This window comes from Deltaproteobacteria bacterium (genome assembly GCA_026712905.1).
Classification (GTDB): Bacteria; Desulfobacterota; Binatia; order UBA9968; family JAJDTQ01; genus JAJDTQ01.
The window spans coordinates 1-81,551 of record JAPOPM010000145.1 but is presented as its reverse complement, the minus strand read 5'-3'; the positions used below and the strand labels follow the sequence as shown (position 1 = coordinate 81,551).

At 66.3% G+C, this 81,551-nt stretch carries 81 protein-coding genes, 1 tRNA gene and 2 pseudogenes; 32 read left to right on the top strand and 52 right to left on the bottom strand.

Features of this window, described 5'->3' with window-relative positions:
* Positions 1 to 9: 9 nt before the first annotated feature.
* From OXF11_11670 to OXF11_11660, 3 genes are all read right to left on the bottom strand, one after another.
* Positions 10 to 423: a hypothetical protein gene (locus OXF11_11670; GenBank protein MCY4487753.1), complete on the bottom strand. Its 414-nt coding sequence runs from the start codon at positions 421 to 423 to the stop codon at positions 10 to 12.
* A gap of 68 nt (positions 424 to 491) precedes the next feature.
* On the bottom strand, positions 492 to 1,205 hold the full coding sequence (locus OXF11_11665) for an RES family NAD+ phosphorylase (GenBank protein MCY4487752.1): 714 nt from the start codon (positions 1,203 to 1,205) through the stop codon (positions 492 to 494).
* Complete coding sequence (locus OXF11_11660; protein MCY4487751.1) at positions 1,202 to 1,576, bottom strand: DUF2384 domain-containing protein; 375 nt, start codon at positions 1,574 to 1,576, stop codon at positions 1,202 to 1,204. The genes OXF11_11665 and OXF11_11660 overlap by 4 nt, the downstream gene beginning before the upstream one ends.
* 249 nt (positions 1,577 to 1,825) lie before the next feature.
* Between OXF11_11660 and OXF11_11655 the strand changes: the two genes are divergently transcribed.
* On the top strand, positions 1,826 to 2,257 hold the full coding sequence (locus OXF11_11655) for a GFA family protein (GenBank protein MCY4487750.1): 432 nt from the start codon (positions 1,826 to 1,828) through the stop codon (positions 2,255 to 2,257).
* A 104-nt stretch (positions 2,258 to 2,361) separates the two neighbouring features.
* Here OXF11_11655 and OXF11_11650 read toward each other — a convergent pair whose 3' ends face one another.
* The 7 genes from OXF11_11650 to OXF11_11620 all read right to left on the bottom strand — a co-directional run bounded on the left by OXF11_11650 (position 2,362) and on the right by OXF11_11620 (position 9,189).
* Positions 2,362 to 3,126, bottom strand: coding sequence for a hypothetical protein (locus OXF11_11650; GenBank protein MCY4487749.1), 765 nt, complete (start codon positions 3,124 to 3,126; stop codon positions 2,362 to 2,364).
* A 173-nt stretch (positions 3,127 to 3,299) separates the two neighbouring features.
* Positions 3,300 to 3,375, bottom strand: a tRNA-Asn gene (locus OXF11_11645).
* Positions 3,376 to 3,406: 31 nt separating this feature from the next.
* Positions 3,407 to 3,889 (bottom strand): Mut7-C RNAse domain-containing protein, encoded by a 483-nt coding sequence (locus OXF11_11640; GenBank protein MCY4487748.1) that lies wholly within the window; start codon positions 3,887 to 3,889, stop codon positions 3,407 to 3,409.
* Positions 3,890 to 3,907: 18 nt separating this feature from the next.
* On the bottom strand, positions 3,908 to 4,240 hold the full coding sequence (locus OXF11_11635; protein ID MCY4487747.1) for a DUF983 domain-containing protein: 333 nt from the start codon (positions 4,238 to 4,240) through the stop codon (positions 3,908 to 3,910).
* Positions 4,237 to 5,352 carry an aminopeptidase gene (locus OXF11_11630; GenBank protein MCY4487746.1) on the bottom strand — a complete coding sequence of 372 codons (1,116 nt, stop codon included), beginning with the start codon at positions 5,350 to 5,352 and terminating at the stop codon, positions 4,237 to 4,239. Before OXF11_11630 ends, OXF11_11635 begins: the two co-directional genes overlap by 4 nt.
* A gap of 23 nt (positions 5,353 to 5,375) precedes the next feature.
* Positions 5,376 to 7,400: an ABC transporter ATP-binding protein gene (locus tag OXF11_11625; GenBank protein ID MCY4487745.1), complete on the bottom strand. Its 2,025-nt coding sequence runs from the start codon at positions 7,398 to 7,400 to the stop codon at positions 5,376 to 5,378.
* Between the two features lie 40 nt (positions 7,401 to 7,440).
* Entirely contained in the window at positions 7,441 to 9,189 is a 1,749-nt protein-coding gene (locus OXF11_11620; protein ID MCY4487744.1) for an ABC transporter ATP-binding protein, read from the bottom strand.
* A gap of 283 nt (positions 9,190 to 9,472) precedes the next feature.
* On the opposite strand from OXF11_11620, the gene OXF11_11615 reads away from it, so the two are divergent.
* A complete protein-coding gene (locus OXF11_11615; GenBank protein ID MCY4487743.1) occupies positions 9,473 to 10,102 on the top strand; it encodes a class I SAM-dependent methyltransferase in 630 nt (209 codons plus the stop codon).
* Between the two features lie 24 nt (positions 10,103 to 10,126).
* On the opposite strand, the gene OXF11_11610 is transcribed toward OXF11_11615, so the two are convergent.
* Together OXF11_11610 and purN are read right to left on the bottom strand one after the other, a co-directional pair.
* Positions 10,127 to 11,272 (bottom strand): ATP-binding protein, encoded by a 1,146-nt coding sequence (locus OXF11_11610; GenBank protein ID MCY4487742.1) that lies wholly within the window; start codon positions 11,270 to 11,272, stop codon positions 10,127 to 10,129.
* Positions 11,273 to 11,283: 11 nt separating this feature from the next.
* Positions 11,284 to 11,970, bottom strand: a complete 687-nt coding sequence (purN, locus tag OXF11_11605) for a phosphoribosylglycinamide formyltransferase (GenBank protein MCY4487741.1) — start codon at positions 11,968 to 11,970, stop codon at positions 11,284 to 11,286.
* A gap of 251 nt (positions 11,971 to 12,221) precedes the next feature.
* Between purN and OXF11_11600 the strand changes: the two genes are divergently transcribed.
* Complete coding sequence (locus tag OXF11_11600; protein ID MCY4487740.1) at positions 12,222 to 12,443, top strand: hypothetical protein; 222 nt, start codon at positions 12,222 to 12,224, stop codon at positions 12,441 to 12,443.
* Between the two features lie 49 nt (positions 12,444 to 12,492).
* On the opposite strand, the gene purM is transcribed toward OXF11_11600, so the two are convergent.
* From purM to tilS, 14 genes are all read right to left on the bottom strand, one after another.
* Positions 12,493 to 13,527 (bottom strand): phosphoribosylformylglycinamidine cyclo-ligase, encoded by a 1,035-nt coding sequence (gene purM, locus OXF11_11595; protein MCY4487739.1) that lies wholly within the window; start codon positions 13,525 to 13,527, stop codon positions 12,493 to 12,495.
* 6 nt (positions 13,528 to 13,533) lie between these two features.
* Positions 13,534 to 14,232, bottom strand: coding sequence for a ribonuclease III (gene rnc, locus OXF11_11590; protein ID MCY4487738.1), 699 nt, complete (start codon positions 14,230 to 14,232; stop codon positions 13,534 to 13,536).
* Positions 14,226 to 15,530: a tRNA (N(6)-L-threonylcarbamoyladenosine(37)-C(2))-methylthiotransferase MtaB gene (mtaB, locus tag OXF11_11585; protein ID MCY4487737.1), complete on the bottom strand. Its 1,305-nt coding sequence runs from the start codon at positions 15,528 to 15,530 to the stop codon at positions 14,226 to 14,228. Before mtaB ends, rnc begins: the two co-directional genes overlap by 7 nt.
* The gene (mnmA, locus tag OXF11_11580) at positions 15,521 to 16,645 is read right to left on the bottom strand and encodes a tRNA 2-thiouridine(34) synthase MnmA (protein ID MCY4487736.1); all 1,125 of its coding nucleotides are present in this window, start codon (positions 16,643 to 16,645) and stop codon (positions 15,521 to 15,523) included. The genes mtaB and mnmA overlap by 10 nt, the downstream gene beginning before the upstream one ends.
* A gap of 9 nt (positions 16,646 to 16,654) precedes the next feature.
* Positions 16,655 to 17,368, bottom strand: coding sequence for a serine O-acetyltransferase (gene cysE / locus OXF11_11575; GenBank protein MCY4487735.1), 714 nt, complete (start codon positions 17,366 to 17,368; stop codon positions 16,655 to 16,657).
* A gap of 49 nt (positions 17,369 to 17,417) precedes the next feature.
* The gene (gene cimA, locus OXF11_11570) at positions 17,418 to 19,049 is read right to left on the bottom strand and encodes a citramalate synthase (GenBank protein ID MCY4487734.1); all 1,632 of its coding nucleotides are present in this window, start codon (positions 19,047 to 19,049) and stop codon (positions 17,418 to 17,420) included.
* A gap of 3 nt (positions 19,050 to 19,052) precedes the next feature.
* Positions 19,053 to 20,276: an aspartate kinase gene (locus OXF11_11565; GenBank protein MCY4487733.1), complete on the bottom strand. Its 1,224-nt coding sequence runs from the start codon at positions 20,274 to 20,276 to the stop codon at positions 19,053 to 19,055.
* A 17-nt stretch (positions 20,277 to 20,293) separates the two neighbouring features.
* Positions 20,294 to 20,824 carry a tRNA (adenosine(37)-N6)-threonylcarbamoyltransferase complex ATPase subunit type 1 TsaE gene (gene tsaE, locus OXF11_11560; GenBank protein MCY4487732.1) on the bottom strand — a complete coding sequence of 177 codons (531 nt, stop codon included), beginning with the start codon at positions 20,822 to 20,824 and terminating at the stop codon, positions 20,294 to 20,296.
* Complete coding sequence (locus OXF11_11555) at positions 20,821 to 22,389, bottom strand: NAD(P)H-hydrate dehydratase (GenBank protein ID MCY4487731.1); 1,569 nt, start codon at positions 22,387 to 22,389, stop codon at positions 20,821 to 20,823. The genes tsaE and OXF11_11555 overlap by 4 nt, the downstream gene beginning before the upstream one ends.
* 3 nt (positions 22,390 to 22,392) lie before the next feature.
* A complete protein-coding gene (locus OXF11_11550) occupies positions 22,393 to 23,124 on the bottom strand; it encodes a pyridoxine 5'-phosphate synthase (GenBank protein ID MCY4487730.1) in 732 nt (243 codons plus the stop codon).
* Positions 23,125 to 23,134: 10 nt separating this feature from the next.
* Positions 23,135 to 24,568 carry a phosphoglucosamine mutase gene (gene glmM, locus OXF11_11545; GenBank protein MCY4487729.1) on the bottom strand — a complete coding sequence of 478 codons (1,434 nt, stop codon included), beginning with the start codon at positions 24,566 to 24,568 and terminating at the stop codon, positions 23,135 to 23,137.
* Entirely contained in the window at positions 24,565 to 25,449 is an 885-nt protein-coding gene (folP, locus tag OXF11_11540) for a dihydropteroate synthase (protein ID MCY4487728.1), read from the bottom strand. Before folP ends, glmM begins: the two co-directional genes overlap by 4 nt.
* A 40-nt stretch (positions 25,450 to 25,489) precedes the next feature.
* On the bottom strand, positions 25,490 to 27,328 hold the full coding sequence (gene ftsH, locus OXF11_11535) for an ATP-dependent zinc metalloprotease FtsH (GenBank protein MCY4487727.1): 1,839 nt from the start codon (positions 27,326 to 27,328) through the stop codon (positions 25,490 to 25,492).
* Positions 27,329 to 27,421: 93 nt separating this feature from the next.
* Positions 27,422 to 28,960 carry a tRNA lysidine(34) synthetase TilS gene (gene tilS / locus OXF11_11530; GenBank protein ID MCY4487726.1) on the bottom strand — a complete coding sequence of 513 codons (1,539 nt, stop codon included), beginning with the start codon at positions 28,958 to 28,960 and terminating at the stop codon, positions 27,422 to 27,424.
* A gap of 165 nt (positions 28,961 to 29,125) precedes the next feature.
* Between tilS and OXF11_11525 the strand changes: the two genes are divergently transcribed.
* Together OXF11_11525 and OXF11_11520 are read left to right on the top strand one after the other, a co-directional pair.
* Positions 29,126 to 30,298, top strand: coding sequence for an alanine--glyoxylate aminotransferase family protein (locus OXF11_11525; protein ID MCY4487725.1), 1,173 nt, complete (start codon positions 29,126 to 29,128; stop codon positions 30,296 to 30,298).
* Between the two features lie 342 nt (positions 30,299 to 30,640).
* Positions 30,641 to 31,480, top strand: a complete 840-nt coding sequence (locus OXF11_11520) for a DUF3037 domain-containing protein (protein MCY4487724.1) — start codon at positions 30,641 to 30,643, stop codon at positions 31,478 to 31,480.
* A gap of 195 nt (positions 31,481 to 31,675) precedes the next feature.
* Here OXF11_11520 and OXF11_11515 read toward each other — a convergent pair whose 3' ends face one another.
* Positions 31,676 to 35,248 carry a hypothetical protein gene (locus tag OXF11_11515; protein ID MCY4487723.1) on the bottom strand — a complete coding sequence of 1,191 codons (3,573 nt, stop codon included), beginning with the start codon at positions 35,246 to 35,248 and terminating at the stop codon, positions 31,676 to 31,678.
* On the bottom strand, positions 35,245 to 36,585 hold the full coding sequence (locus OXF11_11510) for a DNA repair exonuclease (protein MCY4487722.1): 1,341 nt from the start codon (positions 36,583 to 36,585) through the stop codon (positions 35,245 to 35,247). Before OXF11_11510 ends, OXF11_11515 begins: the two co-directional genes overlap by 4 nt.
* 231 nt (positions 36,586 to 36,816) lie before the next feature.
* Between OXF11_11510 and OXF11_11505 the strand changes: the two genes are divergently transcribed.
* Genes OXF11_11505 through OXF11_11495 form a run of 3 tightly spaced genes read left to right on the top strand, consistent with a single transcriptional unit; the run spans position 36,817 to position 39,724 of the window.
* The gene (locus tag OXF11_11505) at positions 36,817 to 38,175 is read left to right on the top strand and encodes a Rieske 2Fe-2S domain-containing protein (GenBank protein ID MCY4487721.1); all 1,359 of its coding nucleotides are present in this window, start codon (positions 36,817 to 36,819) and stop codon (positions 38,173 to 38,175) included.
* The gene (locus tag OXF11_11500) at positions 38,172 to 38,678 is read left to right on the top strand and encodes an aromatic-ring-hydroxylating dioxygenase subunit beta (GenBank protein MCY4487720.1); all 507 of its coding nucleotides are present in this window, start codon (positions 38,172 to 38,174) and stop codon (positions 38,676 to 38,678) included. Before OXF11_11505 ends, OXF11_11500 begins: the two co-directional genes overlap by 4 nt.
* Before the next feature lie 8 nt (positions 38,679 to 38,686).
* Entirely contained in the window at positions 38,687 to 39,724 is a 1,038-nt protein-coding gene (locus tag OXF11_11495) for an alcohol dehydrogenase catalytic domain-containing protein (protein MCY4487719.1), read from the top strand.
* Between the two features lie 128 nt (positions 39,725 to 39,852).
* On the opposite strand, the pseudogene OXF11_11490 reads toward OXF11_11495, so the two are convergent.
* The 4 genes and pseudogenes from OXF11_11490 to OXF11_11475 all read right to left on the bottom strand — a co-directional run bounded on the left by OXF11_11490 (position 39,853) and on the right by OXF11_11475 (position 42,410).
* Positions 39,853 to 40,185 (bottom strand): annotated as a pseudogene (locus OXF11_11490) (nucleotidyl transferase AbiEii/AbiGii toxin family protein).
* A gap of 13 nt (positions 40,186 to 40,198) precedes the next feature.
* A complete protein-coding gene (locus OXF11_11485; GenBank protein ID MCY4487718.1) occupies positions 40,199 to 41,221 on the bottom strand; it encodes a HAMP domain-containing sensor histidine kinase in 1,023 nt (340 codons plus the stop codon).
* Complete coding sequence (locus tag OXF11_11480) at positions 41,218 to 41,913, bottom strand: response regulator transcription factor (GenBank protein MCY4487717.1); 696 nt, start codon at positions 41,911 to 41,913, stop codon at positions 41,218 to 41,220. The genes OXF11_11485 and OXF11_11480 overlap by 4 nt, the downstream gene beginning before the upstream one ends.
* 11 nt (positions 41,914 to 41,924) lie before the next feature.
* Complete coding sequence (locus OXF11_11475) at positions 41,925 to 42,410, bottom strand: isoprenylcysteine carboxylmethyltransferase family protein (protein MCY4487716.1); 486 nt, start codon at positions 42,408 to 42,410, stop codon at positions 41,925 to 41,927.
* Positions 42,411 to 42,718: 308 nt separating this feature from the next.
* Between OXF11_11475 and OXF11_11470 the strand changes: the two genes are divergently transcribed.
* On the top strand, positions 42,719 to 43,672 hold the full coding sequence (locus tag OXF11_11470) for a rhodanese-like domain-containing protein (protein ID MCY4487715.1): 954 nt from the start codon (positions 42,719 to 42,721) through the stop codon (positions 43,670 to 43,672).
* On the opposite strand, the gene OXF11_11465 is transcribed toward OXF11_11470, so the two are convergent.
* Positions 43,616 to 43,933, bottom strand: coding sequence for a hypothetical protein (locus OXF11_11465; GenBank protein ID MCY4487714.1), 318 nt, complete (start codon positions 43,931 to 43,933; stop codon positions 43,616 to 43,618). The genes OXF11_11470 and OXF11_11465 overlap by 57 nt on opposite strands.
* A gap of 70 nt (positions 43,934 to 44,003) precedes the next feature.
* Here OXF11_11465 and OXF11_11460 point away from each other — a divergent pair, with 70 nt between their 5' ends.
* Both OXF11_11460 and OXF11_11455 read left to right on the top strand, forming a co-directional pair.
* Complete coding sequence (locus OXF11_11460; GenBank protein MCY4487713.1) at positions 44,004 to 44,345, top strand: helix-turn-helix domain-containing protein; 342 nt, start codon at positions 44,004 to 44,006, stop codon at positions 44,343 to 44,345.
* Positions 44,342 to 45,382 (top strand): permease, encoded by a 1,041-nt coding sequence (locus tag OXF11_11455; GenBank protein ID MCY4487712.1) that lies wholly within the window; start codon positions 44,342 to 44,344, stop codon positions 45,380 to 45,382. The genes OXF11_11460 and OXF11_11455 overlap by 4 nt, the downstream gene beginning before the upstream one ends.
* 25 nt (positions 45,383 to 45,407) lie before the next feature.
* Here OXF11_11455 and OXF11_11450 read toward each other — a convergent pair whose 3' ends face one another.
* Both OXF11_11450 and OXF11_11445 read right to left on the bottom strand, forming a co-directional pair.
* Entirely contained in the window at positions 45,408 to 46,424 is a 1,017-nt protein-coding gene (locus OXF11_11450; protein ID MCY4487711.1) for a nucleotidyl transferase AbiEii/AbiGii toxin family protein, read from the bottom strand.
* Positions 46,417 to 47,013, bottom strand: a complete 597-nt coding sequence (locus tag OXF11_11445) for a DUF6088 family protein (protein MCY4487710.1) — start codon at positions 47,011 to 47,013, stop codon at positions 46,417 to 46,419. Before OXF11_11445 ends, OXF11_11450 begins: the two co-directional genes overlap by 8 nt.
* 235 nt (positions 47,014 to 47,248) lie before the next feature.
* Between OXF11_11445 and OXF11_11440 the strand changes: the two genes are divergently transcribed.
* Positions 47,249 to 48,400, top strand: coding sequence for a Fic family protein (locus OXF11_11440; GenBank protein ID MCY4487709.1), 1,152 nt, complete (start codon positions 47,249 to 47,251; stop codon positions 48,398 to 48,400).
* Between the two features lie 27 nt (positions 48,401 to 48,427).
* Complete coding sequence (locus tag OXF11_11435) at positions 48,428 to 49,039, top strand: hypothetical protein (protein ID MCY4487708.1); 612 nt, start codon at positions 48,428 to 48,430, stop codon at positions 49,037 to 49,039.
* Positions 49,040 to 49,182: 143 nt separating this feature from the next.
* On the opposite strand, the gene OXF11_11430 is transcribed toward OXF11_11435, so the two are convergent.
* From OXF11_11430 to OXF11_11420, 3 genes are all read right to left on the bottom strand, one after another.
* Positions 49,183 to 50,304: an LLM class flavin-dependent oxidoreductase gene (locus OXF11_11430; GenBank protein MCY4487707.1), complete on the bottom strand. Its 1,122-nt coding sequence runs from the start codon at positions 50,302 to 50,304 to the stop codon at positions 49,183 to 49,185.
* Between the two features lie 77 nt (positions 50,305 to 50,381).
* Positions 50,382 to 51,176 (bottom strand): alpha/beta hydrolase, encoded by a 795-nt coding sequence (locus tag OXF11_11425; protein ID MCY4487706.1) that lies wholly within the window; start codon positions 51,174 to 51,176, stop codon positions 50,382 to 50,384.
* Entirely contained in the window at positions 51,173 to 52,045 is an 873-nt protein-coding gene (locus OXF11_11420) for an alpha/beta hydrolase (protein ID MCY4487705.1), read from the bottom strand. Before OXF11_11420 ends, OXF11_11425 begins: the two co-directional genes overlap by 4 nt.
* A gap of 410 nt (positions 52,046 to 52,455) precedes the next feature.
* Here OXF11_11420 and lsrF point away from each other — a divergent pair, with 410 nt between their 5' ends.
* A complete protein-coding gene (gene lsrF / locus OXF11_11415; protein ID MCY4487704.1) occupies positions 52,456 to 53,256 on the top strand; it encodes a 3-hydroxy-5-phosphonooxypentane-2,4-dione thiolase in 801 nt (266 codons plus the stop codon).
* Positions 53,257 to 53,581: 325 nt separating this feature from the next.
* Positions 53,582 to 54,610: an alcohol dehydrogenase catalytic domain-containing protein gene (locus OXF11_11410; protein ID MCY4487703.1), complete on the top strand. Its 1,029-nt coding sequence runs from the start codon at positions 53,582 to 53,584 to the stop codon at positions 54,608 to 54,610.
* Between the two features lie 69 nt (positions 54,611 to 54,679).
* Here the strand turns inward: OXF11_11410 and OXF11_11405 are convergent, their stop codons facing one another.
* The 5 genes from OXF11_11405 to OXF11_11385 form a co-directional block, all read right to left on the bottom strand.
* Positions 54,680 to 55,330, bottom strand: a complete 651-nt coding sequence (locus OXF11_11405) for a hypothetical protein (protein ID MCY4487702.1) — start codon at positions 55,328 to 55,330, stop codon at positions 54,680 to 54,682.
* On the bottom strand, positions 55,330 to 55,695 hold the full coding sequence (locus tag OXF11_11400; GenBank protein ID MCY4487701.1) for a RusA family crossover junction endodeoxyribonuclease: 366 nt from the start codon (positions 55,693 to 55,695) through the stop codon (positions 55,330 to 55,332). Before OXF11_11400 ends, OXF11_11405 begins: the two co-directional genes overlap by 1 nt.
* 398 nt (positions 55,696 to 56,093) lie before the next feature.
* Positions 56,094 to 56,300 (bottom strand): DNA-directed RNA polymerase subunit omega, encoded by a 207-nt coding sequence (gene rpoZ, locus OXF11_11395; protein MCY4487700.1) that lies wholly within the window; start codon positions 56,298 to 56,300, stop codon positions 56,094 to 56,096.
* Between the two features lie 14 nt (positions 56,301 to 56,314).
* The gene (bioB, locus tag OXF11_11390; GenBank protein ID MCY4487699.1) at positions 56,315 to 57,337 is read right to left on the bottom strand and encodes a biotin synthase BioB; all 1,023 of its coding nucleotides are present in this window, start codon (positions 57,335 to 57,337) and stop codon (positions 56,315 to 56,317) included.
* 64 nt (positions 57,338 to 57,401) lie between these two features.
* Positions 57,402 to 57,890 carry an NUDIX domain-containing protein gene (locus tag OXF11_11385; GenBank protein MCY4487698.1) on the bottom strand — a complete coding sequence of 163 codons (489 nt, stop codon included), beginning with the start codon at positions 57,888 to 57,890 and terminating at the stop codon, positions 57,402 to 57,404.
* Positions 57,891 to 58,013: 123 nt separating this feature from the next.
* Between OXF11_11385 and OXF11_11380 the strand changes: the two genes are divergently transcribed.
* Together OXF11_11380 and pgeF are read left to right on the top strand one after the other, a co-directional pair.
* Positions 58,014 to 58,760: an arylmalonate decarboxylase gene (locus OXF11_11380; GenBank protein MCY4487697.1), complete on the top strand. Its 747-nt coding sequence runs from the start codon at positions 58,014 to 58,016 to the stop codon at positions 58,758 to 58,760.
* Between the two features lie 28 nt (positions 58,761 to 58,788).
* Positions 58,789 to 59,580 carry a peptidoglycan editing factor PgeF gene (pgeF, locus tag OXF11_11375; protein ID MCY4487696.1) on the top strand — a complete coding sequence of 264 codons (792 nt, stop codon included), beginning with the start codon at positions 58,789 to 58,791 and terminating at the stop codon, positions 59,578 to 59,580.
* A gap of 573 nt (positions 59,581 to 60,153) precedes the next feature.
* On the opposite strand, the gene OXF11_11370 is transcribed toward pgeF, so the two are convergent.
* Together OXF11_11370 and OXF11_11365 are read right to left on the bottom strand one after the other, a co-directional pair.
* Positions 60,154 to 60,792, bottom strand: coding sequence for a HEAT repeat domain-containing protein (locus OXF11_11370; GenBank protein ID MCY4487695.1), 639 nt, complete (start codon positions 60,790 to 60,792; stop codon positions 60,154 to 60,156).
* A gap of 6 nt (positions 60,793 to 60,798) precedes the next feature.
* Positions 60,799 to 61,617, bottom strand: coding sequence for a glycerophosphodiester phosphodiesterase (locus OXF11_11365; GenBank protein ID MCY4487694.1), 819 nt, complete (start codon positions 61,615 to 61,617; stop codon positions 60,799 to 60,801).
* Positions 61,618 to 61,858: 241 nt separating this feature from the next.
* On the opposite strand from OXF11_11365, the gene OXF11_11360 reads away from it, so the two are divergent.
* The 3 genes from OXF11_11360 to OXF11_11350 are packed head-to-tail and all read left to right on the top strand — an operon-like array spanning position 61,859 to position 65,506.
* A complete protein-coding gene (locus OXF11_11360) occupies positions 61,859 to 63,409 on the top strand; it encodes an acyl-CoA carboxylase subunit beta (GenBank protein ID MCY4487693.1) in 1,551 nt (516 codons plus the stop codon).
* A gap of 32 nt (positions 63,410 to 63,441) precedes the next feature.
* Positions 63,442 to 64,980 (top strand): acetyl-CoA carboxylase biotin carboxylase subunit, encoded by a 1,539-nt coding sequence (accC, locus tag OXF11_11355; GenBank protein MCY4487692.1) that lies wholly within the window; start codon positions 63,442 to 63,444, stop codon positions 64,978 to 64,980.
* Positions 64,981 to 64,984: 4 nt separating this feature from the next.
* Positions 64,985 to 65,506 (top strand): biotin/lipoyl-binding protein, encoded by a 522-nt coding sequence (locus tag OXF11_11350; GenBank protein ID MCY4487691.1) that lies wholly within the window; start codon positions 64,985 to 64,987, stop codon positions 65,504 to 65,506.
* A 33-nt stretch (positions 65,507 to 65,539) separates the two neighbouring features.
* On the opposite strand, the gene tatC is transcribed toward OXF11_11350, so the two are convergent.
* Positions 65,540 to 66,361, bottom strand: a complete 822-nt coding sequence (gene tatC, locus OXF11_11345; protein ID MCY4487690.1) for a twin-arginine translocase subunit TatC — start codon at positions 66,359 to 66,361, stop codon at positions 65,540 to 65,542.
* Entirely contained in the window at positions 66,358 to 66,630 is a 273-nt protein-coding gene (gene tatB / locus OXF11_11340; GenBank protein MCY4487689.1) for a Sec-independent protein translocase protein TatB, read from the bottom strand. The genes tatC and tatB overlap by 4 nt, the downstream gene beginning before the upstream one ends.
* A 108-nt stretch (positions 66,631 to 66,738) precedes the next feature.
* Here tatB and OXF11_11335 point away from each other — a divergent pair, with 108 nt between their 5' ends.
* From OXF11_11335 to OXF11_11320, 4 genes are read left to right on the top strand one after another with little or no spacing between them, the layout of a single operon-like run.
* Positions 66,739 to 67,779, top strand: coding sequence for a histone deacetylase (locus OXF11_11335; GenBank protein ID MCY4487688.1), 1,041 nt, complete (start codon positions 66,739 to 66,741; stop codon positions 67,777 to 67,779).
* 23 nt (positions 67,780 to 67,802) lie between these two features.
* Complete coding sequence (gene fabF, locus OXF11_11330) at positions 67,803 to 69,056, top strand: beta-ketoacyl-ACP synthase II (GenBank protein ID MCY4487687.1); 1,254 nt, start codon at positions 67,803 to 67,805, stop codon at positions 69,054 to 69,056.
* Positions 69,053 to 70,048, top strand: a complete 996-nt coding sequence (locus OXF11_11325) for a ketoacyl-ACP synthase III (protein MCY4487686.1) — start codon at positions 69,053 to 69,055, stop codon at positions 70,046 to 70,048. Before fabF ends, OXF11_11325 begins: the two co-directional genes overlap by 4 nt.
* A gap of 37 nt (positions 70,049 to 70,085) precedes the next feature.
* A complete protein-coding gene (locus OXF11_11320; protein MCY4487685.1) occupies positions 70,086 to 70,952 on the top strand; it encodes a DMT family transporter in 867 nt (288 codons plus the stop codon).
* 94 nt (positions 70,953 to 71,046) lie between these two features.
* Here OXF11_11320 and OXF11_11315 read toward each other — a convergent pair.
* Positions 71,047 to 71,279 (bottom strand): annotated as a pseudogene (locus tag OXF11_11315) (DUF433 domain-containing protein).
* Positions 71,280 to 71,975: 696 nt separating this feature from the next.
* On the opposite strand from OXF11_11315, the gene OXF11_11310 reads away from it, so the two are divergent.
* Positions 71,976 to 72,536 (top strand): hypothetical protein, encoded by a 561-nt coding sequence (locus OXF11_11310; protein ID MCY4487684.1) that lies wholly within the window; start codon positions 71,976 to 71,978, stop codon positions 72,534 to 72,536.
* 113 nt (positions 72,537 to 72,649) lie between these two features.
* On the opposite strand, the gene OXF11_11305 is transcribed toward OXF11_11310, so the two are convergent.
* The 3 genes from OXF11_11305 to OXF11_11295 form a co-directional block, all read right to left on the bottom strand.
* A complete protein-coding gene (locus OXF11_11305; protein ID MCY4487683.1) occupies positions 72,650 to 74,230 on the bottom strand; it encodes an AAA-like domain-containing protein in 1,581 nt (526 codons plus the stop codon).
* Between the two features lie 177 nt (positions 74,231 to 74,407).
* Positions 74,408 to 74,794: a type II toxin-antitoxin system VapC family toxin gene (locus OXF11_11300; protein MCY4487682.1), complete on the bottom strand. Its 387-nt coding sequence runs from the start codon at positions 74,792 to 74,794 to the stop codon at positions 74,408 to 74,410.
* Entirely contained in the window at positions 74,791 to 75,036 is a 246-nt protein-coding gene (locus tag OXF11_11295) for a type II toxin-antitoxin system prevent-host-death family antitoxin (protein ID MCY4487681.1), read from the bottom strand. The genes OXF11_11300 and OXF11_11295 overlap by 4 nt, the downstream gene beginning before the upstream one ends.
* A 122-nt stretch (positions 75,037 to 75,158) precedes the next feature.
* Here OXF11_11295 and OXF11_11290 point away from each other — a divergent pair, with 122 nt between their 5' ends.
* Positions 75,159 to 75,791, top strand: a complete 633-nt coding sequence (locus OXF11_11290; GenBank protein MCY4487680.1) for an urea carboxylase-associated family protein — start codon at positions 75,159 to 75,161, stop codon at positions 75,789 to 75,791.
* Between the two features lie 201 nt (positions 75,792 to 75,992).
* On the opposite strand, the gene pyrE is transcribed toward OXF11_11290, so the two are convergent.
* Positions 75,993 to 76,661: an orotate phosphoribosyltransferase gene (pyrE, locus tag OXF11_11285; protein MCY4487679.1), complete on the bottom strand. Its 669-nt coding sequence runs from the start codon at positions 76,659 to 76,661 to the stop codon at positions 75,993 to 75,995.
* A 138-nt stretch (positions 76,662 to 76,799) separates the two neighbouring features.
* On the opposite strand from pyrE, the gene OXF11_11280 reads away from it, so the two are divergent.
* The 6 genes from OXF11_11280 to OXF11_11255 form a co-directional block, all read left to right on the top strand.
* On the top strand, positions 76,800 to 78,059 hold the full coding sequence (locus OXF11_11280) for a M20 family metallo-hydrolase (protein ID MCY4487678.1): 1,260 nt from the start codon (positions 76,800 to 76,802) through the stop codon (positions 78,057 to 78,059).
* A complete protein-coding gene (gene pyrR / locus OXF11_11275; protein ID MCY4487677.1) occupies positions 78,046 to 78,588 on the top strand; it encodes a bifunctional pyr operon transcriptional regulator/uracil phosphoribosyltransferase PyrR in 543 nt (180 codons plus the stop codon). The genes OXF11_11280 and pyrR overlap by 14 nt, the downstream gene beginning before the upstream one ends.
* Before the next feature lie 95 nt (positions 78,589 to 78,683).
* Positions 78,684 to 79,514 carry an ABC transporter permease gene (locus tag OXF11_11270; protein ID MCY4487676.1) on the top strand — a complete coding sequence of 277 codons (831 nt, stop codon included), beginning with the start codon at positions 78,684 to 78,686 and terminating at the stop codon, positions 79,512 to 79,514.
* A 23-nt stretch (positions 79,515 to 79,537) separates the two neighbouring features.
* Entirely contained in the window at positions 79,538 to 80,323 is a 786-nt protein-coding gene (locus tag OXF11_11265; GenBank protein ID MCY4487675.1) for an ABC transporter permease, read from the top strand.
* 45 nt (positions 80,324 to 80,368) lie between these two features.
* Positions 80,369 to 81,118: an ABC transporter ATP-binding protein gene (locus OXF11_11260; GenBank protein MCY4487674.1), complete on the top strand. Its 750-nt coding sequence runs from the start codon at positions 80,369 to 80,371 to the stop codon at positions 81,116 to 81,118.
* Positions 81,119 to 81,203: 85 nt separating this feature from the next.
* A partial coding sequence (locus OXF11_11255) for a hypothetical protein (protein ID MCY4487673.1) occupies positions 81,204 to 81,551 on the top strand: 348 nt, incomplete at its 3' end.

The following is an 81,551-nucleotide window of genomic DNA, read 5'->3' as shown; positions in this document are numbered from 1 at the left end:
GTTGTAAAGCTATTTATGAGACGGTACACTAGCCGTATCCAGTATCCCCCCGGATCGAAAGGGTTCCCCGCGCGTAAGGATGTTCTTGTCCATTTGACATCTCAATACACGGCTCACGTCTGTACCGAAGTCAATGACACCGAGTTTCTGTCCTTCGAATTCTATAATCTGGCCTTCCGGATGCCCCGGTACTCCGTCATCCCGGACCATCGCGACACCAGTCTCCTTGGTCGATCTTTCCTTATCCTTGACCAATCCTTCCGTATCCGCCGTCGAGGCGGCCCGGCGTCTGGCCAAGGTCCAGACACCGATCACAAGGGCCACAGACAACACCGCGAGCGATGCGACCTGTTGCCCGGCGAAACCGAGCACGAGACCCGAAAGGACAGCGAGGACAGCGACGACTACGGTAGCGGCCAGCATTGCTCCCTCCACACCCGCACCCACCCTACTCGTCCGGAATCCTCCCTCTGAACGCCGATTTTCCGCCATCACGGCACCTCCAACTTCGTTACTTCCACCTCCGCCGACCCCGCCCACCTGAACACCCAAGTCTCACCTTCGCGGACGTTCTGCACGAGATTGGGCCGTAGTGCCGCCAGACACCTCCCGCCCTCGTAGCGCGCGGACGGGTACAAGACGCCGTTGCCGCCGCTCTCCAGAATGTCCCGGGCCAGCGCTTGCCCTACGGGATAGGCCTCGATCGGGTCCTCGCTGAAAACGGCCTCCTCCGTCCTCTCGCCGAGATCATGAAAACGGCTCACGAAGCCGGCCAGAAGCTCACGGTATGTCGTGGTGTTGTCGTAGATGCCGGTGGCGCGGAGCTCCCGCGTGAGGTGCCACGCGACCTCGGCCTTGGCCGTGTCCGTCGCGTTGTTCCCGTACGACGCATACCACGCGCCGCGTTCGAGGCCGTTGAACCGGTTGCCCGTTGGACGCGTGTGGCAGAACGCCGCGTTTACGTGGTTCCAGCCGTACCCGTCGGCCTCCGTCAGCAATTCTCCCGGTTGGATGCCGGCGGGGACCGTCCATGAAGATGGCGTCAGGGATGACGTGAGCCCCTCGATCTCTTCCAGAACTGCGCGCTCGGACGGGTCGTCGGCCAGCAGCGCCATGGCCGCCTTGTCCACGTAGCCGGCCGTGACCAGCCGAACGGTGGCCGGCTCGACGACCTCACGGACCGGGAGGTCCGCGGCGCGGATCACGCTCCGCCCCTGAGCGCGTCGATGTGTTGCCGGACTCGCATCATGGCGGGGATGCCGCCGGCGCTCATGACCTCGAGCGGGGGCTTGCCGTCGAAACCGGGCCCGCTGTTGGGAGCCTTGGGCCAGCCATAGGCCAGCGGTCCGTTGAAGAGCGATGCGAGGCCGTTGAACAATCCGATGATCAGGCTCGCGCGCGTCAACTTGTCCTGGTCGAGGATGCCTCTGTAGCTGCCGGCCTTCATGCGGCTCCAGGTGGCCGTGGGCACGTCGAACAGCGCGGCGCCTTCGGTATTGGTCAAACCCCAGGCATCGGCCGCGCGCACCACGGCCTTCACGATGACCGCGACCTTGCCACGGTCCGCGAGGGGCATGAGGAGTCCTTCTCGGGGAATTTCTCGAAGTGGACGCGCCATTCTCCAGCTCTCATATCACATCATATGATGTTAGCTGAGATATCATATGATCTCATCGAAGCCAATCCCGCGGGACTCGCCACCCCAACTGTTTCATTGCGTCGGGAGCGCCGGCTGGGATAGTATGCGCCCGAATCGATGGGCATGCCCACGGCCAGGAGGAGGGTTCGTGGGCGATACTGTCGGGCTCAAACAAAGGAGGAGAACATGGCTTATTCTGGAGGGTGCGACCACGTCAAGACGCGCTCGGACAACGATCCGATCGACGTCCACACCTGTCACTGCTCCGTGTGCAAGCGCGTGACGGGACAACCCACGACCCATGTGGCGTTTTTCGCTCACGGTGACATCGTCGTGGACAACCTCGACGGCCTGAACCGTCAGCCGTTCAACGACCAGAACCCGGATGGTCCCCTGGAACTGTGCACCTGCGCGGACTGCGGCACGCCCATCATGCTCGATGACAAGGTGGGGCGCATCCGCGCCATCGCGCCGAACCTGATGGGCTTCGACCCGGACAGCATGCCGGCCACCTATCACGCCTTCTACGATCCGGCCACCGGTGTCCCGAGACCGGACGACGGCCGCCCGGTCCATGAAGGGCTGCGGCCGGACTTCGTTTGGCCCGACCCGTCCTGAAGAGAAACCCGTTTCACGACGGCACAAACGACAAGACCCCGAAGGGTTTTCCCTTCGGGGTCTTGCTTCAACCGGAAAAACGCCCGGTCCATTGGGCCCTGGATTCAGGCGATGACCCGCTCCACCGGCACGCTCCGGACGTCCATTTCGAAAGCCAAGCCTTCGACCGGCGGCAGGGCGTAGGTCCAGGTGACGCCGTCGGGTGCGGCACCCCGGCGGACGATCTCGTCAGCGACCAGGCCATGGAAATCATGTATCGCGTAGACCTGACTCGTGGTGGCGTCCGCCCACGTGAGGCCCAACGCCGCCATCCGGAGCTCCAGTGCTCCGAGGACGAATTGCGCCTTCTCCCGCATGGCATCGGGCGACGTGTCGCCGAGCCGGATGATCCGGTCCCGATACCCTCCCGGTCCTTCGGGCGCTTCGCCGGAGCCAGCGATGACGAAGCTCTTCACTCCCGCCGCATGGCCCGGTTCGGCCGGCACGGTGTACGAGAACGCATGGAAGCTGGGTTCCCCGGGCGGATCGACCTCGGGACATACGTTTGAGCGCGCGACGGGATTCTCGTCGTCCTTGAAGATGCCCCAGCGTTCGAGCGTGCCCACATAGAGCCGATTGAAGGCAACGAAGCCCTCTTCCGTGAACTGACCGGGCGAGCGCAGCTCGCAGGCGCAGAACGCGGTGGACGGCCGTCCGAGCCCGTGCAGATAAGCCTCGATCCGGCGGAATCCCTCGTCAAGCGGCACGGGTCGCGCGAACCGCGCGCGTTCGATGACGAATCCCGGCTCCGCCGAGACGCCCCCGGAGTACTGGAACCGCCCGCGCACGAACCGATAGCCGCCGGGTTCGAAAACCGTTGTTTCCGCCATATCGCATCTCCCGCAGCCGGCGTCTCGGACTTGAGAGCCCGGCTCGAATCCAGCCTTGACCTGTCGTGGAACTCAAGAAAACCCGCTTGCCGAACCGCCGGGCCATCCGGTCGAGCGAACAAGAACAGACACTCATTTCACGCGGTGTGGGGAGCCCGGTTGGCGGTGGGAGATGGCTCCCGGGGAGGGACTCGAACCCCCGACAAAGTGGTTAACAGCCACCTGCTCTACCGACTGAGCTACCCGGGAACGAATGGCTGAAACGTAACACAGGGCCTGCTCAATTTCCAGGCGGCACGAATCCCAAGCCCTCGAGTTCGTCCATCATTTGCTGTTGATGGGTAGCGGGCCAGAACACCCTCCGGCAGGCCGGGCACGCCGAGAAGACGTCCTGGGTCTCGAAGACGTAGGGGGGCACCGTGTCCCGGACCTGCTCCTTGGGCATGGGTTGGAGCGGCTGGTTGCACTCGACGCACCGGGTCAGGATCCCCGCGAACGGGTCGAGACCACAGTCCTCCACCACCTGCTTCAACTGCGCCCGGAAGTGATCGTCCCGGATGAGAATGGCACGGTCCGGGTTGCGCCGGGATATCCGGCGGTCGCGGGTCAGCATGACCCTGTGCTCCTGGGTTGCCGCGCGCACCAGCCCCTGGCCGGCCAGATGCTGGCCGTGGATCACGTCCTGGCCGATGATGCGCAGCCACTTGGCCAGCCGCCCGAGCATCTTGTCGGCGGCGAATTTCAGCTCGTCTTCCGTACGCATGGTCGTCCTTATCACCCTCTACCGCGGATCGATCACCTGGTCGAGGTGGATCCACAGCACGCGCGAGTAGCGGAACAGGAACGGAGAGACCGCGACCAGGAACAGGCATGAGACGAGGTAGATGGAGGCGGCGGTGAAGCCGAGGAGCAGCATGGCGACGATGATGGGGAGGACGGCGGCGATTGCCAGCGCGTAGCTGAAGTACATGGCGCCGACAAAGTAACCCTGCTCGCGCTCGAACTCAAGGCCGCAGACGGGGCAGCGACGGTACATCTTGAAGAGGCCCGCGAATATGGGGCCGGCGGCGCAGCGGGGGCAGCGCTCGCGGATGATGGCGAACAGCTTGTTCACGGCCCCTCGCACGGTTCGTAGGATGGGTGGGTTGCGGCGCTGCCGGCGACGTTGCCGTTGGTACCGGCGGACGCCGGTACCGGCAGCGTGTCGAACGGGTCTTCGACGTCCCGAGCGGCGGTGCGCACCGCCTCGATGGCGCGGGGCAGGTCCTTGCCTTCCTGCTGGTAGAGTTTCTCGAACCGGGCCAGGTCCGTGACATAGAGGACACTCTGCAGGATCACGGCGTTGTTCAGTCTGGCCCGGCTGAATGAGGCATAGCGGTGCTTCGGTGTCCCGGTCACTGCGTCAGCCCACCGCCGCCTGCTTTCGGCGAAGACCTGTTCCCGGCGGCGCAGCTTCTCGGCGTCGGGTATCGGCTCGGCGTACAGCGCCCGCAGGCACCGTGTCAGCTCCATCATGGCGCCCGAGAACTCGACCTCTTCCCGCCACTCCCGGCGCGCGGACCTGGCTTCGGGGCTCTCCGGGCCGAGGCGCCGTGTGAAAAACTCGATGGCGCCGCGTTTCCCGACGAAGTTGGCGAGGCTCTCGTTGAACGCCACCGAGCCGGGCACGAACAGGGTGTTGTGCAACAGCTCGTGCAGCACGACGTCCGCCAGACTCACGCGGTCGAGCTTGAGCAGGCGCCCGAGCAGCGGGTCGTCGAACCAGCCCAGGGTGCTGAAGGCGCCGGCCGGTCGGATGTGGGTGTCGTGTCCCTGGGCCGCCAGGGCGCCGGCTTCCTCGCGAGCGTCCGCGCCGTCGAAGAAGCCCTTGTAGGGCATGTGGCCGACGAACGGGAACCACCAGGTGTAGGGCTCGAAGGAGGTCTTGGGCACGGCGGAGAGCACGTGCAGCAGCACCGGGCGGTCGACCTGGGAATAGGAAGCGTAGCTGCCGCCGACGTTCAGTTGAAGCTCGTTCGCGGCGAAGTCCCGCAACTCCAGCACCATCTCGAGCTTGCGCCGAACGTCCGGCGTGACTCCGTCCTCGGCCAGCACCGTGGTGATGGGCGTCCGGCGCCACAGGATGCGTCCCTCTTCGTAGGCCGCGCGGATGTAGTATCCCGGCGCACAGCCGCCGAGGAACAGCAGCATGCAGGCTCCGATGAATCGCTTGAACGTTGCCGCCATGTCACTACTCCCGGCCGTCGCGGTCAGCGATCCGCCGCCATGTCCCCCGCCTCCGCGCCTCCGCTCCCTTCCCCCTGAAACTGCAACTGGTGCAGCCGGTAGTACACGCCGCCCTTCTCCATCAACTCGGCGTGGGAGCCCATCTCGCGGATGACGCCGCGGTGGAAGACCAGGATGCGGTCGGCGTTGCGTATGGTGGACAGGCGGTGGGCGATGACCAGGCAGGTGCGGTTGGCCATGATCTTCTCGAAGGCGCCCTGCACCAGGAACTCGGTCTCGGTGTCGACGCTGGAGGTTGCCTCGTCCAGCACCAGGATCTCGGGATCGAGGACGAACATGCGCACCAGCGCCAGGAGCTGGCGCTGGCCGGCCGAAAGGTTGTTGCCGCGCTCGCGCACGGCGGCGCGCAGGCCGCCGGGCATGCGCCGGATGAAACCCTCGGCGTTGGCGCTGCGCACGGCCGCGCGGATGCGTTCCTCGGGGATCGACTCGTTGCCCAGTTTGAGATTGGAGAGGATGTCGCCCGAGAACAGGAAGACGTCCTGCAGCACGGTTCCCATGTGACGCCGCAGGTCGTCCAGCTCCCACTCGCGCACGTCCCGGCCGCCCAACCGGACCGCGCCGCTGTCCACGTCGTAGAACCGGCTCATGAGCTTGATCGTGGTGGTCTTGCCCGAGCCGGTGGCGCCGATGACCGCCACCCGCTCGCCCGGCTCGATCCTGAAGGACACGCCCTTGAGCACCGGGTCGTTGGGACGGTAGCTGAACCACACGTTGTCGAATTCCACCGCGGCGTGGACGGGATGGTTCCCGGCCGGCTCCGGGGTCGCCCGGGTAGCGGGCGCGGCAGGCGCGGGGTTGCCGGTCGCGGGCGAGTCCGCCATCCGTGTGCCGGATGCGGCGGCGGCAATGGCGGACGCACCGCTGGCCTCGGCGGCGGGGACGGGCGCGGCGTCAGGTGGTGCCTGTAGGGCGCGAACCGGCGCGGCGGCAGCCGTTGGCGTGGCGCCATCGCCGTCGCCCGCAACCGCTTCCGTACGCCGTCCCGACTGCTCCGGCGCCGTGTCGAGCAGCTCGAAGATGCGTTCGGCGGCGGTCATGGCCGCCTGGATCACGGCGTACTTGTTGCTGAAGTCGCGCAGCGGCACGAACAGCCGGCGAATGTACTCGCTGAAGGCCACGAAGGTGCCGATGCCCACGACCCCCTGCAGCACCTCGCCGCCGCCGTACCACAACAGCAGCGCGATGCTCAGGGAGCCCGCGGCCTCCACCATGGAGAACAGCGACGCCTCGTAGACGTTGGAGCGCTTGATGGCGTCGCGGTGGGAGCGGTTGAGGTCGTCGAACTCCTCGAAGCTCCGCTCCTGCCGGTTGAAGAGCTGGATCACGGCCATGCCCGGGATCGCCTCGCCCAGGTAGGCGTTGACCCGGGCGATACGCGTGCGGATGAGGCGGTAGGTCTGCCGCGCCTTGAGGCGGAAGACGTTGATGCCGATCAGCAGGAACGGGATCAGCGCCAGCGACACGAGCGCCATCCCCACGTGCAGCGACATCATGATGGCGACGATGACCGCGATGAGGACCAGGTCGGCCACCAGGTTCATGGCGCCGGCGGCGAACATCTCCTGCAGCACCTCCACGTCCGTGGTCATGCGCGTCATGAGCCGGCCCACCGGGTTGCGGTCGAAGTAGCTCATGGGCAGGCGCTGCACGTGGGAGAAGAGCTCGACGCGCAGGTCGGCGAGGCACCGCTGCGCCACCTTCATGGACAGGTAGTACTGGAAGAAGAAGGTCCCGGCCTCCGCCGCCAGCGCCCCGGCGAACAAGAGGCCGGTGGTCATGAGCGTGAGGCCGTCGCCCGCGCTGACGGCGTCGATGCCGATCTTGAGCAGCAGCGGCTGGGCCAAGTTGAAGCCCTGGTGCACCGGCAGGAGCAGCAGCGACAGGAAGAAGAGTCTGCGGTGCGGGCGCACGAAGCGCCACAGACGCAAGGCCAGCGCCAGGTCGTAGGCCTTGCCGGAGATGCTCTGTTCTTCCGGCGCGTTCACGGCCGCGCTGCTCCTTGACCCTCCACCCGCGCGCATGTCCCTACAACTCCTCCAGCTCGGCCGACATCTGCTGGCGCCGGTACATCTGCGCGTACAGGCCGTCGGCGCGCAGCAGCGATTCGTGGTCGCCGCGCTCGACGATGCGGCCCTCGTCCAGCACCAGGATCTCGTCGGCTTGCCTGATGACCGCCATGCGGTGCGAGATGATGATGCAGGTCTTGCCCTTGAGCACGCTCTCGAAGCTGTCGAGGATGCGCTGCTCGGTGTGCGCGTCCACGCTCGACAGGCAGTCGTCCAGGATCAGGTAATCGGGATTCGCCAGGATGGCCCGGGCCAGGGTCGCCCGCTGCTTCTGGCCGCCGGAGAGAGTGATGCCCCGCTCTCCCACCCGGGTGTCGAGGCCGTCCGGGAAGACCTCCACCTCGCTCTCCAGATCGGCCACGTCCAGGACGCGGCGCACCTGCTGCTCGCTGGCATCCGCGTCGCCGAACTTGAGGTTGTCCTGGATGGAGGTGGAGAAGAGGAAGGGGTCCTGCGGCGCGTAGCCGATGGCACCGCGCAGCTCTTCCAGTGACAGCGCGCGGAGGTCCACCCCGCCCATGCGGATGGTGCCGGAGGAGACGTCGTGGAGGCGCGGGATCAGGTGCGTCAACGTGCTCTTGCCCGCGCCGGTGCGTCCGACGATGGCGACCTTGCGGCCCGGCGGCACCTCGAAGCTGATGTCCTTGAGCACCGCGTCGCCGTCGGCGCCGCCGTTGTAGCCGAACGACACGCGATCGAACTCGATGCCCCGTTCCTTGTCGCGCAAGGGCACCGGATGCTCGGGGTCGGCGATGGCCGGCTCCACCTCGAAGATCTCCTCAAGCCGGTCCATGGCGGCGCGCCCGCGCTCGAGCAGCGAGAGCATCCAGCCGAAGGCCGCCATGGGCCACGCGAGCACGTTCAGGTAAAGGATGAACGCCACCAGGTCGGCCACGCCGCTCTGCTCGCGCATGATGAGCCAGCCGCCGTACCACAGCACCACCAGCACGGTGAGGCCGTGCAGCGCCACCATCACGGGGTTGATCATGCCGCGGCAGCGGGCGAGGTCGAGGCTGCGCATTTGGTACTCGTCGTTCATAACGGCGAAGCTGCCGGTCTGGGGCTCCGCCTGCACGTACGCCTTGACCACGTGCATGCCGCTCAGGTTCTCCTGCACGTGGGCGCTCATGCGCGACATCTGCCGCTGGACCCGCAGCGACGCCCGCCGGATACGCCCGCGGAACTGCTTGAACACGACCGCCAGGAGCGTCAGGCACGCGCCCACCGCCAGCGTCAACTGCCAGTTCATGGCGAACATGAACACCGCCGCGTAGACCAGGTAGAGCGGCGTGTTCACCAGGTTGAGGAAGCCGGGGCCCAGGAGCATGCGCACGGCGTTGATGTCGTTGACCGCCCGCGACATGAGGTCGCCGGTCTTCTGGGCCTGGTAATAACCGAGGGGAAGCTTCTCCAGGTGCGCGAAGAGGTCGTTCCGCAGGTCGTACTCGACGTTCCGGCCGGCGTTGAAAATGATGGAGCGGGCAACGCCGCGCAGGAGCCCGCCGCCCGCCGCGGCCAGGGCGATCAGCAGCACATAGCCGCCCAGCTCGGAGTCGGGATCGCCGCGCTCGATGACGTCGATGGCCCCACGCACCCACCACGGCACCACCATGAGCAGGCTGGTGGTGCCGATGAGGCACACCCCGCCCGCCAGGTAACGGCGCCAGTAGCGCCACAGATAGTCGATCAACCGTCCGATGCCGGCCATGTGGAAGAAACGGCCCCCCTGAGAATTCGGGTAGTTGGACGTCTTGCGGGAGGTGGGCCGCCGCAAAGGCGCTCGATTTAATTTAGCCAACGCGCCAACGGATTACCAATCGCGTTCCCGGCCACCCGGGAAGGCTTAATCTTGACAATTCCACCGTGAATTGATATTCCAGTTTCGTTGGTAATTTGGTTTTTCCTTTGAAATCGCAGTTATCGTCAGTTGCACCCAAGAGGCCGTCACCGCCCGAAAGCGGCGGCTTCGGGGGCACGAGCAGGACCCGCACATGGCTGAGCTTGAATCCCCACACCAGAGCCGCCTGTACTCGGATCTGGCCCCGCTCTACGACAAGACGTTCGCGAGGTTCTTCTACGCGCGCGAACGGACGGTCATAGAGGACCTGAACATACCCAAGGGGGCCGAGATCCTGGAGGTGGGCGTCGGAACCGGCGCCTCGTTCCCCGCCTACCCGCGTGGCTGCCACGTGGTCGGCGTCGACCAAGCCCCCCTCATGCTCGCCCAAGCCCGCGAGAAGATCGCCAAGAACGGCTGGCGCCATCTCGAAGTCAAGGAGATGGACGCCTTGAACCTTGATTTCCCCGACAACGCCTTCGACTACGTGACGGCGTTCCACGTGGTCACGGTGGTGCCCGATCCGATCCGGATGATGGCCGAGATGCGCCGCGTCTGCCGGCCCGGCGGCACCATCTGCATCGTCAACCACTTCACCACCGAATCCCGCTTCTGGGGTCCCATCACCAAGTCCCTCGACCCCATCACCCGCCGGCTCGGCTGGAGCACCCACCTCAAGCTCAAGCCGTTCCTCGAGGACACCGGCTTCACCGGGTGCAAGGCCTACCGGTTCTCGCGCTTCTCGCTGTACACGGTGGTGGTGGGGACGAACGAGAAGGAATAGAGAGACCCCGCGCCTGCCCCCCGATCAGGCTGGATCCCGCCCGATATCGGCCAATCCGATTGCGGTCACGCGCTCCGCGAGCGGGAACCGCTGCTCCCCTGGATAAACGATGAACAGGTGGTCGAGCTTGAGATCGGCCAGCACCACGTGCATCGACTTCGTCATTCTCGGGCTGTCCGTCAATTTGCATTCGTAGCCGATGCGCCGGCCGCCGTCGAGCACCAACACGTCGAGTTCCGCTCCGCCATGGGTGGCCCAGAACCAGCAGCGCCGCTCACCGTGGACCGCGGCGATCTCCTCGACACAGAGACCCTCCCACGAAGCCCCGTGCCCGGGATGGGACTCCACATCGCGTTGCCGCTCCAGACCCAGCAAGGCATGCAGCACGCCGCTGTCCCGAACATAGACCTTCGGTGTTTTCACCAGGCGCTTGCCTACGTTCTCGAACCAGGGATGCAATTGGCGGATCAGATAGGCGCCGGTGAGCAGATCGAGATGCCGGCGCACCGCATTCTGCGATATCGCCAGCGAAGAACCGACCGCGGAAGCGTTCCAGCGCTGCCCGTGCAGATGGGCCGTCATGGTCAGGAAACGGCGCATGGCGGCGGGCGCCATCTCGAAACCCCACCGGCGGAGGTCCCGCTCGACAAAGGTTTGCACAAAGCTGTCTCGCCAAGCGAAGCTGTCCTCATCCGAATCCGCCAGGAACGACGGCGGAAGCCCGCCGCGAAGCCACAGTCGGTCCCGGCTCGCGGAACCGCCCTCGGCCATGCGAAACCCCGCCATGGAGACCAGCTCGACCCTGCCGGCGAGCGTCTCCGAAGCGCCGCGTACGATTTCCGGCGCTGCGCTGCCCAGGAGCAGAAACCTGGCCGGAAGCGGTTGCCGGTCCAGGAGGACGCGCAGCAGAGGAAGAAGATCCACGCGCAACTGAATCTCGTCCAGGACAACGAGCCCCCGCAGACGCTCCAGCACCAGCTTGGGCGTCGCCAACCGGGCCACATCGGTGGGGTCCTCAAGATCGAAATACTCTGCGTCCTGGCGGCTGGCGATGCGGCGTGCGACCGTCGTCTTGCCCGACTGACGCGGGCCCAGGAGTACCACGCCACGGCTGCGTCCCAAGGCTCCCGTGACCTGGGACTCGATGGCACGTCGTTCAATGAAGGGCATTTCCTTGAAAATTACCGCGGCGGCGATAGATTTTCAAGGATGCGTGGGTTCACCAGCGCACTCCCTCCACCGGCATCTCCGTCCTCTCCCGTCACCCTCACCTTCCGGCCCTCGATGACGAGCCGGCCTTCGCTGTAGAGCTGGATGGCGCGCGGATAGATGCGGTGCTCCTGCGCCAGGATACGCTGGGCGAGGGTTTCCTCGGTGTCGTCGGGAAGGACGGGGACCACGGCCTGGATGATGATGGGGCCTTCGTCGCAGCCTTCGCTGACGAAGTGGACGGTGCAGCCGGCGAAGCGGACGCCGTACTCGATGGCCTGGCGCTGGCCGTGGAGACCGCCGAAGGCGGGAGACAGGGCGGGGTGGATGTTCATGATGCGGTTGGGAAAGCTCTGCACGAAGTACGGCGACAGCAGACGCATGAATCCGGCCAGGACCACGAGCTCCACGCCCTGACTCTTGAGATGCTCCACCACCACCTGGTCGTAGGCATCCCGGGACGGGTGGCCGCGATGGTCGATGACCGTGGTGGGGATGCGATGGTTGCGGGCGCGGATGAGCCCGTAGGCGCTTTCCCGGTTGCTGACCACCGTGCGGATCTCGGCATCCAGGCCGTCTTGTTCGATGGCATCGATGATGGCCTGGAGATTGGTGCCGCCGCCTGAGAGCAGCACGCCGACGGGGACGTTGTGCTTCATGTTGGTGCTCGCTTGTCTGTAAACTCGACGGACCGCCCGGCCGGGAAATGCTGTATCGGAGTTGAAGAGTCCCGAGGCTGCTCCAGCGCCGATACAGGCATGAACCGGACGTCATCGTGATGATGATATCTAACACATGGAGGCCCTAAGCTTGACATGCTACACTCGAACCGCTGCGCCCCACCACGAGAGTCGCGTATGGGAACGCTGCTGATCAAGTCACCAACGGCTTATGGAGGTGAAGCGTGAGGATGACCGGATTCGCCTTGATCCTGACCATGGCCCTTACCCCAGGTTGTGCGCCGGTGGCGGTAGGTACCGCCGCCGCGATCTGGTACAGCATCCAGGGCAAGGAGTGGTGCCAGGAGACCAGGAAAAGGCCTGACCTAGAGGCCAAGCTGAAGGATGAAAAGTTCCGGGATTACTTCGAGCAAACCTGCGGCAAGCCCGACTCGCCCGCCAAAGGCCAGTGAGGGGTATCCCAACCGACCCCGGCGCGTCCGGGCCGGAACCCGTCGCACCCTACCTCATGAAGGAGACGCCGCGGCGTCCCTTGCGGATCTCGCCGATGACGGCGTAGGGCTCGCGGCGGCGGCGCAGCGCGCGTTCCACGCCGGGGGCGTCTTCGGCCCCCACCACCAGGGCCATGCCGATGCCGTTGTTGAAGGTGCGGTCCATCTCGGCCTGCTCCACGTGGCCCAGCCGTGCGATGAGATCGAGGACCGGAGGCACGGGCCAGCTTCCGCGTCGAAGCCACGCGCGCATGCCGACCGGCAGGACGCGCGGCAAGTTCTCCACCAAACCGCCGCCCGTGATGTGCGCGATACCCTTGACGCGGTGCCGGGCGCCGAGTGCGCGGATGAGCGATGCGTAGATCCGGGTCGGCGTCAGCAACTCGTCCGCCAGGGATTTCCCCAGGTCCGCCACCCTCGACTTCAACTTGAGCCCCGCCGTATCCAGCAGGACCTTGCGCGCCAGCGAATACCCGTTGCTGTGGAGCCCGCTGGACGGCAGGCCGATGATCACGTCGCCGGCGCGCACCGCGCGCGGGTCGGGTATGCGGTCCTTCTCCACGACGCCGACGCTGAAACCCGCCAGGTCGTACTCGCCGTCCGCGTAGAAGGACGGCATCTCCGCGGTCTCGCCGCCCAGCAGCGCGCATCCGGCCTGGCGGCAGCCTTCCGCCACGCCGCCCACCACCGCCCGGAAGGTGGCTGGCCTGAGCTTGCCGGTGGCGAAATAATCGAGGAAGAACAGCGGCTCGGCGGCCTGGGGGAGAATGTCGTTCACGACCATGGCCACGAGATCGATGCCCACGGTGTCGTGGCGGTCGGCCATGAAGGCGATCCTGAGCTTGGTGCCCACCCCGTCGGTGGAGGAGACCAGGACCGGGTGCCGGGCGCGCACGCGTGAAAGATCGAAGAGCCCGCCGAACCCGCCGATGCCGCCCATGATCCCGGGCCGCGCGGTCTTGCGGGCCATCGACGCGATGGAACGCACCAGCCGGCCCGCTCCCTCGATGTCGACGCCGGCGTCCTTGTAGGTGAGCTTCGCCACCACCACCTACTGCTGCTGCCCTTGCTGCAGCATCTCCAGCGCCCGGCGCGCCGCTTCCTGCTCCGACTGCTTCTTGCTGCGGCCCTCTCCCTGGCCCACCAGGTGGCCGCCCACGCGGATCTCCGTCTCGAAGCACTTGTCGTGGCTCGGGCCGGTCTCGCGCACCAGCAGGTAGGTGGGCGGGACGCGGTAGAGCCGCTGGCTGAGTTCCTGGAGACGGGTCTTGTAGTCGTCGAGACCCAGGCCGGTGTGGTCCAGGTCGGCCGCGAAGTGCCGCTCCACCACCGGCTTCACGGCGTCGTAGCCGGCCTCCCGGTAGATGCCGCCCAGCAATGCCTCCAGCGAGGCCGACAGGATCGACTCCTTGCGCCGGCCACCGGTGCGCTCCTCGCCTTTCCCCATCCGCAGCCTGGGGCCGACGTCGATGGCGCGCGCCTTTTCCGCCAGCACCTTCCGGTTCACCAGCGACGCGCGCATGCGCGACAGGTCGCCCTCGCTCTTCTGCGGGAACCGTTGCATGAGCATGTCGCTGATGACCAACCCCAGGACGGCGTCACCCAGGAACTCCAGGGTCTCGTTGTGGGCTTCCATGCCGCCGCCGCAGGAGACGTGGGTCAGGCAGCGGTTGAGCAGCAAGGGGTCTCGGAAACAGTAGCCGAGGGCGTTCTGGAAACGGGCCAGATCCGTGTGGTCCTCGGTCAGCATCGAGCCTCTCCCCGGAGCCGGCCTTGCGACCACTCCTGGAGCGTGACGGGGACCTCACGGTGCACCAGGTCGGGACCGCCGGGAAACAGCACCGGCAGGTAGTTGCGGCTGTAGCCCTTGAGCCATCCCGGCTCGCCGGCCACCGGCTCTTCCGCCAGCACCGACACATGGCTCCCCACCTGGCCGCGGTAGAACTCCTGCTTCTTGCGCGCGCCCAGCTCCCGCGCCCGGCGCGAGCGTTCCTTCTTCTCGGCGGGGGGCACCTGGTCCGGCATGCCGGCCGCGGCGGTACCGCGGCGGGACGAATAGGGAAACACGTGGAAGTAGGTCAGCGGCAGCCCGGCCAGGAAGTCCAGCGACGCGGCGAAGACACCTTCGCCCTCTCCCGGGAAACCCACGATGACGTCCGTGCCCAGGGCGGCCCGCGGCAGCTTGCCGCGCGCCCGCGCCATCAACCGGGCGAAGTAGGCGGTGTCGTAGTTGCGCCGCATGCGCTTGAGGATGCCGTCGTCCCCCGCCTGCACGCACACGTGCAGGTGCGGGCAGACCACATCCGAATCCGCCATCACCGACAACAGGTCGTCCGTGACCTCCCGCGGGTCCAGCGAACTCAGGCGCAGCCGGGAGATCAACCCACTGCCGGCAATGCGCCGCACCAACTCGCTCAGCGAGACCCGCGGCGCCAGATCGTGGCCGTATCCGCCGAGATGGATTCCCGTGAGCACGATCTCCGAGAAACCGGCGTCCGCCAGACCGCGCACCTGTTCCAGCACGCGCTCCGGCGGGACGCTGCGGCCGCGCCCGCGGGCCGTGGGGATGATGCAGTAGCTGCACGCGAAGTTGCATCCTTCCTGCACCTTGAGGAACGCCCGGGTGCGGCCCAGGAAACGCCGGGCACCCAGGACGCCGACGCCGCGCTCGTCGCGGGGATTCCCGACGGAGACGGCGGGGCCGGCGCCGGCTGCGGCTTCGGTGACGTAGCGCGCCAGCTCGTCCATGCGGTTGAGGCCCACCACGCGGTCCACGCCCGGAACGCGGGACACCTCTTCGGGACTCACCTGCGCGTAGCACCCGGTGACCACCACCCGCGCCGCCGGGTTGTGCCGCTTGGCCTTGCGCACGAGCTGGCGCGCCTCCCAGTCGGCGCGGTCCGTGACCGTGCAGGTGTTCACGACGTACACGTCGGCCTGTTCTTCGAACGGAACGAACGCGCAGGACTCCCGCGCCAGCCGCTCCTGGATCACGGCGCTGTCGTACTGGTTGATCTTGCAACCGAGCGTCTTGATGGCTACGCGCATCGGTTCTCCACGACAGGGCCGCGGTCATCCCGCGGCGCTTCGACCTCCGCATGGCCGGCCGCCCTGTCGATCCAGCCGCCGCCGAGCACCTCGTCGCCGCGATAAAACACCGCGGCCTGGCCGGGGCTGACGGAAGGAATCGGGTCGGTTGGGCGCACCTCCACCGTATCATCGTCCAACGGCCGCAGCGTGCAGGGCGCCGGCTGCGAACGGTAGCGAATCTGCACCTCCGCGTCCGTCTCCCCTTCCGGGGGCGGCGCGATCCAGTTGAGGCGGCTCGCGCTGAAGACCCCCGTACCCAACTCTTCGCGCGCACCCACCACCACCCGCCTTGCGTCCGCGTCGATGCGCAACACGTACAACGGCCGCGTGGCCGCGATGCCGAGGCCCCTTCTCTGGCCCACGGTATAGCGATGAATGCCGTCGTGACGGCCGAGCACGCGGCCGCTGCTGTCCACGATCTCCCCCGCGCCGAGTTGTCCGGCACCGGCCATGGACGCCACCACCGTCCGGTGGTCCCCGAGGCAGATGTCCTGGCTCTCGGGGCGCTCGGCCACCGGCAACCCCAGCTCACGCGCCTTGGCGCGCACGGCATCCTTGTGAAGTCCCCCCAACGGGAACACGATGCGTTCGAGCTGGCTGGGCGAAAGGGCGAAGAGAAAGTACGACTGGTCCTTGTTCCGGTCCGCGCCGCGCATCAGCCCCGCCTGGCCGCGGCCGTGGGCGACGCGGGCGTAGTGGCCCGTGGCCACGCGCTCAATGCCGCGGGGCTGCGCCCACGCCAGCAGCCGCTCGATCTTGAACTCGCGGTTGCAGGCGACGCAGGGATTGGGCGTGGCGCCTTCCAGGTAGCTCCGGGCGAAGGGCTTCACCACGGCCTCGCGAAAGTCGCCGCGCTGGTCCAGCACCGTGTGGGGAATCCCCAGCAGGGAGGCCACCTCTTCCGCGCCTCGATGGTCGGAGCAGTTGCGCGGCCCCAGGTTCCGCCCCTCCCACAGGCGCAACGACACCCCCACCACGTCGTACCCCTGCTCCAGCAGCAGAGCGGCCGCCACCGAACTGTCCACACCCCCGCTCATGGCCACCGCCACCTTCTTGTCCGTTGCTGCCGTCACATTGCTCTCTCAGTTCTTGTATCGGCGGACCTCTTTGTCCTCTTCCCGCTGCCGCTCCTCCAGCCCACCCTGCTTGGCATCCAGCTCGTTCACCCGCGCCTCCAGCTTGTGGATGTGGTCGGCCAACTGGCCCAAGGACTTGGCCGTAGGGTCGGGCAAGCGGTCGTGGTCCAGGGCGATCTGGTGTTCGACCGGATCCCGGTGCACGCCGTCGCCTTCCACCACCTTCCCGGGCACGCCCACCACCGTGGAGTTGGGCGGCACGTCCTTCACCACCACCGAGCCCGAACCGATCTTGCTGTTCCGCCCCACCACCACCGGGCCCAGCACGGTGGCGCCGGCGCCGATGATGACGCAGTCCCGTACCGTGGGGTGGCGCTTCTCCTTGCGCAGGCTGATGCCGCCCAAGGTCACGCCCTGGTACAACGTCACATCGTCGCCGATCTCGGCGGTCTCGCCGATGACCACTCCCATGCCGTGATCGATGAAGAACCGATGCCCGACGGTGGCGCCCGGATGGATCTCGATGCCGGTGAAGAAACGGCTCAGGTGGCTCAGGAAGCGCCCGAGATTCCTCCAGCCGCCGTGCCACAGCCGGTGGGCGACGCGATGGCAAAGCAGCGCGTGCACGCCGGGATAGCTGAGCAGAACCTCGCCCAGGTTCCGCGCCGCGGGGTCGCGCTCGAAGGCGACGCGCACGTCCTCTTTCAGAAGACTCCACATCGGCGGCTCCCGTGGAAGATCCGGGCGGAACGGCCGCGGATCCTTCCGTTCAGGACGCGGGCGATGCCGCGGAATGGGCCTTCCCGGCGCGGCCCTTGCCCGCGGGGCCCCTCTTCTTTCGGTCCTTGTAGAGCTTGTAGTCGATGCTGTCGACCAGCGCCTGCCAGCTCGCCTCGATGACGTTGTGGGAAACGCCCACCGTGCCCCACTGGCCGTGGCCGTCACCCGACTCGATGAGCACCCGGACGGCGGCGCTGGTGCCCTCCCCCGACGACAGCACCCGGACTTTGTAGTCCAGCAGCTCCACTTCCTCCAGGGACGGATAGAAGCCGGTGAGGGCCTTGCGCAGGGCCTGGTCCAGCGCGTGCACCGGACCGCTGCCCAGGGCGGCGGCGTGCTCCATCACGCCGTTCACCTCCACCTTGACCGTGGCCTCGGACAGCGGTGCCTCGTTTTCCACCCGCTTTTCGTCGATGACCCGGAATCCGTCGAGGCGGAAGTTGCGCTTCTTCTTGCCCAAGGCCTCCTGGATCAACAGCTCGAAGGAAGCCTCCGCGGCCTCGAACTCGTAGCCCTGGCTCTCCAGCTCCTTGATGCGGTTGAGGATCTGGTGCACGGCCGTGTCCTGGCCGTTCAGGTCGATGTCGTATTCCCGCGCCTTGTAGACGATGTTGCTCCGGCCCGACAGGTCGGACACCAGGACACGCTGGCGGCTCCCCACCAACTCCGGCTCGATGTGCTCGTAGGTCTCGCGGTTCTTGATGATGCCCGAGACGTGGAGGCCGCCCTTGTGCGCGAACGCGCTGTCGCCCACGTAGGGCTGGCGCTTGTTGGGCACCACGTTGGCCAGTTCGTACAGCAGGTGCGAGATCTCCCGCAGCCGCCGCAACTGCGACGTCCGCACGATCTTGTGGCCCTGTTTCAACTGGAGGTTGGGCAGCACCGAGCACAGGTTCAGGTTGCCGCAGCGCTCGCCGAAGCCGTTGATGGTGCCCTGGATCTGGCGCACGCCGTTCTCCACCGCCGTCATGGTGTTGGCCACCGCCAGCTCGCCGTCGTTGTGGCAATGGACCCCCAGCGGCGTCTTCAACTCCTCCTTGGCCCGCGCCACCGCCGCGCCGATGTCGGCGGGCAGGCCGCCGCCGTTGGTGTCGCACAGCACGATCCAGTCGGCGCCGCCCTCCTCGGCCGCCTTGAGGCACTCCAGCGCGAACTTCGGATTGTTGCGGTAGCCGTCGAAGAAGTGCTCGGCGTCGAACATCACCTCGTCGACGTGCTTCTTCATGTAGGCGATGGAATCGGCGATCACCTCCAGATTGGCCTTCTGGCTGATGCGCAGGTCGTCGCGCACGTGCAGGTCCCAGGTCTTGCCCACCAGCGTCACCACCGGGGTCTTGGCCGCCAGCAAGAGCTTCAGGCTGGCGTCCTGGGAGGGTTTCACCGACGGCCGGCGGGTGGTGCCGAAGGACGCGATCCGGGTCTTCCTGAGGTCCAGCTTCGACACCTCCTTGAAGAACTCGGCGTCGCGCGGGTTGGAACCGGGATAGCCGCCCTCGATGTAGTGGATGCCCAGCTCCACCAGGCTCTCGGCGATGCGCAGCTTGTCCTTCAGGCTGAAGGAGACATCCTCGCTCTGGCACCCGTCGCGCAGGGTGGTATCGTACAGCAACAAATTACTCATTACTCATGCCCTCACCTGCCCTTCGATCAGCGAAGCGTGCAGCGTATCCACGGCCCTGTGGCTGTCCTCCTCGTTCACCACCACCGACACCTTGATCTCGGAGGTCGAGATCATCTCGATGTTGATGGACTGGTCGGCCAGCGCCTTGAACATCCTCGCGGCTACGCCCGCGTTCGTTCTCACCCCCACGCCCACCACCGACACCTTGGCTACGCGGGTATCGGAGGCCACCCCCTTAGCTTGGATCAAGGACGCGGTTTTTTCAATCAATTCCATGGCCTTGGTATGGTCCTTCCTGGGCACCGTGAAGGTCACGTCGGTGGTGCCGTCCTCGCTCGCGTTCTGGATGATCATGTCCACGACGATGTTGGCGTCCGCGATGGGGCCGAAGATCTGCGCCGCAAGGCCGGCGCGATCCGGCACCCCGCGGATAGTGATCTTGGCTTCGTCGTTGTCGCAGGTCACTGCCGAAACCAGAACCGAATCCATCTGTTCTTCCTCCTCGACCAGCCAGGTGCCCTCCACGTCGTTGAAACTCGAGCGCAGGTGCACCGGGACGCCGAACTTCTTCGCCAGCTCCACCGAGCGGATCTGCAGCACCCGGGCGCCCATGCTGGCCATTTCCAGCATTTCGTCATACGTAATGCGATCCAGCTTCCGTGCGCGCGCGCACACGAAGGGATCCGCCGTGTAGATGCCGTCCACGTCCGTGTAGATCTCGCACACCGCGGCGTTCAGGGCGGCGGCCATGGCCACGGCGCTCGTGTCCGAGCCGCCGCGCCCCAGAGTGGTGATGTTGTCGTCCTCGTCCACACCCTGAAAGCCCGCCACCACCACCACCTCCCGGCGCTCAAGCGACTCCAGCACACGGGTGGCGTCGATGCTCTTGATGCGCGCCCGGCCGTACACGTTGTCGGTGGCGATGCGCACCTGGTGCCCGAGAAACGAGCGCGCCGGTTGTCCCAAGTCCTTGAGCGCCAGCGCCAGGAGCGCGCACGACACCTGCTCTCCCGACGCCAGGAGCACGTCGATCTCCCGGTCGTCCACGTGCGCCGAAACCTGGTTGGCCAGGTTCAGCAGACGGTTGGTCTCGCCGGACATGGCCGACACCACCACCACCACGTCGTTCCCCGCCGCGCGCGCGGCGGCCACGCGCCTGGCGACGTTGCGGATGCGTTCCACCATGCCGACGGAGGTGCCGCCGTATTTCTGTACGATCAATCCCATCACTCGACTCCGCTTGCCTACGCCTCGCCACGCCCGTCCCGAGCCTTGTCGAAGGGCCCGGGACCGATGGGATCGCCTCGCCGCAGCGCGGCCACCAATTCCTCGTACCGCGTGCCGTGCGCGGCGAAGCGCAGCTCCCGCCGGTCCTCGTCCACGTAGCGGAAGGCCACGGCGAGGAACTCCTCCACGCCGACGGCGTCCAGGCGCTCGAACCACTCGATGACGCACACGCTGCCGGACGCGAAGTATTCTTCCAGGTGCAGGTCTTCCATCTCCGCGCCTGGGGCCACGCGGAAGAGGTCCACGTGGACCAGCGGCACCCGTCCCTCGTACTCGTTGATGAGCGTGAAGGTGGGGCTCCGCACCCAACTGTTCCGGCCCACCGCGAGCCCCTCGGCAAGACCGTGGACGAAGCAGGTCTTGCCACTGCCGAGATCGCCCGTGAGCCCCAGGATCTCGCCGCCGCCGAGCAGGCCGCCGAGGGTCCGCCCCAGGGCCCGGGTGGCCTCTTGCGAGCCCGTCGTGATTCGATATGCGTTGGCCGTCATCCCTGTACCAGTTCCCGGATCTGCATCAGTTCCTTGATGGTGCGCGGCAACTCGTCGACGAGGTCCGAAGCGATCAGTCCCACGCCGCCGCGATCATCCGCGACCCGGTCCCCGGCGTGTCCGTGGAGATACACCCCCAAGCGCATCGCGTCGCGAGGGGCCAGTCCCTGCGCCAGAAAGCCGGCGATGATCCCCGCCAGGACGTCGCCCATGCCCCCGGTGGCCATGCCGGCATTGCCCGTGGGGTTGATGGAGACCCGGCCCTCGGGGGTGGCCATGACCGTGCGCGCCCCCTTGAGCACCAGGTAGCAGCGGTGCTCCGCGGCAAAGGCGCGGGCGATGCCGATGCGGTCGGCGTTGACCGCCGATGCATCCATGCCGGTGAGCCGGCCCATCTCGCCGGGATGCGGCGTCAGCACCGGGGGGACGCGCGCCTCCTTCAGGCGGCCGATGTCCGCCGCCAGGTTGTTGAGCCCGTCGGCGTCGATGAGCCACGGCAGGGTGCAATGCTCCAGCAGCGTTTCCAGCGTCCGTCGCGCGCCGTCGTGGACGCCCACGCCCGGGCCGAAGAGGACCGCGTTCCCACGCTCCGCCAGCCCGTCCCAATCGGCCGCCCCCAGCGCCGGCCACTGTTCCGCGCCCGGCTCGCCCAGGGCCTCGGTCATGGGCTCTACCAGGGCGCCCGCCAGGATGTCGTTAAGGCCCCGGGGCGCCGCCAGCGTCACCAGCCCGGTGCCCACGCGCATGGCGCCGCGGCAGCAAAGCACCGCCGCCCCGGTCTTGCCGCGGGAGCCGGCCATCACCAGCAGGTGACCGTAGCTGCCCTTGTGCGAGTCTTCCAGCCGGCGCGGCAGCAGCCACACGAGGTCCGCGGAGTCCAGCAGCTCCGCCGAGGGGGCCACCTCGGCCACGGCCTTGTCCCACAGGCCGATGTCGGCCACCACGAGATCGCCGCAGTAGGTGACTCCGGGGTAGACCACCTGTCCGGTCTTGGGATAGCCGAAGGTCACCGTGATGTCCGCCTGTATCGTCGCACCCAGCGGGCCGCCCTTGTCGGCATCCAGCCCCGACGGGGTGTCCACCGCGACGATGGGCAGACCGGAAGCGTTCATGAGCTCCACCACGTCGGCCAGGAACCCCTCCACCGGCGCGCGCAGGCCGGTGCCCAGGAGCGCGTCCACCAAGAGCCCCTTGTCCTCGATACGCCCGCGCAGGGCGTCCGGATCGCCGCCGGGAATCTCCGTGAACCGGCCGCCCGCGGTGCGGTAGCGCTGGAGATTGGTGGCCGCGTCCGGCGACAGCTCGTCGGCCCGCGCCAGGCATGCCACCTCGCACGGGAACTCCCGCTCGTGCAGCAGCCGCGCCACCACGAGCCCGTCACCGCCGTTGTTGCCCTTGCCCGCCACCACCAGCGCGCCGCGCTTGGCCAGTTGCGACCAGCGCTGGAGGATCACGTCCACCACGCCCTGCCCGGCACGCTCCATGAGCCGCAGGCTGGGGACGCCGTGGGCCTGAATGGTGAGCTCGTCCATGCGGCGCATCTCCGCCGCGGTCACCACGTGCATGAGTCAGTCCCCCGCCGTTTCCGCCCCCGCGATGAGGGCCTTCATCTCCCGTACCGCCTCGACCATCCCCACCATGATGGCCCGGGCGACGATGCTGTGTCCGATGTTGAGCTCCACGATCCCCGCGATGGCGGCGATGGGCGCCACGTTCTCCGTATTGAGGCCGTGCCCGCCGTGGACCTCCAGGCCCAGACCCGCGGCCAGCGTCGCGGCGCGGCGCAGGGCCTCCAGCTCGCGCGCCACCCGGTCCGCAGCGGCGTCGCAGTAAGTGCCCGTGTGCAGTTCCACGGCGTCGGCGCCCAGGTCCCGGCTGGCCTCGAGCTGCCGCGGATCGGGGTCCACGAAGAGACTTACTCGAATGCCGGCGCCGCGCAGGCGCGCCACCACCTCGCGCAACTGGCCCGCCTGGGCGGCTACGTCGAGACCACCCTCGGTGGTCAGCTCCTCGCGCCGTTCCGGCACCAGGCAGGCGTCGTCGGGCCGCAACGCGAGCGCGTGCCGGACCATCTCCCCGGTGCCGGCCATCTCCAGGTTGAGGCCCGCGCTCGAGCGCTCCCGCAGCCGGACCACGTCGTGCTCCTGGATGTGCCGGCGGTCCTCGCGCAGGTGCACGGTGATCAGATCGGCGCCGCCCCGCTCGGCCAGCAGCGCCGCCTCCACCGGGTCCGGGATGTCGATCCTCCGCGCCTGGCGCACGGTGGCCACGTGATCGACGTTGACTCCGAGACGAATCATGCCGGACCCCCTATCCTTCGGAGCCGTTGGTGGAGTGGATCGCGTCGGCGATGCCCTGCGCCAGCCGCCTGATCTCGTCCTCCGACTCGCCCTCGATCATGACCCGCGCCAGCGGCTCGGTGCCGGAGTAGCGCACCAGCACGCGGCCGCGGCCGTCGAGCAGGCTCTCGCTCTCGCTGATGCGCGCCTGCACCTGGTCCATCTCGGAGAGCGGGCGCTTCTCGCGCACCGGCACGTTGACGATCACCTGCGGCAGCTTGCCCATGATCCGGCGCAGCTCGCTCAGAGGCTTCTCCTGCTCGACCATGAGGGCCAGCACCTGGAGCGCGGTCAGGCAGCCGTCGCCGGTGGTGTTGTGGTCCAGGAACACCATGTGCCCCGACTGCTCGCCGCCCAGGTTGTGGCCGCCGCGGCGCATTTCCTCCACCACGTAGCGATCACCGATGGCGGTGCGCAGGACCGCGATGCCGTGCCCGCGCAGGGCGACGTCGAGCCCCATGTTGCTCATCACCGTGGCCACCACCGTGCCCGTGGGCAGCCGTCCGGCCTCCTTCAGCGCGATGGCGCACATGGCCAGCACCTCGTCGCCGTCCACCAATTCGCCCTTGTCGTCGATGAACAGCGCCCGGTCCGCGTCGCCGTCGAGGCACACGGCCAGGTCCGCGCCGTGCTCCAGCAGCGCCGCCCGGGCCGTCGCCGGGGACACCGAACCGCACTCCCGGTTGATGTTGGTGCCGTCGGGGTCCACCGCCACCGGAATCACCTCGGCGCCCAGTTCCGTCAGCACCTCCGGCGCCACCCGGTAGGCGGCGCCGTTGGCGCAGTCCACGACGATCTTGAGGCCCTCCAGGGTCAGGCGGCTGGGGAACGCGCTCTTGAGGAAGTCCACGGTCCTGCCGAGGGCGTCGGCGACGCGAAACGCCTTGCCGATGTCCGTGGCCGCGGGACGGTTTGCCCCGTACTCACCCTCCCGGACCAGCGCCTCCATGCGCTGCTCCCAGGCGTCCGGCAGCTTGAAGCCGTCCCGGGAAAAGAACTTGATGCCGTTGTCCTGGTAAGGGTTGTGCGACGCCGAGATCACCACCCCGGCGTCGGCGCGCATGCTCCGGGTAAGGAAGGCAACGGCCGGCGTCGGCAGCGGACCCACCAGAAGAACGTCCGCGCCCATGGAACAGATGCCGGACGCCAGGGCGGTCTCGAACATGTAGCCCGACAGGCGCGTGTCCTTGCCGATGAGGATCCGGCGCCGGCGCGTGCGTTTCCGCCCCAGGGCGCCGCGCGCCTCCGTGCCGCCGCCGTGACCGCCGACCACGTGCGCGATGGCCCGGCCGAGCCTCAAGGCCGTCTCCGCGGTCATGGGCTCCTGGTTGGCGATGCCGCGGATGCCGTCCGTGCCGAACAGGCGGCGCCGGCCCGGCGCTCCTGGTGGTCTGTCCGAGGTCATGGGCTCCCTTCCGGTGCGCCCGCGCGGATGGCCCCCGCCACGCGAACGGCCCGGCATGTTTCCGCCACGTCGTGGGCGCGGATCATGTGGACGCCGGCGAGCACCGCCGCGGCCGCCCCCGCCAGGCTCCCTTCGAGGCGCGCGTCCGGCGTCCCCTCATCCAGCAGGCGTCCGAGGAACGCCTTGCGGGAAAGCCCCACGAGCACGGGCCGTCCCAGCGACACCAAGGTGTCCAGGCGCCGCAGCAACTCCAGGTTGTGGCCCATGTCCTTGCCGAAGCCGATACCGGGGTCCACCACGACGCGGTGCGCGCCCACGCCGCGCTCCAGGGCAAAGGCCACGCGTTCCCGGAGGAAGGCGGCCACCTCCCGCACGACGTCGACATAGTGCGGCGCGCGCTGCATGGTGCGGGGCTGGCCCTGCATGTGCATGAGTACCACCGGAACATCCTCGGCCGCCACCAAGCCCGCCATGGCGGGATCGAACCGAAGGGCGCTGATATCGTTGACCATGTCCGCGCCGGCCGCCAGCGCCCGCCGGGCCACCGCTTCCTTGTACGTATCGATGCTGATGGGCACGGCGACCCGCGCTCGCAACCCGCGTATGACCGGGATCACCCGCCCCAGCTCTTCCTCCAGCGACACCGCATCCGCGCCCGGCCGTGTCGATTCCCCGCCCACGTCCACGATGCTCGCGCCCTGGCGCGCCATCTCGACGCCATGGGCCAGCGCGGCGTCGACGTCCACGTAGCGGCCGCCGTCGGAAAAGGAGTCCGGGGTCACGTTCAGGATCCCCATCACCGCCGTGCGCCGGCGCATGTCCACCACGCCGTGGCGCGTTTCCAGTACCGGGTCTGGGTTCGGGTTGCGGTTGGCGTCCAACAATGACCGCGAACGTAAAGAAGCGGGGATGCCGGTCCGGTCAGTCGCCGGCGGGAACGGATGTCGGGGGCAGGTCGGGACCGCTGTCTCCCATGTATTCGTTGACGATGGCGTCGATCTCCGCGCCGTCCAGCACTTCCTTCTCCAGCAACTCCTTGGCGACCCCGTGCAGCAGGTCCATGTGACTGGTCAGGAGTTCCTTGGCCCGGGCGTAGCAGTCCTGGATGATGCGCCGGACCTCCATGTCGATCTCCACCGCCGTGCTTTCGGAGTAGTCCTGCTGCTGGGTGAAGTCGCGCCCGAGAAAGATCTGCTCTTCCTTCTTGCCGAAGGTCATGGGTCCCAGCTTGTCGCTCATGCCCCACTCGCACACCATGCGGTGGGCCAGCTCGGTGGCGCGCTCGATGTCGTTGCCGGCCCCGGTGGTCATGTGATCGAGCACCAGCTCCTCGGCCACGCGTCCGCCGAAAAGGATGGTCATGGTGCCGAGGAGGTGCTCCCTGTCCTGGCTGTGGCGCTCGTCCGTGGGGAGCTGCTGGGTCAGGCCCAGGGCCATGCCGCGCGGGATGATGGTCACCTTGTGCACCGGGTCGGCGTCCGGCAGGAGCTTCGCCACCAGCGCGTGGCCGGACTCGTGGTAGGCCGTGTTGCGCTTCTCCTCGTCGCTGATGATCATGCTCTTGCGCTCGGTCCCCATCATGACTTTGTCCTTGGCCAGCTCAAAGTCACTCATGTTGACCTTTTCCTTGTCGTGCCGCGCCGCCAGCAGCGCCGCCTCGTTGACAAGGTTCTCGAGATCCGCGCCGGCGAAGCCGGGGGTCCCGCGCGCCAGCACCCGGATGTCCACGTCGTTTTCCAGCGGCACCCGGCCGGCGTGCACCGCGAGGATGCCCTCGCGTCCCTTGATGTCGGGCGGCGGCACCACTACCCGGCGGTCGAACCGTCCGGGCCGCAGCAGCGCGGGATCGAGCACGTCCGGGCGGTTGGTGGCGGCGATGAGGATGACGCCGTCGTTGGCCTCGAAACCGTCCATCTCCACCAGCAACTGGTTGAGGGTCTGCTCGCGCTCGTCGTGCCCGCCGCCGAGGCCGGCGCCGCGCTGGCGTCCGACCGCGTCGATCTCATCCACGAAAACGATGCACGGCGCCTGCTTCTTGGCCTGGACGAACAGGTCGCGCACCCGCGACGCGCCCACGCCCACGAACATCTCGACGAAGTCCGATCCGCTGATGCTGAAGAAGGGCACGCCCGCTTCACCGGCGATGGCGCGCGCCAGAAGCGTCTTGCCCGTGCCCGGAGGCCCCACCAGCAGGCAGCCCTTGGGGATGCGCCCGCCCAGGCGCGTGAACTTCTTCGGGTCCTTCAGAAAGGCGATGACTTCCTGCAGCTCCTCCTTGGCCTCGTCCACCCCGGCCACGTCGCTGAACGTCACCCGCACCTGGTTTTCGTTCAACAGGCGCGCGCGGCTCTTGCCGAAGGACATGGCCTTGCCGCCCCCGACCTGCATCTGCCGCATGAAGAAAATCCACACCCCCACCAGCAGCAGCATCGGGAACCAGTTCACCAGCAGCACGAAGTACCAAGGGGAATCATCCTCCGGCTTGGCGGCGATGCGGATGTTCTTTTCCCGCAGCGTCGTCACCAAGCCTGGATCATTCGGCGAGAAGGTCCGGAATCGCTCGCCGCTCTGGTACTTGCCGTGGACGTACCGCCCTTGAATGGTGACTTCCTGAACATCTCCACGCTCCACCGCCGACCAGAAGTCGCTGTAGATGATCTCGGGGTCCCGGCCCTGCTGCCGCGTAAAGACGTTGAAGAGCAGCAGAAACATCAGCCCGAGCACGAGCCACAGAGCAAGGTTTTTTGTCGCTTGGTTCAAAGAGGGCCTCTCCAGCCTTTCGCACCCCTATCCTGCCTGGAAAACGTTAACATACGGGTACATCTTCTTCAATAAGAACGGGGAGCGGCCAAGTCAACCACGCCTCGCGGACCGGTCGTGTGCCACGCCCGCCGAGGAGGGACGGATTTTGACCCGCCACGCCGCGCGGCTCGCCGGCTCCAACCTGGCGAAGTCACCGCGCGCGCACCCGGGAATCCACACGATCTCCTCCCCCGTAAGGACCAGCGGCAAGGTGCGGCGACGGGGGCGCGGCAGCTTCATCTCCATGAACAGGTCCTTGAGCTTCTTGTGCCCGGCCATGCCCAGCGGCCGGAAGCGGTCACCCGGGCGGAAGTTCCGCACCAGGAGGGTACCCTCGACCCGCTCCACGGCGCGGAGGTCGAAGGCGGCCTCGAAGGGGTTCGCCGGAAGGTCCAGGCTGTCCGAGCGCCACGCCGTGAGCTTCAACCCGGCCTCGGGCAGGAGGAGCTCGCCTTCGAGTGGGAGCGGGTAGGAATATTCCTCCCCGTCGCCCTTCGCGCCTTCGCGTTCTTCGTCCGTGGCGAAGACCAACCGGACCGACTCGTACTGCCGCGCCACCGTCCATGCGCCGGTGAGCGATACACGGGCGTGAGGACGGCTTCCGGCGATGAGATCGAGGACGGCATCCACGTGGGCGTGACCGACGCGCCGGAGCGTGCCCGTGACCCGCCTCAGCCAGAATCGCACCATTCGGGGCCGCAGCTCGGGCTCGACCCCGAGAAAGGCGGCCCGGTCCAGCACGTCGTCGCGGCTGACCCGCGGGTAGCCCTCGGCCACCCGCCGCTCCAGCAGCACGTTGTCGGACCGCAGCATGCCGCCCAGCCGGGCAACGCGGTGCTCCAGCCCGCCGTCCGTCTGTTCCCGCAGTTGCGGCAACAGGGTCCGGCGGATCCAGTTCCGCAGATAACGGGTGTCGCGGTTGGTGTCGTCCTCCCGGTGCTCCAGCCCGCGGCTTTCCAGATACCCGAGGATCTCGTCGCGGGGGACGTCCAGCAACGGACGGATGAGCCACGGACCCTCGGAGCCGGCCGGGGCCCGGTCCAGCGGCCGCGCCGCCGGCATGCCCGCCAGTCCCTCGGGACCGCAGCCGCGGAGCAGCCACATCAGCATGGTCTCCACCTGGTCGCCGCGGTTGTGCCCCACCGCGACCTTGGCGAGACAACGCTCCGCCGCCACCCGTGCGAAGAAGCGGTAGCGTTCCGTACGCGCCCGGGCTTCCAGGTTTCCCGTGCTTTCCCGGTCCCCGGCGCGGGCTTCCAGGTGTTCGGCACGCGCATCAGGAGCATCCCGACTTGCCGCTTCGCGGTATTCGGCACCGTGCAGGTCCAGTCGAGCCACATGGAACGGCAGCGACAGCCCGGCCGCCATGCGCCGGACGAACTCCGCGTCCTCCCGGCTCCGGGCTCCGCGAATTCCGTGTTCCACGTGGGCCACTTCCAACGACAGCGAGAGGGCCGGCGCGACCTCCGTCAGAAGGTGAAGCAGCGCCACCGAATCCGGTCCGCCGGAGACGCCGACGAGCACGGCGTCACCGGGAACCAGAAGTTCATCCCTGAGCAGGGTCTCCGCGAGTTTCTGGTGGAGTTCCATTCAAGCCGGGCGGGAGCGTGCGGGAGGCGCACCGTGGCTCCCAGGTGTGTTGATGGTACAGTACACGGTTGTTATAGCGTACCGTGATAAACCGCTTGGCAGAATACACCGCGCCCGGCACTGCTCACAACCGAGCCGTCCCCAACAACCCACAGGAGCACGCGCATGGCTTCACCGCTCAATCCGCCCAAGAGAATCCTCCTCGGACCCGGCCCCAGCAACCCCCACCCGACGGTGCTGGAAGCACTGTCGGCCCCGGTGGTCGGCCACCTGGACCCGGAATTCTTCAAGATCATGGAAGAGAACAAGGCCATGCTGCGCCGGCTGTTCCACACCGAGAACGAGCTGACCTTCCCGGTGTCGGGCACCGGCAGCGCGGGCATGGAGGCCTGCCTCGTGAACCTCGTCGAGGAGGGCGACACCGTGCTCGTGTGCATCAACGGCGTCTTCGGCACGCGCATGGCCGACATCGTCGAGCGCCTGGGCGGGAACCTCGTCAAGGTGGAGGCTCCGTGGGGCGAGATCATCCGGCCCGAGCAGGTGGAGCAGGCCCTCAAGGAGCACAAGGTCGACATCGTCACCCTGGTGCACGCCGAGACTTCCACCGGCGTGTTGCAGCCGGTGGAAGAGATTTCACGGCTCGCCCACGACGCCGGCGCCCTGCTGGTGCTGGACACCGTGACCTCGCTGGGGGGATGCCCCGTGACCCTCGACGCCTGGAACGTCGACGCCGCCTACAGCGGCACCCAGAAATGCCTGAGCTGCCCGCCGGGGCTGTCGCCCGTGTCCTTCGGCCCGGCGGCGCGCGACAAGCTGGCGCGGCGCAAGAGCAAGGTCAAGAGCTGGTACCTCGACTTCACCATGATCGCGCGCTACTGGGGCGAGGAGCGCGCCTACCACCACACCGCCCCCATCTCCATGAACTACGGTCTCCACGCCGCCCTCAGCGAGATCGAGCGCGAAGGCCTGGAAGCGCGCTTCGCGCGCCACGAGCTGAACCACCGCGCCCTCGTCGCCGGCCTGGAGGCCCTCGGCATCCCCCTCGCCTCCCAGGAAGGCCACCGCCTGTGGATGCTCAACAGCGTCAAGATCCCCGAAGGCGCCAACGACGGCGCCATCCGCAAGCGCCTGCTCCTCGACTTCAACATCGAAATCGGCGGCGGCCTCGGCGCCCTCGCCGGCAAGACCTGGCGCATCGGCCTCATGGGCGAGTCGAGCCGGAAAGAGAACGTCGTGGCACTGATCGAGGCGCTGGGACAGATCCTGCGGGAAGAGGGAGCGGATGTGGCGGTGGAGGAGGCGCTGGGGGCGATTGAACGGGTGTATGCCGGAGAGTAAGGACCGGGATTAGACACGCTCATCCCGGCCATGCTGCACGAAGTGTTCGGTGGGGAGACCGGATGCTCGGTCGCGTAACCGCCGACGAGATCCTACGCCAAGCAACATCGGGACGCACGAAACCCGTTCTGATGCTCTGCGGGGCAGATACTGATGGAGCCATCGAGGTGTTTTGCAAACTCTCCGCGGGTTGTTTCGAAGGGGTGACCAGCTTGGCCCGGGAGGTTGTGGCGACCTGCCTGGCGACCGATCTGAAGCTACCTGTGCCGACACCTTTGACCGGGTTCGGAATGCGAGAGACAATTTAGATAGCATAATCGCTGAGACAAGGCGGATACTGCAATGACCGAGAAGCAAGCCTACAGTTATACCGTGCTCCGCTACGTCCACGACGTGGTTTCCGGGGAGGCGCTCAATGTCGGTGTCGTGATGCATGCACCCGCGGCCAGTTTCCTGAGGGTTCGGACTCGCAGGACGGTGGGTCGCCTGAAACAGACCTTCCCCGATCTCGACCGCGAAGCCTTCACCAGTGCCATGCAGGCGGTCCGCCGCGGATTCTCTACCGTCGCAAAGCAGGCCGACTACTTGCCTTTGTTCGACGTCCACACCGACGCCCGGGCTCACGCGTTGAAGGTACTGCCCGACGACGACAGCGCCTTGCAATGGTCGCCAACAGGCACAGGGATGACGACTGACCCCGCCAGGACATTGGACCGCCTCTATGAACGTTACGTCACCCGGTACGACTCCAGGCCAGTCAGGCGCCGATCCGACGACGATGTCTGGCGACTTGTCCGTGACAAGCTCCTGGAGCGCGGCGTCAACGTCCCGTTCAAGCCCAAGGCTGTGGTGGGTACCCAAGACCAGATCGAGTTCGAGAAGGCTTGGCAGAACGGACGGTGGCATGCCTACGAACCAGTGTCGCTGGACATGGCCGATGCAGACGGCATCAAGGACAAGGCACGCCGGTGGCGCGGCCATCTGGCGGCCGTCGCCGAGGGCACGAGCGAGGAAATCGAACTGTACTTTCTGCTGGGCCGCCCTCAGGACAGCTCACTCTCCGGTGCCTACGAAATCGCCAAGACGATCCTCGAACATGCACCGTTTGCAACCAGAGTAGTCGACGAGAACGACATCGACGACTTTATAGTGTCGATAGAGCGTGCGTGCCGCGTCCACTGAGTAGGTCGTCTACCGCCTTCATCGGGTCCGTCTCCGCCGGCGGGTTGAGCCTGCGCCCGGCCACGACATGGTGTTCAACGTAACGGCGGATCCTACCGTTACCGTCCTCGAACACATGCAGCTAGCCATATTCGAGGGCCATAGCCGACACGCCCGCAACGGGGCGAGGTGTTGAGCAGCTCCGCCGCGACGCCGTCATCGCGAACCGGGTTCGGATGATTTCTGTGCCCAGCCCCACCAACGTTGGAGGCAGTCGTTGGCGACGCCGTCGGGGAGTCGGGCGGCGGCGGGGGTGGTGCGTGCGCGCAGCGCGAGTTCGGCTTCGGTGAGAATGGGGCGTTCGTCGAGGTAGCCGGCCTCGGCGAGATAGCGTTGCAATCCCTCGACGCTCGCCTGGCGGAAGCCGCGCAGCCGCGGGTCCCTGTCCTCGTCGAGGGCGGCGAGGAGCTTCTTCGGGTCGCCGTCCAGCTCCCTTGCGATGGAAACGACGTCCTCCAGGTAGCGTTCGGTGAGCACGCCGCAGGCTTCCAGCGCGGCGCGGTCCACGGGCCGGTTCCTTCCCTGCATCCACAAGTCGCAATAGGCCTCGAGCAGCTCCAGGCGCGACGTGATCTCCGCGGACGTGATCGAACGGGACCCGAGGGTTTCGGCGAGCGGCGTGCCTGAAACCGTCTGCCACTGCCCGGCGCGCTCGATGCCGTTCAACAGGAAGTCGCGCAGCAGGTGCAGGTCTTCCCACAGCAAATAGTAGAAATGCTGCTCGGTGTAGCCTTGGTCCGGACGGAACTCCGGCACGCCGAGCGCGGCTCCGTACTCCTCCAGCGAAAGATGGTCCGGCGCCGGCACCGTCGGGCCCGGATCGACGCGGAGAACCTGCGGTCCGCTGACGCTTGCCGCCTTCGTTCGGATCCGGCCCAGGTCGATGGCGGCGGCGATGCGGCAATCCTCCTTGCCGAGCGCGTCCTCGATGCGGTCGACGTCCACAGGATCGCTGGTGAGATAGAAGATCTGGCGGTCCTGTTCCCTGGCCACGCGCCCGAGGCTGCGCACGATGGCCTCGAACCGCTGGGGGTCGCTCTGGTCGAGCGCTTCGTCGAGAAACAGCGGCAGGACCCTGCCCTGTTCCACTTCCTCGGCGTAGGCGATGCGCGCGGCCAACAGCAACTGGGCGCGGGTGCCGTCCGACAGCTCATCGAGTCTCCGCGCTTCCCCGCTGCGCGACTCGCGCGCGAACAGCAGGGGAGTCTCGCTGCCCTTGTCCAGCTCCAGTTGGTAGTGGTGATGGGTGAACCCGGAGAAGTGGTTGCGGGCGCGTTCGAACACGTGCGGCAACCGTTTGTGCTCATACTCCTCTTCCACCGCGTGGATGAGGCATCTCCCCGCCTTCGCGTACAGCGCCTGGTCGCGGAGGTCCCGCAACCTGGCGCGGGCGGCTTCGCGAGCGGCGAGGAGATCCTGCATGCCCTTGCCGCTCCTGGCCGCGTTCAACTCGGCGGTGATCGCGGCGATCTCGTTCCTCAACTCCTCGGCCTTCGTGTCCTGCCCCGACAATTCGTCCCTGATCCGATCGAGGGCCGGCTCATCGCATCCGGCCAGGTCCGACTCCCCCGCCTTGTCGAGCTCCGCGCGGTCCAGTCCGATCTGGCCTTCAAGGCTGGTCTGCTCGCTGACCAGAGCGCGATAACGCTCCAACGAGCTGAGCAGCGACAGGAGGCCGTCCATGTCCCCGTCGTTCAGCGAGGACTCGGAGTAGATCCGCCGAATGGCGCCGAGGGTTGCCTCGCGGTCGGCCGTGCTCTCCTCGATCTGGACGGCCATGTTGCGTTCGTCCGAGAGCGCCTTCTCCAGCCGCGCGTTCCGGTCCACGAGGTTATGGAGCCGCGCGGCCGCCGTGGCGGCGTCACCGGGCGCGAGCTCGCCGTGCTTCTCCAGGCCGGCTGCCAACTCCTCCAGCAGAGCCTTGTACTTCTGATCGAGCCCTTCCACCTTGCCCGCCGCGGCTTCGTCGCCGGCACGGGCCTGGCGGAGTTGGTCCAGAGCGCGCGCGAAGTCCACGAGCTCCGCGTCGCGCGGCAGCGAATCCACGCCCAGCCTGCCCTGGATTTCCTCCCGGCGGGCCTCAATGGCGGCCTCCTGTTCGGACAACACCTCCAACTCGTTCTCGAGTGTCTGCCGTTCCACGTCGCGGTCACGCGCCCGCTGCAGAGACGACTCGACGGCCGCGGCGTCGCGTTCCAGTTGGCGCAGCCGCACCTCCACGGACGGAGGGTCCCACTTGCCGGGTCCTTCGAGAGCCAGCCGTTCGTATTCGGCCCGCGCGGCCTTCCTGGCGGCATTGGAGCCCCGCCCCTGGCCGAACAGGAGCACGGCCAGGGCGAGTGCGCCGCCCAAGCCTCCCAGCCATCCCGAATACCCGACGAGCCCGGGCGGCACCTCTATTTGTGCGGCAAGCTCGCTCATGATCGGTCCGAGGAAATTCGCCGTGGGATCGTCCAGGGAAGCCAGTCCGAGGCCGGCCAACAGCGATGCCAGGGCCAACAGCAACCACGGCCACCGGGTGCGAAGCCGGCGCAGGAAACCGTCCGGCTCGGGTATGCGCAGCCACGACCGCAAGGCTTCCGTTGCGTCTCGACAAGACTCGAGTCGTTGCGCGGCGTCCTCGGGTTCGCCGGCGCGCTCGATCAACCGCAGCCGTTCCTCGATGGCGCCCACGCGGGCGCCGTGGACCTGGCTGGAACGCAGGAAGTCGAACAGCTCCCCATGTTCGGACAGCGTGAGCGAGATCTTGTCGATGTCCGTGCCGCCGATGGCCAGCAACGCCGAGGCAAGCTCCCTCCGGGTGGCCCTGCGTTCGCTTCGTGCCGTGTCGAGGTCCAGCTCGATACGGCGCAGGTCGTCCGCCTTCTGGCGCCACGCCGCAAGGTCGGCCTGTTCGACGGGGCGGTCGAGCGCGGTTTCCTGCCGGGTCTCGCGCGCCCGGCGCAAGTCCTGTTCCAGGGAACGCACCCGTTCGACGAACGTGTCCGCCTGATGCTGGTGGCGCCTGACCTCCTCGGCCTCTTTTCCGGTCAGCCGCGCCAGCGGCGCGGGCAAGGCCGCGATCTGCTCCAGGACGCGGGCGAGTTCGTTCCGCCGGCGCGCAAGCCCGATGGCGCGCTCCACGAAAGCCCGCCGGCGGACCGCCGCTTCCGTCTCTTCGAGGAGGCTGCGCAACCTTCCGAGTTCATCCGCGCGCCCCTGGAGACCGTTCTGCCGCGCGACCTCCTGCTGCACGTCGTCCGCCGCCTTGTTGAAGCTGTTGCGTTCGCGCCGGCCGAGGGCGCGGGTCACGCCCGTGAAGAGGTCGGCGGCGATCCGGTCCAGATCGAATCCGCCGGACATCTGACGCCGGATCTCCGCGGCGACGTCGGCGGCGCCGTCCCGCGACGGCTCGATGAGTTCCCGGAGGCGCAGGAAGAAGCAGCGGTCATGATGGGACGCGGGAAGGGTCGGGGAAACGTCCGGCGTGCCGTTCCGCTGCCAGGTGACGCGCATGCCATCGCGTTGCGCCCACCACGATTCGCCGTCCCAGTCGAACTCCCCGCTTACGGACGTCAGCGGGGAAGGATGCCGGTCTTCCCAGTAAAGCGCCTCGACGGCGCGACAGATGCTCGACTTGCCGATGCCGTTGGGCCCGAACACGACGTGGAAACCCGCGCCGAGCGCTTCCATCTCATAGGGTTGGCTGATGCCGGGAAGCCGGTTGATGGCCAGCCGTTTCAGTTTCACGTGGAACCGCCTTGCTCGCGGCCGGCGACCATGGCGCTGAGCACCGCCGTTCCCGCCCTCAGGAGGACCTCGCGCAAGGGCTCGTCCGACAGGGGGTCCACGGCATGGCGGTGTTCCTCGACGGGCTGCCACACGAGTTCCCGCGCGAGTGGGTCCAGATCCGCGCGCGCCTCGTCGAGCAGTATCCGCGATCGGTCATCGTGGCGCCCCAGCGTCAGGAGGCGTTGCGCCAACAGGGCGGCGGGATCGTCTCCCGACGCGATCTCGGCAAGGTCCAACCGCGACTCCATGGCGTCGATGACCCTGTTGACGAAGACGGCCGTGCCCTCGACGACCCGCCCCATCGAACTCCACTCGCCGGCGGCGGCCCACTGCCGGATCTCCTCATGGCATGCGCTGGTCCCCGCCAGTTGCACGCGGAGACCGAGGGCTCGGGGAAGAGTGGCGTCTTCCCCGAGCCGGCCTACGAGTCGCTCCGCCTCGCTCATCAAGTGGTCCTGGACATCGTCGACATGCTCCAGCCCGTCCACGCGCACGACCAGCTCTTCCCATCGCAGGGGCGCCAGCGGGATCTGCCTGCATTCGATGTTGCCGTCGTTGGACACCCGCAGGAGCCAAGGGCCGTGAGGACCCGTTTCCGAGGCGTCGAGCCCGACGAGGGAACCCAGATAGCCGCACGGCCGGGTCGCTGGCGACCCGGAGAGATTCTGGAGCGAGGGCTTGTGGATGTGACCCAGAAGCCAGGCCCCGTACCCGGTATCGTCCAGCTCGGACTGCCGGATGGGCGCGTAGGGTCCGCCGGTTGCGTTCAGATCCGCGTGCAGCAGACCGATCCTGGGAATCGGTGACGGCTCGGAAGGCCGCTGCTTCAGAAGCTCCGCCACCGGGCTGTGGTGCACACGAGATTGACCGAAGGACCAGCCCACTACCTGCGCCACCGGAGCGTCGTCCTTCAGCAACGTCTGCGTTTGCCACCGTCCGCCTGCGCCCAACAGCGTGAAGCCGTCGATCAGGGCCGCGAGGCGCGGCAAGGCCTCGACGTCGTGGTTGCCGGCAACCGCGATCACATCGATTCCGGCATCCACCAGACGCCGGACGCATTCCTCAAGGGGCGCCATGGCCTCGAACCGGGCATTGGTGCTCTCCACCACGTCGCCGGCGAACAGCACGGCGTCGATCTGCTCGGCGATCGCCAGGTCGACGCAACGCCCAAGGGCGGCGGCCGGCGTCAACGCATTCGGGTCGACGCCGCGGGCCGCGATCCCTTCGGGCACGCCCGAACAGACCGTGCCCAAATGCACGTCACCAATGGCGAGAATGGAAACGCTTTCCGTCATTCAATCCAACCTTGTCAATTCCTTGGCAGTTTCGGCGTTTGTTCCTCGGCTCATTATTCATTCTGACAATATTTTATGCAACCTACGGTAATATTTCGTATTGAAAACAAAGGTATCCGAGTCGTCCGTGTCAAAAGTGGACTCGTAGCGTTTAACATGCAATTGTGTACCCGGACTACAGTCACGGGGCAACGCACGGCGATGCCGCCGAATGAACGGACGAGGGACGAGATGAACCGTGGCGCGGACAGAAACGGATTTCGCCACTTGGTGGACGACCGGGTCGACGAGGGAGTCTTCCGCGTCGACCGGGCAGTCTACACCGACGAGGCGGTCTTCGAGGCGGAGATCGAGCGCATCTTCGAGGGCGGCTGGGTCTTTCTCTGCCACGAAAGCCAGGTGGAGAGGCCGGGCGACTATTGGTCGACGGAAATCGGCCGCCAGCCGGTCTTCGTGATGCGCCAGCGGGATGGATCGCTGAGCTGCTTCCTCAATGTCTGCTCCCATCGGGGCGCGGTGCTGACACCGCTCAAGCGGGGGAACGCCAACGTGCTCACCTGCCGTTTCCACGGCTGGGTGTACGACCGCGCCGGACACTGCATCAAGATCAAGAACGAGGAGCTCGGCTATCCGGTCACGGAAGGGGCGCGCGAACGCTTCAACCTCCAGCGGATCGGCGCCCTCGACTCCTACAAGGGGTTCGTGTTCGGGAGCCTGAGAAGCGATGTGCCCGCGCTCCGGGACCATCTGGGGGCCGCGGCGCGCTGGATCGACCTGCTGGCCGATCAGGGACGGGACGGGATGGAGGTGGTGCCCGGCTGTTCCACCTACGCGGTCCACGGCAACTGGAAGCTGCAGGCCGAGAACAGCGTCGACGGCTACCACGTGACCACCCTCCACAGCGTGTTCGCCTCCACCGTGGCCCAGCGCGACGCCCGTGACGCCACGGGCGGCATGCGCCGGACCGAGTCCGGGCGCATCAAGGGCAAGGTGCCCAGCGGCACCTACGACCTGGGCAACGGGCACATGGGGCTGTGGGCGCTGCACACCACGCCGCACGTCCGCCCGATCTACGAAGCGCGGGCGTGGCTCGAAGAGAATCTCAAGCCGGCGGAAGTGGACTGGATCCTCAACCGCGGCCGCAACCTATACCTGTTTCCCAACGTGATGCTGATGGACAACCCGTCGACGCAGATCCGGTTCGTGAAGCCGGTGTCGCCCCGATTGACGGAGGTCACGGTCTACTGCATCGCGCCCAAGGGAGAGAGCGACACGGCGCGGGCCGCGCGCCTCAGGAAGTTCGAGGATTTCTACCTGACGGCCGGGATGGCGACGTCGGACGATGCCGCCGCGCTCGAAGCGATCCAGCACGGCTCGCTGGGACCGCCGAGCCAGTGGAACGACATGACCCGCGGCATGGACGTCATGGTCGCCGGCCCCGACCGGGACGCCCGGGAACTGGGCTTCGAGGCGGCGGCGTCCTGCCCGGACTGGGAGCACGAGGGAATGTTCCACGGCTTCTACCGGGCGTGGCTGGAGCGGATCGAGAACGGAGCGGGCGGCGCATTGGCCGGACAGGACGCCCGATGAGCACGAACGGCATCGACGCCGCGCTGGAGCGCGAGGTGGCGGCGCTGATCAGCCGCGAGGCCATGCTGCTGGACCGGCGCCGCTGGCAGGAGTGGCTGGAACTCTACGCCGAGGACGCCGTGTATTGGGCTCCGGCCTGGGCCAGCGAGGAGGAGACCACCACCGATCCCGAGACCCAGCTCAACCTGCTCTACCTCAAGGACCGCGGCCGGCTCGAAGACCGGGTGTTCCGCATCGAGTCGCGCCAGTCCTGGGCCTCGCTGCCACTCGACCGCACGGTGCACGTCATCGGCAACGTGCTGGTGGAACGCGCGGAGGGCGACGCGGTCGAGGCCACCGCCAACTGCATCGTGCACGTCTACGGCAAGAAGGGGGCACAGACCCGCGGCAGCCGCTACGACTACACGTTCCTGCGTATCGACGGCGCGCTCAAGATCGCGCGCAAGAAGATCATCTTCATCGACGACCGGCTCGAAGGGCCGGTGGACATCTATCACCTGTAGGGAGCCCGTTGCTGAGCCTTCAGAAGATCGCGCCGGAGGTGGGCGGCATCGCGGTCCGCGAGACGGAGCCGCGCGAACCCGGCCCCGGCGAGATATTGATCCGGGTGGGCGCCGCCGGGATCTGCGGCACCGACCTGCAGATCTACAACTGGGCACCGCGCATGGCGCGCCGCATGGTGCTGCCGCGGGTCCTGGGGCATGAAGCGTCGGGCACCGTCGAGTCCGCCGGCCCTGGGGTCGAAGGTCTCGCGGCCGGCGACCGGGTGAGCCTCGAAAGCCACATCTTCTGCGGCCGTTGCCGGTCCTGCCGGCTCGGGCGCGCCCATCTGTGCGAGAACACCCGCTACCCCGGCATCGACATCGACGGCGCGTTCGCCGAGTACCTGACCGTGCCCGCGTCCATCGCGTGGGCGAATCCGCCCGGCCTTCCCCACGAAACCGCGGCCATGCTCGAACCCTTCGGCATCGCCGTCCACGCCTGCCTCGCGGGCGCCGGCGTCTCGGGGCTGTCCGTGCTGGTGAACGGGTGCGGCCCCATCGGGCTCATGGCGGTGGCGGCCGCGCGTGCCCTGGGCGCCGTCAAGGTCATCGCCTGCGACATCAACCCGCTCCGTCTCCGCGCGGCCGAGACCATGGGCGCCGACCGCGCGGTGGATGCCGGCAACGAGGAGTTGGCGAGCGTGGTGGGCGACATGACCGGCGGTGCGGGCGCCGATGCCGGCATCGAATTCTCGGGCACCGAAGCCGGCTTCAACGCGGTCTTCGCCTCCCTCGCCAAGGGCGGCGACTTCCGGCTGGTGGGCGCGCCGCCGTCGGCCATCCCCGTGGACTTCACCTACTGGCTGCTCAAATGCCCGGTCATGCACAACATCCACGGGCGCCTGATCTGGCAGACCTGGCAGCGCGCTACCGAACTGCTCTCGGCCGGCGCCGTCGATCTCGCCCCGGTCCGAAGCCACGTCCTGCCGCTTTCCGAAGCGCCACGCGGGTTCGAGCTGATCCGGGACGGGGAGGCGCTCAAGCCGGTGCTGGTGCCGGACTTGTAGTAGCCTAACATGCCGTCGCGAGTCTGACCGAAGTTCGCCGCCTACATGGGATTCGGGGTCGCGGGCGCGATTTTGACAGGGGTGGGGTTCGGGGCGTTGGTCGGGTGAACGCTACGGCATTTTCAGGTTCAGCCCAGATTGGCCCTCGCCTCAAGGTCACGGCAACGCTCGATGAGCGCATCGAACGGTTCGGCATCGCCCAACAGCATGCCGTCTGAGACCATTCTGCCGTAGTCCTCACCGAGCGCGTCCAGAGCGAAGCCGTCCGGGACCAGTTGCAGCCCGCCCGAAACGGCGGTCTCATAATCTATCCACCGGCCCGCAACGTCCTTCTCGCGAAAGAACGTCCCCTTGTGCCGGGCCACCGACAACGCGAGCGCGCGGTCGGTGAGGGCCTTGCCGGCGTATCCCGCCACGTCCAACCGCGCGACGTCGTGCCAGTGGCGGGACAATCGTTTTCGCGCACGACCGCGATCACCGCGGCGCGGGCTGCCACTGCTGCTGCCGGAGCGGCAGACTCACTTCGAAGCAGCTTCCGCCGCCGTCGCGCGGCCGGCAGCTCGCCTCGCCGCCGTGGCGCCGCGCGATCTGGCGCACCAGGCTGAGGCCCAGGCCGCTGCCCTTCCGATCATCTCCTTCCCCACTCGCGAAACCTCCTGGGCGGCGATAGAAGGGCTCGAAGATACGCTCCCGCTCCGTCTCCGCCACGCCCGGGCCGCGGTCCAAGACGCGCAGGACCGCGCGTCCTTCGGCGGCCTCCAGATCCACAAGGGTGGAGGTTCCCGGCGCATGGCGCGTGGCATTTTCGAGGAGATTGCGTATCAGGCGGGCGAGCAGGCGGCATTCGCCCTCCACCGTCATCGGTCCGCCCACGAACACGGCTCCGGCTCGGGCCGCCTCCTCGGCGGCCAGCGCCTGGAGATCGACGCCCTCCAGATGCGCGGGACGCTCCAGGGTCCTCAGGCGTCCGGCCAGGAGGATCTCCTCGATCAGGTCGTCCAGCTCCCGGATGTCCCGCTCCACACGGACGCGCAGCGACGGATCCCCGTTGGCCGGCAACAACTCGACGGCCATGCGAATGCGCGCCAAGGGCGAACGAAGCTCGTGCGACGCGGCCGCGAGCGTGTCGCGCTGGGCGTTGACCAGCGCCTGCATGCGCTCCGACGACCTGTTGAAACTGCGCGCCAGCTCGGCCACCTCGTCGTTGCCCTCGACCTCGACCCGGGTGGCAAGGTCGCCGGCTCCCAGCGCATCGACCCGTGTCCGTAGCCGCTCCAGGCGCCGCGTCAGGCGACGGGCCACGGGGTAGGCGGCGATGGCGACGGCCAGCGCGAGGATGACCAGGGCGGCAACGAAGCCGAATTCCGGCGTGTGGGGCAGCACCCGGGCCGGGCGGTCGAGGTGTCCCAGCCACCAAGCCACCGAAACGAGCACCCCGAACAGCACGACAGTGCCCAGGAGGGCCAGATAGATCCGGAGGAAAAGGCGTTTTCTCATGGTTTCTCGTCCTGGCGGCGGGTGAAGAGGTAGCCCGCTCCCCGCAGGGTGACGATGCGGCGTGGATGTTTGGGGTCGTCCTCGATGACCGCCCGTATCCGCGAGACATGCACGTCGATGCTGCGGTCGAAGGCCTCCAGCTCCTCTCCGCGCACCCGGTCCATGAGCTGATCGCGGCTGAGAACGCGTCCGGGGCTTTCGGCGAGGGCACAGAGCAGATCGAACTGGTGGCCGGTGAGCGACCGCTCCTCGCCGTCCACCAGCACCCGCCGGGCAGCGCGGTCGATGGTGAGCCTGCCGAAGCGCAGTTGCTCGGCATGCTCATCGCCGCCTGCAAAGCGCCGCAGGATCGCGCGCAGGCGGGCCAGCAGCTCGCGTGGGTTGAAGGGTTTGGGCAGGTAGTCGTCGGCCCCGAGCTCGAGGCCTACGATGCGGTCCGCCTCCTCGCCACGGGCCGTGAGCATCAGGATCGGCACGGCGGAGCCGGCGCGAATCGCCCGGCAGACCTCCAGGCCCTCGCCGTCGGGCAGCATCAGGTCCAGGACTACCGCGTCGTAGCCGCCTTCGAGGGCGGCCGCCAGCCCTTCCTCGGCGTTTCCGCGATGTTCGAGGGTCATGCCCGCCTGGGCGAGGTAGGTGGCCACCATGTCAGCAAGGGCGCGATCGTCCTCGATCATCAAGAGGCGCGGCATGGCTTCCCCTGCTACGAGGCTTGCGACGCGTGCACCCGCGGCGGCACACGCCGGCGCCCGAACCAGCGCCGGACCCTACGGCAATAGTCTTCGTATTGATCGCCGAACTTCCGCCGCATCGCCCGCTCCTCGTAGGCTACATACCAATAGCGTACCATGAGACCGAAGATCGCACTGAAGGTGACAGCCGCCAGCGTCCCCGAAACAAGCGCGGCCCCAAACCCGGCCAGGACCAGCCCCAGGTACATCGGGTTTCGACTCTTGCCGTAAAGCCCGTCCGTGACCAGCTCGCCCGGCTCCTCGAACGTGTAGACGTTGGTGCCGACCCTGAGGAACTTCTTCTTGCCGGCCGCTGAAATTGTGATCCCGAGGATAAAGATCGCCGCACCGAGCCACGGGATCTCCGGCTGTTCGAACCGGATTACGGGGTAGAAGCGATGGACCGCGAAGATCCCGGCGATCAGGATCCAGAAAAGGGTCGGGGGATTGATCCGCATGGCAGCACCTCCTCCATGCACTGTCCCGCCATGCGGTTGCCGCCGTTTGTCCGAGAGGTAAAGAATTGTAAAGGCGCGGCAGCCGGGTGCCGGGGTGTGCACCACGTTCTCGCTGCGCGCCGAGAACACCAACCCCGACGTGCAGGTGACGCGACAGAACGCTGGTCGCCTGGGTCTACGTCGACGGGTGGCTGGCGGGCAGGAACCGCCTGACCGTCGAACCCGCGCTTCAGCGCCATGCGCTCGCCTCGACTTCAACGGCGGCGATTGAAATAAGGGTTGGTATAAGGAATGGTTCGAATAAGATCATGGACATGAGACACTTCATCGACATCTTCGAGGCAAGCTGGCTGTCGCCGAAGGAAAGCAGGCCGTTTCGCACCATTCTCGTGCCACTGGTCCTCCTGCTGCTGTGGGGCCCCGTGCATGCCGAGCCGTACAAGGGCTTCCCGCGCGGGCATGCTCTGGTTACGGCGGCCGAAGTCAAGGCGATGCTGGATGGATCCGCTTCGAAACCGATCGTGCTGGCCGCGGTCCGGCGGGTCTCCTGGCTGGTTGGGCATATTCCCGGCTCCTTCCATGCCCCGCGCCGCGCCTACACCGGCCGGGACGGCATGGCGCTGGGCCGCGAGCGCTTCCAGGAGTTCGCGCGCGGGCTCGGTATCAACAACGAGTCCACCGTCGTCGTCTATGACCAAACCTACGACGCCGCACGCCTCTGGTGGCTCTTTCGCCTGTACGGGAAATCCGATGTCCGGGTGCTCGACGGCGGCCTGACCGCCTGGAAAGCGGCAGGTTACGACGTCGATCGCGGTCGCGGACATTCGGCCCCCAGCACCGGGGATTTCGTTGCAGCACCCGCCGTCGCCGGCTGGACCGCCGATATGGCGGATGTCCACCGAGGCCGCTCGGACGCGGGAACTCACGTCTGGGACACTCGCAGTGTGAGGGAATGGGATGGGTCGGTGCGGCTCGGCGGCCTGCCGGCCGGGCGCATCGGCTGGGCCCGCTTCATCGGATGGCGGGCTTTCCGAAAGGTGGACCAAGGCCGGCCGTCGGAGTTCCGGACCGCCGCCGAGATCGACGCGCTGCTACAACAGGTTGGATTCGAACCCGGGCACGATCACATCTTCTATTGCCACTCCGGCGTGCGCGCCGCCACGCCGTTCTTCGCGCTCTACCTGATGGGGTTCCCGGTGGAGAGATTACACCTTTATGATGGCTCCTGGATAGAATGGAGCCGGCGGACGGCGGCGGACTAGGCGGTGTCCGCCGCCGCCCGGTAAGGTGTTCAGAGGGGTGCCGGCGATGATGACGCCCTGGTCGATGAGGTCTTCGTAGGTGCGGTTGTAGCGGGCCATGCCGTTGGGGTCGAAGAACCGGGTGAGGCCCTGGGGGGGCACGAACCCGGGCGGAGCGAAGAAGCCCACGGGGCGGCGCTTGTTGAGGTACCAGAGGAGCTTGCGGCCGCCCTCGCACGGTAGAGACGGCTCGGGCGCCGGACCTTGCGTGAGGGTTGACATTGGCAATTATAACTATATAATTAGTTATGTGGATATAACCTCTTATTCCAGGACTTCGCCAACCTCCACGCTGGCGCTTGAGGAAGCGGCGCAGGGATTCGCCGCGTGCGGCTCCGAGCCGAGGCTCACGGTGCTTCGCCTGCTCGTGCGCGCCGGGGCCGAAGGGCTCACGGTAGGCGAGGTCCAGGAGCGCTCGGGCTTGCCGGCCTCGACGCTCGCCCACCATCTCGGCTTCCTTGCCGCCGGCGGGCTGGTCGAGCAGGAGCGCCGGGGCCGCATCGTGATCAACCGTGCCGCCTACCGCCGTCTCGAAGCGCTTGCCGCGTTTCTGCTCGAAGAGTGTTGCGTTGATGCCTGCCCATCGCTCCAGGCCCGCGCCGCCCGGGCCGCACTCACGAAAGAACCGTCATGACGGAACTGGTTCTGAACGGAGTCAACGGGTTGCGCACGGGGGTCCGGGGCGTGGTGTCGGTCTGGGGCCTCATGCTCGCCGTCCCGCTCGCCGTGGCGGTGCTGGACGCCACCGAGTTGCCGGACATCCTGTGGATCGCGTTGGCGGCGTTCGCGGGAACGGTGCCCTTCATCGCCGCGGCGGTGCTGCTCATCGCGTATCTCAGGGCGACGGGAACCACGGCCCTCGTGGCGCGTGCCTTCGAAGGACGCGAGACGCGCATGATCTTCCTGGCGGCGCTTGTCGGCGGCCTCGCTCCCTTCTGCGCCTGTGAGGTCATCCCCTTCATCGCGGCGCTGCTGGCGATCGGCGCGCCGCTCTCCGCCATCATGGCCTTCTGGCTGTCCTCCCCCGTCATCGACCCTCCCGCCGCGCTCATTACCGCCGCCGCCCTCGGCTGGGACTTCGCCGTGGGGAAGGCTGCGGCGGCCGTCGCCATCGGTCTCTTCGGCGGCTTCGGTGTGCGCCTCCTGGTCCGGCGCCATGCGTTCGCCGCCCCGTTGCGGGAAGACGCGGCGGGCGGTTGCGGCGCCTGCGGCAGCACCCTCGAGACGGGCGAGATTGTCTGGCGATTCTGGCGCGAGCCGGCGCGGGCGGCCAACTTCCGGTCCGAATCGCTGGAGAACGCGCGGTTCCTGGTCAAGTGGCTGGCGTTCGCCTACCTGATCCAGGCCCTGCTCGTCACCTACGTGCCGGCCGCGTTGATCGCGGGCCTGGTCGGGGGACCCGGGGCCGGCCCCATCGTGATCGGCGCCCTGGTGGGTACGCCCGCCTACCTCAACGGCTATGCCGCGCCCGCCCTCGTCGCCGGCCTCATGGAACAGGGCATGAGCGCCGGCGCCGCCCTGGCCTTCATGGTCGCCGGCGCCGTGACCTGCGTCCCCTCCATGGTCGCCGTGTGGTCGCTGGTGCGCTGGCAGGTGTTCGCCGCCTACGTGGGATTCGGCGTCGCGGGCGCGATCTTGACAGGGGTGGGGTTCGGGGCGTTGATGGGGTGAAGGTTACGTCGCTACGGCATCCGGTTCAGCGCAAATTGGCTCTTGCCTCGAGATCAAGGCAACGCTCGAGGAGCGCGTCGAACGGTTCGGCATCGCCCAACAGCATGCCGTCGGAAACCATCCTGTCGTAGTCCTCAGCGAGCGCGTCCCGAGCGAGGCCGTCCGGGACCAGTTGAAGCCCGCCCGAAACGGCGGTCTCATAGTCTATCCACTTGCCCGCGACGTCCTTCTCGCGAAAAAACGCCGCCTTGTGCCGGGCTACCGTCAACGCGAGCTCGCGCTCAGCGAGGGCGTTGCCGGCGTATCCGGCCGCGTCCAACCGTGCGACGTCGTGCCAGTGGCGGGACAGTCGCTCGCCCCGGTGGCGCTGCTGACGGCAGAACACGTGAATGGCCGTGGCCTTTTCCCAGAATGTACGTTCGGCCAGCATGACCGACGGAGAAGCTGTTGGCAGAACGATGCCAGGAAGATGAGGCGCCGCGTCACACGCCACCGGACGCTTTTCGTGCGGTTCGCCCGTCCCGCGCGCGCCAAACTCAACCATGACTTCGGGCCTGACGAATCCAGGGTCGTCGAACAACGACTCATAACGAACGAGCAGCCGTTCTCCTGAGGCGCGGACCTCGGCTGAGAAACCTTCACGCGCGAGGCACTCGCCAACCGCCGGGAGGCACTCGCCCCGGACCCATGCGGCGAGACGCGAGCGGATGGCGCTGCTCCAGCGTTGCTCCTGGCTTCGCGTCGGTGGCAGCGCCTCGGCGCCCGCGCCGGTCACGAGGTCCGGTGCGAAGGCGCGGATGTCGTAGGTAACGTCGATATCCTCCGAGAAGCGGCGGATTACCTGGTAGGCCTTTGCCAGCGACGTGCCGCCCTTGAACACAATGTCGGAGCCGAACGGCAAGTCGAACAGGACGCGCAACGTCTGAACGACCCAGATATCCTTCTCCAGGAGGAAGGCCCGCATCCCGCTCGCTTCCTGCGCTGCTCTCAGTGCCTCCCGCCTGTCGCGGGCCGCCAAAGACTGGAACGATACCTCAGCCATTCGTGACAAGGGCACTCACCGGCTCCGCCATCCAATGCGGCATGGTCGCCCGCGCCTCGGCAAGCTCTTCCACATCCTCGCGAGAGAGGCTTGGCACAACAGCTTCCAGCCCCTCCCGGATCTCGGCCGGACCAAGCCAGGCCAAGGCACGGATGACATCGCCGGCCCTGCGGCGGGGAGCCGTGAGCTGCCAGCGCGGGGCATGACGCAGTTCGACTTCCAGACTACCGAACCGCAGGCAGCGATCGGGGCCGGATGTGAGATAGACCGACCGCACTGGAATCTGGGTTGTGAGGCCGAGAACATGCGCCGCGGCACCACCGCAGGGGACGATGGTCTCGCCCCACATGGCCGCGAGCGCCTCAATCCCCTTATCGATGCTGGGTGCGCACTGCCCGAACCGGGTTTCGACCGGCTTCATGTAGATCCCTTGGCAGATCCGCATCAGCCTCTCGGAACGCGCGAGGCGAGAGAGCGCCTGATCGACCGCCGCTCGGCTGCCGAGATGAAGCAGCGGGCCGGCGCAGATCGGCGTGCCCTCCCGAAGAGAGCCGGTGTGCTGCATGATTTGTTTGGACAGGCTGGGCATGATGGTTTCTCGCAACCAATTTTGTCAGAAGAATACCAATGAAACTGACAAAATGCAATGCTCCTACGCTCAATAGGAAGTGTAGGCGCGGTTCCGATTCTCACCAACTTCGTCTTCCCATCGGTGAAAACTAGAAGGATCTTTCAGCACGGTCGCGGAGAATAAAGCTCCTTACCTCCGCAATATAGGCGGAGATTAACTTGTCAATGAAGAGAGTGGGTGCTATATTCTCCGCATGTTGCACGGAGAATATCCTGCATACATCTGGCAACGTCCGGATTGGCCGCGGTTCCAGCAGGATACGGCCCGGCTCGCCGAGCACCTCGCGCACACACGCCACATCCAGGGAAGACTGCTTGGCCGCATGGAGGCACTGGGTTTCGAGATGCGCAGCCAAGCCACGTTGCGCACGCTCACCGAGGATGTCGTGAAGACGAACGAGATCGAGGGAGAGATGCTCGCCCCCGACCAGGTCCGCTCGTCGATTGCAAACCGCCTCGGCCTTGATATCGGCGGCCTGCCGGCGGCTGATCGCAACATCGACGGCGCCGTCGAAATGGCGCTCGACGCTACTCGGAACTATGCCGAGCCCCTGACCGAAGAACGGCTGTTCTCGTGGCACGCCGCCCTGTTCCCGACCGGGCGCAGCGGCATGCGCCGGATTCGCGTCGGCCAATGGCGCGACGACGGGGACGGGCCGATGGAGGTGGTCTCAGGCCCGGTCGGTCGCCAGCGCGTTCACTATACCGCTCCGCCTGCCGAGCGCCTCGGGGACGAGATATCCAGGTTCCTGGAATGGTTCGAAGGCACACAGTCGATGGAGCCCGTGCTCGCCGCCGGCATCGCTCATCTCTGGTTCGTCACCATTCATCCTTTCGACGACGGCAACGGACGTATCGCACGGGCCATCGCCGACATGGCGCTGGCCCGGTCGGAAGAGAGCCCCGAGCGATTCTACAGCATGTCCGCCCAGATCCGCCTGGAGCGCAACGCCTACTACGACATCCTTGAGGCAACCCAAAAAGGTAGCCTGGATGTCATCGATTGGCAGGTCTGGTTTCTCGAATGTCTCGCACGCGCCATCGAGAACGCTCAGGAAACGCTCGCCACCGTGCTGACAAAGGCCCGCTTTTGGGAAGCCCATGCCCACGAGCCCCTAAACGAGCGCCAAGTGAAGATCCTCAACCGGCTTCTGGACGGCTTCGAAGGGAAACTCACCTCGTCGAAGTGGGCAACGATAAACCGCTGCTCGCAGGACACGGCGAATCGAGACATTCGCGATCTGATAGAGCGTGGAATCCTGGTCCGTAGCAAGACTGGGGGTCGGAGCACTAGCTACGAATTCGTCTGCCCGGTGGCCATTGAGACTGAGCCCCAGCGGCGATGACACTCAGCCAAGCAGGAAGTAACGCCCATGCCGATGCCGAGAGAGGCAAGGATCGAGAAGGTGCAGCGGCTCCTGACGGCGCACAAGAAGACTAAGGAAATGCTGGGAAAGGAGCCGTTGACGCAGGAAGTACATCCGGGCACCGACATCGCAAGGAACTGGACGGTGATCACTGCTGCCTATAGCGGTCTTGAGCAAACGCTAAAGTACCTGATTGCAGAGCAAACAGGGCTGACCATCGCAGAGTTGATCGATCTTGCAGTCCCGGAGAACGCCGACGTGGGAGAGAGTAACGCTTGGCGGTATCCGTTCCGGACGCACAACTTGGGTTGGCTATTTTCGAAGATCGAAGAGCCGACGCAAAACACCGTGCCAGAGTTCTACGAGCGATTCCGATCGCTACACTCCTACCTTGCTATTGGGAGAGTGGACCATTTCCTGACTCTTATCTCCGGCCCGAAAGGGGCTGGCTATGAGCGGTGGCGTTACACGCTGATTGAAGACAAGCCACTGCCGAGGAACAGCCCGGAGGCGCTCTTGGCGATCTGGGGAGTGTGCGTCCAGATCGCACAGGAGAAAGTCTGGAAGAATCAGCTGGTGTGGATGCCGGAAACCGAACATCGCTCCGAGCCTTTGTAGATCGCGCCCAAGGTCACACGGCCATCCGGTAAGCGCTGTGGGACACGGGCCGACGAGAGCGCCGCGCCCCCTGGAAGCGGGGCATGGTTCCGCTCTCCCGAACCGGAAGAAAGAAGGGGTGCGTTACTAGCGTTTGCGCCGCCTCACTGCCACGTCTTCAACTCCGGATAAACCTCCGTCGCGAACAGCTCCATGCTCCGCTTCGTCTCCTCGTGGGTCATGAACCCGGCCTGGTTCATCATGAGCAGGTGCCCCACGCCGCAGCGGTCGTAGAGGTACCTGACCTTTTCGATGACCTTCTTGGGGGTGCCGGCGATGATGACGCCCTGGTCGATGAGGTCTTCGTAGGTGCGGTTGTAGCGGGCCATGCCCTTGGGGTCGAAGAAACGGGTGAGGCCCTGGGGGGGCACGAACCCGGGCGGAGCGAAGAAGCCCACGGGGCGGCGCTTGTTGAGGTACCAGAGGAGCTTGCGGCCGCCCTCTTCCGCTTTCTTGTCGGTCTCGCCGGTGAAAGTCAGGGCGCAATAGGCGAACCTGTCGGTGCCGGGCTCAGGGTAGTTCATCTCCTCGCAGCGCTTGCGGTAGGCGGTGAAGAGGGCTTCGGTCTGCTCGTAGGAGGTGAGCACGGTGGCCAGGGTGTAGTGGTGGTCGGCCACCCAGGGCACGGCCGCCGGCTGGCTGCCGGTGATCCAGATGGGGGGATGGGGCTGCTGGTAGGGGCGCGGCCACGGGTTGACGTAGCGGTAGTGGTAGTGCTTGCCCTCCCAGTTGAACACGTCCTGGGTCTTCCATGCCTTGATGATGAGGTCGTGGGCCTCCTGCATGCGTTCCCGGGTGTCGGAGGGGTTGGTGTTGGCGGGATGGATCTCGGTGCCCACGCCGCGGACGAAACCGGCGATGAGCCGGCCGCCGGAAATGACGTCGATCATGGCGGCGTCCTCGGCCACCTGGATGGGGCTCCGGTGTGCCAGCGGGAAGCCCAGCACCAGGATCTTGGCGCGCTTGGTGCGGCGCACCAGGGTGCCGGCGGTGATGGAGACGTTGGCCGCCATGCAAGTGGCCGTGGCGTGATGCTCGTTGAGCATGATCTCCAGGCCCAGCTCGTCGGCGTACTCGTACTCGTCGAGGTAGCGGTTGTAGAGATCGTGGGCGATCTTTGGATCGCAGTAGCGGCTGGGCAGGGTCACGCGCATGGCCCCGTAGGTTTCCTCCGCATCATCGGGGAGGAAGGGATAAGGCATCTCGGTGAAATGGTAGGCCAGCATTTCCTGGTCCTCCTTTAATGAAAACGGCATCCTTCGACAAAGCTCAGGACAGGTGCAGCAAAGTCGCAGGACGCCAACTACTCACTCTCCAGAAACTCCGTAACCGCCCGGGCCAGGGCCTTGGGCTGCTCCCACTGCGGGTAGTGGCCGGCTTTGGGTATCGCGGTGAGGCCGGCGCCGGGAATGGCCTGCTGGAGCGCGCGGCCGTAGTCCGGGGTTACCACCCGGTCGCTCTCGCCCCAGAACAGGTGGGCGGGAACCCGTATCCGGGCCAGCCGCCGCATGAGCTTGGGGTTGTACATGAAGGGACGCCAGGCAAACTTCAGCACCGACTGGCGGTTGCGCAGCAGGGTGAGCAGCTCATCGCCCTCCACGCCTTCCATGCCGGGCCACCGGAGCGCCTTGGCGGCCGCCGGGTCGTGCCACGCCAGCTCCGCGACCTCCTGGACCGTGTAGACGTAGACGTCCTGCACGTCGCGCACGGTGGGAGACGAAACCTTGATGCCGACCGAATCGACCAACGCCAGACGCCGGATCTGCTGGTGCGCGCGCACCGCCATCTCGGCCGCCACCCAGCCGCCGAAGCCGTGGGCGATGACGTCCACCGGCCCCGCGTCCAGACCTTCGAGCAGGTCGAGCCCCAGGAAGGCCAGGTCTTCCATGGTGTCCGCCCAGTCGGGCAGTTCCGACCGGTTCACCCCGGGCAGGGACGGCACCACCGCCTGGAAACGCCCGGCCAGCGCGTCGTCGAAGAGCGGGACCGGCGTTTCGGGCTGGTCGCCGTAGAGGATCACCACCGGGGCGCCCTCCCCGCGGCGGCGCACGCCCAGCTTGACGCCATCCACCTCCATGGTCTCGGAAACCCACGTCATGAACCCTGCGCCTCCTCCGCGTGACCCTGCGCCTCTTCCGCGTGCCGCTTGATGAAATCGATGGCCAATGCGTTGAACTCCTCGGGGTGCTCCGCGTGGGAGCAGTGCCGCGAGTTTTCGAAAACCTTCACTTCGGAACCGGGTATCTCGGCCTGCAGGTCGGTGGCGTAGGTGGGAAAACGCAGCGGGTCCTTGTCGCCGGCCACGATCAGCACCGGACAGCGGATCTTGCCGTAGTCGGGCCGCACGGGACGGAAGCCGCGAGGCTGTCCCGAGGGCGCGAGGCGGGCGGCGGCGCACGCCTCCCACACGCCCGGTTCCAGACTGGCCTGCCAGCGCTCCTCCACCACCTCGTCGGCCCACCAGCGCTCGTTGTAGAAGCACACGCGCAGGATGTCGCGCATCTGCTCCCGCTCGCCGGTGTAAGCGGTGAGTATCTTGCGTTCGTCGTTGTCGGGGGCCTTGCCGCCGCCGCTCACGGCGATCACCGAGGCCACGTCGAAGCGCGGGTCCGTCGCCATCTGGAGGCAGAACCCGCCGCCGAAGGAGTTGCCCATGAGGTGCACGGGGCCGAGGCACATGGTCCGGAGGAAGCCGTCGACGTGCTTGAGTCGGAAACCCACGGCGTCGCTGAAGTTGTACACCAGGTCGGTGCGGCCGAAGCCGGCCAGGTCGGGGGCGTAGACGTGGAAGTGCTCGCCGAGCTGGGCGATGTTGTAACGCCAACTGAACTCGGCCCGGCCGCCGAACTCGCCGCTGTGGATCAGCACGACGGTGGGGCCGCGGCCGACGCCCGCTTCGAGGTAATGGGTACGTATCTGGCCCACTTCGACGAAGTGGCTGCTTACGCCAGGGGGGAGGTCGATCATGGAAGGTTGCGTAGCCGATGGCACCATAGCCTGTCAATATGGGGGCCCCGCCCCCCCTGGATTCCCGCTTCCGCGGGAATGACGTTCCGTAGGGTGGAGGGGCCCCGCCCCCCCTGGATTCCCGCCCCCGATCGGGGGCGAGGGCAAGCTTTCGCGGGGATGACGTTCCGTAGGGTTTTTGCCTCACGGGTTTGTCACAGCCTGTTTCGCGGGAATGGCGGGTCGAGGGGGCTCTGCTCCATGAGGTTGACACCGCCCGTTCCGCGGGACTGACGATTCCGGGCGTTTGGCGCGTCTGCCCGGGGGAAACGAGACTCGCGGCTGAACCGGGTATGTGGTAGTGTCGTGCCTCAAGTCGGATTCAATCCCGACCCGCATCACCGAAACATCAAGAACGCAGGGGGGATCACATGCACTGGGGTATGGAGAACAGAATGGCGCGCATCATCCAGCCGAATGATGGACGTTGCGTGATGTTGGCCGTGGACCACGGCTACTTTCTCGGCCCGACGAGCGGGCTGGAGCAGCCACGCGAGACCATCGAGCCGCTACTGCCCCACGCGGACGCCATCATGCTCACCCGCGGCGTGCTGCGGACCGCCGTGGATGCCAACATGCAGGGGCCGGTGGTGCTGCGGGTGTCCGGCGGCACCAGCATCCTGAAGGAACTGTCCAACGAGGACATCACCGTTTCCATCGAGGACGCCATCCGCCTCAACGTGTCGGCCATGGCGCTGTCGATCTTCGTGGGCTCGGAGTTCGAGAAGGAGACACTGGTGAGCCTCGCCAAGCTGGTGGACGAGGGCGAGAGGTACGGCATCCCCGTGCTCGCCGTCACCGCGGTGGGCACGAACATGGCCCGGGACGAGCGCTATCTGAGTCTTTCGTGCCGCATCGCCGCCGAGCTGGGCGCCCACATCGTCAAGACCTACTACTGCGAGGGGTTCGAGAACCTGGTCAACAGTTGCCCGATTCCGGTGATCGTGGCCGGCGGCAAGAAGACCCCGGAGATGGAAGCCCTGGAGCTCACCAAGAACGCCGTGGACCACGGCGCGGTGGGCGTCGACATGGGCCGCAACATCTTCCAGTCCGACAGCCCGGCGGGGATGATCCAGGCGGTGCGGGCCATCGTCCACGGCGGCGCCTCGGTCGAGGAAGCCTACGGCATCTACGAGTCGTCGCGGCCGTCGTCGGAACGCGCGGCCGGCTAGGCGGTATAAGGGACCTTTCGGTTACGAGCGGGGGTGACGGTGACCCTTCACTACCGTCATTCCCGCGGAAGCGGCTGTGTCAATACCCGTGAGGCAAGGACCCTACGGAACGTCATTCCCGCGAGACAGGCTGTGTCAATACTCACCAAGCTACCACGTAACAGAACGTCATTCCCGCGGAAGCGGGAATCCAGGGGCGGTGGTGGGGCACTACAACGGCGTTTCCCCGCCTCGCCACCCCTGGATTCCCGCTTTCGCGGGAATGACGGTGGTGGGTGTTCAGCCTAGAGCCGATCACACAACAGCCAGCCTTCGGGAACGAGCCATGCGCGTCGCCATGTACTACAGCAACGATGACGTTCGGCTGGAGGAACTGCCGGTTCCCAAGGCCGGGCCGGGCGAGTTGCTGATGCGGGTGGAGGCCAGCGGCATCTGCGGCACCGACGTGCTCGAGTGGTACCGCCGCCAGCAGGCGCCCAGGGTGCTCGGCCACGAGGTCACCGGCGAGGTGGCCGAGGTGGGCGCCGGGGTCACCGGATTCGCACCCGGCGACCGCATCGTCACCACCCACCACGTTCCCTGCAACGACTGCCACCACTGCCGCTCCGGACACGCCTCAGTGTGTCAGCTCATGCGCGAGACCCACTTCGATCCCGGCGGCTTCGCCGAGTACCTGCGGCTGCCCAAGGTCAACGTGGATTGCGGAACCTTCCTGCTTCCGGACTCGCTTTCCTTCGAAGCGGGCTCCTTTGTCGAGCCGCTGGGCTGCGTCGTGCGGGCCCAAGACCACGCCCGCGCGCCGTTGCAGGAAAACGTGCTGGTCATCGGCACCGGCATCGCCGGGCTGCTGCACGTCCAGGTGGCCCGGAGCCGCGGGGTCAAGGCCCTGGCCGCCACCGACATCAACGAGGAACGCCTGCGCCTGGCCCGCTCCCTAGGCGCCCACCACACCTTCCACGCCACCGACGACGTGCCGGCGCGCGTGCGCGAAGCCTGCGACGGCCGGCTGGCGGATCTCGTGATCGTCTGCACCGGCGCCGCCCCGGCGATCCGGCAAGCGTTCCAGAGCGTCGAGCGCGGCGGCAAGCTGCTCTTCTTCGCCTCCACTCCAGCCGGGCACGAAGTGCCCATGCCGCTATACGAGATGTGGCGCGACGAGGTCGGCCTCGTCACTTCCTATGGCGCGAGTCCGCAGGATTTGAAGGATGCCGTGGATCTGTTGGCGGGTGGAAAGGTGCGCGTGGACGAGCTTGTCACCCACCGCCTGTCCCTTGCAGAGACGGAGAGGGGCTTTCAGCTCGTGGCCAACGCACAGGATTCGCTCAAGGTCATCATCGAGCCGCAGCGAGCCTGACTGCCGACTCGATTCTTCCGCATGGGAGCCAGCATGGTCCAGATCATCGCGCGAATAGCCGCTGGGTCGCTACTGCGAAGGCATGCGGGCGAGTCGCTTCGTAGTCTCGATCAGTACCGTCACCTGCTCATCACCAAACTTGTTAATGCCGAACCCGTGGGCAATGGCGTTCCTGCATTTCATCATGTCGGCGAGACCCTGATAGTCGTCCCTTGAGATGACGCCATGAACGACCGCAAGATTGAGGACGTAGCCCGATGTCGTTATACGTTTGATCGAGACCCCCTCTTCCTCGATCATCATCCTCAACAGGGCCTCGCATGCCGACCAGGCAAGAAGAAAGGCCGCCTCGGCAAAACCTGATTCAAGCACTCTTTCAGCCTGCGCAATCCGCTGAAGGATGTTCTCTCCCTCGAACGACTTCGCGCCGTCAGGTGACTCCAGGCCCTCGGGTTCACCCACAAGAATCAACTCGAAGCTCCACCCAGGCTTTGAGTTGAGCAGTTGCGCCAGCTTTGTCACTTCGGGAGTCGCGGTCAGCGTGGACCGGCATTTCACTTCGATCACCTTTGTTTCGTCACCTTTCCGGGCGACCAAATCCGCGCGGAAACCGGGCAAGAAATCCAGGGACTCGTCTCGGGACACGGCGTAGCCCTTGCTGCGGTATTCCTCTGCCGTTACGTCGGCGAGTCTTGATTCGAGAATGGTTGCGTCTTCCATCAGGAAATCACCTCCTGAATCGGCGCATTGTCCACAACGACGTGGAGGAATGCTCTGCCTTGGGCAAGCGCCTCATTCAAAACAAGTGATGAACTTTGAACTCGCAAAATGGCATTCAGGTTTCTCTTACGACAGAGCATATCCGTTACCTGGGAGTCATCAGAATAAACCAGTCCCTTCAAGGCGTCCAGAATCAGCTTGGGGATATTGTCGACATCCGGAGCCCCTCGGTCGAAGAAGTGAGTCACGGTCACCATGACCGGCCCTACAAACGGTGAATCCACACCCCAACGCGTTGCCGCCCCGCTCCTGACGTTCCGGGTCCACTGCCTTCGGCGCTCAACATTGCGGGCTTGTTGAGACACGGGAGAACCGTCTACGACGAATTCGAAGGGTAAGGCCACTGCTCTATGTGATACTCAAGGATCGCACAACCGAACCGGGTAGTAGTCGAGTTCTGACTCAAACCACAGTAGAAGCGAATACCGTGCCAAACCTGTCCGTCGGCCTACGCCCCGCCTACAACCGCAGAGCCATCCGCTTTCGTCGGGAAACTGACGCAGTGTCATCTGAGGGACATAATGTCGACGTTTCGGTGTGCTCATCGGCGGCGATGGAACTCAGCAACGCGTTTCGACACATAAGCGAGGGAAGTCCTCGCTCCGTATCGTTACGCTGTCAAGAGTGGTGAAGCGTGACGACGGTAGCCGCAGGCAATATTGCCCTGTGGTACGCCTCTACAGGCGGGGGCTGGCGTGGAGGTTTATTCGAGCTCCGTCGATTCAACCGGCGCTTGCCGCACCTTGCCGGCGGCTATCTCGCGCAGGGCCACGACGATCTCGCGGTTGTCGGAGTCCACCAGGGGCTTGGCGCCCTTGAGGAGCTGCTTGGTGCGTTGGGAACCGAGCATGACGAGCTTGAAGCGGTTGGTAACCTCGTTGAGGCAGTCTTCGACGGTAATTCTTGCCACGGCATTGTCTCCTGTTACGCGAAGCTCTGTTGGGCCGGAACCTCTTCCCGCGCCGACGTGTCGATCTCGAAACCCAGGTCCGCGATCATCCGATGGGCGTCGGAGGCGTCCTGGCCCGAGGTGGTCAGGTAGCCGTTGACGAAGATGGAGTTGGCCGGGTACAGGCTCAGCGGCTGCAGCGAGCGCAGGTTGACTTCCCGCCCTCCGGCCACGCGGATCTCCTTGCTCGGGTTGACGAAGCGGAACAGGCACAGGACCTTGAGGCAGTACTGGGGCGTCAGATTGGAACGCCCGGCCATGGGGGTCCCGGGGATGGCGTGCAGGAAGTTGACCGGGATGGAATCCACATCCAGCTCCCGTAGCGACACGGCCAGGTCGAGGACGTCGTCGTCCTGCTCGCCGAGTCCGACGATGCCGCCGCAGCAAGTGGACAGCCCCGCGGCCTTGACGCTTTCCAGCGTCGCCACCCGGTCCTCGTAGGTATGCGTCGTGACCACCTCGGGGTGGTAGCGGCTGCTGGTGTTGAGGTTGTGGTTGACCCGCTCGACCCCGGCGTCCTTGAGGATGCGCGCCTTGGACTCGGTCAGCAGCCCCATGCACGCGCAGATGTTGATGGGGACGCGGCTCTTGATCTCGGCCACGGCGTCGGCCATCCGCTCGGTTTCCTTGAGCGTGGGGCCGCGACCGCTGTTGACCAGGCAGAAGCGCATGGCGCCCACTTCCTTGGCCCGCAACGCGGCTTCCACCAATTCCTCCTTGGCGAGAAACGGGTACTTGTCGATCTCGGCCTCGGAAACCGACGACTGCGAACAGTAGCCGCAATCCTCGGGGCACAGACCGCTCTTGGCGTTCATGAGCACGTGGATCTGCACCCGTTTGCCGTAGTAGTGGTGGCGGACGCGGAAGGCGGCGTCGAGCAATTCCGGCAACCTTTCGTCGGCGCCGTGAATGACGGACTTCATTTCAGCCGGGGACAGAAGTTCTCCGGCGAGCGACTTTTCCGCGAGATCCGCGTACCTCGGTTCCACGTTGTTCATGGGGGTTTCGTGTAACATGGGGGGTGCGATTCCGCAACCAAACCGCCGCCCGCGCACCAGGCGCCTAACCGATGAAGAGCTGGAAGATCGCGCCCCGCTGGTTCGCCACCGTCTTGGGCATCAGGAGCCGCGGCTCGGGCACCAGCGCGCTCCGGGCCACCTCCCAGTTGGTCTGCGGCAACGGGTCCAGCGCGCGGATCTCGTCCAGCGAAAGGTAGACGGCCCGGTCCACTTCCCGCCCGTCCGGCGTGGGCTCGGCGGTCAGGCCCCGGAGCAGCAGCACGACGTAGAGGCTGTTGCCGGACTCGGCGTCGTAGCGGCTGCGGACACCCAGCACTCCCTCGACCTCCGCCTCGACCCCGGCCTCCTCGGCCACCTCGCGCACCACCGCGTCCTCGATGGTCTCGTCCGGCTCGATGAAACCGCCGGGGACCTGCCAGTTGCCGTGCCCGCGGCGCGACGCGCGGCGCACGAAGAGCAGGCGTCCGTCCCGCACCACCGCCCCACCCACGCCGACATTGTAGCCCGTGTTGTAGCGTTCCGGTATGGCCATGTCGTCCTTTCCGGTCGCGAGCGTTCTCCCCGCGACCCCGCGATGTTATAACTTGGTCCATGAACGCGCGTCCAGCAACACTCGATCGGGGCCGCCCGCCCACGGTCCCACGGAGGACCCGCCATGAGTGACGCCCTGGGTTGGCGGCGCAAGTTCGCCGTCATCGCCCCTTCCACCAATACTTCCGTGCAGCCCGAGTTCGACGACATGCGACCGGAGGGTGTGACCAACCACTTCGCCCGCATCTGGATCCCCGACGATCCCATCCACGACGACGCGGACTTCGAGCAGTTGATGCGGAACATCCGCGCGGAGGTGGACAACGCCATCGACCGCGTCATGACATGCCGGCCCGACTACCTGATCATGGGTATGTCGTCCGAGACGTTCTGGGACGGCGCCGAGGGCAGCCGGCGCCTGCTGGCGAACGTGGAGGACCGGTCGGGGGTCCGCGTGGCCATGGGCTCCTACGCGTGCGAGGCGGCGTTGGAGGCCTACGGCGGCATTCGCCGCCTGGGGGTGATCACGCCCTACATGCCCGTGGGCGACTCCCAGGTGGTGCGCTTCTTCACCGACTGCGGCTACGAGGTGGCGCGCCTCAAGGGGCTCAAATGCGAGAGCCCGGTGCTGATCGCCCACGTACAGGCGGACACGCTGGAGGCGGCCATCCAGGAAGTGGACGGCGACGACGTGGACGCGGTGGTCCAGGTGGGCACCAACCTGGCCATGGCGCGTATCGCGGCGGAGGCGGAACAACGGCTGGGCAAGCCGGTCATCGCCATCAACACGGCCATCTACTGGTACGCGATGCGCCAGAACGGTCTGTCGGACAAGGTCGAGGGCTTCGGCAGCCTGCTGTCGCGGTTTTGAGCATCCTCCGACGGAAAGGGGACAACTCGTGGACTTGACGGTTTATCGCGTCCCCGCGTGGGCGGCCGAGCCCGGACTGAGACACGGCTTCGCGGGCCGGAACGGGGGCAACAGCGCGGGCGCGTACGCCAGCCTCAACGTCTCCTTTAACGTCGGCGACGACCCCCGGGCGGTGAAGGACAACTATTGCGCCATGAAGGGCGCCGTGGGCATGGTCGGGACCCGGATGGTCACCATGCGGCAACGGCACGGCGACACGGTCCTCGACGTCGCCGAGCCATGCAAGGAGGCTGGCGAGGGGGACGCCATGGTGACGGACGCGCCGGGCGTTTTCCTGGGAGTGCTCACCGCCGACTGCGTTCCCATCGTCTGTTGGGCACACACGTCGGAGCGCCGGCTGGCGGCGGTCATCCACGCGGGCTGGCGCGGCACCCTTGCCGGGGTGGCGCCGAAGACCGTGCGGCACATCGAGAGCCGCTACGGCACGCCGGCTCACGACCTGGCGTGCGCCCTGGGACCGGCCATCGGACCGTGTTGCTACGAGATCGGCGCGGACGTGGCCGACCCGCTGGTGCGGCAGTGGGGGGAGCGGGCGGAGGCGGCGCTTCAGTCCCGAGACGGCGGCACCTACCTCGACCTGAGACGGCTGAACGCCGCGTTGCTGGCGGCGAGCGGCGTCCCCGAGGAGCGCATCCACTCGAGCGGCCCCTGTACCGCGTGCAACCCGGCGGAGTTCTTCTCCCACCGGCGGGAATCGAAGGGGGGCGCGGGGGTTACCGGGCGGCAGGCCGGCTTCATCGGATGGTCGACTGGGGGTTGAAGATGCGCGTTGAGGATACCGCGCTGAAAACAGAAAGCCCTGGCTGACGCGATGGCCAGCCAGGGCTCGGCGTACTGTCGGAATTGACCAAGACCCTCAATTCCGAAAATGGCTCGAGAGCCTAGGTCTCAGTCACCTCGCAGCTACATATTTCATACATATCTTGACCACCTCCTTTCTCTGCTGACTGCCATCCTAGGGAAGCAGGCGGCGTTTGTCAAATATTTTCCGCAACATGGGCGAAAACCCTACCCCTGGATTCCCGCTATCCCAGGCTGTGCCAAGACTGGATTGGCGCCAACCCCCCGATTCGTCATTCCCGCGGAAGCGGGAATCCATGGGTGGTGGTGGGGCACTATAGGGGCGTTTCTCCGCCTCGCCCCGCCTGGATTCCCGCTTCCGCGGGAATGACGATTCGGGGGGGTTGGCGCCAATCCTTGTCCGGACGACGCTCTGACACAGCCGCTTCCGCGGGAATGACGATTCGGGGGGTTGGCGCCAATCCTTGTCCGGGTGACGTTTTGACACAGCCTGTTGCGCGGGAATGACGATTCGGGGGGTTGGAGATACGCCTTATGGCGTCTTTGTCCGGACGCCCGCGAGCTTCTTGACGGCGAAGGCGGCGGCGTTGCGCACTCGGGCGTCGGGATCGTCCTTCGCGGCGCGGGTGAGCGCATCCAGGGTTTCCGCGTTCACCTCCGTCGCCTTGGCGAGGCTGGTTACCACCGCCACGCGGACCAGGGGCTCGGGGTCGCGCATGGCTTCCAGGAAGGCGGACGCGAGACCGATGTCCGCCGCGCCGGCGTCCCGGCCCTCGTGGACGTCCCGCAGGCAGTACACGGTCATGCGCCGCTGGGTGGGCGAGCCGTCGCGCAGAAGAGATTGAAGGCGCGCTTCCACCTCCGGGTAGCGTTTGCCGAGGTCGGTGAGCAGGAGTTGCGTGGCCCAGCGCAGGTCCTGATCGCCGCTTCCGAGACCGTGGGCGAGCACGTCGAGGCAGAGCGTGGAGGGGCGCGCCACCTGCCCCAGGGCGTAGGCGACGGGCCAACGCGGAGCGGCGCTCAAGCGCCGGTCGAGGGCCTCGGCAACCCCCGGCTCCTCGGCCGCCAGGGCCACCAACTCCTCCACGGCGCGGCGCACCACCCCCTTGTCGGTTTGCTCCAGCGCGGCGAGCAGGGGCGCCATGCGCGGGTCCAGTGTCGGTTCCGGCATACAGGGTTATGAGGATTCGATCACGCGGCGCAGGCGGCCCGGGAAGTCCGTGATGATGCCGTCGACCCCGAGGGCCAGGAGCTCGGTCATCTCGTCGGTGTCGTTGACGGTCCAGACGTGCACCTCGACGCCCAGGGCGTGGGCGGCGGCCAAGGACGCGGGCGTGACGAGATCGATGCCCTCGTGGCGGCGCGGTATCTGGAGCGCCCGGCCGGGGACTTCGGACGGTGCCGCTTGACCCGACCACAGCGCGGTCATGAGGGCGCGTATCTCGCCGGTGGAGAAGCCCGTGGCGACGGGTAGCCCGCGCTCGTGGATGACCGCCCGGGCGGAGCGCATCGTGGCATCGTCCTCTGCCGCCACCAGGACCTGTCGCGCCTTGCCGAACTCCTCGATCACATCGAACAACGTATTCATGGCGAGCGGCGACAATTCCTTGATCTCCACCGTGGCCGCGGCCTGGGGAAACTCCGCGAAGAACTCCCGCAGGGTGGGGACTCGGATTCCCTGCCCGCGGAAGGGATACGTCGCGCCGCCATCGGCGCTGAAGCGGTACCCGGCGTCGAGCCGCTGCAACTCCTCCACGCTCATTTCCCGTACCGGGCCAGCGGCATCGGTGGTGCGCTCGACGGTCGCATCGTGGATGATCACGATCTCACCGTCAGCGGTCGCGTGGACGTCCATTTCGAGAAAGGTCGCGCCTTCCTCAAGGCCGCGACGGAACGACGGCAGGGTGTTTTCCGGCATGGTGCCGGCGGCGCCCCGGTGCCCCGCGATGCGCGGCACCGGCCCCGAGAAAAATGCGTGCGAATGAGGTTCCGTCATTTTCGGTGGAGTTTGGGGCAGTGATGGAATCCGGGGCGTTCCTTGAATTTTCGGTCAATGGCGCCTATGCTTTCCGGGATCCATTTGGACCCCAGGATCCATCGACATTGATAGCCGCGGCGACCTTCCCGGGTCAAGCAAGTGGACATCCCGGCCCGCGCCCGGAGCACGCGAGGGCCCTCCGACAGAGAGCGTTGCCGCGCCACCGGGGCTTGTCGCGTAAAGGACGTAAAGGAAATAGATGGCTGTAGAGGATCGGCTTCTTCGACTGAAGGAATTGGATCGCCGGGCGGAGCTCGGCGGCGGCGAGGTGCGTATTCGCCGGCAGCACAATGAAGGCAAGCTGCTGGCGCGGGAACGCATCGAGATCTTGCTGGACCAGGGTAGCTTCGTGGAGCTGGACCGGCTGCGCACCCACGACTGCACCGACTTCGACATGCAGGACCAGAAGATCCCGGGCGACGCCGTGGTCACGGGATCGGGCGCCATCGACGGCCGCAACGTCTTCGTCTACGCCCAGGACTTCACGGTGTTCGGCGGCAGCCTGAGCGGGGTGGTGGCGGACAAGATCTGCAAGGTCCAGGAAATGGCCATGAAGAACGGCTCGCCGATCCTGGGCATCAACGACTCGGGCGGCGCGCGCATCCAGGAAGGGGTCGTCAGCCTCGACGGCTATGCCCGGATCTTCGCCAACAACGTCGCGGCTTCGGGCGTGGTGCCGCAGATCTCGGCCATCATGGGGCCGTGCGCCGGCGGCGCGGTGTACTCGCCGGCCATCACCGACTTCATCTTCATGACCAAGAACACGGGCTACATGTTCATCACCGGCCCGGACGTCATCAAGACCGTAACCCACGAGGAGGTCACCAAGGAGGAGTTGGGCGGCGCCGAGACCCACACGCGCAAGAGCGGCGTGGCGCACTTCTCGGCGGACAACGACAAGGACTGCCTGCTCATGATGCGCGAGCTCATGAGCTTCCTGCCCAGCAACAACCTGGAGGAGCCGCCGTTCCGCCCCACCGAGGACGATCCCTACCGGCGCGACCAGCGCCTGCAGCATGTGGTGCCGCAGAATCCCAACCTGCCCTACGACATGAAGGACCTCATCGGCGCGGTGGTGGACGAAGGCTACTTCTACGAGGTGCACAAGGAGTTCGCCCCCAACATCGTGGTGGCGTTCGCGCGCCTGGGCGGACGCACGGTGGGCATCGTCGGCAACCAGCCGGCCCACCTGGCGGGCTGCCTGGACATCAACGCGTCGGTCAAGGCGGCGCGCTTCGTGCGCTTCTGCGACTGCTTCAACATTCCGGTGATCACCTTCGTCGACGTGCCCGGGTTCCTCCCAGGCACCGGCCAGGAATACGACGGCATCATCCGCCACGGCGCCAAGCTGCTGTTCGCCTACGCCGAGGCCACCGTGCCCAAGATCACCGTCATCACCCGCAAGGCCTACGGCGGCGGCTACATCGTCATGGCCAGCAAGTTCCTGCGCGGCGACGTCAACATGGCCTACCCGGCTTCGGAGATCGCGGTGATGGGACCCGAGGGCGCCATCAACATCGTCTTCCGCAACCAGCTCAAGGATGCGAAGGACGAGAAGAAAACGAGGCAGAAGCTGGTGGACGACTACCGGCGGCTCTTCGCCAATCCGTTCCGCTCCGCCGAGCTGGGCAACCTCGACGCCATCATCCTGCCCGAGGACACCCGTCCCACCCTGATCCGTACGCTGGAGATGCTCAAGAACAAGCGCGAGACCAACCTCCCCCGGAAACACGGCAACGTGCCGCTCTGAAGCCCGGGGGCGAACAGCGGAAGCGTTCGAGAATGTTCAAACGAATCCTGGTGGCCAACCGCGGCGAGATCGCCGTCCGCATCATCCGGGCGTGCCGCGAGCTGGATATCGAAAGCGTGGCGGTCTACTCCGAGGCGGACCGCGACGCGCTCCACGTCAAGTACGCCGACTACTCCTATCCGGTGGGGCCGGCGCCGTCGGCCGAGAGCTACCTGCGCATCGACCGCATCATCGACGCGGCCAGGAAGAGCCGCGCCGAGGCGATCCATCCGGGCTACGGCTTTCTCGCCGAGAACCCCGCGTTCGCGCGCGCCTGCGGCGACGCCGGCATCGTCTTCCTGGGGCCGGCCCCGGACGTCATCAAGCAGATGGGCGACAAGGTCCACGCGCGCGCCCTCATGAAGAAGGCCGGCCTGCCGGTGATCCCGGGGTCGGACGACATCCTCAGCTCCGAGGAGGAGGTGCTGGAGACCGCCGAGGCCATCGGCTACCCGTGCGTGCTCAAGGCCGTGGCCGGAGGCGGCGGCAAGGGGCTGCGGCTCGTGGAGTCGAGCGACGAAGTGCGCTCGGCCTTCCGCGCGGTGCGCTCCGAGGCGGCGTCGTCCTTCGGCGACTCCCGGCTCTACGTCGAGAAGTACCTGGAGCGCTGCCGCCACATTGAGGTCCAGCTCCTGGCCGACATCTACGGCAAGGTGCTGCACCTCTTCACGCGCGAGTGCTCCATCCAGCGGCGTCACCAGAAAATCATCGAGGAGTGTCCCGCGCCGAGCATCGACGTGCGCATGCAGAAGGCCATGGGCAAGACCGCGGCCCAGGGCGCCAAGGCGCTCAAGTACACCGGGGTCGGCACCATGGAGTTCCTGGTGGACCGCCAGAAGAACTTCTACTTCCTGGAGATGAACACCCGGCTGCAGGTGGAGCACGCCATCACCGAGCGGGTCATGGGCATCGACCTGGTGAAGGCACAGATCAACGTGGCCGATGGCAACCCCCTGCCCTGGTCCCAACGCCAGATCAAGGGCGCGGGCCATGCCATCGAATGCCGCATCTACGCCGAGGACCCCGAGACCGACTTCATGCCCTGTCCGGGCAAGATCGAGGGGCTGCGCCTGCCCGAGGGCTTCGGCATCCGCAACGACTGCGGCGTGTACGAGGGCGCGGAGATCCCCATCTACTACGACCCCATGATCGCCAAGCTCATCGTCTGGGGCGAGGACCGCGCCGAGGCCATCCGGCGCCTCAAGCGCGCCCTGCGCGAGTACCAGGTGCGCGGCGTCAAGACCAACATACCGTTCCATCAGTGGATGCTGCGCCACCCGCGGTTCATCGAGGGCGACTTCTACACCGGGTTCGTGGACGAGCAGCGCGGGTACATGGCGCGGGAGGAAGTCTACCCGAACCGCCACGTGGCGCTGGCCTCCGCTGCCATCGTGGCGCTGCACCGGGAGCAGGAACGGGCGCTGCAGATGGTGGAGAAGGGCGCGGCGGAGGAATCGGGATGGCGCGACGTCGGGCGCCGGGAGGCGCTCCGGCTCCGTCCCGACGCGGCCGCGCCGGGACGCGGGTGGTGAGGCCATGGCGTTCATCGCAAAGCTCGGCGGCCAGACCTCGGTCGTGCGCATCACGGAGACCGAGAAGTCCATCTACAAGGTGGTGGTGGACGGGCACGAGTTCACCGTGGACGGGCGGCGCACCGGACGCAACAACTACTCCCTCCTGATCGACAACCGCTCTTTCGAGGTGGACGTCGACGTGGACGTCGACGTGGACGCCACCGAGGACGAGTACCGCGTGCTCCTCGACGGCCGCACCTACCACATCAGCATGTCCGACGAGCGCCAGGTGCGGGTCGGCAGCAACCAGTCCGGCATCGAGGTGTCCGGCCGCCAGGAGGTCAAGATTCCCATGCCCGGCAAGGTCGTCACCGTGCTCGTGAACGAGGGCGACACCGTAACCAAGGGACAGGGGCTGGTGATCGTCGAAGCCATGAAGATGGAGAACGAGGTGCGCGCCCCCAGCCCCGGCACGATCAAGGAGATCCGCGTCAAGACCGGCGAGGCGGTGGAATCCGGGCAGGTGCTGGTGATCGTGGAGTGACCCTTCGACTTCGCTACGCTCAGGGCCAGCGGTCTATTCTTCGTCCCCCTCGTCCCCCTCGTCCGTCCCCGTGTCCTTCCGCCTCATGAAATAGACCACCACGACGGTGAAGCCGTAGAGCACCGTCAGCGGCAGTGCCAGCAGGATCTGCGAGACCACGTCCGGCGGCGTGAGCAGGGCGCCCAGCACGACGATGGCGAGCAGGGCGTAAGGGAAATGCCGGATCATCATGCGGTGGTCGATGAGCCCCACCCGCGCCAGGAACACCCCCACCACCGGCAACTCGAAAACGACGCCGAAGGCCAGCATGAGCTTGGCCGAGAACCCCAGATACTCGCTCACGCGTATCGCCGGGCGGATGTCCAGTTGCTGATACTGCTCCAGGAAGAAGCGGTAGCCCACGTCGAAGATCACGATGTAGCAGAAGCCCGCCCCGAGCAGGAAAAACAGCGTGCCGTAGACCACGAACGCCCTGGCGTAGCGTTTTTCCCGGCTGTAGAGGCCCGGCGCCACGAACTGCCACGCGTGCCACAGGAGCACCGGCAGCGCCACGAAGACCGCGGCCACGAACGCGACCTTGAGCTTGGCGAAAAAGGCCTCGGCGACGCCGGTGCCGATGACGGTGAGACCCGCGGCCTCGAGCCGGAGCAGGGGCGCGGTCATGAAGGCGATGAGCCAGCCCGCCACCGCGTAACAGGCCAGGAAGGCCAGTAACACGGTCACGGCGGACTTGATGAGACGGGAGCGCAGTTCCTCGAGGTGCGCGGTGAGCGGCATGCTGGCGTCGTGCGACAGCCGCTCCGCTTCGTCCGCGCCGACACTCTCCTCCGCGCCCGCTCCTTCGTCCGCGTTCACTCTTTCGTGGGGGGATCGCCCGCTGGAGATATGGTATTGGCGGGGGGGCCTTCTCCGGACGGCTCGGAATGCGTGCTCTCGGTAGGCGGAGGCGTCTCGAGCTCATCCGTGGCGGTTTGCAGCTCGCGTTTCATATCGTCGGTGGTGCGGCGAAACTCCGCCAGCCCCCGGCCCAGGGCGCGCGCCATCTCGGGCAGCTTCTTCGGCCCCAGGACGATCAAGGCCACGGCCAGGATCAAGAGCAACTCGGGCATTCCGATACCAAACATTTCGACTCCCAGAGGGTAGGCTAAGGCATTTGCGGGGGGGAGTCAAAGAGGGACGCGGAGCGCGCCGCGGCACCGCCCGCGCTTTGACTCCGTCTGTTGCGCAATGGTATGTTGCCCATCAACATGCGCCCTTCCGCCATCGTCACGGACCCGGTGTTCCTCAAGCACGAGCCGGGTCCGTACCACCCCGAGAACCCGCAACGGATCAAGACGCTTCTCGACCTCGCCGGCGAGGTCGCGGGCGGCGGCGACCGCTTCGAGCTGCTCCCTTTGCGCAGCGCGGTGCAGGCGGAGCTGGAGCTGGGCCACGGTTCGGACTACATCGATCTCGTGCGCTCGACTTCCGAACACGACCGGTTCGCGCTCGACGGCGACACCATCACGTGCCGGGACTCCTTCGGGGTGGCGCTGATGGCGGTGGGCGGGTTCCTGCAACTGCTGGACGCGGTGGCCGCGTCGGACTACGGCAACGGCTTCGCCATGGCGCGGCCGCCGGGACATCACGCGCTGCGCAACCGCGGCATGGGGTTCTGCCTGTTCAACACGGTGGCGATCGGCGCCCGCTATCTCCAGGAGAAGCACGGTGCGCGGCGGGTCGCCATCATGGACTGGGACGTGCATCACGGCAACGGCTCGCAGGACGCGTTCTACGACGATCCTTCCGTGCTGTTCCTGTCGACGCACCAGTACCCGTACTATCCGGGAACCGGCGCCGCCGACGAGGTGGGCAGCGGCCGGGGAGAGGGCTACACGGTGAACGTGCCGCTGCCGGCGGGCTGCGGCGACGCGGAATACCTGGCGGTCTTCAGGGACATCATCGTCCCGGCCATCGAGCGCTACGAGCCCGACTGGCTGCTGGTATCGGCCGGGTTCGATTCGCACCGCGACGACCCCCTGGCAGCCATGGGCGTCACCGAGCGCGGCTTCGGCGTCATGGCCAACGCGCTGCTGGAGCTGGCGCGGAAACACACCGGCGGCAAGATCGCGTTTCTGTTGGAGGGCGGATACGATCTCGCCGCGCTGCGCAACTCCGTGGCCACCGTGCTGGAGTGCATGCAGTCGGAGGAAGCCGCCTCCTTCGAGGCGGGCGGGGAGCGCATCGCGACCCGTATCCGGGAGGTGCTTCAAATACGCGAGCGGTATTGGTAGAGCAAGGCATCCTGAGAAAGACCATGGCAAATCCCAACGGACGCAGAGTCGTCATCACCGGCATGGGGATGTTGACCCCCCTGGGCATCGGCGTGGCCGCCAACTGGGAGGCGGTTCAGGCCGGGCGCTCCGGCATCGGCCCCATCACCCGCATCGAGGACATCGAGTCGTTCGCCAGCCGCATCGGCGGCGAGGTGGACGATTTCAACCCGCTGGACTACATCGACGCCAGGGAAGTCAAGAAGATGGACCTGTTCATGCAGTACGGCATGGCCGCCGCGCAAATGGCGGTGGAGGACAGCGGGTTCTCCGTGAGCGGCGACGAAGCGTTCCGCGCCGGGTCCATCGTGGGCGTGGGCTTCTGCGGCATCGCCACCATCGAGCACTATCATGAAGTGTACCTGAAGCAGGGGCCGCGCAAGATATCGCCCTTCTTCATCCCCAAGGTCATCTCCAACCTGGCGCCGGGCCAGATCGCTATCCGCCACGGGCTCAAGGGCGTCAACTGGACCCCCACCTCGGCGTGCGCGTCCGGCAACAACGCCGTGGGCGAGGCCTTCCACCTGATCCGCGAAGGCCGGCAGGACGCGGTCATCGCCGGCGGCACGGAAGCGGCCACGACTCCCCTGGGGCTGGGCGGGTTCGCCGCCATGAAGGCGCTGTCCACGCGCAACGACGAGCCGGAGAAGGCGAGCCGGCCGTTCGACAAGGAGCGGGACGGTTTCGTCATGTCCGAGGGCGCGGGCATGCTGGTGCTGGAGGAGCGCGAACGCGCGCTGCGGCGCGGCGCGCCGATCTACGCCGAGATGATCGGCTACGGCACCAACGGCGACGCCTACCACATCACCTCTCCGGCTCCCGAGGGCGAAGGCGCCGCCCGCTGCATGGCGCTGACCCTGGCGGACGCCGGCGTCGAGACGGCGGAGGTGGACTACATCAACGCCCACGGCACCTCGACCCCCTACAACGACGCCAACGAGACCGCCGCCATCAAGAGCGTGTTCGGCGCGCACGCCCGCGCACTCGCCGTCAGCTCCACCAAGTCCATGACCGGCCACCTGCTCGGCGCCGCCGGCGCGGTGGAAGCCATCTACAGCGTGCTCGCGCTGCACCACGGCATGTTGCCGCCCACCATCAACTACGAGACGCCCGACCCCGACTGCGATCTCGATTACGTATCCAACCAGGCGCGGGAGGCGGACATTCGGGTCGCCCTTTCCAATTCCTTTGGATTCGGCGGCACCAACGCGTGCATCCTGCTCAGGAAGGCGACATGACACAGCCAGCACCGCGAAGCGTCATACTGGGCACGGGTTCGGCCCTTCCCTCCAAGGTCGTCACCAACGACGATCTGGCCAAGATAGTGGACACCAGCGACGAGTGGATCACCTCCCGCACGGGCATCAGGGAACGGCGGGGGCTGGAGGACAGCAAGGCCACCTCGGACCTGGCGCTGCTGGCCTCGGAACGGGCGCTGGAGAACGCGGGCCTCGACGTCGCGGATCTGGACGCCATCATCGCGGGCACGTGCACGCCGGACTACCAGTTCCCCAGCCTGGGCTGCGTCCTCGAAGGCAAGCTCGGCGCCAAGGAGGTGTTCTCGTTCGACGTGAACGCCGCGTGCTCGGGCTTTCTCAACGCGCTCTCGGTGGCGGACCTGTTCATCCGCTCCGGGCGCATCAACAACGCCTTGGTGGTGGGCAGCGACGTGCTCAGCCGCTACCTCGACTGGCAGGACCGCAGCACCTGCATCCTGTTCGGCGACGCCGCCGGCGCCGCGGTGTTGGGTGCCGGCGAGAACGGCGACCGGGGCATCCTCAGCACCCAGCTCCAGACCGACGGCTCCTACGCCGAGACGCTCTACATCCGCGCCGGGGGCACCAAGAAGCCGGCCACGCGGGAGACCGTGGAAAACCGCGAGCACTCCATCTACATGAACGGCAAGGAAGTCTTCAAGGTCGCCGTCCGGTCCATGGAAGACATCAGCCGGCGGGTGCTCGCCGAGGCCGGCCTGGGCGTGGAGGACGTCTCCCTGGTGGTGCCGCATCAGGCCAACCGCCGGATCATCGCCGCCCTGGCCGCGCGCCTCGAGATTCCCATGGACAAGGTCGTCGTCAACCTGGACAAGTACGGCAACACCTCCGCCGCCTCGGTCCCGGTGGCGCTGGACGAGGTCCGCCGCGCGGGGCGCATCGCCGACGGCGACATCGTGCTGCTGAACGCCTTCGGCGCCGGTTTCGCCTGGGGCGCCTCCGTGATCCGGTTCTGATGTCCGGGTCGCCGGCCGACCGACCACCCTCTCTCACGTGATCCCGGCCGAAGCCTTCGCGCTCGCCTGCGGCTTCTTCACCGCCGTCAACTTGACCTTCCTCAAGAAGGGATTGGCCCACGGCAATCCCATCAGCGCCACCCTCCTCTCCCTCGCCATCAACGTGCTGTGCTTCTGGAGCTTCGTCCTGGCGGTGCTGCCGTGGGACGAGATCCTCCGCCCCGAGCTGCTGATCTTCGTGCTGGTGGGCGTGATCCAGCCCGGCGGCACGCGCTTCCTCGCCTATCTGAGCGTGGAGAAGGTGGGGGTGGCCGTCACCGCCCCGATCCGCGCCACCACGCCGCTGTTCTCGTCGCTCCTGGCCATCGCCGTGCTGGGCGAGCAGCTCACCCCGGCCGTGGGCGCGGGCACCGCCCTCGTGGTCGGCGGCATCACCCTGCTGAGCCTGAGCGAGGAAAAGAGCGGCGCATGGATGAACATCCTGGTGACGCTGCCGCTCCTCAGCGCCTTCGTCGCCGGCTCCACCCAGGTCATCCGCAAGATCGGCCTCGCCGGCATCAGCCTCCCCATCCTCGGCGCCGCCACCACCACCGGCACCTCCCTCGTCGCCATCGCCCTGTCCCTGACCGTCTCGCGCAACTGGTCCATGGTGCGCTTCCACCGCCGCGCCCTGGGCTACTTCATCCTGGCCGGCTGCTCCGTGACCCTGGGTGTCGCCAGCATCTTCATGTCCCTGCACCTCTCCGACGTCGTCATCGTCGCCCCGCTGGCGAGCCTGAGCCCGCTCTACAGCCTGGTGCTCTCGGCGATATTCCTGCGGGACGTGGAGGTGATCACGACGCGGAAGGTCGTGGCGGCGGGGTTGATCGTGGTGGGGGTGGTGATGATTACAGCGATAAGGTGAGGCGGGGGCGGATTCAAAGGGATGGGGCGTTGTACGGCCGTCGAGCGTTGGCGCTGATGAAACCGGCACCTCTCCGCCCAAGCAAGAATCTCATTCAGGCCGGCGTCGGCCTTAGGTGGATGTCCTCTGCCACGACCAAGGCAATTGCATATCGAATGCATGCATGGATGTCCGCGACCTTCGATTGGGGATAGCAGTCACAAATGATCTGACCGAAAGGGATCTCCTCGTCGACCAGTTCCACGATATCCTGTACGGCAATGAGGGTGCGCGCAACACACGGCTTCCCGAAGTGAACCCCTGTAGGTCAACAACTATTCTGTCCATGCGCACCGTCTTTGTACAGCAGTTTGATCAACTCGCCTCGAATGCGCTCTCGACAAGGAGCCATTCTAACACCTCCTCCGCAGGCCCTAAACCACGACAGAAACACCAGCCAGCAGGTCCTCGGTGAAGCCGGCCTGTACGTGGACGACGCGCGTTCGCCCTCGCCTGCGGGCTTTTCATTCCCATCAACCTGATCCTCCTGAAGAAGGGGATGGCGCCAACGCCATTCCCGCCATCGTCGTCTCCCCGGCCATCGACGTCCTGTCCTCCCTGGAGCCTCGCCGTGATCGTGCTCCCCTGGGACCGTATCCTCCGTCCGGACTGCTATCTCCGTCTTGGTAGGGCTGATCCAGCCCGGCAGCGCCCGTTACCTCGCCCACCCAAGGGCGGTGTGGGCGGTCACCGCGACCTTACGGGCCACCACGCCGTTCTTCTCGTCGCTGATCGCCATCGCCTGCTTCGCGAGCAGCTCACGTCAGCCGGCGGCAGTTGCGACGGTCATTGTGTCGGGATTCTTGCTCATCACGGCCATCTCTCGCTGCCCTAACTAACGCGACCGGCACGTGTGTCGGAACACGGTGCGCCGATCCGATACCCGTAGAAATGACTTGACAATATTCCTTTTTCTTGCACTATTCGAGTTCCTTTTTCATTGTCGGCAACACTCGACTTCAAATGGGCTGCAAGGAGGGGATCATGCAAAATAAATGGGTTATGGGGCTCGTAGTTCCACTCATAGTGGCCGGCTTTTCTGCCGTGGCATCTTGGAGAATTGCAATAAACACTACGGAGCAATCGTTGGCGCGCTCCATCCACAAAACAAACGCCCTAGCCGATAACGTCGGATACCGCTACTTCAGGACACTCGAATACGTGATCATGAAGGATCCTAACGAATCTGAAAAACTGATTTATATAAACCGCGAGGCCAAGCGAGGCTATAAAAGAACGCTGGAAGACATCTTGAAGGACTTCCGTTCTCTCGTGTCCAACCCGGCCTTTACGGGGAGCGGAGGCAAAGCCGCACTGTTTGCGGATCTCCAAGTCATCATCACCGGTGAACTCGCGCAAATCGAGAAACGAGAATGGCCGATGCCCACTACTCTACGTACAATGTGCGAGATCTACTTTGGAACTATTGGAACTAAAAAACTTCCCGGACTTTGGGATGGAGTTACGCAAACCGCTGTTTCGAAGAGGGAATGGGACCTCCACCAAATCGCCAAAAAAAGATGCGATGCGAACCAAAAGAGGTGAGGTGAAGTCTGTCTACATGGTTCGAACGCCTTGTTGATTGAAACGGCGCCGCACCGGTATACCAGCAGATCCATCCCCACCAGACCACAAGCCACGGTCCTGTTTAACGCGGCTCACATGCCCCACACCTCGATCTCGACGCCGCCGGCCAGTTCGCGGCGGTGGAAAAGCTTGTCCTCCCAGCTCCGGCTCTCGTCGCGGTCAAAGATGATCAGGTGACCGGATTCCGCGGCGCAACGGTCCATGTAGGCGGCGGTCTGCTCCAGGCCGTCGCCGATGGTGCGCTCCAGGCTCTTGTGCAGCACCTTGCACTCGATCACGAACTTGCGCGTCCGCGCGCCCTGGGGCCATACGATGAGCAGGTCGGTACGCATCCGGCCCAAGCCGTATTCCCGCTCGATGCGGCCTCCGCCGTTCACCACCCGCTGCAGGAACGCCTGCAAGAGAAGCTGCGGCTCGGCCTCCCGGTAGTCGAACCGCGCCACCCAGTGCTCGGAATGCTCGCGGAAGAACTCCTGAAAGGCCGTGAGCAGCTTACCCACCTCCAGGCCTCCGTCGGCGTCCAGGTACCAGGCGGTCTCTTCCACCAGCCCGGCCTGGGCGGCATAGGTGAGCTCCCGCGGCACTACCTCGGCGTAGATGGGATTGGCGATGCGCAGCAGACCGTCGCTGGCGATCAAGCCCAGGTCCCGGACGTATTCAATGTCGCGGGCCGAGAACTCCCGCTCATCCCCGCCGCTCAGCAACGGTCCCACCACCCGGCGCACCCGTTCTTCCTGGAGCTTGTCCGCCAACTGGTCCAGGTGGGTCTCCCGGCGCGCGATGAGGCGTTCCCGGGCTTCGGTGACCTCGCCCGCGTCGATGGCCCGGCCGCGGTCCCGGCCCGCCTTGTTGCGGAAGCAGACATCGTAGGCGAGCGCGTTGACCAGCCACGGCTGGCCGCGGGTGAGCGTCCACACCTCCGCCAGGGCATCCTCGGTGAACACCTGGGCCGTCTCTGCCGTATGCTGGGCCAGCAGCCCGCGCACCTGGGTCTCGGAGAAATCCCCCATACGCAACGACTCGGCCTTGATGTTGAACGCGCTCCCGCCGGCGATGATCTCCTTCTCGGCGCTGGAATGGATGCGGTAGTCGCGCACGTCGCGCACGCCGCACAGGACGACGCTCTGCGGAAAGCTCTTCGGGCGCCGCACATATCCCGCCCGAAGCTGGCGCAACACCGACAGCAGGGAATCGCCCACTAGCGCGTCGATCTCGTCGATGAGCAGCACCAGCGGCCTCGGGTCGGCCTCGGACCAGCGGCTCAGCACCTCGCGGAGCGCCCCGGCCGGGCCCGCCTCGGCAAGAATGCCGGGCCATACATCAGCCAGCGTTTCGTCGCCCAGCGTCGAGCGCGCCCAGGATGCCAGCTCGCCCAGAATGGCACGCATGGCCTTCTCGGTGTCTTCGCGCGCAGCCTGCGCCGCCTCGACGTTGGCGTAGACGCAACGGTAATCGCCCTCGGCGCCGCTGTTCAGCAGGTCCCGCAACGCCAGCAGGGCGGAGGTCTTGCCGGTTTGCCGCGGCGCGCGCAGCACGAAGTAGCGCTCGTCGCGAATGAGGGTCAGCACGTCTTCGATGTCGAGCCGGCTCAGCGGCGGGATGCTGTAGTGCTTCTCGGACTGGACCGGCCCGGTGGTGTTGAAGAAGCGCATGGGCGCATTGTGACACGTTGCATCCGGACGGGCGACTCGCACCGTCCGCCGTTGCCCACTTCCCTGCCGCGCCAACCGTAACCGCAGGACATGTCAAACAGGACTCTGGCGGCATGATCCATTACCCGGAATACACCTTGACTTTGCCGCCATCCTGACCAAGAAACCCGGACCATCTCACAGCAGCCGGATCGGGCCCGGGTAACGCCCGACGGCCTCGTCGGCGGTCAGCAAGGTGATACCTTCAACCTGGGCCTGGGCGACCAGAAGCCGGTCGAACGGATCTTTGTGGAGTTGCGGCAACAACGCCACGGCCACGGCATGGGCGCCGTTCACCGCCAGTTCCGCATAGCCGTTTTCCAACAATCCTCGACGCAGCAAGTGTGGATCACATTGAAAATCCGGGCGTCCGATCGAACTCTTGATGGCGACCTCCCACAGCGATGCGACACTGACCACCGGCTGCGTCTCCGGGTCTTCGAGGAGCATGCGGGCTTCGTCCGGTAGGCGTTCCGCCGCTCCCGCTGCCCACAGCAACACGTGGGTGTCGAGAAGGAGCTTCACTCCTTGCCCTCGAACAGCGCTTCGATCTCGGCGGAGCCGATACGGTCGAAGTCCTCGGGGACCGAGACCTTTCCCTCCAGAAAACCAATCCGCCGCATGGCTCCGGGGCGCGGTGCCTCCACCGCAACGACTTTGACCAATGGCTTGCCCGCGCGTGCGATAATGAACGGTTCACCGTTGGCGGCGGCCTCCACGAGACGCGAGAGGTGCGTCTTGGCTTCATGCATGTTGATGGTACGCATACGACACTCCACGGACTTAGTTAACTTACCTTAGTCGAGATAAACGAATAACGCAAGTTTCTGCCGAGGTGTTGAAAATCCCCGCTCGGCGGGCCACAGTTCGGCTCTGAAGGAGGGCCGATATGAAAAAGGTACTCAGCGAGCACGTCCCCGCCAACACCGGCTGGTCCGGGGACCTCAAGAAGGGGCAGACCATCCGCATCATCGCCATGTCCACGGTGGACTTCCTGGTGCTGGACCGGGACAACCTGCGGGAGCGGTTCGACCAGGCCCGCACCAAGGTTTACAACGGGAAGATTTTCCTGAGCACCGGCGACAAGCTGATGTCCCGGGACAACCGGCACTTCATGACTATCGTGGCGGATACCTTCGAGGAGGGGACCCACGACCTGCAGAAGGGCATGTGCAGCGGCCACCGCTTCCAGTTGGCCAAGGAAGAGGGGCGGCTGCGGGAGTACTACCATCGGGACTACCGGGATGACGAGATCCCGGACCACGGCTGCTGGGAGAACTTGTCCGGGGCGCTGGCGCCCTACGACATCGCGCCGGAGGACGTGCCGAGCCCGTTCAACCTGTTCCAGCACATGATCATCGACGGGAAGACGGGGCTGATGCAGCACACAACGGTTCGGCCGGCGGCGCCGACCAACGTGGACATGCGCGCGGAGCGGGATCTGCTGGCGGCGTTCAGCGCGTGCCCGGACATGCCGGTGGGGGGGAAGCCGGTGGATGTGGAAATTTACGAGGAGGATTGACCCCTCCTCACCCCTGGATTCCCGCTTTCGCGGGAATGACGCTAAGGGGTGTCAGCGCCGTTTTGTGTCAAGTGCAGTATTAACACAGCCTGTTCCGCGAAAATGACGGTATAGACCGGCCGTGCCATTTTCTATTTCCTGTTTGAGCGGTGGCTTGACGGGGACTGTTCCCTGGGGACGACGTTCTCGGGGCGATGCTGGCTACTCGAAGCCCATGCGCCGGCCCCAGTTGCCCGGGTCCTTGAGGAAGTCGAGGATCTGGTTGCGGCTGTCTTCGGAGAAGAACCCGGTGTCCGCGCCGGCGCTCAGGATGTCGTCCCAGTTGGAGAGGGTGTGGAGGCTGATGTCGTGGTCGGCGAGGTTCTTCTTGCCCTCGTGCAGGTCGAGGGCGTCGGAGCTGTACTCGAAGACGCACAGGCAGTGGGTGATGCGCGCCTTCTGGGCGCGCACGCCGATGTTGAAGCGGAGCTTGCTGAAGCCGTCGGTGACGAGGTCCTCCACCAGGGTCACCCGCTGGCCCTCGTCGAGAACCCCCTCGATCTGGTTGGTGTGGCCGTAGCCCTTGGGGTTCTTGCGGATGTAGATCATGGGCTTGCGCAGGTAGTGGGAGACGAAGGCGGCGTAGGGGATGCCCGCGGTCTCGCCGCCGGCCACCACGTCCATGTTGTCGAGGCCGATGTCGCGGCGCGCGATCTGCGCCAGGGCTTCGAGGATCTCGTCCCGCGCCTCCGGGAAGGACAGCAGCCGGCGGCAGTCGATGTACACCGGGGATACCCGGCCCGACACGAACACGAACGGCCTGTCGCTGTACACCTGGATGGACTGCGTGCTCAGCAGCAACTCGGCGATTCTCTTTCCGGTCTCTGACATGGATGCGATTCCTCTGGGTCGATGATGCGGCGGCGTTAACGGGGGTTGCTTAACACGGCGGGGAAGCCTTTGCCAGTCGTTGTTTCCGTGCGGCCTTTCCTGTTACGATTCCCCCTCTCCCAACCCTCGAGCCGGTTCATGGAAATCCCACAGATCAACAAGGACAGGCTGTTGCGCGACCTGAACGCGGTCTCGCGCATCGGCCTGGGCGAAGGCGGCTCGGTCACGCGGCTGGTGTTCTCGGTGCACGAGTTGCGCTCGCGGCAGTTGCTGGTGCACCTGATGAACCAGGCCGGGCTGGACGTGCGCGTGGATGCGGCGGGGAACATCTTCGGACGGCTGGCCGGCGAGCGGGAAGGACCGGCGGTGCTGGCCGGGTCGCACCTGGATTCCGTCGTGCAGGGCGGGCGATACGACGGCCCGGTGGGCGTCATCGGCGCGCTGGAGGCGGTGCGCACCATCAAGGAGAGCGGCGTTCCGGTGCCGGCGCCGCTGGAGAGCGTGTGCTTCGTGGGCGAGGAGTCCAGCCGTTTCGGGTTCTCCACCCTGGGGAGCAGCCTGGTGGCGGGAGACGTCACCATGGAGGACTTCGCCAACGCGGTGGACGCGGGCGGCAACCGGCTGGAGGACGTGCTGTCGAGCCTGGGCATCTACCGGGAGAACCTCGATTCGCTGAAACGCGATCCCGAGACCGTCAAGGCCTACCTCGAGTTGCACATCGAACAGGGTCCCATCCTCGAATCGAAGAAGAAGAAGATCGGCGTGGTGACGGCCATCGCCGCCCCGAGCCGGTTCCGGGTGGTGTTCCGCGGCCAGGCCGACCACAGCGGCACCACGCCCATGGAAATGCGCAAGGACGCGCTGGTGGCGGCGGGGCACCTGATCACCTACATCGACGAGGTATGCCGCGAGCACGCCGCCGCCGAGAAGGGCCGGGTGGTGGGGACGGTGGGCGCCGTCAAGGTGGAGCCCGGCGTCATCAACGCCATCCCGGGGCGGGCGGAGATGCAGGTGGACGTGCGCAGCATCACCGCCGCATCCAAGCGCAAGGTGGCCGGGCTGATCAAGAAGCGGGCGCGCCGCATCGCCCGGGAGCGCGCCGTGAAGGTGGACCTCGTCACCATCCGGGACGAGGAGCCGGTGGCGCTGCACCCGCGGGTGATCGCGCTCATCCGCGCGCTGTGCGAGGAACGCGGCGTGCCCTTCGAGGTGATGCCGTCGGGCGCGGGGCACGACGCCATGCAGATGGCCAAGATCACCCCCACGGGCATGATCTTCATCCCCAGCGTCAACGGCGTGAGCCACAATCCCACGGAATGGACCGACCCCGAGGATATCTGTCTCGGGACCCAGCTTCTGGTGGAGACGTTGCTGCGAGCCGCCCATGCGAAGATCTAAGCCGAAGACCACGCGGGTGCTGAGCGCGGCGCAGATCGCGCGAATTGTCGCGGGTTTCGCCAAGCGCATCGCCGACGAATACGGCGCGGCCGCCTCGCTGGCGTTCATCGGCGTTCGCACGCGCGGGCCGACGCTGGCCCGGCGGGTGGCGCACGTGCTCAAAGAGAAGCACGACCTGCCGGTGGCGGTGGGCGAACTGGACATCACGCTCTACCGCGACGACCTGAACACGCTCCTGCCGGAGGGGCGCATCGACGGCACCCATATTTCCTTCGAGGTCAGCGACAAGACCCTGATCCTGTTCGACGACGTGCTCCATACCGGACGCACGGCGCGCGCCGCGGTGGATCACCTCATGGCCTTGGGGCGGCCCCGGGCCATTTTCCTGGCGGTGCTGGTGGACCGGGGCGGGCGCGAGCTGCCCATCGAGGCCCGGTTCGTCGGCAAGGAGGTGGACCTGCGGAAGGACGGAGACGTGCGCGTGAGGCTGGCGGAGGTGGACGAGGTGGACGAAGTCGTAGTAGCGTAAAACCACTTGACAACCCACACCAATACCCGTATGAGGCAGGGTTTGATTGGGGCGGAGCCCCGGAAGAGCCCTATCTCCACACCCATCTGGATTCCATGAGCAAGAGCCAAGAGATACCCCTTGAAGAGTCCCAGGATTCGTCGTTTGTCGCGTCGGTGAAAGGTGTCTACAACCGCCACCGCATCGGCATCAACTTCTTCTTGTCGGTGATCCTGGCCCTGTTGACGTGGGAGTTCATCGACTACATCTTCGACGATCCCGACTTCTTCACCGGCCCGGTGGCAGTGGCCGTCGAATTCACCGTGCTGGTGTATGAGCCGCGGTTCTGGGAGAACATCAACTACAGCGGCACCGAGCTGATCTACGGCTTCAGTCTCGCCATGATCCTGGGAGTCGTCATCGGCGCGGCGGTGGCTTTCAGCAGGACCCTGGACGAAATGTTCTCCCCCATCCTGGTGGGCCTCTACGCCACACCGCGTTCGGTGGCGGCACCGCTGTTCATCATATGGCTGGGCCTCGGCATCGCCTCCAAGGTCGGCGTCATCACCCTCGCCTCGGTGTTCCCCGTGATCATCAACACCCAGGCCGGCATCAAGAACGTCCAGGGTGAGTATCGCATGCTGGGACGGGCCTTCAACATTTCGTTCTGGGCCATGCTGACCAAGATCATCATACCGGGGTCGCTGCCGTTCCTGATCGCGGGGCTGAGGTTGGGCTACTCCCGGTCGGTGGTGACCATCATGGTGGCGGAGCTGTTCGGGGCCGAGGCCGGTATCGGCTACATGATCGACCACGCGACCCAGACGTTCCACGTGGCCGAGATGATGGTGGGCATCTCGCTCCTGACCATCATGGGCATCGCGGGCAACGAGATCCTGAAGGGCGTCGAGCGCTGGGCCACGCCTTACAGAAAGACTTTGGTCTAAGCAAGAGAGCCGGAAGCAGAGCCATGGAAGCCTTGTCAAGCATCTATCAGCAGCAGCGAAGATGGCTGAACGCCATCTTCGGCCTCACCGTCGTGGGGCTGTTCTGGTCATTCGCCGACTGGCAGGTCAACAGCGAGTTGTTCTTCGTGGGCCCGTGGCGGGTGGTTACCTACACCTACGGCCTGTTCGCCAGCGGCGAGATCCTTGACGATCTGTACATCAGCGGCATCGAGTTCTTCTGGGGATTCGGCGTGGCCGCCGTCGTGGGCATCGGTCTCGGGATGATCTTCGGGATCAGCCGGGTATTCCGCGAATTCTTCGATCCCTGGCTCAGCGCGGTCTATGCCACACCGTCCGTGGCCCTGGCGCCGCTCATCATCATATGGTTCGGCGTGGACCTCACGGCCAAGATCGTCATCGTCCTCATCACCGCGGTCGTGCCCATCGTCCTGAACACCTATACCGGGGTTATGAGCGTCGGCAAGGAGTTCCAGACCCTGGCCAACTCGTTCTGCATCCCCCAGAGGCAGGTCCTTTACAAGATCCTCATTCCGGGTTCACTCCCCTACATCGTTACGGGGCTGCGCCTCGGCATCTCCCGCGGGATCGTGGGAGTCGTCGTGGGAGAGTATTTCGGCGCGTATGCGGGACTCGGCTATCAGCTTTTCAAGGGACTGGATACCTTCAACATGCCGCTCATGATGTCGTGCGCGGCCATGCTCGCCGGCACCGGCGTCGTGCTCAACCAGGTCATCCTGGTGATCGAGCGAAGGATGGCGCCGTGGCGTGATTCCACATTACAGGAGTAGTTCGTGTCATCATCGATTCAGGTAGAACAAGTCCACAAGACTTTCATGAAACCCACCGGGGAGACCGTCCATGCCGTGGGCGGCATCGACATGGATCTCCGCCCCGGGACGTTCTATTCGTTCGTGGGTCCCAGCGGATGCGGCAAGACCACCATGCTGCACATGATCCACGGACTGCTCCCCCCCACCAGGGGCCGCATCCTTCTCGACGGGGACGAGGTGGCCGGCCCCACGCCCAACAAGGCCGTGGTGTTCCAGCAGGCCCTGCTGCTGCCGTGGCGGAACGTTACCGACAACATCCAGTTCGGCATCGAGAACGACCGCGGAATGTCCGCCACCGAGAAGCGCGAGATTTGTGACAAGTACACGCAGATCGTCGGCTTGCGCGGCTTCGAGAGCCACTACCCTCACGAGCTTTCCGGCGGCATGCAGCAGCGGGTGAACCTCGCCCGGGCACTTGCCGTGAACCCCGAAATCCTTCTGATGGACGAGCCCTTCGCATCGCTGGACGCACAGACGCGGCTGCTCATGCAGGAGGAGCTCCAGCGCATGATCGACTGGAAGAACTCCGGCAAGATTGTCGTGTTCGTGACCCACGACATCGAGGAAGCCGTGTTTCTTTCCGACGTGGTTTTCTGTTTCAGCTTCAGGCCGGGTACGATCATGAAGGAGATCAAGGTCCCCTTCCCCACCCCCCGCACCCTACGAGTCAAGGAAGAACCCGAGTTCCTGCAGATCAAGCACGACATCTGGGAGCTGTTGGCGGACGAGGCCCGCAAGGCCATGGAGGAGTAGTCCCCCGCCAGGCAGGCACCATTCCCTATGCAACGGCAATAACGCGAAGTTCTGGGCTGAATCTCACAAACAAGGAGGAGAGCCGATGAAACATGAACTTGCCGCAAGGAGGGTCGCCACTGTCCTGTTGGGGACATGCCTGCTGTTCGCCGGCCACGCGCTGGCCCTGGAGAAGCTCCGCATCCCGGTAGCGTCCCCCAACTCGAGCACCGCGCTGGTGCAGCAGATGGGCATCTACAAGGGCTGGTTCAAGGAGATCGGCTACGACGCCGCGGTCTACTCGGTGTCGGGCGGCGAGAACGCCGCCGTGCTGGCCCTGGAACGGGGTCAGCTCCCCTTCTTCAGCTCGGACGACGTCGTTCCCCTGGCCATTCGTCCCGGCAGCAACATCCGGGTCGTCGGCACCTTGATGAACACGCTGCCCTACTGGCTG

Bases quoted from the DNA above. Each gene is read 5' to 3' on its own strand.
- OXF11_11670 (MCY4487753.1), bottom strand. From the start codon at position 423: ATGCTGGCCGCTACCGTAGTCGTCGCTGTCCTCGCTGTCCTTTCGGGT.
- OXF11_11660 (MCY4487751.1), bottom strand. From the start codon at position 1,576: ATGCCCCTCGCGGACCGTGGCAAGGTCGCGGTCATCGTGAAGGCCGTG.
- OXF11_11655 (MCY4487750.1), top strand. From the start codon at position 1,826: ATGGCTTATTCTGGAGGGTGCGACCACGTCAAGACGCGCTCGGACAAC.
- OXF11_11650 (MCY4487749.1), bottom strand. From the start codon at position 3,126: ATGGCGGAAACAACGGTTTTCGAACCCGGCGGCTATCGGTTCGTGCGC.
- OXF11_11640 (MCY4487748.1), bottom strand. From the start codon at position 3,889: ATGCGTACGGAAGACGAGCTGAAATTCGCCGCCGACAAGATGCTCGGG.
- OXF11_11630 (MCY4487746.1), bottom strand. From the start codon at position 5,352: ATGGCGGCAACGTTCAAGCGATTCATCGGAGCCTGCATGCTGCTGTTC.
- OXF11_11620 (MCY4487744.1), bottom strand. From the start codon at position 9,189: ATGGCCGGCATCGGACGGTTGATCGACTATCTGTGGCGCTACTGGCGC.
- OXF11_11615 (MCY4487743.1), top strand. From the start codon at position 9,473: ATGGCTGAGCTTGAATCCCCACACCAGAGCCGCCTGTACTCGGATCTG.
- OXF11_11610 (MCY4487742.1), bottom strand. From the start codon at position 11,272: ATGCCCTTCATTGAACGACGTGCCATCGAGTCCCAGGTCACGGGAGCC.
- purN (MCY4487741.1), bottom strand. From the start codon at position 11,970: ATGAAGCACAACGTCCCCGTCGGCGTGCTGCTCTCAGGCGGCGGCACC.
- OXF11_11600 (MCY4487740.1), top strand. From the start codon at position 12,222: ATGACCGGATTCGCCTTGATCCTGACCATGGCCCTTACCCCAGGTTGT.
- rnc (MCY4487738.1), bottom strand. From the start codon at position 14,232: ATGCTGACCGAGGACCACACGGATCTGGCCCGTTTCCAGAACGCCCTC.
- mtaB (MCY4487737.1), bottom strand. From the start codon at position 15,530: ATGCGCGTAGCCATCAAGACGCTCGGTTGCAAGATCAACCAGTACGAC.
- cysE (MCY4487735.1), bottom strand. From the start codon at position 17,368: ATGTGGAGTCTTCTGAAAGAGGACGTGCGCGTCGCCTTCGAGCGCGAC.
- cimA (MCY4487734.1), bottom strand. From the start codon at position 19,049: ATGAGTAATTTGTTGCTGTACGATACCACCCTGCGCGACGGGTGCCAG.
- OXF11_11565 (MCY4487733.1), bottom strand. From the start codon at position 20,276: ATGGGATTGATCGTACAGAAATACGGCGGCACCTCCGTCGGCATGGTG.
- tsaE (MCY4487732.1), bottom strand. From the start codon at position 20,824: ATGACGGCCAACGCATATCGAATCACGACGGGCTCGCAAGAGGCCACC.
- OXF11_11555 (MCY4487731.1), bottom strand. From the start codon at position 22,389: ATGCACGTGGTGACCGCGGCGGAGATGCGCCGCATGGACGAGCTCACC.
- OXF11_11550 (MCY4487730.1), bottom strand. From the start codon at position 23,124: ATGATTCGTCTCGGAGTCAACGTCGATCACGTGGCCACCGTGCGCCAG.
- glmM (MCY4487729.1), bottom strand. From the start codon at position 24,568: ATGACCTCGGACAGACCACCAGGAGCGCCGGGCCGGCGCCGCCTGTTC.
- tilS (MCY4487726.1), bottom strand. From the start codon at position 28,960: ATGGAACTCCACCAGAAACTCGCGGAGACCCTGCTCAGGGATGAACTT.
- OXF11_11525 (MCY4487725.1), top strand. From the start codon at position 29,126: ATGGCTTCACCGCTCAATCCGCCCAAGAGAATCCTCCTCGGACCCGGC.
- OXF11_11520 (MCY4487724.1), top strand. From the start codon at position 30,641: ATGACCGAGAAGCAAGCCTACAGTTATACCGTGCTCCGCTACGTCCAC.
- OXF11_11510 (MCY4487722.1), bottom strand. From the start codon at position 36,585: ATGACGGAAAGCGTTTCCATTCTCGCCATTGGTGACGTGCATTTGGGC.
- OXF11_11505 (MCY4487721.1), top strand. From the start codon at position 36,817: ATGAACCGTGGCGCGGACAGAAACGGATTTCGCCACTTGGTGGACGAC.
- OXF11_11500 (MCY4487720.1), top strand. From the start codon at position 38,172: ATGAGCACGAACGGCATCGACGCCGCGCTGGAGCGCGAGGTGGCGGCG.
- OXF11_11485 (MCY4487718.1), bottom strand. From the start codon at position 41,221: ATGAGAAAACGCCTTTTCCTCCGGATCTATCTGGCCCTCCTGGGCACT.
- OXF11_11480 (MCY4487717.1), bottom strand. From the start codon at position 41,913: ATGCCGCGCCTCTTGATGATCGAGGACGATCGCGCCCTTGCTGACATG.
- OXF11_11475 (MCY4487716.1), bottom strand. From the start codon at position 42,410: ATGCGGATCAATCCCCCGACCCTTTTCTGGATCCTGATCGCCGGGATC.
- OXF11_11470 (MCY4487715.1), top strand. From the start codon at position 42,719: ATGGACATGAGACACTTCATCGACATCTTCGAGGCAAGCTGGCTGTCG.
- OXF11_11465 (MCY4487714.1), bottom strand. From the start codon at position 43,933: ATGTCAACCCTCACGCAAGGTCCGGCGCCCGAGCCGTCTCTACCGTGC.
- OXF11_11455 (MCY4487712.1), top strand. From the start codon at position 44,342: ATGACGGAACTGGTTCTGAACGGAGTCAACGGGTTGCGCACGGGGGTC.
- OXF11_11450 (MCY4487711.1), bottom strand. From the start codon at position 46,424: ATGGCTGAGGTATCGTTCCAGTCTTTGGCGGCCCGCGACAGGCGGGAG.
- OXF11_11445 (MCY4487710.1), bottom strand. From the start codon at position 47,013: ATGCCCAGCCTGTCCAAACAAATCATGCAGCACACCGGCTCTCTTCGG.
- OXF11_11440 (MCY4487709.1), top strand. From the start codon at position 47,249: ATGTTGCACGGAGAATATCCTGCATACATCTGGCAACGTCCGGATTGG.
- OXF11_11435 (MCY4487708.1), top strand. From the start codon at position 48,428: ATGCCGATGCCGAGAGAGGCAAGGATCGAGAAGGTGCAGCGGCTCCTG.
- OXF11_11430 (MCY4487707.1), bottom strand. From the start codon at position 50,304: ATGCTGGCCTACCATTTCACCGAGATGCCTTATCCCTTCCTCCCCGAT.
- OXF11_11425 (MCY4487706.1), bottom strand. From the start codon at position 51,176: ATGACGTGGGTTTCCGAGACCATGGAGGTGGATGGCGTCAAGCTGGGC.
- OXF11_11420 (MCY4487705.1), bottom strand. From the start codon at position 52,045: ATGATCGACCTCCCCCCTGGCGTAAGCAGCCACTTCGTCGAAGTGGGC.
- lsrF (MCY4487704.1), top strand. From the start codon at position 52,456: ATGCACTGGGGTATGGAGAACAGAATGGCGCGCATCATCCAGCCGAAT.
- OXF11_11410 (MCY4487703.1), top strand. From the start codon at position 53,582: ATGCGCGTCGCCATGTACTACAGCAACGATGACGTTCGGCTGGAGGAA.
- OXF11_11405 (MCY4487702.1), bottom strand. From the start codon at position 55,330: ATGGAAGACGCAACCATTCTCGAATCAAGACTCGCCGACGTAACGGCA.
- bioB (MCY4487699.1), bottom strand. From the start codon at position 57,337: ATGAACAACGTGGAACCGAGGTACGCGGATCTCGCGGAAAAGTCGCTC.
- OXF11_11385 (MCY4487698.1), bottom strand. From the start codon at position 57,890: ATGGCCATACCGGAACGCTACAACACGGGCTACAATGTCGGCGTGGGT.
- OXF11_11380 (MCY4487697.1), top strand. From the start codon at position 58,014: ATGAGTGACGCCCTGGGTTGGCGGCGCAAGTTCGCCGTCATCGCCCCT.
- OXF11_11370 (MCY4487695.1), bottom strand. From the start codon at position 60,792: ATGCCGGAACCGACACTGGACCCGCGCATGGCGCCCCTGCTCGCCGCG.
- OXF11_11365 (MCY4487694.1), bottom strand. From the start codon at position 61,617: ATGACGGAACCTCATTCGCACGCATTTTTCTCGGGGCCGGTGCCGCGC.
- OXF11_11360 (MCY4487693.1), top strand. From the start codon at position 61,859: ATGGCTGTAGAGGATCGGCTTCTTCGACTGAAGGAATTGGATCGCCGG.
- accC (MCY4487692.1), top strand. From the start codon at position 63,442: ATGTTCAAACGAATCCTGGTGGCCAACCGCGGCGAGATCGCCGTCCGC.
- OXF11_11350 (MCY4487691.1), top strand. From the start codon at position 64,985: ATGGCGTTCATCGCAAAGCTCGGCGGCCAGACCTCGGTCGTGCGCATC.
- tatB (MCY4487689.1), bottom strand. From the start codon at position 66,630: ATGTTTGGTATCGGAATGCCCGAGTTGCTCTTGATCCTGGCCGTGGCC.
- OXF11_11335 (MCY4487688.1), top strand. From the start codon at position 66,739: ATGTTGCCCATCAACATGCGCCCTTCCGCCATCGTCACGGACCCGGTG.
- fabF (MCY4487687.1), top strand. From the start codon at position 67,803: ATGGCAAATCCCAACGGACGCAGAGTCGTCATCACCGGCATGGGGATG.
- OXF11_11325 (MCY4487686.1), top strand. From the start codon at position 69,053: ATGACACAGCCAGCACCGCGAAGCGTCATACTGGGCACGGGTTCGGCC.
- OXF11_11310 (MCY4487684.1), top strand. From the start codon at position 71,976: ATGCAAAATAAATGGGTTATGGGGCTCGTAGTTCCACTCATAGTGGCC.
- OXF11_11305 (MCY4487683.1), bottom strand. From the start codon at position 74,230: ATGCGCTTCTTCAACACCACCGGGCCGGTCCAGTCCGAGAAGCACTAC.
- OXF11_11295 (MCY4487681.1), bottom strand. From the start codon at position 75,036: ATGCGTACCATCAACATGCATGAAGCCAAGACGCACCTCTCGCGTCTC.
- OXF11_11290 (MCY4487680.1), top strand. From the start codon at position 75,159: ATGAAAAAGGTACTCAGCGAGCACGTCCCCGCCAACACCGGCTGGTCC.
- pyrE (MCY4487679.1), bottom strand. From the start codon at position 76,661: ATGTCAGAGACCGGAAAGAGAATCGCCGAGTTGCTGCTGAGCACGCAG.
- OXF11_11280 (MCY4487678.1), top strand. From the start codon at position 76,800: ATGGAAATCCCACAGATCAACAAGGACAGGCTGTTGCGCGACCTGAAC.
- pyrR (MCY4487677.1), top strand. From the start codon at position 78,046: ATGCGAAGATCTAAGCCGAAGACCACGCGGGTGCTGAGCGCGGCGCAG.
- OXF11_11270 (MCY4487676.1), top strand. From the start codon at position 78,684: ATGAGCAAGAGCCAAGAGATACCCCTTGAAGAGTCCCAGGATTCGTCG.
- OXF11_11265 (MCY4487675.1), top strand. From the start codon at position 79,538: ATGGAAGCCTTGTCAAGCATCTATCAGCAGCAGCGAAGATGGCTGAAC.
- OXF11_11260 (MCY4487674.1), top strand. From the start codon at position 80,369: ATGAAACCCACCGGGGAGACCGTCCATGCCGTGGGCGGCATCGACATG.